We start from the raw sequence: 112,994 nt of genomic DNA on the forward strand, positions 1-112,994 counted from the left end.
GGTCGGGCGTTCATCCGCTTCGGGGTGAGCGCGCTCACCCCGAAGCGGATGCCTGTACGAACAGGGTTTCTCCGGCATTGGGTTCCACAGGACACTCATCGGACTCCGAAAGTCCGCTCCCTTCTCGTCGACTCACCCGTCCAGGGTGCGGCGTCCCCGGATACAGACGAAGGGGAAGAAGCCGACGCGCGTTCGGGGGTCGGACATGAGGGCGTGGATCCGGTCGAGTTCGGCCTCGGTCCAACCGATCGCGGTCAGCGCCGGGGTGAACTGCCGGGCGTAGTTGGAGATCAGCCGGCAGGTGGCCGAACCGCCCCGGGCGGTGTGCCGGTACTCGGCGGTCTCCACCCCCTCCAGTCCCGCGTGGATCATGGCGCGGTCGGCCTCGTACCCCCAGGCGTAGTCCTGTCCGGCGGGACGTGCGATGCGTTCGATCGTGGTCTCCAGAAGCCGGTGGTACAACGCGGCCTCCGACTCCGTCGGCGCCTCGAAGGGCACGGTGGGCGGTCGGGTGAACTCTCCGAGCACCAGCAGGCCGCCGGGGGCGAGTTCCCGGACCAGGGACTCCAGGATCTCGTGGCGGCGTTCGAGGTGCATCAGCAACAGGCGCGCGTGGATCAGGTCGAAGGGGCCGTCGACGGGCGGCCCCTCTTCGACGTCGTGCCGGTGGACCCGGACCTCGGGCACGTCGTCCAGATGCGTGGTGTCCAGATCGACGGCGTCCACCCGCCCGGTCGGGCCGACCCGCTCGGCCAGCCAAGCGGCGATCGAGCCGTTGCCCGCGCCCAACTCCAGACAGCGCTGCCCCTCGCGGGCGGCCACCTCCCCGATGAAGTCCCGGCTCGCCCCGTCGAGCAGCAGCGACAGGTGGTCGAGTTGGAACCGCCCCAGGTCGGTGCCGGAATCGAACGTGTAGTCGGTGTTCATGACGTTCCCCCCGTGGGGGGAGTATGCCCCGAGGGCGGCGGCCGTATCGGGGGTGCGGCCGCCGCCCTCTCGGGGGTCCTCCGTCTAGAGGAAGCGGAGCAGGCGGTCGACCAGCTCGGCGGGGCGCTCCTCGGGGAGGAAGTGGCCACAGTCCTCCAAGGCCTCTCCGGTGACGTCGTCGGCGTATTCGCGCCAGATGTCGGCGACCGGGAGCGCGGCGGGCAGGCCCGCATCCCCCCACAGGACCAGGAGCGGCATGGTCAGCCGTCGGCCGGCCTCCTGGTCGGCCTCGTCGGCGTTCAGGTCCTCGGGGTGGGTGGCGCGGTAGTCGTCGAAGCCGGCGCGCAGCGCCCCGGGGCGGGAGAAGGCGTCGACGTAGTGGTCGATGGCCTCCTCCACGGCGGAGCGATTGACGGTCCACCGTTCGAAGAAGTACCGCAGGTAGGTGTCGTGACGGCCTCCGACCAGCTGCTCGGGCAGGTCGGGCTGCATGTGGAACAGCCAGTGCCAGTAGTTGCGGGCCACGGTCATGGAGGTGCGTCGGAAGGTCGCCAGGGTGGGGGCGATGTCCAGCAGGGCCATCCGTTCGACCTCGTCGGGGTGGTCGAGGGCGTAGCGGTGGGCCACGCGCGCGCCCCGGTCGTGGCCCACCAACCGGATGGGCCCGTCGTCGAACCGTCGGGCCAGGGCCCGGACGTCGGCGGCCATGGTGCGCTTGTCGTATCCGCCGACGGGCTTGTCGGTGAGCCCGTATCCGCGCAGGTCGGGGGCGATGACGGTGTAGTGCTCGGCCAGGGCCGGCATGACGTGGCGCCAGCAGTGGGAGGTCTGGGGCCAGCCGTGGAGCAGGACGAGGAGGGGGCCGCTTCCGGCGCGCAGGTAGTGCATTCGCAGGTCGCCGACGAGGGCGGTCTCGCTGTGCATCATAGATCCTAACCATCTAAGGGGGTTAGAGAGTAAGGCTAGGATGGCGTCCTGTTCAAGTCGGGTCGAGCCGAGGAGGAGCCATGGCCACGTCCGCCCACGACTGGATCTGGGACGGCGGCCGGCCCTGCCTGGACCTGGTCAACACCCTGCGCGACCGCTGGAACGAACCTCGCGAGCTGCTCGTGACCCCGGCCGACCTCGCGGAATGGGCCGAGCGGAGCGGCCTCGCCGCGGCGGCGGGCGAACGGGTCCCCGAACCGGAACCGGCGTTGCTGGAGGAGGCGCGTGGACTGCGCGAGGCCGTCGACCGGCTGCTGATCGTCGCCCGGGAGGGGACCTCACCCGAGGCCGCCGACATCGCGACCGTCAATCGGTGGGCGGTCCGGGCCCACGAGGCCCGCCCCCTCCTGAAGGACGACGGGGGCGTGCTGCGCTCGGCCGATCCGGCCCCGGGGGTCGAACGGGCCCTGGCCGGCGCGGCCGCCGACACGATCGCCCTGGTCGCGGCGGGGGAGACGGGCGCGGTGCGGGTCTGCTCGCACGAACGGTGCGGGCTGCGTTTCCACGACCGTTCGCCCGGACGCAACCGCCGTTGGTGTTCGATGACGCGCTGCGGGAATCGGGCCAAGGCCGCCCGCCACTATGGGGGCACGCGACGGAGCGGGGCGAAGGGAGGGGAACGCCCGTCCTGACCTCCCGCCCGGGGTCAGCGGGAGCGCAGGATCGGGATCGAGAGGGCGATCGCGACGGCGAGCAGGATCAGGGAGGCCGGGCCGAACACCATCGAGGCCAGCCCGAAGCCGATGTTGGCGCCGATCACCGGGGCGGTCCCGATCATCCACCACAGTCCGGCCATCGCCGCGATCGGCGTCAGCGACAGGATGACCGAGCCCCACCGGCGGTCCAGACGTTCGACCACCATCGCCCGGACGAGCAGCGCCGCCATGGCCAGGGTGATCACCAGGGCGGAGGCGCCGATCAGCGTCTCGGCCCACGCGGGCAGGACGAGGGGGTCGATCGCGTGGTCGGCCTCGTCGAGGGAGAAGCCTCCGGCGGCCGCCTCCTCATGGGGCGGAGTGCGTGTCACCCACCAGGTGGAGACGGCGGTGCCGGCCAGGAGCAGGGCGGTCATCAGGGTCGAGAGCGGCCGGGGGAGGGAGGCGGGGCGGGTCTGTGCGGGGTTCATGTCCCCATGCTCTCCGGACGGGGCCGCGGGCACGTGAGTACGAGTACTCAAGTTCGCCCCGCGTTCCCCTCAGCGCGTTCGGGGAGGTCGCCACCCCAGTTCCTCACCGATGGCGTCCGCCGCCGCGACCAGGTCGTCGGTGAGTCCGAGGAGCCCGTCGCGGTCCAGGACGACGCTGGGCGCGGACACCGAGATCGCCGCGTTCACCCTGCCCGCCGCGTCACGGACCGGGGCGGCGACGCAGTGGATGAACTCCTCGTGTTCGAAGTCGTCCAGGGCCCAGCCTCGGCGCAGGATCCGGTCCAGGTCGGCGTCGAGCGAGGCGCGGTCGGTGAGGGTTCCGGCGGTGCACCTGGCGAACGGCTCCGGGCCCAACAGGGCGTCGCGCTCCGCGGGCGGGAGGTGGGCCAGGATCACCTTGCCGATACCGGTCGCGTGCAGGGGCGCCAGGGCGCCGATGTGGGAGTACATGCGCACCGCGTGACGCGACTCCACCTTGTCCAGGTACACGATCCGATCGCCCTCCAGCGCCCCCAGATGGACGGTCTGGCCGGTGGCCTCGCCCAGGTCCCGGAGGTGACGGGCGGCCGAGCCCCGGATGTCCAGGCCGGTCAGCGCGGCGGCGGCGAGGGTGGCCATACGCGCTCCGAGCTGGAAGCGGCCGTCCTCGGTACGCCGCACGAAACGCTGTTCCTCGAGGGTGCGCAGCAGTCGGAGCGAGGTGGTGCGGTGCACGTCGAGACGTCGGCCGAGCTCACTGATGGTGCTGGGGCCGTCGGCCAGCTCCACGAGGATGCGCATCGCGCGTTCGACGCTGTTGGACACCTGTGCACCTTCTCCTTCGCCCCGGTCGTTCAGTGGTGGCGGCCCGAGGGCCCCGTGTCAGTGTCGCAGGAGGTCGGGGGTGGTGGGGGAGCGGGGGCGTCCCCCTCCAGTCCAAGGACCAGCCCGGCCAGGGCGGTCCCCTCCGCCAGACACTCCATCGGAGGCGCCTCGTCCAGCAGCCGGTGGAGGAATCCGGCGGCGAAGGCGTCGCCCGCGCCGACCGGTTCGACGACCTCGACCTCCGGGGCCGGATGGAAGAAGGAATCGCCCGCACGCAGGGCGGTCGCCCCGGTGGCGCCCTGTTTGACCACGAGCCACTCGGGTTCGGGGATGAGCGCGCGGAGCCCGTCGATGGTCTCGACCCCCCACAGGGCCTGGGCCTCGTCCAGCCCGCAGAAGACGACGTCGGCCCGGCGTGCCAGATCCAGCAGCCGTCGACGTCGGCCCGGCGTGTCGTGCAGCGCCGGCCGGTGGTTGACGTCGAAGCTGCGCAGTGTGGTGGGGGAGGTGTCGGTCAGCAGCTCCTCGACCAGCCCATCCGCGGTCTCCGACAGGGCCGCGGTGATGCCGGTGGTGTGGACCAGGCGCGGCGCGGCCTTTCGGACCGCGACGGCGTCGTCCCGGCCCAGGGCCGAGGCGGCCGACCCGCGCCTCCAGTAGCGCATCCGGGTGCCCTCGGGACCGGGGTGCTTCATGTACAGGCCGGTCGGGCGGGCCGGGTCGATCCGGGATCGGCAGACCACGCCGGAGGCGGTGAGCCGCTCGCGGATGCGGTCGCCGAAGGGGTCGTCGCCCAGGGGGCCGTGCCACTCCACTCGACGTCCGGCCCGGGCCAGGTGCACGGCGACGTTGCCCTCGGCGCCGCCGACCTCGGCGCGGAAACGCGGGGCGTGGCCGGGGGGCGCCTCCTCCGGGACCAGGAGCGCCATGCACTCTCCCACGCACACCGCGTCGATTCGCGGTCGTGCCGTCCCGGGGGCGTGCGTGGATCGGGGGTCCCTCTGAGCGGGGGGATGCGGCTCGTCCACCGAGGTCCTTTCGTAGCGCTCGACACCGAACTCATTGACCCGTGTCACGTCGGGATGCTATTCAATCTGTTGGCAATGGAGCAACAGTGTTGCGCAGGGCGCAACGCCATGGGGGTGATGGGTGTGTGGGACCTTCTGCTCCACGGCGGACGGGTCATCGACCCGGGCACGGGAAGGGACGGGATCGCCGACATCGGCGTCCGAGGCGGCAGGATCGTCGACGTCGCGGTCGACCTGCCCCGCTCCGAGGCCGTGCACGCGGTGGACGTCACGGGCCTGGTGGTCCTGCCCGGCCTCGTCGACCTGCACACCCACCTGGGCGACGGCGCGGGCTACTGGGGGCTCGACCCCGCCCCGATCGCCTGGCGCACCGGGGTGACGACCTGGATCGACGCCGGCTCGGCGGGCGCCTACACCCTCGCCGGGCTGCGCCGGTCGATCGTCGACCCCTCCCCGCTGCGCGTGCACGCCCTGATCAACGTGGCCGGCACCGGCCTGGTCGGTCGGACCGGCGAACACCACGTGCTGGAGAACCTCGACGTCGACACCACCGTGGCGGTCGCCGCCGCCGAACCGGACCTGGTCCGCGGGGTCAAGGCCCGGATCGACCGGCACACCGTCGGCCCCCACGGGATCGAACCCCTGCGCCGCGCCCGCAGCGTGGCCGACCGGCTCGGCCGCCCCCTCATGGTCCACATCGGCTACGGGCCGCCCGGTCTGGCCGAGATCGCCCCGCTCCTGAAGGAGGGGGACGTCCTCACCCACTGCGCCACCGGCGTGGCCGCCGGACTGGTCTCCGAGGGGCGACCCACCGACACGCTCCTGCGCCTGCGCGACACGGGCGTCGTCTTCGACCTGGGCCACGGCTCGGGCGCCTTCGACTTCGAGGTGTTCGAGGCCGAACTGGCCGCCGGGATCGACCCCGTCGTCTCCACCGACCTGCACGTCCGGTCGATCCACGGGCCCGCCTTCGACCTGCCCACCGTCATGGCCAAGGCCATGGCCGCGGGGATGGACCTGAACCGGGCGGTGGCCGCCGCGACCGTCCGCCCCGCCCGCGCGCTGGGCCTGGACGCGGGAACCCTGGCGGTCGGCGCCGCCGCCGACATCGCCGTCTTCGAGATCGACCACGACGGCTTCGACGCCGTGGACGTCCACGGCGGCGTCCGCAGGGCGCCGGTACGACTGACCAACACCGCCACCTACGTCGGTGGTCGCCTCCTGCCCCCGGCCTCGGCCGCGCCACCGCCCCTCTGGGTGCCGCTCAGCCCGGCCCAACAGGAGGCGGAGAACGAACGCCGCGAACGGGTGCGGGCCTCCGTGCGCCGCCTCGACCGGCCCGAGGACTTCGACGAACCCTTCCCCCGCCCCTGACCGGAGGACCTCGACGAGACCCTCCACCGACCCCCCGCACGAACGCCCCGGGCCCCGGGGCGCAGCCGCACCCGTCCGCCGACCGGTGGACCGATCCGATGTTCGAGGAGAACACATGAGCAAGAAGAAGACCCTGGTCACCCCCTACGCCTCCCCGCCCGGAGGCCCCTACTCCCACGCCGCCATCGCCGGGGACTTCGTGTACCTGGCCGGGGCCACCCCGCACCGCACCGACGGCTCCCTGGTGGAGGGCACCTTCGAGGAGCAGGCCCGCGCCACCTTCGCCAACCTCGTCGCCATCGCCGAGGCCGCGGGTTCGAGCCTGCGGGACGCCGTCCAGGCCCGGGTCTACCTGCGCGACCTGGACGACTTCCAGGCGATGAACACGCTCTTCGCCGAGTACTTCGGTGACGAGCCGCCCGTGCGCACCACCATCCAGGCCGACCTGCCCGGGTTCCTCATCGAGATCGACGCGGTGCTCTACACCGCCTGAGGAACGGCCCCCGCCGGTCCTTCCGTCCGGGGTCGCCCTTCGACCGGGCGACCCCGCTCCCTCACCCCGCCCCGGAGCCCCCGCGGCTCCGTACCCCCTCGAGACGGAGCAGTGTCATGGTCGAAGCGCGGATGATCTATCTCCCCGCCCTGATCGCCGCGGTCCTCCTCATGATCGGCGTCGGCTGGTGGGTGGCCCGAAGGACCCGAGACGGGGAGGACTTCCTCCTCGCCGGGCGCCGCCTCGGGGTCCCCCTGATCATGGGCAGCACCCTGGCGACCCTGGTCGGCACCGGATCCAGCCTCGGCGCGGTCGGCTTCGCCTACCAGAACGGCTGGGCCGGAGCCCTGTACGGGATCGGCGGCGCGGCCGGGATCCTCCTGCTCATGTGGCTCTTCGCCGACGTGCGCGAGTACGGGTTCATGACCTTCGCCGAGGAGATGAGCTTCTACTACGGCGCGAACCGCGTGGTGAAGGGCGTGGTGGCGGTCCTGCTGTTCCTGGCCTCCGTCGGATGGCTGGGCGCGCACATCATGGGCGGTGCCATGTATCTGTCCTTTCTGACCGGGATGGACGCCGCGACGGCCAAGGTCGTCGTGGCGCTGGGCTTCGGGATCTACACCGTCGTCGGCGGCTACCTGGCCGTGGTCGTCACCGACGCGATCCAGGGCACGCTGCTGTTCGTCGGCTTCACGCTCCTCGCGGTGCTGGCCCTGGTCCACGTCGGAGGGTTCGCCGGTCTGGCCGAGGGCAACGGTGAGGAGGCCCTGTCCATGCTGGGCGTCGAGGAGCTGGGGTTCCTGCCCGCCCTGTCGTTGGCCGTGGTCATCGGGGTGGGCGTCCTGGCCACCCCCTCCTACCGGCAGCGGATCTACTCGGCCGCCGACGTGCGGACGGTGCGTCGCGGCTTCCTGATCGCCGGAACGCTGTTCGCGGTCTTCTCCCTGCTGCCCGCCATCGCGGGGATGTCCGCCCACGCCCTGGAACCGGGCCTGGACAACCCCGATCTGGCCTTCCCCTACCTGGCGACGACGCTCTTCCCTCTCTGGCTGGGCGCCTTCCTCCTGGTGGCCGGGTTGTCGGCCACGATGTCCTCGGGGGACTCCGACGCCATCGTCGGTGTCACGATCCTGCTGCGCGACGTCGTGCAGCTCGTCACCGGACGGCTGCCCCGGCCCGACCGTCTCGTCTTCCACTCCCGGGTGGCCCTGGCCTCGGTCCTCGCCCTGGCGCTGGTCTTCGCCCTGCTGGCCACGACGATCATCGACTACATCACCCTGCTCATCTCCACGGTGCTCACCGGCCTGTTGGTGGCCTCCCTCCTCGGCCGGTTCTGGCCCCGGGCCACCTGGCAGGGCGGGGTCTCGGCGATGGCGGCCGGTTCGGTGGCGGCGCTGGTCGTGAACAACGTGGACTCCTACGCCGCCTTCTGGGGCAACGCGGTGCTCCCGTCCCTGGCCGCGGCCCTGGTCGCGGGCGTGGTGGTCAGCCTGCTCACGCCGAGGAACCGGGTCTCCGACGCGGAGGCGCTGCGGGTCCTGGCCGAGGAGCGGGCCGAGCTGGACGTGGGCACCGAGATCAAGGGCGAACGTCCCCGTACGACCGAGGACTGAGGGAACGGAGGCGGCCGTTCCGGGCGGGCCCCGGAACGGCCCGCCGTCACGGCCGGCCGCTCCGTCGGCGGGTCCGTTCGGCGACCCGCGCGCTCAGTTCCTCCTCGGCCTCGGGTCCGGGGCGCACGCCGCCGGGGATCCGGACGAGGAAGACCAGCCCCAGCGCCCACCAGGCGACGAACATCAGCCACGGCTCCGGGGACAGCGACGCCGGCATGCCGGGCAGGTAGAGGGCGAGCATGGCCGTGGTGGTCACCACGGCCGCGACCCCCACCAGGACGCCGACCCAGGGACGTCGGCCGCCCACGCGCATGGGGCGTTCCATCCCCGGCTCGCGTCGGCGCAGCAGCAGGAACACCACCGAGACCATCAGATAGGTGATGACGATGCTCGGCCCGCCGGAGTCGACCGCCCAGTCGAGCATCGCTAGCCCGAAGAACGGCGCCCCCATCGACAGGGCGCCCACGAACAGCAGCGCGTTGACCGGGGTGCCGTTGCGCCGGTGCATCACCCCGAACCAGCGGGGGATCATGCCCGAACGGGCCATCGCCCACAGCAGCCGGGACACCCCGATCAGGAAGGCGTTCCAGGTGGTGACGATCCCCGCGAGACCGCCCGCGACCACGAACATCCCCCAGAAGGGGTGGCCGAGCATGTGCGTCATCGCGTCGGCGGTGGCCAGGTCCATCGAACCCAGGGAGGCGGTGGGCGCGGCCAGCGAGGTGGTCACCACGATCACGATGTAGAACACCGCGGCCATCACCACGGACAGGACCACCAGGGAGCCGATCCGTCGGGGCGAGACCCGGGCCTCCTCGGCCGACTGCGGGATCACGTCGAAGCCCACGAAGAGGAAGGGCACCACGACCAGGACGGCGATGATCCCGGAACCGCCGCCGGTGAAGAGCGGTTCGACGTTCTCGGGTCGGCCGCCGAAGAAGGAGGAGGCGAGCAGCACCACGGCGACGACCACCAGGAACAGCACCGCCGAGGTCTGGAGGAGACCGGCCTGCCGGATCCCTCGGATGTTCAGCCAGGTCAGCAGGGCGGCCGTGGCCGATCCGACCAGGGCCCAGGTCAGGTGCACGTCGGCGCCCGCGATGGTCCACAACTCGATCCGGGGCAGATCGGGGAAGAGGTAGGTCAGTGATCGGGGGACGGCGACCGACTGGAAGAGGATCACGGTGACGTAGCCGCCGACGATGCCCCACGAGCCGAGCAGCGCGGCTCTGGGGCCCATCCCTCGAAGGAGGTAGTGGTGTTCGCCGCCGGCCTTGGGCATGGCGGAGACCAGTTCGGAGTAGACCAGGCCGACCAGCGCCATGACGACGCCGCCGACGAGGAAGGCCGTGACGGCTCCGAGGGTGCCCGCGCTCTGGATCCAGCCTCCGGTGAGCACGATCCAGCCGAAGCCGATCATCGAGCCGAACCCGAGGAAGAAGACGTCGATCCGGCCCAGGGTCCTGATGAAGCCGTGTCGTTCCTCGGGTGGGGAGGTGTCGGAGGGGTGCGTGGTCATGGGGGTCCTCACTGTGGGAGACGTTCCTCCAGGAGGGTGACGTGGAACACAGTGCGAACGCAATGCCGGCACGGTCGAAGATCCCGACGAAGGGGCCCACGCGCGGCGCGGGGCCCGGAAAAACCCTTGGCGTGGCCCGTTCCCGCCGGGTTAGCGTTCCCGCATGGAACAGAGCGAGAACGCGCTGACGTGGGATGCCGAGACCGCCGCCGAGTACGACACCCCGGGTGAGGGGATGTTCGCGCCGGAGAGACTCGGCCCGACCGTGGAACGTCTGGCCGAGCTCGCCGAGGGCGGGGCCGCGCTCGAATTCGCCGTCGGCACCGGCCGCGTGGCGATCCCGCTCGCCGAACGCGGGGTCCCGGTCACGGGGATCGAGCTGTCCGAGGCGATGATCGTCCGCCTCCGTGAGAAGGCCGACGAGACCGCCCTGCCGGTGACGGTCGGGGACATGGCCACCACCCGCGTCCCGGGCGACTTCACCCTCGTCTACCTGGTCTACAACACGATCGGCAATCTTCTCGAACAGGACGAGCAGGTGGAGTGCTTCCGCAACGCCGCGCGTCACCTTCGACCCGGTGGCCGGTTCGTCGTCGAACTGGGCGTGCCCGACCTGCGCAGGCTGCCCCCGGAACAGAAGGGCGTCCTGTTCACGGCCGAGGACGGCTACATCGGTCTGGACACCTACGACGTGGCCCGCCAGCATCTGGTCTCGCACCACTTCCGCTTCGGGGAGGGACGCGAGGCGCGGCTGCTCCGGTGCGCGCAGCGTTACGTCTGGCCGGCCGAACTCGACCTGATGGCCCGCCTGGCCGGTTTCGTCCTGGAGTCCCGGCACGCCGATTGGGAGGGGGCCGCCTTCACCTCCGAGTCCCGTTCGCACGTGTCGGTCTATCGGCTGCCCGAGACCGGCTGAGGATCACGACGAGGGGCCCGCGCCACCCGGCGCGGGCCCCTCGTCGCGTGTCCGCCCGTCCTCCCCCTCGGGACGGGGTCAGCACTCCCAGACGGTGCCGTAACGTTCGGTCAGCTCACGCACGTCCTCGGGCGTCAGCACGGAGAACTCCCGTCCCTGGAGGGAGACCACGATCCGGGAGGCCTCCTCCAACTCGATCGCCCCGTCCAGGGCCGCGGCCGGGTCGGCCGCCGCCACCAGGGAACCGTGGTTGGCCAGCAGCGCCGCGCGGAAGTCGCCGGGCAGCTCGTCCAGGTTCTCGGCCAGGCGCGCGCTGCCCGGGGCCGCGTAGGGCACCAGGGGCGCCTGCCCGACCCGCATCACCAGGTAGGGGGTGATCGGCGGCAGGGCGGAGGTCTTCGACCAGGCGGGCAGACAGGAGGCCGCGACGGTGTGCGGGGAGTGCAGGTGCACGACCGCCCCGGCCCGCTGCACCCGGCGGTACATCGCCAGGTGCAGCGGGAACTCCTTGGACGGGGCCGGGCCATCGACGTGGCGGCCGGAGTCGTCCAGGACGGACAGCTCTCCCGGGTCCAGTTCGCTCAGCGGGACCCCCGTGGGGCTCATCAACGTCAGGTCGCCCGAACGGACCGAGACGTTGCCCGACGCGCCCGGGCTCAGCCCCAGGTCGACGGCGCGACGCCCAGCCGCGCACAGTCTCTCGGCGTCCTCCAGTGTCGTAGGGTTCACTCCCCTTCCTCCCAAGCGCGGACGAAGAGGTCCTCGCCGCCGAAGTTGCCGGACTTGAGCATCAGGTGCAGGTCGGCGCCGTCCTTACGGCCGAGCATCCACGCCACACCCGGGTCGACCTCGGGGCCCAGGGCCAGCGGGCCCACGCCCAGACGTCGCACGACGGCGCCGCTGGTCTCGCCGCCCGCGACCAGGAGGGCGCGCACCCCGGCGGCCACGAGTCGCGCGGCGATCTCCGAGAGGGCGTCCTCGATCAAGGGCGCGTCGGCCGTGTCGCCGACGTGCTCGGGGGCCGAGGTCGCGTACACCACGAACGGACCCTCGCCCGAGCCGAGCGCGCGTTCCACGGCGGTGGAGACCACCCCGTCGAAGTCCGCGCGCAGGTCGGCGGGGACCAGGTGGATCCCGTCGCCGTCGGCGAGCGCGTGGCGGACCTGGCCCTGGGTGGCGCGGGAGGCGCTGCCGGCCAGGACCACCCGGGGACCCTCGGGGAGGGTGATCCGGGAGGGGCCGAAGTCGCGGGGGCCGCGTAGCCCCTGGGCCAGGGCGCTGCCGCCGGTCAGCAGACGCAGGTGGTCGGTGGCCTCGGCGAGGGTGTCCAGGTCGGCGTCGTCCAGGGCGTCGACGACCACGAAACGGGCGCCCGAGGCGGCCGCCGCGTCGATGGCGGAGCGTACGGCGTCGGCCCCTCGGACCACGACCTGCCAGGGCACCAGGGCGATGTCGTCCGCGCCCCCGGACACCTGGGGCGCGAGCAGACGCGGCAGGCTGGAGTCGGTCATCGGGGTGAGCGGGTGGTGGCGCATCGACGACTCGTCGAGGGGGTCGTCGCCCACGAACAGGTGGCCCCGGTAGACGGTGCGGCCGTTGGCGGGGAAGGCGGGGGCGATCACGGTGACGGGCTCGCCGAGGGCCTCCAGCACCGCCTCGCAGACGGGGCCGATGTTGCCGTCCGGGGTGGAGTCGAAGGTCGAGCAGTACTTGACGTAGAACCGTTCGCAGCCGGCCGTCCGCAACGTCTCCAGCGCGTTCAGGGAGTCGGCGACCGCCTCCCGTACGGGCGCGGTGCGCGATTTCAGGGCCACGACCACGGCGTCGGCGCCGTCGGTGTCGACGGCGCCGACGTTCGGGTCGTCGCCCAGGACGACGGTGGTCCGGTATCCGGCCGACGTGAGGGCGATCGCGATGTCGGTCGCTCCGGTGAGGTCGTCGGCGATCACTCCGAGGGTCGCCATGGGGTCCTCCGTAGGTTGGTCGTTTCTTCCGGTCGTGCGGGCCGTCCCCGCGCCGCGTCGGACGCGGGGACGGCCCTCTCCCGCTGGGAGGGGATCAGACGAGCCCGGCGGCGTGCATGGCGTAGAGCACCACGAACCCGGTCACACCCGACAGCACCGAGGCGACCCCGATGGAGCGGATGCCCTGGCCCACCGTCATGTTGGACAGGGTGGTGGTCACCCAGAAGCCCGAGGAGTTCGCGTGCTTCATGATCTGCGCGCCGGTGGCGCAGGCCAGGTAGACCGCGAGCGGGGACAGGTCGAGCGAGGGCAGCAGCGGCTGCATGATCGCGGCCGAGGTCATGACCCCGAGGATGTTGGAGCCGGTGATCGTGCACACCGCGGCGGCGATGAGGAAGGGGATGAGGATCGGGGACAGTCCGATCCCCTCGATGCCCCCGGCCACGCTCTCGGCCACACCGGTCTCCCGGATGATGGTGGCCAGTGCCCCGCCGACACCGGTCAGGGCCAGGGGCATGGCGGCGATGCGCAGCCCCGACTCGAACAGGTCGTTGAGGGTCTCCTTGTCGCGCCAGCGGCCGCGGAACAGCGGCAGCGCGAGGAGGCAGGCCAGGAACAGGGCGACGGTCGGCTCGCCGACGAACAGCACGGTGCCGGTGATCCAGGAGCCCTCGGGCAGCGCCGGTCCCGCCAGGGAGGCGAAGACGATGAGGACGATGGGGGCGAGGATGGGCAGCAGGGCGCCGAACAGCCCGACCTTCGACCCCGGGGCCGTGTCGTCGGTGGCCCCCTCGCCGGAGCCGCCGGAGGACGGGCCGCCGGCCCCCACCAGGTGCTCGACGAACTCGGGCTTGGGCGGCACGTAGGTCTTGATGCGCGACAGGTAGAGGGTCGCGACCAGGACGCCGGGCACACCCACCATGAGGCCGTAGAGGATCGCCTCGCCCATGGAGACCTCCAGCAGGGAGGCGGAGGCGAGGGGGCCGGGGCCGGGCGGGATGACCGAGGTCATGACGTAGGCGCCGATGTACAGGATCGGGCCCAGGCGCATCATCGAGAAGCCCGTGCGGTAGGCCAGGGCGGACACGATGGGGATGAGCATGACCACCGCCGTGTCGGCGATGAGCGGGATGCCGAGCACGGTCGAGGCCAGGGCGATCGCCCAGGGCACCCGCTTCTCCGCGAACATCCGCAGCGCGGTCTCGGTGATCTTCATGGCCGCGCCGCTCAGTTCGAGCATCTTGCCGAGGACACAGCCGAAGATCACCAGCAGGCCGACCTTGGCCAGGGTGCTGCCGAAGCCCTCCATGACCAGTTCGACGGTGGCGGTGCCGCCCATGCCCAGGACCAGGCCGAGACCCATGACCACGATGAACAGCGTGGCCACGGGGTGGACCTTGAAGCGGGCGATGAGCAGGACGAGGACGACGACGGCGGTGACGAACGCCAGCAGTGTGTAGAGATCCGACATGTCAGTTGTTCCGATCGCTCGCCCGGAGTCGGGCGTGGTGCCAGACGTCCATCAGGGTCTCGTCGGGGTCGGCGAGGTCGCCCAGGCGCACCAGGGCGCCCTCGGGAACGTCGCGCCCCAGGGTGGTGTGGGCCGCCAGGTAGAGCGGGGCCACGTCGTCCGGCGCCTGCGCCGGGTCCAGGAGGACGGGGGCCACGCCGGTGACGTCGTGGTGGTGCCCGCCCATGTCCAGTCGGGTGCCTGCGGCCAGCGGGCCCCGGGCCCGTCCGGCGAGGATCGCGTGCGGCGCCGGTCGGCGCGTACCCGCGGCCCGATGGCGGTCGACCGCGTCCAGCAGGCTCAGGGGGGTCTCCACGCCCATGAGGTGGTAGGGCAGGTAGAGACAGGCGTAGCGGCCCGAACGCGAGGTCACGTGCCCCTTCTGGGCGAGCAGCTCCCAGGTCACGGGGTCGCCGGTGCGCACGATGACGAAGACGCCCCCGGCGAAGGAGGCCTCCTCCGGCAGACGCAGCACGCTGAAGACGTCCACGACCCCGGAGCGGTTCAGGATCCCGCCGTCCTCGGCGAGGGAGTAGACGTCGGCGAGCTCGGCGGTCCGGGCGACCGGATAGTGGAGCCCCTCCACGTCCGAGGTCAGCCCGGTGTGGTCGGCGACGACGCCCATCTCGCAGTAGTCGGCGGCGGCCGAACGGTCGAGTTCGGCCACGGCGCGGGCCCGGGCGGCGAGGGTGGCGGGCACGTCCGTTCCCAGGGACAGCAGATCGGCCAGTTCGGGGGCGTCGATCTCCCGGTCGAGTTGGCGGACCCGCCCGGTCTCGGGGTCGAACACCAGGTCGTACTCGCCGGACTTGCCGATCGCGACCACGTCGAGGCCGAGGGTGAGCGCGCGCTCGTACCACTCGATGAGGTTGGCGGGCTGGTCGCCCATTCCGGGGGTGTAGACGACGCCGTGTTCCCGGGCGAGGCCGGCCAGGGCGGTTCCGGCGACGGAGGCGACCTCCTTGGAGACCATGACGACGTGGCGGCCGGTCTCGATGGCGGTCCGCGCGGCCGCGGTCCCGGCGGCCGGGCTACCGGTGGCCTCGACGAGGACGTCGTAGCCCTCCTGAGCGAGCAGGCCGGCGTCATCGGTCACGGCGATCCGGCCGGGTTCCAGGGCGGCCAGCTCGTCCGGGGTGGAACAGACCCGCAGGTCCTCGGGGGCGTAGCCGAGTTCTTCGCACAGGGCGACGGTTCCGGCGGTGTCGAGGTCGCACAGGACGGTGGGGCGCAACCGTTCGATCCGCAGGGTCTGGGCGAGCAGCGTGCGCGCGAACCCGCCCCGCGCCCCGGTGAGCGCGTACCGGACGGGGGCGTGAGGCGAGGTGGTGGGATCGGTGCCTTGCATGGTTCTCCTTCTCTCACCTCGTGGGGGGACGCGTGGTGCGCCGGCCGTCGAGGCGATGAGCAGTGTTTTAACACTGCCGGAACATATGAGTCAAAAATTATCACAGCTAAGATCATCTGGTAACTCTCGGTACCATGTCTGTGGGAACCGACGACGAAGGAGGACGATGATTCCGGCGCAACGGCGTGACCTGCTCCTGAGGGAGCTGCGCGGCACGGGAGTGCTGAGCGTGAAGGAGCTCTGCGAGATCCTCGACGTCTCGCACATGACGGTGCGGCGCGACATCATGACCCTGGAGGAGGAGGGCCGGGTCCGCTCGGTCCCGGGCGGGGTCGAACTCGCCTCCCAGGTGCGCTCCGAACCCTCCTACCGGGACAAGTCCAGCGTGGACGTCGCGGAGAAACGGGCGATGGCCGGCGCGGCGGCCGCCCTGGTGGGCGAGGGCCAGACCCTCTACCTGGACGCGGGGACGACGCTCGGCCATCTGGTCCCCCTGCTGTGGAACGTCACCGGGCTCACCGTCATCACCAACGACCTCACCACCGCGGCCTCGCTCACCGACCACCCCGACCTGACCCTGTTCCTCATCGGGGGCCAGATCGACCGGGAGAACCGTTCCTCGGTCGGGGACATCGCGGCCGCCACGGTCACCGAGTTCAACATCGACATCGCCTTCGTCTCGACCAGCTCCTGGGACCTCAACCGGGGCTCGACCACGCCGTCGCGGTCGAAGGTGGCGGTCAAGCGCGCCGCCATGGCCGCGGCCTCCTCGTCGGTGCTCGTCGCCGGAGCCGACAAGTACGGGGCCTTCGGCACCTTCAAGGTCGCCCCGCTCTCCGGTTTCTCCTCGGTGATCACCGACGACCGCCTCGCGGACTCCTCGGCGCGGGCGATCCGCGAACACGGCGTCCACTTGGAGATCGCCGCCACCCCGAACGAGAACGGGGACGGAGAGACCACCCCGGCCTGAGCAAGGGGCCCGAGGGGGCCACGGAACCGGCCGGACCGAGAGCGTACCCGCCCCACCAGCGGTTTCGCCGGCCCCGGGCCGGCAGACTGGACCGATGGCAGAGCACACCAAACGGCTGGGACCGCAGGCACGACACGCCGTCGTCGACCTGCTCCGCCGGCTGGAGACCGGCGAGTACCTGGGGGCGGAGGAGGCCGAGACGATCCTGGGGGACATGGGCGAGGAACTCGCCTCCCAGGTCCAACGGACCTCCGCTCTCGTGGGCCGGCTCCGACGGCGCGAACGGGAACTGCTCGCCCTGATCACGAGCACCCACGACCTGGTCGACGTGCACGATCCCCAGGCCGTCCTCAAGCGTCTGGTGGACCGGGCCCACGACCTCGTCGGCACCGAGGTCACCTACATGTCCCTCTACGACCCCGACACCGACGAGCTGTTCGTGCGGGCCAGCCGGGGGACGGTCTCCCCGCGTTTCCCCGGGTTGCGCGTCCCCACCGGGGTGGGCATCGCCAGTCGGGTGGTCCACACCCTCAGCCCTCAGTGGGTCGCCGACTACTCGGAGACGGCCGACTTCGACCGCGACCCGGAGATCGACCTGGCCGTCAAGGACGAGCGGCTCCGTTCCCTGCTGGGCGTGCCGGTCTCCGCCGACGGGGAGATCCTCGGAGTGCTCTTCGCGGCCGACCGTTCGGCCCGCTCCTTCGGCGGCGACGAGATCGCCCTGCTGTCGGCCTTCGCCGACCAGGCCGCCCTCATCCTGCGCACCGCACGGCTCTTCTCCACCGCCTCCGAGGCGGCCCAACGGGCCCGCAAGCACGCCGAGGAGATGGCCGTGGCCGCCCGCGTGCACGAACGGCTCACCGCCCTGGTCCTGTCCGGGCACGGGCCCCGAGAGGTCGCCGACACCCTGGCCGGGGCCCTGGAACGTCCGGTCGCCGTCGTCGACCGCGATCACCGGCCGCTGGCCTCCTCGCCCGGGGCCGCCGAACGCCGATGGCACGACGGCCGCCCCCTGCCCGAGGTGGTCCGGGCGGCCGAACGCAGCCGGGCCTCGGGGCACTGCGCCGACGTGGGCGCCCACGGCCTGGCCACCGTGGCCGCCGTCATGGCCGGGCCGGTCTTCCTCGGGCTGGTCCTGGTGGGGGAGGCGCGAGAGCCCCTCACCGACCTGGAACAGCGCACCATCGAACGCTCGGCCCAGATCCTGGCCCTGTTGACCATGCGGCGCGACGCGTTGACCGAGGCCGAGGACCGGGTACGCGGCGAGCTGGCCCTGGACCTGCTCTCGGGCAGCACCGACACCGAGTCGCTCGAACGCCGCGCCAAGGCCCGGGGCATCGAACTCGACCGGGCCTGGACGGTGCTGGCCCTCCCAGTCCCCGACACCCGGCGCCACACCGTGCTCCGCGCCCTGTCGGGAGGGCGCGGCTGGCTGGCGGCGGTCCAGGACGGCGGGGTCGGTGTCCTGATCCCGGGGGAGGGGGCGACCGATCGGGCCGAGGAGGTCCGGGCCCGTGCCCACCAGGCTGAGGCCGGGGCGACGACCGTGGTGGTGGGCCGGGCCGAGGGGACCGCCGGACTGCCCGAGGCCATGCGGGAGGCCTGGGAGTGCGCCGCCCTGCTCCCCGGGCTCGGGGCGGACGAGGGGGTCTTCTCCACCGAGGAGTACGCGCCCTACCTCGCGATGTTCGGCACCGACGGCGAACGCGCGCGCCGGTTCGCCGAACGCCTGCTCGGCCCGGTGATCGCCTGGGACCGCGACCACGGCACGGACCTGATCGGCACGCTCCTGACCTACGTCGACAGCGGCGCCGGGGTGACCCGCACCGCCCGGACGCTGTTCGTGCACCCCAACACCGTCAAGCAGCGGTTGGAACGGCTGTCCGAGCTCCTGGGGTCGGACTGGCGATCCTCCGACGCGCTCTTCCGACTCGGCGTGGCGGCCCGCCTCCATGTGATCGGAAGGAAACGGCCAGGTTAACGGGGAGTTCTCTGTCCGAATCGGACATGTCGCCCACGTTGCGGGGCTGCTTGCATGGTCTCCATCACAGTGACGCACCGCATAGTCCGCGGTGCCTTCTCCCAGGGGGTGTCCCAGCTTGGCCGGTAACAGCAGGCTGTCCGGGTTCCGTAACCTCGACGTCGTCGAGAGGCGACGCACGGCCGCGCGCGAGTGCGGACTGGAGCCGGACGCGCTCGACGTTCTGGAGACGGGCGGCCTGGACTCCGAGATCGCCGACCGGATGATCGAGAACGCCGTCGGTGTCATCGGTGTGCCGGTGGGCGTGGCCACCAACTTCACCGTCAACGGGCGGGACGTCCTCGTCCCGATGGCCACCGAGGAGCCCTCGGTCGTGGCCGCCGCCTCCAACGCGGCCCGCATCGCCCGCGTCCGCGGCGGTTTCACCACCACGAGCACCACCCCGGTGATGCAGGCGCAGGTGCAGATCGTCGACGTCACCGACCCGGAGGCGGCCCGTCTGCGGGTGCTGGAGGCGCGGGAGGAGATCATCGAACTGGCCGAGCGCCAGGACCCCACCCTCGTCCGTCTGGGCGGAGGCGTGGTCGACCTGACCGTGCGCACCGTGCCGACCGGGGACCAGACCTACGTGGTGGCCCACCTGGCCGTCGACGTGCGCGACGCGATGGGCGCCAACGCCGTCAACACCATGGCCGAGGCCGTCGCGCCCCGGATCGCCGAACTGGCCCAGGGCCGCCCCCTGCTGCGCATCCTCACCAACCGGGCCGACCGGCGGATCAGCCGGGCCCGCGCGGTCCTGGACGCCGAGGCGCTGGGCGGGCCCGAGGTCGCCCGCGACATCGTCCACGGCTACCGTCTGGCCGCCGCCGACCCCTACCGGGCCGCCACCCACAACAAGGGCATCATGAACGGCGTCTCGGCCGTGGTCCTGGCCACCGGCAACGACACCCGCGCGATGGAGGCCGGCGCCCACGCGCACGCCGTCGACGCCTCCGGTCGCTACACCTCCCTGTCGACCTTCGAGATCGACGCCGAAGGCGATGTCGTCGCCACCCTGGAGCTGCCCACCCCGGTCGGCCTCGTCGGCGGCGCCACCCGCACGCACCCGGTCGCCCAGACCGCGCTGGCGCTGACCGGTGTGACCACGGCCCGCGAACTCGGCGAGCTCATGGTGGCGGTCGGCCTCGCCCAGAACATCGCGGCGGTGCGCGCCCTGGCCACCGAGGGCATCCAGCGCGGCCACATGTCGCTGCACGCCCGCAACATCGCCGTCGCCGCCGGTGCCGAACCCGAGGAGATCCCCCAGGTGGTGGCCGCCCTGGTGGCCGATCGTTCCTTCGGCGCCGACCACGCCGAGGCCGTCCTGGCACGTCTGCGAGACCGGCGATGACCGCCCCGGAGGAAGAGAAGGAGGCGACGGGCCGGCTCCTGGAGATCTGGGGCGACACCGTCGACTCCCGCCACACGCTGTGGGCGATCCTGCTCGGAGCCGGGATCGCGGTCCCGCTCTACCTGGTCTCGGAACGGCTGTTCGCCCACTTCGGCGACAACCCGGACGTGGCCTCCACCTACGCCCTGCTGGTGGGCCTGGGCGGCTGTCTCCTCGCCGGCTTCCTCAACGCCGTGTTCTTCCGACCCAAGCGCATCGTCCGCGAGACCGCCGCCGACGGTGAGGGTCGGAGGAAGGCCATGGACGCCATCGAGGCCGAGATCGGCCCCCTGGGCGACCCGTCCGAACTGCCCACCGCGGTCCAGGAGGAACTCCGCACCCTGGGGCTGTACGACGACCTGCTCGCGCAGCACCGGCGGCGCTCCACCGAAGCCGAGGAACGATCATGAGCCCCGAACTCCTCACCGACATGACCTGGGCCGTGGCCATGGGCATCATCGGTGTCGTGGTCTTCGCCTTCATCGGCCTGGCCTCCTACACCGACGAGACGGCCACGGTCGCCCCTCTGACCCTGCTCGTGGTGCTGCTGGGCGTGCCGCCCACCGGCGTCTTCACCTTCTTCATCGGCGCCATCGTCGCCAAGCACATCACCCACGCGATCCCCACGACCCTGTTGGGCATCCCCGGTGACACCCTGGCCGTGCCGATGTTGCGGGACGCGCAGATGCTGCGCGAGTTGGGCGTGCCCCACATCGCGCTGCGCAAGGCCATCTCCGGCGGTGTGCTCGCCGCGTTCATCTCGGTCCCGCTGTCGGTCCTGTTCGCCTGGCTGCTGAGCCCCTTCACCGAGGCGATCGGAGCGGCGGCCCCCTGGATCTTCCTCGCGGCGGCGCTCATCATCGCCTACACCTCGAAGGGGCGGCTGGCGGCGGTCTTCGCGCTGATCCCGTTCGTCCTGCTGGTCGTGGGGTTGCAGACCTTCATCGGCGAGACCATCGGCACGCCGCTGACGATCAGCTTCTTCATGGGCATCGCCATCGGACCGCTCATCGCGGACCTGTTCCTGTCACTGTCCCCGGCCGGACGGGAGGGCCTGCGCAGGTCGAAGCCGCGATCGTTCGACCTGGCCCCGGACAACCGGACGTGGAAGGGGCGGGTGCCCAACCCGTTCAAGATCCTCGACCGGCGACAGGTGGGGTACACGGCCGCCGCGGCCTCGGTCTCCAGCGCGACCTTCGTGTTCTCCCCGGTCGCGATGACCGTGCTCATGGGCGAGGCGGCCGGTTCCCGGATCAAGAACGGGTACCACCGGCTCACCACCGTGATGTCGGTGCGCAACGGCACCACCGAGTCCACCTACATCGCCGAGACGCTCATCCCGCTGATCGCGTTGGGGCTTCCGCTGTCGCCGATGGCGGCCGGACCGGCCGCGCCGCTGTTCAACGCCCCGCCGGTGTACACGGTGGACACGGAGACGGGCGCGACCAACAACCTGCACGACCTGCTGTCCGGGGGAGAGTTCCTCTTCTACGGTCTGCTCGGCGTGGTGCTGGCGACCGTCATCGCCTACCCGTTCGCGATGACCTACGCCCACAAGGCCGCCGGTTTCGTCATGCGCCGGATCTCCCACGAGGCGATCATCGGATCGTTCGCGGGCCTGATCCTGGTGATCTGCCTCTACGAGGGCGGCCTGTTGGCCGTCGGCGTGGCGGTCAGCGTCGGCCTGGTCGGCGGACTGCTGAACCGGATGTTCAACATGCACACCGGTGTGCAGTTCATGGGCTTCTACGTGGCGCTGTTGACGGTGCCGCAACTGCTCGCCCTGGTCGGCTGACCCGGCTCCACGGCCACGTCGGAAGGGCCCGCCCCGGAACGGGGGTGGGCCCTTCCGGTCGTACTCGGGGTCTCGGGGGTCTTCTCATGGACGCCGTGATGTCCTAATGTCGACATCGCGATGGAACACCCCCTCCCGAAAGGTCGCCCCATGACCCGGCCGGACACCCCTCGCCCCCGCTTCCACCTGGCCGTCCCCGTCGACGATCTGACGGCCGCCCGTCACTTCTACGGCACCGTGCTCGGCCTCGAACAGGGCCGCAGCTCCGACACCTGGATCGACTGGAACCTCGAAGGCCACCAGTTCGTCACCCACCTGGCCCCCGAACGTCGGGCCGCCGTCCACAACCCGGTCGACGGACACGACGTGCCCGTGCCCCACTTCGGTCTCATCCTCGCTCCGGAGGCCTTCGAACGGCTGGCCGAGCGATTGCGCGAGGCCGGGACCGAGTTCGTCATCGAACCGTACGTGCGCTTCGAAGGTCTGCCCGGAGAGCAGCGGACGATGTTCCTCCTCGACCCCGCCGGCAACGCCCTGGAGTTCAAGGCCTTCGCCGACGAGTCCCACATCTTCGCCACCTGACCCCGACACCCCGGTGTTTCCCGAGGTCGGAGAGCGGGCAGGGCGTCCCACACCGGAACCGACCATTCGGGGGGATGAGAGGAATGCCGGGTAAGGACGAACTTCCCGACACTCTGCGCCGGTCACCGAAGAAGGCGCAGCGGACCTGGATCGAAGCGCACGACAACGCGGTGAAGGAGTACGGCGAGGGCGAACGCGCCCACCGGGTGGCCTTCGCGGCGGTCAAGCACACCTTCGAGAAGGTCGGCGATCACTGGGAGGCCAAGCAGAGCAAGGGGCCCTCGGACGCCCAGGCGCGCAACCCGCGTTCGGGACGGCGCTCCGGCCCGGACCTGCCCACCGCCGGCGGGGTCGACGCCGAGGCCACCAAGGACCACCTGTACCGCCAGGCCCGCCGGCTGGGCATCGAGGGACGTTCCCGGATGCGCAAGAACGAGCTGGTCGACGCCCTGCGCAAGGAGAGCGAACGTCAGACCTCCGGGTCCGGACGCCGCTCCCGCCGAACCGCCGGAACGGCGTCCTCGCGGCCTCGTCGTGGATGACTCCGAGCCCGCCCCGTTTCCGGGGGCGGGCCCGGAGCCGTTCTAGGGGAGTCCTCCGCTTCGGGCGGGGGACTCCAGGTGCCGCCACCGCACCGGGTCGTGCGATCCGGTGTCCGCGACGGGTTCGGGCTCGTCCTTCGGCAGGGCGGAACGCTCGGCGCACTCCAGGATCAACGCCTCCGGCTCACCCCGGAAGAACGCGTACTCCACCCGCTCCACCCGCGAGGTGACGCCGTACCCCGCCAGCATCGCCCGCATCCGGTCCAGCGCCGGATAGCGCCGGGAATCCGCGTGCAGGAACAAGGGGTAGAGCCGCACCTGCCACCGGGACACCCGCACCAGTTCGAGCAGGGATCTGCGGTGGAAGTCCTCGCTCAACTGTCGTCCGTAGGAGAACAGCAGGTGCGAGCTGAGGACGAGATCGAAGGAGCGCTCGGCGAAGGGCAGCCGGGGGAGCGAACCCGCGACGTAGCGTTCGGGGCGCTTCCCGATGTCCGCCGCGAAGGCGCGCGCCGCCCGCGAACGGGAGCGGGTGTACTGTTCGGGCCCGTCGAACCACGTCCACACGAAGTCCTCCCGACGTTCGAGCAGTTCCTGGTGTTTGTGCTCGTTCTCCTTGAGCGCCAGCTCTCCCAGACGTTCCCGGTCGGACCCGTAGACGGGGTCCACGGCGACGGCGTCGATACCCCGCTCGCCGGCCTCGGACACGAAACCCGCGGCGCCGCCCGGGCAGTCCAGGATCCGCAGGGACAGATCGCGATCGGTGAGGGAGAACATCGCCCGGTACTCCTCGAAGGAGCGCGCGCTGACGAACACGGGTCATCCCCTCCCGATGAAGGGCATAGAGGCCGGTAGGACGGTGACGTACTGGACGTTGGTGTCCGGGGGCATCGACGCCATCAACAACAGCGTCTCGACGAACCGTTCCACCGGGATCGTCGTCTCCACCGCCATCGTCCCGTCCGCCTGCATCGAGGGCGGCTGCGGGCCGCCGTCCAGCGGGGCCACGTTGCCGACGTCGATCTGTCCGCAGGTGATGCCGTACGGCCGCCCGTCCAGGGACAGCGCCTTGGTCAGACCGAGGACGGCGTGCTTGGCGGTGGTGTAGGCGGCGGTATGGGGCCGGGGCGTATGGGCGGAGGGCGCGCCGTTGTTGATGATGCGTCCGCCCTGCGGGGACTGCTCCCGCATCACCCGGAAGGCCTCACGGGCGCACAGGAACGTGCCGGTGACCGTGGTGTCCATGATCGTGGTCCAGTCCTCGAACGCGATCTCGGCGACCGGCCTGCGGGGCACGGCCGCGCCCGCGTTGTTGAAGAGCAGGTCCACCCGGCCGAACCGCTCACGCGCGGAGGCGAACAGCGCCGCGACCCGCTCTGGATCGCGGATGTCGGTCGGGGCGGCCAGGAGCCGCCGCTCCCCGTCCCCGGCCAGGGCGATCGTCTCCTTCAAGGCCTCCTCGCGGCGCCCGGCGATCACCACCGACCAGCCGGCCTCGACCAGGGCGAGCGCTCCCGCCCGGCCCAGCCCGCCACCGCCGCCGGTGACCACGGCGACGCCGCGCCGCCCCTCCTCCGGGGCGCTCATCGGTCACCGTCGTTCATCCAGGCCCGGAGCACGCGGCGCGCCCGAGGACCGGGCTCGTCCACGTAGGGCGAGCGTCCGTGCAGGACACGGCTGTTGCGGATGAACAGCAGGTCGCCCGCGGCCAGCCGCAGCCCGAAGGCGATCTCCGGCCGGTAGAGGACCTCGTCGAGCACGTCGAGGGCCTCCCACTGTCGGTCGCTCAAGGGAGGACCGCCCCGCTCGGGCGAGGTGCGCACGGTCCGGGTCTGGTAGTAGCAGCCGGTGGTCCCGTCCTCCTGGGTGAAGAGGATGGGGGAGACGATGACCTGCTGTCCGGCGCGTCCGGTCCGGTCGAAGGTCCAGTCGCCCTCCAGGGTCTCCAGGACGTCCGGGCGCTCCCGGGCGATGATCTCCCGGACGTGGCGCGCGCTCGCGAGCTTGGTGTTCCCCCCGCCCAGGACCGCCGGCTGGAGGCAGAGCAGGACGAGCACGTCGCAGGTGTCGCAGTGGAAGCCCAGCTCGGTGGCGCCGTCGCCGTCGCGGTCGCGCAGCACCTGGAACAGGTCGCCCTGGGCGTTCTGCGGGATGATCTCACCGAAGTCCCGCAGCAGGAAGGACAGGGACGTTACGATGTCGACCTCGTCCTCACTCGGGTCGAGCAGGTCGGGGACGTGCGCGAAACCCACCGAGGCGACGCTCCCCTGGACGAAGGACCGCAGCCGCTCGCGCGCCTCCTTCCCCTCGCTCCAGGCCCGGGCCGCGGCGTCCCGCCTGAGCAGCCGCCGGTCCTCGTCGTCGAGGGGCATCGACCACAGGTCGCTCCGGCTCTCCAACGTCGTGCTTCCCCAACCGATCTCGGTCACGGTGTTCTCCGTCATCTCCTGGTCCGTTCCCTTCGTCATGGCCTCGGGTCACCTGGTCTCGGGAGGAAGCCGACGTCCACGGCCCAGGCCATGGCCGCCGACCACCACGTTCGGGTCGGAGGGGCGAAGCGGACCCCGGCGCGCTCCAGCGTCGACGTCGTCCGCGAGCCGTCGACCACCACGTTGCGGTCCTCCAGCTGCGACCACGCCATCGCCAGGCGCGCGGCGGTCGGATCGCTCCGTTCGAGGCGGGAGAGGGCCTCGGCGAACCCGTGGTCGTCGGTCAGGGTGATCGGATATCCCAGGTCGACCAGCCAGGACACCAGTTCGTCGTGGGCCACCGTGTGCGGGGACTCCACGTGGTGGACCCCGGGAGCCGAGTGCGCTCGGGTCGCGATGCCCGCCGCGACCGTGTCGACGTGGGAGAAGGCGAAGCCCTCCGAAGGGCGACTCGGGGCGGCCCCGGCCAGGACGTATCCGCGTACGAGCTGGTAGATCCGGTTGTCGGCCACGTTGTCCTGGAAGGCGCCGGTGCGGCTGTGCGCGGCGATGTGCCCGCTGCGGTGCACGTGGTAGGGGCGGCCGCCGGCGGCCCAGGCGCGGACGGTCTCCTCCGCCGCGAACTTCGTCCTCTCGTAGGGGGTGCGGAAGTCCTGGTCGATCCGCAGGTCGGCCTCGGAGAACCGGCGGGGAGGTCCGTCGACCCGGCCGGCGACCGCGAGCGTGGACAGGTGATGCAGTCGCGCGTCGGGCGCCTCCTTCTCGATCCAGGCCACCAGGCGTCGGACCGCGAGGTCATTGGTGCGTTCCAGTTCCTCGGGCGGGGCGACCAGACGTACGTCGGCGGCCGCGTGCACGATCACCTCGGCCCGGCGGGCCAGGGCGAGCCCGTCGCCGCCCAGCCCCAGCCCTTCGAGGTCGATGTCCCCGGCGATCACGTCCAGGGCCCCTTCCGAGCCGACGGGGGCGCCGGTCCGTTCGGCGAGCCGTCGGGCCGCGTCGGCGTCGTCCCGCCCCCGGACCAGGCAGGTGACCCGGGAGCCCCGGTCCAGGAGCGCGGTCACCAGGTGCCGGCCCAGATAGCCGGTGGCCCCGGTGAGCAGGACGTGGGGCGGCGGTTCCAGGACCCGGGCCCGAGCGGGGGAGGGGAGCCCGGGGTGCAGGAGGTGGCCCGAGGGCGGCACCGCGTTCGGTATCGGTGCGGGGGCGGGTGCCTCGGCCTCCGCCGCCACGGTGCGACCGAGGGCGGCGACGATCTCCTCGGCCGCGTCGTGCGACAGCCACGGCCACGCGTACACGAGGTCGATCACCAGCCTCCCCTCGACGACTCGGGCGGTCAGACGGAGCCGATGCAGCGGATCGGCGCTCGGGCAGCGTGCCGGTCCCGGGCTCTCGGAAGCCACCGACCAGCGCAGGGTCGGCTCGTCGGGCAGGGTGAAGGTGCCCAGGAGGTTGAAGCCGACCTCGGGGCGGGGACCGGCCGCGTCCATCGGCCGTTCCGGGGCCTCGCGGAGTCGGCGTTCGGTCTCCTCGATCGTCTCCGCGGTCGGGCGGGTGCCGTCCACGGCCACGTGTTTGACCGCCGTGAACCAGCCGACGGTGTCCATGTAGGCGTCGCCCCGGTCCGTGGTGTCCCGACCGTGGGTCTCCACCTCCACGGTGAGGGCCTCGCCCCCGTCCCGCGTGGAGACGGCGTGGGCGAACGCCGACAGCAGAAGGGCCTCCAGCCGTTGGGAGCGCCCGTGCCTGTGGAGGAGCCGGTCGGTGGCCCCGGCGTCGAGGGACCAGGTGAGGGCGGCCGGCTCGGTCCCGGCCAGGGCCTCGGGGCGGACCGGTGGGTCGGCGGGGGCCGGCGGCGCCGTCGCGGCCCATCGGTGGAAGTCGGCGGTCGGCGGTGGGAGGGCCGTGTCCCCGGAGAGCGCGGCGCGGTAGGCGTGGGCCAGGTCGTCGAGCAGGATCCGCCAGGAGAGGCCGTCCACCGTCAGGTGGTGCGCGAACAAGGCGAGCCGGTCCGGTGCTCCGTCCCGTCCGGAGAAGAGGTGGACACGGAGCGAGAGGCCGGCCGCCGGGTCCAGGGTGTGCTGGAGCTCGGCGCAGGTGGCCTCGACCCTCTCCGCCGCGTGTTCGGGGTCGCGGGGGAGCCGGGAGAAGGTCACCGTGTCCAGGTCCTCGACCTCCCGGGGCGCACCCGGACCCTCCGGGCCGATCGGCCGGCGCAGGGCGACGTGGCGGGTCAGGACCGTGCCCACCGCCCGGACCAGGGCCGAGGGGGCCACCGGCACCCCGCACTCCAGGAGGATCGCCTGGTTCCAGTGGCGCGGCTCCCGCGCCTCCTGTCGGAAGAACCACCGTTGGGCGGGAGCGAGGGCGAGCGCGTCGGCGGTGTCCCGTTCGGCTCCGGCGGAGACTCCTTCCCCGGTCACGGGTCGTGCGACCGACACCAGGAGCAGGGGCGAGGGGGAGCGGTAGAAGTCCTCGAAGGCGACCCGGTATCCGTGACGCCGCAGCAGGGTGATGGTGCGCATGGCCAGGATCGAGTCCCCGCCCAGGCTCAGGACGTCGGAGTCGGGCGCGACGTGGGACAGCCCGAGCGCGCCCGCCCAGAGTTCGGTGACGGCCTCCACCAGGGGGAGCCGTTCCGGGGACGGGGATGGTTCCGTCGCCCGGACGGAGGGCTCGGGCTCGTGCTCCCTCGCCGCGGCCTCGTCCACCAGGACGGCGAGACGTTCGTGGTCGAGCTTGCCGTTGGGCCCCGTCGGGAACCCCGTCAACGCGACGATCGGCCGGGGGATCGAGTACTCGGGCAGCCGATCCGTCAGGTGGACGCGGAGTTCGGCGAGGAGGCGTTCGGGGTCGAGGCCCGGCCCGGGGCGGACCGCCGCCGCCAGACGCGCCCCCGAAGGGGTCCGACGCACGACGACCGCGGCCTGGTCGACCCCGGAGAGGTCGCCCATCACCCACTCGACGTCGGCCGGGTCCACACGATGGCCGCGGATCTTGACCTGGCGGTCCGTACGGCCGGCGAAGACCAGGTCCCCCTCCGGCCGACGACGGCACAGGTCGCCGGTCAGGTAGCCGATCCCGCCCCGGTGGGGGACGAAACGCCGCGCGGTCTCCTCGGGGCGTCCGAAGTAGCCCGCGGTGACCCCGCGGCCGCCGATCAGCAGTTCGCCCTCTTCGGGTACGGGTGTCCCGTCCGGACCGACCAGGTCCAGGACGACCTCGCCGATCGCCGTGCCGATGGGGACCGTGGGCTCGTCCGCCGGAAGCTCGGACGAGGAGGAGGCCACGAAGCAGGTGGCGCCGATGGTGGTCTCGGTGGGGCCGTAGTGGTTGACCACCTGGCGGGCCACCCCGGTGTCCAGGAGCCCGGCGGCCAGGGAACGGGGCAGCGCCTCGCCGCCCAACAACAGGGTGCGCAGAGGCGGGCTCCCGGCCGGCCTTCCCTCGGCCAGGGCGGTCAGATGCGACGGCGTCGTCTTGAGCACCGACACCCCGGCCCCGGCCAAGGAGGCCCAGAAGGCGGCCGGCTCCCGGGTCTCGTGGTCGGGGACGACGTGCACCGATCCACCGGTGGCCAGGGCGAGCAGCCAGGCGGTGTGCCCGAGGTCGGCCGCCAGGGTGGTGACGTGCGCGCAGCACGGCGCCTCGTCCTCGCCCAGATCCAGCCGCGCGCGCAGAGAGAGCGCGTAGTGCACGGCGTTGGCGTGGGTGACCGTGACGGCCTTGGGCTCTCCGCTCGACCCCGAGGTGAAGGAGAGATAGGCGGGCGCGGCGGGTGCGAGCACCGGAGGCTCGAAGGGACGTGGGGCCGGGTCCGGGGCGTCCACGTCCAGGATCTCGACCGGACGTCCCTCGGGGACGGGGAGGGAGGCGTCCGCGACCAGGACGCACCGCGCGTCGACTGAGTCCAGACGGCGACGCACGTCGGCCGCGCTCCACGTGGGGTCGATGGCCACCGCCGCCGCGCCGGAGCGCAGCACCCCGTACAGCAGGGCGCACACCCGGGCGTCGCGAGGGCCCGCGATCGCCACCCGGTCACCGGGAACGACACCGAGTTCGTGGAGTCGGACGGCCACACGATCGGCCGTGAGGTGGAGCGCGCGGTAGTCGAGGGCACGGACACCGTCGGACAACGCCGGCCGCTCCGGATACGCGCGCGCCCGGTGGGTCAGCACGTCGGAGAGCGAGAGGGCCGGGCTCATCGTACGGGTCAAGGGCGTGGGCCTCCGGTCCGGTCGGTGTCGGGACGTGGGGGCGGCGGCCCCTGCTCGGACGAGGACTCCGGAACACCGGCGACGAACGCCTCGGTCCTCTCTCCCGGCGCCAGACGGTCGGACAGCGCCCAGGCCACCGACCGGTGCAACCCGTCCAGGTGGATGAGACCGCTGCGCACGCGCAGGTCGGCGTAGTCGGGGTGCGGGATCGGGCTCGTGCTCAGGTAGATCGGGCTGTGCGGGGAGCGTCGGAACAGGTCCAGCTTCTCCGCGCAGACCGGGTTCTCCCTCTCCATGGCCTCCGGGTCGGAGCGGACGAGTTCCGCGGCCTCGCCCACCGTCGTCTCGGTCTTGGGCACGAGGGCGAACCCGCCGCCCTCGCTCAGGTGCCAGGGCAGGGTGATGCCGAGGACCTCTTCGCGGGTGAGCAGGACCCGGACCCAGGTGCCGAGCATCTCGTCGGCCATCTCCAGGGCCCGTTCCCCGTCGCCGTTGGTGTTGGACCGATGTTCACGGTCGAGGGGGTGGTCGCCGCGATAGACCGCTCTCACGTAGGAGAAGGCGACAGTGCCGATGATCCTCATACGGAAGGACTCCGTTCCGCCGGTGTGTATTCGTCGAAGTGCCGTTCCGCGAACAGTTCGGGTCGGCGCCCGCCGTCCAGGTCCAGTGCCCGGGCCCGGGCCCGGGCGAGCATGTGCCGCCAGAACGGCTTCACGGGGCGCCACAGCGCCCCCACCTGACAGTACGAGGCGTCGACGAAGTAGCGCGGCTTTCCCGAACCGGGGATGTCCGAGGGTCTGCGGGCGTGGAACAGGGCCGAGTTCATCAGCACGGTCGACCCGGGCGGGAGCCGGTCGACGACGATCTCTCCGGGCAGTGCGGCGGTGTCGAGGTGGGCCCGGGCCCTCTTGTCGGCGTGTTCCAGGTGGGAGCCGGGCAGGAGCACGAGGTGGCCGACGGAGCCGTCGAGTCCGCCGAGGTAGTGCAGGGCGTGGACCATCAGCAGGTCCGGGTCGTCCCGGTCGTTGGGCTCGTGGTCGTGGTGCCAGGGTTTGCTCCCGGTCACGTCCCCGTGGCGGTCGCTGTGCAGATGATGGAAGACGAACGGGGCGGCCATCAGCTCGTCGAGGATCCTCATCAGGGGCTCATGCGCGAGGAGTCGACCGTGCGAGGGCAGTTCCAGCTCCATGAGCGGCGGGGGCGGGGCCTGGGAGCCGGGGGAGAGACAGGCGGCGATCGAACGTTCGCGCCAACCCTCGTCCACCCAGCGGTCCACCTCGGGGGCCAGGCCGTCGACGAGGTCTTCGGGCAGGAAGCCGGGGAGGATCAGATAGCCGGATTCCATGAAACGTTTCCGTTGTGCGGCTGTCGTCTCTATTTCCTGGGGAAACGTGTCCGTCAAGTTATCGCCCCTCATTCGGGTGCGGGCGGCGGGCCGTCCGACGGGTGCGGTTCGGGTCGGAGAGGATCGGTGGGGAACGCCGCTCGGTGGGCGCGCTGAAATGACCCTCTCCGTGCCTTTCGTTGGTCTGTTCCGGGTGTCGCCCGGAAGGCCGAGGAGATGTTCGAGGACTCGGCTTTATCAGTTTCCAGTTGTGGAGGGTGATGTCAAGGGAATCGGCGAGGAATCGTCCGATCTTCCTTCGTGTGTTCTCGGTTCGGCGGGCTGTGCGATGGCGTCGGCCTTCGTCGCCTGCGGTGATGGTGGGGTACGGGTTTGAACGGAGGCCGTATGGCTGCTGGTGGCACGTGGTGTTCGGTATGTCAATGGCGGACGTCGACTGTTTTCCCTATCTTTTCACGGGAGGGGTTATGTGTCTCCTATCGGGTAGTTCATGGGGGTTCGTAAAGATGTTGCTACGGTGAGTTATGGTGATGTTGTTGCACGAGTAGCGGGATGTCTTTTATCGAATCCGAGCGATGCCCTTTCGTTCGAAAACGGGTCCTTGGTAGGGTCTGCTCGGTGAAGTCGTCCGTGGGGGACTTCACTTCAAGACCCATCCCCGAACGAATGGATTCGATCTCGTATCGTGTCCGTGCGCACGCCCTTTCCGATCCTTTCCGATTCCGTACTCCCCGAGGCGCACAGATGTGGCCCGGCGTTCGAGGCGGAGCGGTCCGGCCTCCGTTCCGAGTGAAACGGAGCCCATTTCTGGACCAGGTCATGTTTCCGTCGCCCGCGTCACGGTCATGGCGGCGGTAGGGACGAAGGGGAGGGATTCGAATGAAGGTCGGCTACAAACTGTTCGCCGAGGGGTTCGGGCCGCGCGAGATCGTGGAACAGGCGGTACGGGCCGAGCGGGCCGGATTCGACTTCGTGGAGATCAGCGACCACTTCCACCCCTGGCTGTTCAGTCATGGGCACTCCGGGTTCGTGTGGTCGATGCTGGCCGCGATCGCCGAACGGACCGAGAACATCGGCCTGGCGACCGGGGTCACCTGTCCGATCCTGCGGGTCCACCCGGCGATCGTCGCCCAGGCGGCCGCCACCACGGCCCTGCTCTCCGAAGGCCGTTTCACCCTGGGCGTGGGCTCGGGTGAGAGGCTCAACGAACACGTGGTGGGGCGCGGCTGGCCCAGCGCGACCATCCGCCACGAGATGCTGCGGGAGGCGGTCACCATCATCCGCATGCTGTGGTCCGGTGGCTACCACTCCTACAGGGGCGAGCACCTGGTCCTGGAGGACGCCCGGGTGTTCGATCTGCCGGAGGAGCCCCCGCCCATCGCCGTGGCGGCCGGAGGAAGACGCGCGGCGGAGCTCGCCGCCGAACTCGGTGACGGGCTTTTCGGTACCGAGCCGGATCGGACGCTGGTCACCGACTACCGGGAGATGGGCGGAACGGGGCCCGCCTACGGCGAGGTGCCCCTGGCCTGGGCCGCGGACGACGGTTCGGCGCTGGAGTCGGCGCGCGAGATCTTCCGGTTCGGTCTCACCGGATGGAAGGTCCAGTCCGAGCTGCCCAACCCCGTCAACTTCGAGGCGGCGACCTCCCTGATCAGCAGGGACGCGATGGGGGACGTCTTCGGATACGGCCCCGACCCCGAACGGCACCTGACGGTGGTCCGCGAGTTCGTCAAGGCCGGCTACGACCATCTGGTCCTGATCAACGCCGGTCCGGACCCGGAGGGCTTCTTCACCTTCTTCGAGGAGGAGCTGTCCGGCCCGATCCGCGACATGGTGCAGATGCCGCTGGGTTGACGCGTCTTCAGGGACACCCCGGGATCTCGCCGGGTGGTGGAGGTCATAGGCGGAACGCCCCGGTTCCCGTTACTGTACCGTCCGGACGGTATGAGAAGGGGAGTCTGTGGAGACCATGGTGAAGCCGCGCGTGAAGGCCTCGGTACGCGACGCCGGGACGACGGACGTGGCGGCGATCGGTCACGTCCTGAGCCGGGCCTTCGAGGGGGATCCCTTCAACGAGTGGATGTTCCCCGACCCCGCCCTGCGCCCCGCGCGCTCCCGACGCCTCTACGCCCTGGAGGCCGGGTTCGAATACCTGCCGCACGGAAGGGTCGAGGTGGCCGACCTCGATGGACGTGTGGTCGGCGCCGCCCTGTGGGGTGACCCCGACGCCCGGGACACGTGGGTCGCGCTGCGCGTGGCCCCGCACCTGCCCGGGATCTTCGGGATGCGACGGCTGCCCACCGTGCTCAAGGGGCTGAAGCGGCTCGAAGAGCACTTCCCCCGCGGGCCGCACTGGTACCTGGCGGAACTGGGCACCGACCCCGACGTGCGCGGCTCCGGGGCGGGCAAGGCGTTGTTGCTCTCGGGTCTGGAACGGGCCGACCGCTCCGGGCTCCCCGCCTACCTGGAATCGAGCAAGGCCGAGAACCTCCCCTTCTACGAGAGGTTCGGTTTCCGGACCACGGCGGCGATCACCGTCCCCGACGGCCCCACGCTCTACGCGATGTCGCGTGAGCCCGGCGCGGGGGAGAGCCCCGCGTAGCAGGGGGAGTCGCCCCCGTAGACCTCGGCGAGCAGACCGGCCAGCGCGGTGAGCTGCGGACCGGTGTCGGCGGTCCGTCGGACCAGCCCCAGCTGGGAGGGCTCCTCCCATTCCGAGATCGGCAGGCAGCGCACGTCGGTCCTGGAGATGCTCTGGGCCATCGGACGGCAGACCAGCATGGCGTGCGTCCCCGCGGCGACCAGCGCCAACCCCTCCTGGACGGTGTTGATGCCCGTACCCGAGCGGATCGGCCGGCCCGACGGCGTGGTCGGCGGGACCCGGGCCGCCATCCAGTAGTCGGGGGCGTCCCCGACCGGCCGCAGCAGGTCGAACTCGGCCAGTTCCTCCACGCGCACCCCCTCGCGTGAGGCCAGGGGGTGTGCCGTGCCCACCGCCAGGAGCTGTTCCTGGGGTGGGAAACGGAAACCCACGGTGAGGGCGGGGTCGTGGACTGGCAGCTCCACCAACGCGGCGTCCAGCCGCCCTTCCAGGACCGCGGAGAACGGGGAGCCCAACGGTATCTCGCTGAGCGTCACCGTCACCTCGTGTTCGGCGCGCAGGAGGCGGAAGGCCTCGGTCACCTGCTCGTAGACGCTGCCGTGGAAACCCAGTCGCAGCTCGCGCAGGGCGCCGCGCATGGCCCGGTCCCGGGCGCGGAGGAAGGTGGTGCTCAGGTTCTCGTAGGCGGGCCGCACCTCCTCGACGAACTGGGCGCCGAATCGGGTGAGCGACACTCGACGGCTGGTGCGCTCCACCAGGCGCACGCCCACCCGTCGCTCCAGGGCCGAGAGGAGTTGGCTGGCCCGGCTGGGGGAGTAGCCCAGACGCGCGGCGGTCCGCCCGAAGTGCAGCTCCTCGGACAACACGAGCAGACACTCGATCTGTTGGACGTGCACCTGGTTCAACGTTCCGCTCCCGCCCGTCATATCGTTGAGCCTAGCTCAACGATCGCTGAGCGGATCGCTGTTGTTCGCCCCGGTGACGGCCGCTTGGCTGGACCCATGAGTTCAACCGTGTCGACGACGGCCGTCGACGATTCCCGCACCACGCCCCGACGGTGGGCCGCCGTCGCGGTGCTGTCCCTGAGCACCTTCCTGGTCGTCACCTCCGAGATGCTGCCGATCGGCGTGCTCACCCCCATGGCCGAGGGGCTCGGCATATCGACGGGCGCCACCGGATCCAGCCTCACCGTCACCGGTCTGGTGGCGGCGGTGACCGCCCCGCTCGTCCCCCGGCTGCTCGGCGGACTCGACCGGCGGACGGTCCTGGCCGTGGCCATGGTGGTCCTGGCGCTGGGCAACGCGCTCACCGCCCTCGCCTCCGGTTTCGCCTTCATGGTCCTCTCCCGCGTGATCCTGGGACTGGCCATGGGGACGGTGTGGGGGATGGCGGCGGCGGTCACCACTCGACTGGTGGCGCTCCGCGACGTGGCCCTGGCCGTGTCCTTCGTCATCGGCGGGGTCGCCGCCGCCTCCGTGGCCGGTGTGCCCCTGGGCACCATGGTGGGCGACGCCCTCGGATGGCGGGCGGCCTTCACCGCCCTGGCGATCGCGGCGCTCGTCCTGGCCGCGGCCCTGACCATCGCGCTGCCACGACTGCCCCGACCGGCGGCCTCGGCCGGCGACGACGGACCGGCCCAAGCCTTGCTCACCCCGGCCGTGGCCATCGGCCTGGCGATGGTGGCACTCCTGGTCACCGCGCACTTCGCCGCCTACACCTACGTGCGCCCCGTCCTGGAGGAGCACTCCGGACTCGCCCCGACGGCGATCGCCCCGCTCCTGCTGGTCTACGGCCTGTTCGGGCTGGCCGGGAACTTCCTCGCCGGGGCGACGGCGGCCCGCCGCTCCCGTCTCACGATCCTGACCCTGGCCGGCGGGATCGCCCTGGCCGTCGCCCTGTCGGCGCTCTCGGGGCAGACGTCCTGGGTCGCCTGGGTCTGGATCGCCCTGTGGGGCGCGGCCTACGGCGGTGTCTCGGTGGCGGGCCGGCTCTGGATGACCCGCGCGGTACCCCACCGGGTCGAACAGATCGCCGGACTCTACGTCGGGGTGTTCACCGCCTCGATCGCCCTGGGCGCCCTGCTCGGCGGGGTCGTGGTGGAGGCGGCGGGGCTCGTCCTCCTGCTGTGGAGCGCGGCTGCCCTGGCCCTGGTCTCCCTGCTCGTGGGGGTGTTCGGCCCCCGAAGGTGACCGGAGCGCACGATGACCGCCGGGTCCTCGCGGGTCGCCCCCGCGAGGACCCCTTCCGTCGTCTCTCGGCCCTCACTCGCCGGTCGCCCGCTCCTCGCGGTCCACGCCGAGCAGGGAGAGCAGCCGGGCGCGCAACGCCGCGAAACCGGGGGCGGCGACCTCGCGCGGGGCGGCGAGGTCGACCCGTAGATCGGCCGCGACCACCCCCTCGGACAGGACCACCACCCGATCGGCCAGGACTATGGCCTCGTCCACGCTGTGCGTGACCAGGAGGACCGCGGGGCGGTGCCGCTCGGTCAGTCGCAGGAGGAGGTCCTGCATCCGCGTCCGGGTGAGGGCGTCCAACGCGCCGAACGGCTCGTCGGCCAACAACAGGCGCGGCTCGCGCACCAGAGAACGGGCCAGCGCGGCGCGCTGGAGCTCCCCGCCGGAGAGCTCGTGGGGCCAGGCCCGCTCCCTGCCCTCCAACCCGACCTCGGTCAGGGCCGCCCGACCGCGCTCGCGGGCCCCGGGGCCCGGCAACACCAGGGTGACGTTGGCCAGGACCCGCTGCCAGGGCAGGAGCCGGGAGTCCTGGAAGACCATGGAGACGCTCTCGGGTGTGTCGACGTCCCCGGCCCCGGCCACCCCGTGGTCGAGCCCGGCCACCGCCCTGAGCAGCGTGCTCTTTCCCGAACCGCTGCGTCCCAGCAGGGCGACGAACTCGCCGCGAGCGATGTCCAGGTCCACCCCGCGCAGGACCGCGCGTCCGTCGAAGCCGCGGGTCAGACCGCGTACCCGGACCGCGGGGGCCTCGGTGGTCAGGGGCGCCCCCTCGGTCGGGGGAGCCAGGGTCAGCCTTCCAGTGTGCGACGCCATGTCAGCGCCCTCCTCTGTACGAGTCGAACGAGTCCGTCGAGCAGTAGACCGAGGACGGCGTAGACGACCAGACCGACGACGATCACGTCGGTCTGCCCGTAGCTTCCGGCCAGGGTCATCATGTAGCCGAGGCCGTTGGTGGAGTTGACCTGTTCCACCACGACCAGGGACAGCCAGGCGGCGGTCACGGCGAAGCGCAGCCCGAGCAGGAAACCGGGCAGTGCCCCGGGCAGGACCACCCGGCCGATGAAGGTGGCGCGGCCCGTGCCGAGGGTCTCGGCCAGCTCCACGTACCTCTGGTCGATGGCGCTCAGCGCGTTGTGGGTGTGCACGTAGATCGGCACGACCACCGCCAGGGCGATCGTGATCACCTTCATCTCCTCGCCGATGCCGAACCAGAGGATCAGCAGCGGCAGCAACGCCAGGTTCGGAACGGCCCGGTTGATCTGCATGGGGCCGTCGACCAGCCCCTCGCCGATCCTGCTCAGCCCCGCCACCAGGGCCAGGGCCAGGCCGGTCGTCACGCCCACGCCCAACCCGAGCAGCGCCCGACCGGCGGAGGCGAGCAGATGTTCCTGCAAGGTTCCCGCCGAGATGAGGTCGGCGGCCGTCCGCGCCACCGTCCAGGGCGCCGACAGGGTGCGTTCCTCGATGAGGCCGGTGGCCGACCCGACGAACCAGACCGTCAGGAGCAGCAGCGGGCCCAGGGCGAGCAGCCCCGGTACGCGGGGTCCGGGGCCCGGACCCCGACGACGCGCGCGGCGTTCGGGCAGGGGGACCGTCGTGGAGCGTTCCGGGCCGGCCCCGGGGGCGGGGGTGTGGTCGCTCATCGGGCGTCCCCCTCGGTCAGGCCCTCGAAGGCGACGGTCTCGAAGCGCGTGTCGTAGACCTCCTCGCGTACGTCCACGGAAGGCCATTCCTGGATACGGGAGAGCAGGTCGGCGGTGGCCTGGTGGCGTTCGATGGTCTCGTCCCAGTCCTCGGGGATCACGCTGACCCCGTCGCGCTCCACGAGGTGTTCGGCGTCCTCGGGGCTCAGCCCCTCGTGGTCGACGTAGAAGCCCTCGGCCCACTCCTCGGGATGTTCGCCGATCCACACCTGGGCCCGGCCCCAGGCCCGGACCAGCTCCCGGATCGCGGCGGCCTTGTCGGCGTCCTCCAGGACGCTTTCGGGCGTGTACAGGTGCCAGGGGTCGTCGCGCAGCCCGTGGGGGAGCACGGTGGCCCCGTCCCGGGCGTACCGGTCCAGGTAGCGGCGGATGAGCACGTCGCCCAGAGGCGCGACGTCGACCTGGTCGGAGGCCAGGGCGTTGACGTAGGTGTCGTCGACACTGGTCATCTCGACCAGTTCCACGTCCTCCGGCTCCAGCCCGACCGATTCCAGCACGCGCAGGACGAGTGCGCCCTGGGCCTGGCCGGGGCTGTAGGCCACGCGCGCGCCCTCGATGTCGGAGAGGTCGTCGATGTCGGCGCCGGGCGCGATCCCGATCTCGTAGAGGGGGTGTTCCAGTGGCACCTCGCGCTCGGCGGCGGCGACCACGCGCACGTCCAGTCCGGTCCACCGGGCGTGCAGGGGCGGGATGTCGGCGACGGCGCCCACGTCGAGGGCCTCGGCGCGGAAGGCCTCGGAGGTCTGTGGTCCACCGAACATGTTCGCCCACTCGACCTCGAAGGGCAGGTCGTCGATCTCGCCGGACAGTTCCAGGGCGCGCTGGGTCCGGGGATCTCCGACGACGAGCGTGGTCCCCTCGGGGATCCGTTCGGGCAGCGGGGCGTTCAGGGGCAGGTACTCGCCGCCCTCGTCCCCGGAGCAGGCGGTGGCGGCGAGCAGGCAGGTCAGGGCCAGGGACAGGCCGGGGATCAGGGGGTGGTGGCGTCGGGGGTGGATGACGGGCTCCTCGGTGGGTGGGGTTTCGGGGCCTGTTCAATTCCCACATATCCTACTTATTAAGTAGGTTTAATGGCAATGGCACCCCGCCCGCCTCCACGCGACACTGGACCCATGACCCGGAGCGTCAGCCGGTCGGGGCGCGCGGGTTCCGTGTCCGTCCGGGCCCGCGCGCCGCCAGACCGAAGGCCAGGCCGCCGACCACGAACCAGGGGTTCCAGAGCAGCAGCGTCCACAGCCGCTGCTCCGCGCTCACCTCCACCCACCGGCCCGCCGTGTCGAACAGCAGCAACGCCTCGACCGCGAGCCCGCGCGCCAGGAGGACCGCGCAGGCGCACCACCCCAGCGCCGTGACCACTCGCCCTGCCGCACCGGCCGGTCTCGATTCGCCCAGAAGCCATCCGAGCGCGGCGCCCACCAGGCACAGCGCACCCACGCCCCACAGGCCCACCAGTACGAACCACCCGGGGCGTTCCTCGGCCAGGGGGCCCGCGGAGACGGCCAGTCCCAGGTCGCCGCCGAGCGCCCAGTAGAAGTGCGCCGCCGCGAAGACGAGCGCCCAGGCGCACGCGATGAGCCCCCACGGCCCCGGTCTCGCCCCGCCCCGTCGATCCTCGCTCATGGACGAGAGCATGCCATCGCCGCGCGGCCCGAGGGAGGTCGGGCCCACCACCGCACCTCGCGGGCGGGCACAGGGAGCCGGAGACGGATCGATCCGTTCCAGGGCGAGATCGCGCCGCTCCGATAGGGCCGGTGACCACCACGGACGACGACGGCTTCGCTCGACACGGAGCGGCTCCGCCGATACCGGGCCTCACCCCTGGACGGGCCCGCGTAGACCGTGCGCCCCCTTATAGGCGGCCGGCTCCGGTGGGCTCCACCCTTGGAGCAGGTCGGGTGAGGGCCGCCGGATCTCCACCGCGAGGGGGCGGCACACGTCGATCGGGTCGCGGGCGTCCGGCCCCCACAGCGGGACCGAGAGGTCGCCGCCGGGGCAGGTCGACAGGGCGCACAGCAGGTCCTGTTCGGCGAAGAACTCCAGGAAGTCGCCGGGCCGCGCGGGAGAGGCCTTCATGAAGTACCGGTCCTCGTCGTTGAGGCCGGTGCACTGGAAGACGTTGAGCACGTCGTGCACGTCGAACTCGGTCAGTCCGTACGGCAGCACCGCCCGGGTCAGGTTCGAGTGGCAGTGCAGGTCGAAGTCCTCACCGGTGAGGATCCGGTTCACGTAGGGGTCGCACCGTGTGCCCAGCAGGTCGTGGACGCGCCCGCCGTCGGCGTCGGTCCCGTAGCCCTCCAGGGAGTCGGCGGTGATCGTGGCCAACGGCCGCAGCCGGGGCAGCGTCGACCACAGTCGATCGTGGCGGGACACGTGGGCGCTCTGCAACTGTCGGGTGCGGGAGGCCCACAGTCGTTCCCGGGGATCGTGCCGGTTCCAGAGGTTGAGGTCGCCGACCTGGGGGCCTTCGGGGGCGATGATCCGGAACAGGTGCCCGGCGGGTACCTCCCAGGCCAGGCCGGAGCGGATCGGCAGGACGAGGTGTTCGACCACCTCCTGATCGTCGGAACGGGCGGCGAGACGGTCGTAGAAGGCGGTGTCGACGTCGAGGACGCCGCCCTCTCCGACCCGGTAGGCGGCCTCGGGTGAACCCATGGGTCTCCTCGTCTGCTCGGTCGGGGTCGAGAGGGGCGTCCCTCGACCGTGTCCGGTGGGATCCCTACCCCTCCTTCGCGAGGCGGACCCCCGCCCCTCGTCCCCTGTGGACGACGGGGCGCCCGAGCGGGGGCCGACCTCAGCCGGTGGCGGGGTCCGCCAGCCGGCGTTCCAGCCCCGAGGCCAGGTGGTCGAGCAGCGCCGTCGTGCGCCCCGGCAGATGGGCGGTGGCGTCGGTGATCCCGAAGATGTCCGCCGGCGGTGTGGGCACCTCCGGCAACAGGCACACCAGCAGTCCCCGCTCCACCAGTGGTCGCGCCTGCCAGGCCGAACGGAACATGATGCCCCGGCCGGCCAGACACCAGTCCAGGATCACCTCGCCGTCGTTGCAGGCCATGTCGCCGGACACGCGGATCGCGCTCTCGTCGTCCGGGCCGGTACCGAACCGCCACACCCCGAAGTCGGCGTCGTTCTCCTTGATCACCAGACAGTCGTGGTCGGCCAGCTCCGACAGCGATCGGGGCGCGCCGTGCTCGGCCAGGTACGAGGGGGCCGCGCACAGGATCCGACGGTTGGCGTGCAGCCGGCGGATCCGCAAACGGGCGTCGGGCGGCGAGCCCACCCGGATCGCCAGATCGTAGCCGGATCCGGCGATGCTGAAGGCGTGCTCGGACAGGGTCAGGTCCATCTCGACGGCCGGATGCGCGGTCGTGAACTCCTCCAACAACGGTGCGATGTGGCGGCGGCCCAGGCCCAGGGTCGAGTGCACCGACAGGCGACCGCGCAGCTCTCCCGAGGCGCGGCTCACCCGTTCCTCCAGGTCGGCGCGGTTCTGCACCAGATCGCGCGCGCCCGAGGCGTACAGCGCGCCGCTCTCGGTCAGGGTGAGCCGGCGGGTGCTCCGCTGGATCAACTGGGTGCCCAGACGGGACTCCAAGCGGGTCAGACGCTTGCTCACGGCGGACAGGGACACGCTCCACGTCCGCGCGGCCGCCGTCATGTTGGGCGAGCGCGCCAGAGTAGCGAAGAACTCCAGGTCGTCCAGGTCGGAAAGGGTGGACATCGTCTCGCTTCTTGCGTTGGAGGAAAGAGAGCGTTGACCGGAGGGCTGTTCCTCCGTGTCGGCTTTCCTCCTAGTTTGGTCCGGCATGAGAGTGCGGTGAACCACCGCCACGAACACGAAGGGCCTTGCGCATGTCGGAGAGCTACCGGATCGCCGTGATCCCCGGGGACGGAATCGGTAAGGAGGTCGTCCCCGAGGGGGTGCGGGTCCTGCGCGCCGCCGCCGAGGTCTTCGGGTTCGGGCTCGACCTGGTCGAGTACGACTTCGCCTCGGCCGACTACTGGCTCGAACACGGGAAGATGCTCCCCGACGACTGGTTCGAGGAACTGTCCGGCTACGACGCCCTGTTCCTGGGCGCCGTCGGCTGGCCCGAGGTCGTCCCCGACCACGTCTCCCTCTGGGGCAGCCTGCTGAAGTTCCGTCGCGGGTTCGACCAGTACGCGAACGTCCGCCCCGTCCGGCTCATGCCCGGGGTGACCAGTCCGCTCGCCGGTCGCGGCCCCGGCGACGTCGACTTCTACGTGGTCCGCGAGAACACCGAGGGCGAGTACAGCTCCATCGGCGGCAGGATCTTCGAGGGCACCGACCGGGAGACGGTGATCCAGGAGACCGTCATGACCCGCACCGGCGTGGACCGGATCCTGCGCTACGCCTTCGAACTGGCCCGCACCCGTGACCGCCGGCACCTGACCTCGGCCACCAAGAGCAACGGCATCTCCGAGACCATGCCCTACTGGGACGAGCGCGTGGCGGCGATGAGCGCCGAGTTCCCCGACATCACCGTGGACCAGTACCACATCGACATCCTGACCGCGCACTTCGTGCAGCATCCGGACCGGTTCGACGTGGTCGTGGCCAGCAACCTGTTCGGCGATATCCTCTCCGACCTGGGCCCGGCCTGCACGGGGACGATCGGCATCGCCCCCAGCGCCAACATCAACCCCGAGGGCCGCTACCCGAGCCTGTTCGAGCCGGTCCACGGTTCGGCCCCCGACATCGCGGGTCGGGGCATCGCCAACCCGGTCGGACAGATCTGGAGCGCCTCCATGATGCTCGAACACCTGGGGCAGGAGAAGGCGGGCGCCGCCGTCCTCGGCGCGATCGAGCGCGTGCTCGCCGGCGACCGTTCGGTGTTCACCCCGGACCTGGGCGGGAACGGTACGGCCGTCGGCCTGGGCAAGGCCGTCGCCGACGAGCTGGTCGAGGGGGCCCGGGCATGACACACGTCCACCGCGAGGCCGGGCCGAGCGCCTACGGGGAGCACACGCTGATCCCCGGTTTCGAGGCCTCGGACCTCACCCTGGCGAACGGGCAACGGATCCGTACGGCGGTCGGCGGTCGAGGCCCCGCGCTGCTGCTCCTGCACGGTCATCCGCAGACCCACGCCACCTGGCGCGAGGTCGCCCCCGAGCTGGCACGCGACTTCACGGTCGTCGCCACCGACCTGCGGGGTTATGGGGACTCGACCTCGCCGGAGAGCGAACCCGACCACGCCTCCTACTCCAAGCGGGCGATGGCCGCCGACCAGGTGGAGGTGATGCGTCTGCTCGGTCACGAGCGTTTCGCCGTGGTCGGCCACGATCGGGGCGGACGGGTCGCGCACCGGATGGCCCTGGACCACCCCGAGGCGGTGGACCGGCTCGCGGTCATGGACATCGCCCCCACGGCGACCATGTACGACCGGACCGACCGCGAGTTCGCCACCCGGTACTTCTGGTGGTTCTTCCTGATCCAGCCGTCCCCGCTGCCGGAGACGATGATCGCGGGGGCGACCGAGACGTACCTGCGCGCGCATCTGCGCGGACAGAGCCGCAGCGAGGGCGTGCCGAACGAGGATCTGGTCCAGGAGTACCTGCGCTGCTACCGGGACCCGGAGACGGTGCGCGCGATCTGCGAGGACTACCGCGCGGCCGCCGGGATCGACCTGGAGCACGACCGTCACGACACCGAACGCGGACACCTGGTGACCCGGCCGCTGCTCGCCCTGTGGGGTGCGCGGGGCACGGTCGGTCGCCTGTACGACGTCGCCGCCACCTGGCGGGAGGTCTGCTCCGGACCGGTGACCGGCTCCGCGATGGACTGCGGCCACCTGCTCCAGGAGGAGCGCCCGGCCGAGCTGGTCTCCCGGCTGCGCGCCTTCCTCCAGGCGTGAGCCGACCCCCTCGTCCCCGAACGCGTCGACGTTCGGGGACGAGGGGGCTCAACCCTTCACCGCGCCCTGGGTGAGGCCGTTGACGAAGCTGCGCTGGAAGACCAGGTAGACGACCACGATGGGGGCGATGACCAGGAGGGTCGCCGCCGACAGCAGCGGGATGTCGGTCCCGTACTGGCCCACGAACAACCCCAGCCCGGTGGGGGCCGTGCGCAACGCCGGATCCTGGATCATCACCAGGACCAGGAGGAACTGGTTCCACGACCACATGAACACCAGGACCGCCAGGGTCGTGATGGCCGGCCACGAGACGGGCAGCAGCACCCGGGCCAGCACGGTGAGGTCCCGGGCCCCGTCCACCCGGGCGGCCTCCACCAGCTCCCGGGGCATCGAGGCGAAGTGCGACTGCATCCAGTACACGCCGAACGGCAGGAACAGGGCGACCTCGGCGAGGATCACCCCCGTGTAGGTGTTGGTCATCCCCACCTCGCGCAGGTTGAAGTACAGCGCGATGACCAGCAGTTCCACCGGCAGGGTCAGACCGAGGACGAAGGCGAGCGAGAGAGCGCGTCCGCCCCACACCCCCAGGATCGACAGCGCGTACCCGGCCAGGGTGGCGAAGCAGACCGTCAGGGGCACCACGAACACCGCGATGACCGTGCCCGACCACATCAGCCGGTCGAAACCGCCGGTCTCCCAGGCCAGGCGGAAATTCTCCCACGACCACCGTTCGGGGAGGGAGAACCCGGGCACCTGGCCGCCGGCCGGATGCAGCGAGGCCAGGACGATCCCCAGGAACGGCAGCAGCACCAGCGCCGCCAGAGTGCTCAGCAGCCCATAGCGCAGGGCGGTCGCGATCGCGTCCGGTTTCAACGTTCCTCCCGCGTCAGCAGACGGATCGTGCCGACCAGCACGATGACCAGCAGGGTCAGCACCACCGCGAGCGCGCTCGCGGCGCCGATGGAGCCCTCGTTGAAGGCGAGCCGGTACACCAGCAGCGCCGGCACGTTGGTCTGTCCGGCCGGGCCGCCGTTGGTGGTGACGAACACCAGATCGAAGCCGGCCAGCGCGGCGATGGTGGTGATGACCGCGGCGATACCGATCTCGCGGCGCAGCCCGGGCAGGGTCACGTTCATGAACCTGCGGACCGGCCCGGCCCCGTCGATGGCGGCCGCCTCGTTCAGCGACGGGTCGATCCGCTGGGCCCCGCTCAGGAACAGCACCATGCACAGGCCGCTCATGCACCAGGTGCCGATCAGCCCCAGCGCGAACAGCGCCAGATCGTGGTCGCCCAGCCAGGCGCGGGTCAGGAAGCCGGCCCCCACCGCCTCCAACGCCTGGTTGATCATGCCGTCGTCGGCGTACAGCCAGCGCCAGGTGGTGCCCACCGCCACCAACGGCAGCACCTGGGGCAGGAAGAACACGGTGCGGTAGAAGGTCATCCCGCGCCGCACCCGCCCCAGGAGCAGCCCGGTGAGCAGCAGCCCCACGGCGATCGGGATCAGCGAGAAGAAGACGATGAGCACCAGGGCGTTGAGGATCGCCCCGGACAGCAGCGGGTCGGTGAGCACCCGGGCGTAATTGTCCGGTCCGGCCCAGGCCGGGGTCTGGAACCCGTCCCAGTGCAGGAACGAGAACAGCAGCGTGTTGAGCCCCGAGTAGACCGCGAAGCCCAGGTAGACGACCAGCGCGGGCAGCAGGTAGAGCCAGGCCCGCCACCGGGAGCGTCCCCCTCTTCCACGACCGCCCGGACGCCGCCCGGTCTCCTCCCTCCCGCGTCGGAGGAGCGCGCTACCGGCCATGGACCCGGTCCCATTCGGTCTGGATCTCGGCGAGGAAGGCCTCCTCGTCGAGGGTCCCCGACGTCAGCCCCTGGGCGCCCGGGGTGAGCCGGTCGATCATGCCGGGGGTGACGAAGTCGGGGAAGGGGACGATGCCCTCCTCCTCGGCCACCCGCGTGTAGGCCGTGTTGATCTCCTCCAACACGCCTCCCTCCTGTGCGGTCACGTCGGTGTCCACCGGCATGAACCCGGCCCCGAGCTGGATCCGCGCCGACTCGGGCGAGCTCAGGTGGTCCAGGAAGGCGGCGGCCACGTCGGGGTGTTCGGTCTGCGAGGACACGACGAAGGAGACGCTGGAGCCGGAGATCAGGGGCTCCTGGTCGGCGTCGACGCCGGGCATCGGGAAGAAGCCGACGTTCTCTCCCATCGCCTCGTCCAGTTCGAAGGCGGCCCAGTTGCCGGTGACCAGGAAGGCGCCGCTCCCCGTGGCGAAGTCGGCCCTGGCGTCGTCGTCGGAGGTGGCGTTGGCGCTCACGGGCACGTATCCGGCCTCCACCCAGCGGGTGAAGGTCCGGGTCGCCTCCAGCGCGGAGGGGGTCTCGATGGTGGAGTCCGGGACCCCGTGTACCCAGTCGCGGTAGGCCCCTCCATCTCCGTGGGCGTTGAGCAGCGCGTTCCACAGGTGGATGCCGCCCACCCCCAGTCCGCCGACGTCGAACGGGACGATGCCGGCCGCCGCGACCCGTTCCAGGGCCTCCTCGAACTCGTCGAGGGTGGTGGGCGGCTCCTCCACTCCGGCCTTCGCCAACAGTTCCCGGTTGTAGAACACCCCGATGACCGAGAGCGCGCCGGGCGCCGCGTACAGACTCCCCTCGCCGAAGCGGGCGGCGTCCTCGTCGGCGCGCAGCGGCTCCAGGCTCGCGGCCGGGAAGGACCCCTCCCAGTCGTAGGCCTCGGAGTAGGGATCCAGGTCGAGCACGTAGCCGCCCGGGATGAGCGATCGCATGGCGCCCGGGTTGTACTGGGCCAGGTCGGGCGGGTCCTCCGAGGACATCGCGAGCGTGACGGTCTTGATGTAGTCGCTGAACGGGGTCTGCTGGAGTTCGATCGAGACGTTGGGGTGGAGTTCGGTGAACCCCTCGACGAGCTCGGTGACGGGCGGATCGTCGGTGTAGGCCACGACCAGCTCGACCGGTTCGTCGGTGATGTCGGTGGAGACGTCGTGGGGGACGTTGTCCAGCCGGTCCCCGGCGGTCAGCACGGCGCACGAGGTGAGCAGGAGGATCGAGGCCGCGCCCGCCGCGACGGGACCGGCCCGCCGCGGGGGCGGACCGGGGGCGGTCGTCTCTGAACGAGGGGACATCGCGCCCTCCGTGGGTCGGGATCGGCCGGTGGTGGGACCGCGGGGACAGGGCGCGTGCACACGCCCTACCCGTTCCGCTTCTATCCATACCGAATATGGTTATGTACTGTACGTAATCGATTCGTATCCTGACCGAATGGGCACGCGGATGATCGAGGACGCACGGGACACGCCCGCATGGGGCGCCGCCATCGACGCACTGGCCCGTCGGATCCTCGGCTCCGCGCATCGACCGCTGCGCCTGCGCGAGCACGAGGACGAGCGGCGCTCCTTCGAGTACCGCGCCGACGGCGGGACGCTCACGGTCTCGGCGACCGATCCGATCGCGGCCGCCGTGGGGCTGCACACCTATCTGCGGCGGGTGTGCGGGCGTTCGGTGTCCTGGGACACCGTCCTCCCGCTACCGGTCTCCTCCCTGCCCGACGCCCCGCCCACGCGCGGCGCGGCCGAGGTCGACCGGACCTATCACCTCAACTTCTGCACCACCGGTTACACGGCCGCCTACTGGAACTGGGCCGACTGGGAACGCGAGATCGACTGGATGGCGCTGCACGGCGTCACCACGCCGCTCACCCTGAGCGGGCACGAGGCCGTCCTGTACGACACCTACGTCCGGCTCGGGATGGACGAGGAACGGGTCCGGGAGTTCATCGGCGGCCCCGGCTACCTGCCCTGGCAGTACATGGGGAACCTGGACCACTTCGCCGGACCGATGCCCCTGTCGTGGATCGAGGGCCACCGCGAGCTGGGGCGCCGGGTGCTGGAGCGCCAGCGCGCGCTGGGCATGGCCCCGGTCCTGCCCGGGTTCACCGGACACGTCCCGCCCTCTCTGGCCCCCGGCCGGACCGGGAGTCGCACCTGGCAGGGCCTGGTCACCCACGTCCTCGTCCCCACCGATCCCCTCTACACCACGCTCTGCGCCGAGATCGTCCAGACCCAGAAGGCGCTCTTCGGCACCGACCACCAGTACGCGATCGACCCCTTCATCGAGATGATCCCGGTCGACTCCGATCCCGGCTTTCCCGGAGTGGTCGCCCGCGCCACCATCGAGGGGCTCACCCGGGCCGATCCCCACGCGGTGTGGTTCCTCCAGACCTGGCCCTTCTCCTACCAGAGCGACTTCTGGAGCCCCGAACGCGTCGAGGCCTTCCTCGACGCCATCCCCGACGACCATCTGCACCTGCTCGACCTGTGGGCCGAGTACGACCCCCAGTGGAGTCGCTTCCACGCCTTCGGCGGCACGCCCTGGACCTGGTGCGCCCTGCTGAACTTCGGTGGCCGGACCGACCCGATGGCCGATCTCCAAGGGGCCGTGGACCGGATCGGCGCGGCGAAGGACTCCGCCCACCCGCCGGAGGGGATCGGTCTGTCCATGGAGGCCACCCGCAACAACCCGGCCTTCTTCGAACTGGTCGTCGACCAGGCCTGGACCCGGACCGGACGGGTCGAGGAGGAATGGCTGCCCGACTTCGTCGCACAGCGCTACGGCCCGGGTCACGACCCGGCGCTCCTGGAGGGGTGGCGGGGGCTGCTGCGCACCGTCCTGGGCGCCTCGGGCGTGCGGATTTTCCCCGAACAGTTCAACGGGGTCCTCACCCTGCGGCCCCACTACCGGCACCTGGAGGACTCGTCCGCGCTCCGGGCCGAGGTCACCGCCCTGGTCTGGTACCCCTGGCCCGACCTGCTCGCGGCCTGGGAACGCCTGGTGGCCGGGGCCGAGACCGACCCTCTCGCGGTCGAGGGGCCGTTGGGGCACGACCTGGTCGACGTGGCCATGGCGGTCCTGTCCCGGGTCGCCGACCACCGCTACCTGGAGATGGTCGAACACCTCGACCACCACCCGGAGCTCCCCGAAGGAGGCCTGGAACGGTTCCTGGAGGTCTTCGACGACCTGGACGCCCTGTTGGAGACCCGCCCCGAGTACCGCTACCGGACCTGGGAGGCCAAGGCGACCTCCTGGGCCACCGGCACCGAGGATCACCGGGTCCTGACCGACAACGCCCGCCGCATCCTCACCGTCTGGACCACCCTGGACGACCCCCGGCTCGACGACTACGCCGGACGTCTGTGGTCGGGGCTGGTCGGCGGCTACTACCGTCCGCGTTGGGAGTCCTGGGGCGAGGGGGCCTCACTGGCCGTGCACGAACCGGACCGCGCCCAGGCGCGGCTCGACGATCGGCTCACCGAGCACGCCGACCGGTTCCTCAGACGAGGGGCGCCGCTCCCGCCGAGATCGACCGAGGGCACGCTCGCCCTCTCACGTCGTCTCCTGGACCGCTACGGCGGCGACGCCACCCCGTCGGGCCGTCCACAGGCGGAGGGCATCGGGCCGGATCAGTCGGCGGAGCCGTGGTCGTTGTAGGTGTCGGCCCGCTCCTGGCCGGTCAGCTCGTGGATGGCGTCCATGACCCGGTCGGTGATGGCCCTGCGGGCCTTGGCCGGTGTCAGGTGGTCGAAGCCGGTGGAGAAGTTCAGGGGTTCGCCGAACCGCACGGTGAAGGGGTGCGGGCGCGGAACGCCGGCGCCCACCGGCTGGACCTTCTGGGTGCCGCTGATCCCGACCGGCACGACCAGGGACTTGGACTCCAGCGCCAGATGGGCGACGCCGGTGCGGCCCCGGTACAGGCGTCCGTCCCGGGAACGGGTGCCCTCGGGGTAGACCACGCAGGCCTCGCCCTCGTTGAGCCGGTCCAACATCGTCTCCAGGGCCACCATGGCGTCGCGCGAGCTGCCGCGTCGGACCGGCATGGCGCCCAAGGCGCCGAACATCGTCTTGGTGAGCCGTCCCTTGACCCCGGGGGTCTCGAAGTAGTCGGACTTGGCGAGGAAGCGGACGCGGCGCTGGGGGACCGACAACGGGATGACGACGCTGTCGACGAAGGACAGATGGTTGCTGGCCAGGATGACCGACCCGGTGGCGGGGACGTTCTCACGGCCCTCGATGGTCGGGCGGCACAAGGTCCGGGCGAGGATCGCCGCGGTCTGCCGCAACGCACCGTAGAGCACGTGTTCTCCCTTGGGATGGTCGGACGAACGCCGCACCCAATGTAAGGGTGACCCGGCGGTAACAATGGCGTGGCACACATAGAGTGCGCCAGGTCACCCAAAGGGAGGGAAACGGGGGAGAACGGTCGAACGCACACCCCCGTGGAAGGGTTCCGGCCCCGGTCAGTCGACCGGACGCCAGTCCGCGTTGGCCCCGCACACCACCAGGCACGGGTTCTCGCCGGGCACGCGTCCGGCCAGCCAGGCGGCGAAGGGGACGGCCGCGGCGGGCTCGGTGGCGATCCGGAACTCCTGCCACAGACGGGTCTGGGCGCTGATGATCTCGGCGTCGCTGACCAGCGCGGGCGTCACCGGGTGGGCGCGCAGCACCTCGAAGGGCACCCGGCCCAGGGTGGCGGCGCCCAACGCCGAGGACGCCACGGACTCCACCGGGGTGGTGACCGGATGTCCCGCCGCCATCGCCGCGTGCATGCTCTGGCAGCCCTCGGGCTCGACCGCGACCACACGACGGCCGTCCGCTCCCAGCCGCACCCCGGCCGCCAGACCGCCGCCGCCCACGGCCACCACGATCGTGTCGCACTCGGGGGCGTCGGCCGCCACCTCCAGCCCCACGGTGCCCTGACCGGCCACCACGAGGGCGTCGTCGAAGGCGTGCAGGTAGCGGATCCCCTCGGTCTCCGCCTGGTGACGGGCGGCCTCGGCGGCCACCGCGTAGTGCTCGCCCACCCGGACGATCTCGGCCCCGGTCGCGGCCAAGGGGACGGCCTTGGCCTCGGGGACCGTCTCGGGGACGTAGACCGTGGCCCGCACGCCCAGGATCTTCGCGGCGGTGGCCACGCCCAGACCGTGGTTGCCACCGGAGGCGGTGATGACCCGGTCGGTGGGCTCGCCGCCCATGAGGGCGTTGAGCGCGCCGCGCAGCTTGAAGGCGCCCGTGCGCTGGAGCTGCTCCAGCTTCAGGGTGAGGGTCCGCCCGTCGATCTCGGCGCGCATCACCGGGGTTCGTCTGGTGTGGGGGGAGATGCGTTCGGCGGCGGCACGGACGTCGGTGGCCGTGGGCACTGCGGGCGCGGTCGTGGTGCTCATGGTCCCACTCTGCCGCTACCGGCGATTAACTTAAAGTTGTGTCTGCTAAAGATGATTAAGCGAAACTTTGTGTCAGACTTTGATTCGGTACGGAATGTCGCGAGGGGAGGCCGGATGCTGGACGCCAATCGGGTGCGGGTCCTGGTCGAGATCGCGCGCGCCGGATCGATCGCGGCCGCCGCCGAACGGCTCTCCTTCACCCCCTCGGCCCTGTCGCAACAGCTCACCAAGTTGGAGACCGAACTCGGCTGCCGGCTGGTCGAACGCGGACGCACCGGCGCCACGCTCACCGAGGCCGGCCGTGTCCTGCTCGAACACGGGGAACGCGTCCTGGGCGAACTGCGCGACGCCGAGGCCGCGGTACGCGCCGTCTCGGGGGAGCGGGCGGACCGTCTCTCCCTGGGCGCCTTCGCCAGCGCGGGCAAGGTGCTGCTGCCCGAGGCCCTGGCGGTGTTCGGCCACGAACATCCCCACGTGCGCCTGTCGCTGTCCGACATCGAACCGCCCGGAGGCCACGACCTGGTCACCTCCGGCGACCTCGACCTGCTCATCACCCACCGCTATCCGGGCGTCCCTCCGCCCCGCACGGGCGGCCTGCACCGGGAGCGGCTCCTGGTGGATCCGCTCATGGTGGCGGCCCCGGCCGGTCACCCGCTCGCCGACGGGGAGCTCTCCCTGGCCGAACTGGCCGACGAGGACTGGATCTGCGGGGCCCCGGGCATCCACAACCGGGTCAGTCTGGACGCGGCGGCCGAGGCGGCGGGGGTACGCTTGCGGGTCGCCTACGAGACCCGCGACTACGAGGTGGCGCTGGCCCTGATCGAGGCGGGCATGGGGGTGGCCCTCCTCCCGCGGAGCATCCTGGGGGCCGCGCACGGAGACGGGTGGGTCGCCCGTCCTCTGCGCGGGGCCCGTCTGGCCCGGGAGATCTACACGGTGCACCGCCGTCGTCCGACCGAACCGGTGTCCGCCATGGTCACCACCCTGCGCCGCGCCGCCGCACGGACCCTTGCCCGCTAGTGGACGGGCGCGTCGTCCTCGCCGCGCAGGACGCAGAACTCGTTGCCCTCGGGGTCGGCGAGGATCGCCCAGCCCGAACCGTCGGGGCGCCGATGGTCGGCGACGAAGGTGGCGCCCAGCCCCAGCAGCCGCTCGACCTCCCGCTCCCGCGAGGTGTCGGGGCGCAGACACAGGTGGATCCGATTCTTGACCGTCTTGGCCTCGGGCACCTGGTTGAAGTACAGGGTCGGCCCCTCGGCCATCTCCACCAGGGTCTCCTCGTCGCCCGGCCTGCTCTCCGGATGGACGGGACGTCCGGTCACCGCGCTCCAGAAACGCGCGAGCCCGTAGGCGTCCTCACAGTCGATGGCCACGTTCAGCACTGTCGAGATCATGCGCGCCACCCTGACACCCCCGAAACCTGAACACCACCCGTTTTCCACACCCCTCCTCAGACCCCGGCCGCCGTCTCGGCCGCCCGGATCCGCTTCGTGGTCAGCTTTCGTGCCGCCACCAGGGCCAGGACGAGGCTGAGCGCCCCCGAGGCCAGGAAGGGGACCGACAGTGCGTTCTGACGCCCGAGGATCGGTTCGAGCAGGGAGGCGAGCGACCCCGCCATGAGCATCCCGATCGGCGCGACCCCCCAACCGATCGTGCGATAGGCGGACAGGACCCGGGAGAGCAGGCGGCCGGGGATGAGGCGTTGACGCAGCGAGAGGGTGACCACGTTCCACCACACGGTGGCGAACCCGATCAGTGTCCAGAGCCCGGCGAACAGCAGAGCGTCGGGTACGACGGCGACGGCGACATAGGCCGCACCCTGGACGACGAAGACCAGGGTCAGGGCGGCGCCGGGCGGTACGTACGGGACCATCCAGGGCACCACCTGGGCGCCGACCACCATCCCGACCGCGACCGCGGTGGGCAGGAGTCCGTAACCACGCGAGTTGAGGCCGAGCACGTCCTGGGCGAAGAGCACCAGGACCGCGGCGTTCATGGAGGCGGCCAGGTTCGACGCCCCCAGGAAGACCGCCAGGGTCCGCAGGAGGCGGTGGCGCCACAGCCACCGCACACCGTCGAGGAGCATGTGGCGGGGCGACCCCCGGTCCTGCCCGTCCACCGGCGCCGGGCGGAAGTCGCCCCGCATGCTCAGGAGGACCAGGACGGCGCAGGCCACGAGCAGGGCCTGGAGACCGAAGGTCCACACCATGGACAGGGCCACGAGGAAACCGGCGACGGGGGTTCCCACGAAACGGCCGGCGACCTCCTCCACACTCCACAGGGTGCCGTTGGCCCGCTCCAGGCGGCTTCGCGGCACCACGGAGGGCAGGATCGACTGCGCGGTGTTGTCGAAGAAGACCTCGCAGACCCCCACGGCCAAGGCCACCAGGAGCACCACCGGAAGGCTCGCCACATCCAGGGCCACCAGGAGGGTCATCGCCACCAGGACGGCGGCCTTACCGCTCGCGGCCATCACCATCAACCGCCGTCGATCGACGCGGTCCCCGACCACACCCGCCACCAGGGCGAGCAGGAGCCAGGGCAGCCGGGTGGCCATGGCGACGGCGGAGATCGCCAGGGGGTCGTCGGTGAGGGTGGACGCGTACCAGGGCAGGGCGACCAGGGCGATGCCGTCCCCGAGGTTGCCCAGGGCGCCGGCGGTCAGCAGCCTCCGGTAGTCGCGGCCGAGGGGTTCTCGGGGCGGTGAGGCGGAGCGCCCCGGTCGAAGGCCCACCTGAACGTGCTCCCTCCGGGGACGGCGGACACGGCCCTCTCAGTGGTCCGGGTCAGGCGACGTATTGGGCGCGCACGGCGTAGATGGCGGCCTCGGTGCGCGAGTGCACCTGGAGCTTCTCCAGGATGTTGCGCACGTGGTTCTTCACGGTGTTCTCGGTGATGAACAGCCGTTCGCCGATCTCACGGTTGTTCATCGAACGCGCCAGCAGCTTCAGCACCTCGGTCTCGCGGGGGGTGAGCTGGGGCAGCTCCGCCCTGGCCGGAGGGGAGCTGTCCTGTTTGGCCAACTCGGCGAACTCGGCGATCAGCTTGGTGGCCATGGAGGGTTCGATGAACGACCGGCCCCGGGCGATGGTGCGCACGGCCCGGGAGATGTCGGTGACCGCGATCTCCTTGAGCAGGTAGCCGGTGGCGCCGGCCTTCAACGCCTCGAACAGGTCGCTCTCGTCCTCGCTCATGGTCAGCATCACGAACTTGACCTCGGGGACGGCCGCGCGGATGCGGGGGCAGGCCTCGATGCCGGTGGAGCCGGGCATCATCACGTCCATGAGGACCACGTCGGGGCGCAGTTCGGTGGCCAGTCGGACCGCCTCGTCCCCGTCCCCGGCCTCGTTGACGACGTCGATGTCGTCCTCGTCGTCCAGGACCGAGACCAGCCCGCGTCGGAACAGGGCGTGGTCGTCCACCACGAGCACCCTGATGGGGCGTGCGCTCTCCTCCTCGTCATCGGAGGGGTGGGGGAGCGGAACGGGTCCGGGGGGGTGGGGGCTCACCGAAAAAGACTCCTCTTCTGTACGGGCCGTTTTCCGGTTCCCTTTCGTGGGGAAGGGGACCGATTCGGCCGGAACCCGGGTCCCTCGTCGCCCTGGGGGAGGGACGTTCGGGAGCCGTGGCCCCGGGGCCGTTCGCACGGCCCCGACACCCGTGGATCCGGCTCTCGCGACCGGCGCGGGCGAGGGGGAACCTCGCGTTCCGTCCTCCCGGGCGATTATCCCATGAGCGGTCGGGAAAGGGGCCGTTCTCGGCACTTCGCTCTTTCCTCGGAACCGACCGAAACCCGGCGTCCGTGGACTTCGCGTCGGTCACAGGGGCGGGGCGCCGGGAGGGTTGGGCGCGTTCCAGCGGTAACGCAACGCCAGCGTCCGGAGGGTGAAGCAGACCAGGGCGCCGACCACCGCGATCCACCCGGCGGAGAACCCGACCAGGTCGGCCAGGACCACGATCCCGGCGGCGAGCATCGCGGGGATCGCGTACAGGTGCGAGTTGGCGCTGAGCACGGTGGGCACCCGGTTGAGCAGGACGTCGCGGATGGTGCCTCCGCCCACCGCGCTGAGCACGCCCAGCAGGACCGCCTGGAGCGGTCCGAACCCGAAGGCCAGGGCCTTGGTCGCCCCGATGACCGCGAACAGACTCAGCCCGGCGGCGTCGAACAACAGGATCGGTTTGGCCAGGTGGGTGAGCCGACGGCTGAGGAAGAACGCCAGTGTGCCGCCGGCCAGCGCGGTGGTCAGGTAGCGCCAGTCCTGGAAGGTGGCCGGGGTCTCGCCGAGCAGGACGTCGCGTATGACGCCGCCGCCGATGGCGGTCACCACCCCCAGTGCCATCACCCCGACGATGTCGACCCGCGCGGTGCGGATCGCGGTCAGGGCCCCGTCCAGGGCGAAGGCGAAGATCCCGAGGAGGTCGAGGACGAGAAGGACGTTCTGAGTGGACATGGCCGGTGGAGGGTTCCTTGCGCGAGGTGGGGCGATGCCGATGATTCCATCACGCCCGCCCCGTCCCCCGCGCGTGCGGTCCGGCCGTTTCGCACGAGGTGCCGGTCCCCTCGCGGATCTGGCGGCGCGATCGCGGTTGAGACGATCCCCTTCGGGGGAGTCGACAGGCGTGTCGGTTCCCTCCCGCCGACGCGCGTGCCGACACCATCGGGGAGGAGATCCGGCGAACCGAGGACGGGGAACATGGAACACGTGGACGCGATCGTCATCGGAATGGGGCCCGGCGGTGAGGTGGTCGCCGACCGACTGCTCACCGAGGGACGACGTGTGGCGGTGGTCGAGCGGGAACTGATCGGCGGGGAGTGCGCCTACTACGCCTGTATCCCCACCAAGGTCCTGTTGCGTTCGCCCGAGGCGCGGGAGGAGGCGGCCGACGTGGCCGGGCTCTCCCGTCCGGACCGGAAGTGGTCCGAGCTGCGCTCCTACCGGGACGGCATGGTCCGCCACCTGGACGACAGCGCCCAGGCCGAGAACTATCGGGACCGCGGAGCCCTGGTGCTGCGCGGGGCCGCCCGGATCGTGGGGCGCGACCCCTGGCGGGTGGAGGTGGCGGGCACCGAGGTGACCGCCGACCACGTCGTGGTCGCCACCGGTTCGTCCCCGATCCGCCCGCCGGTCGAGGGGCTGGACCGGTTGGGCCCGGACCTGGTGTGGACCAACCGGGAGGCCACGAACCTCACCGAGATCCCCTCGCGGGCCCTGGTGATCGGCGGCAGCGCGGTCGGGATCGAACTGGGCGGGTTCCTCGCCGACATGGGCTCGGAGGTCACCATCGTCCAGCGCGGCCCCCGGCTGCTGGACCGTGAGGACCCCCGCCTGTGCGGGCTCGTCACCGAGAGGTTCGAGGCCGAGGGCGTCACCGTGCGCACCGGCGCCGAGGTGTCCTCGGTGGCGCGTGAGGGGGGCGGGGTGGTGGCCGAACTCTCGGACGGCTCCCGTGTCCACGCCGACGTCGTGGTGCTGGCCACCGGACGTCGTCCTCGCGGCGACGAACTGGGCCTGGCCGACCTCGGGGTGGAGCCGGACCGGGGCTCTCTGCCGGTGGACGAACACTGTCGGGTGGCCCCGGGACTGTGGGCGGTGGGGGACGTGACCGCGCGCTCCATGTTCACGCACGTGGCCAAGTACCAGGGGCGGGTGGTGGCCGACAACGTCCTCGGGGGCTCGCGCGTCGCCGACTACACGGGCGTGCCCCGCGTGGTGTTCTCCCACCCCGAGATCGCGGCCGTGGGGCTCACCGAGGAGCAGGCCCGTGACCAGGGGGTGGACGTGACCACCTCAGAGGTCGACCTCACCGAGGTCCTGGCCCGGCCCTGGACCTACGCCACCGATCCGATCGGGCGCCTGGGTCTGGTGGCCGATCGCGGGCGGGGCGTGCTGGTGGGGGCCTGGGCCTTCGGACCGATGGCCTCGGAGTGGATCCACACCGTGGCGTTGGCGATCCGGACGGGGCTGTCGGTGGAGACGCTGCGCGACTCCGTTCCCCAGTTCCCCACCTACAACGAGGGCTACATCGTGGCCTTGGAGGCGCTCGACGTCTAGACGTCGACGCGCTCGCGCAGGGCGGCGGCCTCCTCGGCCTCCACGCTCTGGTTCCACTCGGCCTTGGAGGCCTGCCAGCCGTCCTCGTTGCGGCCCAGTCGCCAGTAGCCGGAGATCGACAGACGCTCCTTGGGGACCCCCAGGTCCACGCGCAACAGTCGACGCAGTTCGCGCACCATCCCGGCCTCGCCGTGGACGAAGGCCTGGAGGTCCCCCTCGGGGAAGGTCCATTCCTTCAGGGCCGGCACCAGGAGCGATCCCACCCGGGTGCCCTCGCGGTGCAGCCACCGCACGTGGACGCCCTCCGGGGTCCTCAGCTCCTGACGCTCCGCCGCGTCCTCGATCTCCAGGAACACGTGCGCGGTGGCGCCTTCGGGCAGCTGTTCCAGGGAGGCGGCGATGGCGGGCAGCGCGCTCTCGTCTCCGACCAGCAGGTGCCAGTCGGATTCGGCGGCGGGGGCGTAGGTACCGCCGGGGCCGAAGAAGCGCAGGAGGTCGCCGGGGCGGGCCTGGGCGGCCCAGACGGCGGCCAGGCCGACGTCGCCGTGATAGACGAAGTCGATGGTGAGCTCGCGGGTCCGCGGGTCCCAGGCGCGCACCGTGTAGGTGCGGGTGACCGGCCACTCCGAGCGCGGCCGTTCGGCCTTGATCGCCTCGACGTCGTAGGGCTCGGGGTCGCCGGGGGCGGGCGGCGGGAACAGCAGCTTCACGTAGGAGTCGGTGACCCCGGAGGTCTCGAACGCGGCCAGGCCCTCACCGCCCAGCACGACCCGGACCATGTGCGGGGTCGGGCGTTCGACGCGCTCGACCCGGCCGGTGTGGACGATTCTCTTCGGACGTGTCCGCCGCTCCGTCACGGAGTCCCCTCTCCTGTAGGTTAGGCAAGCCTAACCCGATACACAGTAGGGCACCGTGACGGAACGGAGCAAACCGGCGCCGATCAGGCCGGGACCGAGGGGGCGGCCGGATCCGCGCCGGTGAAGGCGGCGTGCAGCGCGGGGTCGTCGCCGTCCACACCGGCGTTCACCGCCGCCAGCCAGGCTGCGGCCCCCTCCGTGCGACCGGCCCGCAGCACGGGCGCCCCGGTGCCCAGGGTCAGCTTGTGGGTCAACGCCTCCCGGATCGGCGCGGACCGGATGAGCACCCCGCCCGCCAGCACCACCGGCAGACGTTCGCCCGGCACCCGGACCTGGTGCACCGACTGGGCCAGGTGCCCGGCGGCGGCGTTCACGATCACCTCGGCCGACGGATCGCCCTGTCGATGCGCCTCGGTCACCAGCGGGGCGAACTCGGCCAGACCGATCGGCGGGGCGGCGGTCAGGGTCCGGGCGAAGTCGCGCGCGTGCTCCTCGGGCCGGTACTCCCCGGTGGGGCGTCGCCCAGGGACCACCCGTTTGGCCACGGCACGGGCCAGCGGACTGAGCTCCCCGCCCAGACTCATCTGTCGAGCGGTCTCCCGGGCGGCCTGGTGCCCGATCCAGAACGCCGAGCCCTCGTCCCCGATCAGCCAGCCTATCCCGTCGGCGGTCCTGACACGGCGCCGCCCTTCGATCCGGGTGGCGATCGCCCCGGTCCCGGCGATGAGGACGGTGCCGTGGGGCTCGGGGGTGCCCGAGGCGAAGGCGACCTCGTCGTCCCCGACGAACTCGTCCCCGCCCGGGTTCAGGCCGGCCTTGACCAGCGCGTCCCCCATGTGTTCGCGGATCGTGTCGTCCCGCAGGAGAGACACCCCGGCCAGACCGACCACGGCCGCGACCACCGAACCGCGCGCCGTCGGCCCGGCCCGGTCCAGGGCGGAACCGATCGCCTCGGTCAGTTGCTCGGCGGCCCGTTCGGGGCCGTGCGCGTTGGGGTTGGCCCCGCCGGCCCGGGCCTCGCCCAAGGGGACGCCGTCCAGGGTGGTCACCAGGGCGCGGGTGGTCGTGCCCCCGGCGTCCACCCCCACGACCAGGGAGGGAGCGGGGGAGGAGGGAGGGAATCGTCGTGTCGTCACGAACAGAGCCTGCCCTGAGAGGGGGCGGATTACTCACCCGGGTGCGGCTCCGGGTTCGAACGGGAACCCGGTTCTCGCGCCGCTCTCGACGGCGCCGATCGAGGGTGTGACGTGTGAAAAACCTGTGGCTCGATCTTTCTCCGACCTGATAACCATCGATCATGGCCGGCGAACCCGAGGAGAAGACCGTGAACACGACCCGCAGAGAATGGACGGTGCGCCACGGCGACCGCGACGACTTCGCCGAGGCGATGCGCGTGGTCGGGCAGGCGCTCCTGTTCGGCGAGGAACTCGAGGCCCTGCTCGAACGATCCCGCCTTCTGCACGACGTGATGGGCTACGAACGCCTCCTCGTCGCTGTGGACGACACCGAAGGAACCGAGGAGATCATCGGCTCGGCCAACCACTTCCCCTTCGAGATGACCATGCCCGGCGGGCCCGTCCCCGTGGCCGGTGTGACCGGTGTGGGCGTGTGGCCCACCTATCGTCGGCGCGGCGTCCTGAGCGCGATCATGCGCCGTCAGCTCGCCGACATCCATGAGCAGGGGGTGCGCTACGCCGCCCTGTGGGCGTCGGAGGGCTCCATCTACGAGCGCTTCGGCTACGGCGTCGCCTGTCACGAGATGGACGAGATCTCGATCTCCAGCCCCCACGACGTGCTGCGGGCCGACGCTCCCCGCGACCCGGACCTGAAGGTCGTCCTGCGGGAGCCGGCGGCGGTCCGCGCCGACCTGGAGCGCGTCCACGACGCCTTCGCCTCGACCAGGGTCGGACAGTTCCGCCGGACCGAGCCCTGGTGGGACCGGACCCTGCGCGACACCCCCGATCGCCGCGAAGGGCGCAGCCCCATGATGGCGGTCGTGGTGTACGGGGCGGAGGGACCGCTGGGCTACGCCCTGTACCGCACCAAGGCCCGGTGGGCCGACGACGGCGCCCAGGGCGAGGTGTACGTCCAGGAGATCGTCGCCACCGCCCCCACCGTCTGGACCGCCCTGTTCGAGCATCTGTTCAACCGGGACCTGGTCTCCCGGGTCGAGTTCTCCTTCCTCCCGGCCGACTGCCCGCTGCACCACCTGCTCCCCGACCGGGGCCGTGCCCCGGCCAAGCTCTTCCCCTCGCTGTGGGTGCGCCTGGTCGACGTCCCCGGTGCTCTGTCCGAGCGTCCCTACGCCGCGCCCTTCGAGGGCGTCCTGGAGGTCGCCGACCGGTACGCGCCCTGGAACGCCGGACGGTGGCGGATCAAGGCCGACACCGACGGCGCCCGGGTCGAGGCCACCGACGCCGCGCCCGATCTGTCCCTGGACGTCCACCACCTGGGCTCGGCCCACCTCGGCCGGACCTCGCTCACCGGCTACCTGCGGGCGGGTCTGATCACCGAGCACACCCCGGGCGCCACGGCCCGACTCGACACCGCCCTGCACCGCCACGACGCCCCCTTCTGCGGCGTCATCTTCTGACCGTCCGATCCCGCCGGGGCCGCGGTACGCATGTCGCGCGCCCCGGACGGGGCCTCCCGTGCCACCATCGGGGTGATCCGACGACCTCGCCTGAGCCAGGGAGAGAGATGGCCACGCACGACATCCTGCCCGGAGAATACGAGCCGAGCGCCTCACAGTGGGTCCGCGACCAGGTGGAACTGTACGAACGCACCGGCGGTCGCGAGGGCGACACCCTCATGGACACGGGGATGCCGGTCGTCATCCTCAGCACGCGCGGACGCAAGAGCGGCAAGGTCCGCAAGTCCGCCGTCATGAAGGTCGAGCACGGCGGCCTGTACGCGGTGATCGGCTCCCAGGGCGGAGCCCCCGAGGACCCGGCCTGGGTGCACAACCTGCGCGCCGCCCCCGACGAGGTGGCGCTCCAGGACGGGCCCGAACCCTTCGCCGCCACCGCGCGCGAGGTCGAGGGCGACGAGCGGGAGCTGTGGTGGGAGCGGGCCGTGGCCGCCTACCCGCCCTACGCCGACTACCAGCGCAAGACCGACCGCCGTATCCCGGTGTTCGTCGTCGGCCCCAAGGGCTGATCCCGACCGGTCCGGCCCCCGCCCCGCGTGAGCGTGATGGGCGGGGGCCGGCCGCGTGCGCGGGCTCAGAGGGAACCGGCGAGCGCCTCCGACAGCCGGTCCACGTCGTCCTCGGTGTTGTACAGGTGGAACGACAGGCGCAGCCGCCCGTTCCGGACCGAGGCCTTCACACCCGCCTCGGCCAACCGCGCGGCCGTGCCCTCCCGGACCGGCACGGACACGATCGCCGACCCGGCGCCCTCCAGCCCGAGCTCGGCGCGGAAGCGGTCGGCCAGGGCGGTGTCGTGCTCGTGGATCGCGGCGACCCCCACCTCCTCGATCAGATCCAGGGAACGTTCCAACGCCACCCAGGCCGGCCACACCGGGGCCAGGTCCAGCCGCCCGGCGTCGGATCCCTGTTCCAGGGCCGCCCCGTACAGCGACCCCCACGGTTCGGCCCCCGCGTACCAGTTCGCCGCCCGAGGCCGCAGCGCGGCCAGGGCCTCGGCGGTCCCGGACAGGAAGGCCGAGCCCCGGGTCCCCAGCAGCCACTTGTAGGCGCTGCACACCACGTAGTCGAAGCGGTCGTCGTCCAAGGGAAGCCAGCCGGCGGACTGGGTGGTGTCGACCAGCAGGCGGGTATCGCGGTCGGAACAGGCCGCCACCAGGTCGTCCAGAGGGGCGAGCGCGCCGTCGGAGGACTGCGCCGCCGACACCGCCACGAGCGCGGTCGAGGGGCCGACCTCCTCGGGCAGCCGTTCCAGGGGGACCTCGCGCACCCTCAGCCCCTCACGGGTGGAGAAGGGGTGCACGGTGGAGCTGAACTCGCGTTCGGCCACCAGCACCTCCGCGCCCTCCGGAAGGCTCGCGGCGACGGTCCCGGTGAACTGGGCGGTGTGGGTGCCGAGGGCGACCCGGTCGGGGGTCACCCCCGTCAACCGGGCGTAGGAGGCGCGGGCGCGTTCGACCCCGGCGTCGGCCTCGGCGGGGGAGAAGCCTCCTTCGGCCACCTCGCGGGTGTGCTTCTCCAGTGCCCGGAGGGCCGGCCCGGGTGTCAGGCCATGGGTGGCGGTGTCGAGGTAGACGTTCCGGGCGCCGAACCACGATCGGGCAGCGCGCAGGCGCTCGTGGGCGCTGCTCTGTTCCATAGCGAGATGTTCACAGGGGAGTGCCCCCACGACAAGACCCGATCCGTCACCGAAGACCGGCGCCGTCGGCGCCCGTCGCGGCCCGGAGCCGGGCGATCCACTCGATGCCCTGCCGTCGTCCGTCGGGGAAACGGTCGTCCCGGTCCCATCGCCAGGCGGCGATCATCGCCGTCATGAGCGTGCGGCACCGGCGCAGTAGTTCCCTGTCGACGTCCGGGTAGTGGTCGGCGACCTCGTCGGGGGCGTGCGCGAGGTCGAACTCGACCGGCCCTCGGCAACAGGTCTCCAGGTCGACGAAGAGCGGTCCTTCTGCGGTGGGGAGCAGGTTGCCGGGGTGCGGTTCGCCGTGCAGGAGCCGCTCCGGGGCGCCGTGCTCGAGGACGCTCCGCTCCATCTCGCGCAGGGTGCCGGCGAGCAGCTCCCGGTCGGGGGCGGTCAGTTCCGGGGTGCGGTGGTGGTCGTCCACGAGGGCGCGGGCCTGAGCCACCCGGTCCGTGAAGCGCGGTGCGGGGAGGTCGATCTCGCGCAGACCTTCGTGCAATCGGGCGAGGGCGTGGGCGTAGTCGGACGCGGGGACGTCCAAGGGCGGCACCGGCGGGTGGTGGGTCCACAGGGTGATCGCGAAGCCGTCGTGTTCGTGGACGATCGCCGGCACGCGGGGGTGAGGGGAGGCCACGGGCGCTCCGGCCAGGGTGAGTCGTCGGGCGAGCTCCACCTCGAACCCGGCCGCGTCCTCGCCGAGAGGGGCCACCCGGGCCAGCACGTCGCCGGGCGTGAGCCACAGGGTGATCCGGTTCGACTCGTGCAGGACCACCGCGTCGTCGGCGTCGGCGTCGGCGTCGAGGTCGAAGGAGACGGCGACGGCGAGGGCGGCGGACACCGCCCGCCGGGCCCGGGGTTCTCTCATGATCGTCGGTCCCTTCCTTGATCCCTTTGTCGGTTCCTTCATCGGCGTTGCTCCGATCCATGCCCGCGAGGTTCCCGGAGCCGTTCCCGGAGGCCCGGGACGAGGGGCGCGAGTAGACCTCCCGCGGCGGAGACGGTCACCGTCAGACCGCCGAGGAGGAAGACGGGTCCGGCCGTTTCGACCGAGGACAGGCCGCCGAGAAGCAGACCGACGACGAAGAAGGAGGCGATCAGCGCCGCCATCGCGGCGTGGGTCCTGCCGTGCACGGTGGCGGGCGTCCGCAGTTGTACGGCGGTGCGGAGTGACACGTTGACCAGCGCGTTTCCTACCCCGGCGAGCACCAGAGCGGGTACGGCCACCGCGATCACCGGGAACAGCCCGACGGCCGACAGGCCGACACCGGTCGTCAGGGCCCCGACCCCGACGACGCGTTCGGGGCCTCGTGCGCCCCATCGCGTACGGGCGACGATCACGGAACCGCCCAGGAGCCCGGCGCCCCACAGCGCGGAGAGGATCCCGAACATCATCTCCCCGCCTCCCAAAGGGCCGCGGACCAGGAAGACGAGCGCCACGTTGACGGTGGACATCGCGCTCACCGTGATGGCGAGTAGTGGGAGGAGCGCCCGTAGGGACGGTACCCGCCAGAGCGCTCGGATCCCCTCGGCGGCGCCTCCGTCCGTGCCGTCCGACGCCTTTCCCGGACGGCTCACCCGCATCGCGAGGACGCACAGTCCCGCCATGACGAAACTGATCGCGTCGATGACCAGGCACAGCCGGAGGCTGACCGCGGCCAGCAGGGCGCCGGCGACGACGGGTCCGGTGAGGGCGGCCAGGGAGCGCACTCCCTCGTAGGCGGCGTTGACCGAGGTGGAGACCGATTCCCGGGCCAGGACGGGCAGGATCGCCAGGAGGGCCGGCAGCGCCGCGGCGGCGAGGACGCTCACGAGGAGGAACCCTCCGACCATCACCACGGGGGTGGGGAAGAGGATGATCGGTAGGAGCGCGACCCCTTGAACCGCGGTGATCACCCCGAGGACACGTCCACCGTCGAATCGATCCACCCGGGGGCCGACCAACGGGGGAACGACGACCATGGGGATCAGCTGGGCCAGCAGGAGCGCGGACACCCAGACACCCTGCCCGGTCTCGGCGAGCCGGAAGGTCAGTGCGAGGAGGGCGATCTCGTCGCCCACCAGGGAGAAGCAGAGGACGACGAGGAAGAGCCTCGCCGGGGCGGGTATCCGGGAACCTCGGACCGTGGGGGAGGACATGTCGTCGATTCAACGGGGAGACGTCGTTCTCCGCACCTCTTTTTCTCCGGGCCGGTCTCTCAGTTGCGGAACTTGGCCTGGGCGTCGGTGGAGCCGGCCATCAGCTTGTTGAGCAGGCGCACCAGCTCACGGCGCTCCTCGGGTTCGAGGGCCTGGGCCCAGGCGCTCTCGCGTCGGTTGTGCGCGCGGAAGACGCCCAGGATCGCCCCGTAGCCGGCGTCGGTCAGGCTGAGCTGGAGGGCGCGCCGGTCGTGGGTGGCGCGTTCGCGGCTGAGCAGTCCGTCGCGTTCGAGGGTGTTGAGCAGGGCGGACAGGGCCGCGCGGCTCATTCCGGAGATCTCGGCGGTGGTCTTGGCCTCCATGGGGCCGGCCAGCCAGAGGGCGAAGAGGACGCGGAAGCCGGGCCAGGTCCAGCCTCGGGGGCGGTGGACGGAGGACTCCAGGTCGTAGACGACCATGCTCGTGGCCCGGTTGAGGGTGAGCACCATGCGCATGGCCTCGGCGTTCACCGTGGGGAGTTCCCGTTCGGCCTTCTGCACCGCGTAGTCCACGAAGGACCAGAAGGTGAGATCGTCCGGGGGTGCGGTGTTGTGAGTCACGCCGACCACCCTAGTACGCGGACGGGGCCGTCCCGGGGCGTTTTCCTCTGTCACACCGGCCCCACCAGCACTTTCCCTTCCGGTCGATGGCGGTGACGCTCCGAAACGGGTGCGTCATGGTCGCTTCGTCGGGTTTCACGCCCATGCTCGATATGTGAGCTGCATCACGATATCGAGGGTTCCAGGCCTCTTGGCCCTGTGGCGTAGGGCACGTTATGGTCATTTTCATCAAACGTTTGATCATTTGGGCGGCGGACACCGCCCGTGACGACCGAAGGGGCCTTCCGACCATGGCAGCCAAGCCGTTCGCCTCGTCCGCAGACACCGACGCCAAGGAACAGACCCTGGAGGTCCTGGCCGACGGCGTCTACGCCCTCACCGCCGAGGGCGACCCCAACGTGGGCGCCATCGAGGGCGAGGACTTCGTCGTGGCCTTCGAGGCCCTGGCCACCCCCACCGCCGCCAGGGAATGGCTCGCCAAGCTCCGTGAGCACACCGACAAGCCCGTCCGCTACCTGGTCCTGTCGCATTACCACGCGGTCCGGGTCCTGGGTGCCAGCGCCTTCGACGCCACCGTCATCCTCACCCACGAGAAGACGCACGAGCTCATCCGCGAACGCGGCGAGCAGGACTGGGCCAGCGAGTTCGGCCGTATGCCCCGGCTGGCCAAGGACGCCGACTCCGTCCCCGGCCTGACCTGGCCCACCCAGACCTTCGCCGACCGCACCACCATCGACCTGGGCGGCGACCGCGGCGAACTGGTCCTGGAGTACTTCGGCCGCGGCCACACCGAGGGCGACATCGTCGCCTGGCTGCCCAAGCAGCGGATCCTCTTCGCCGGCGACCTCGTCGAGGCCCAGGCCGCCCTCTACACCGGCGACGCCTTCCACAAGGACTGGGCCGGCGCCACCCTCGACCGGGTCAAGGCCCTCCAGGCCGAGATGCTCGTCGGCGGCCGCGGCGCCGTCAGCCGGGGCCGCGAGGAGGTCGACGCCGCCATCGAGCAGACCCGCGACTTCCTCAAGGTGATGATCCGCGAGGTCGGCGCCGTCCACGAACGCGGCGGCACCCTCAAGGAGGCCTTCGAGAACACCCACGCCGCCCTGGTCGACGGCTACGGTCACTGGCCCATCTTCGAGCACTGCCTTCCCTTCGACGTCTCCCGCCTGTGGGACGAGTTCTCCGGCATCGAGCGGCCCGTCATCTGGACCGCCGAACGCGACCGCGAGGTCTGGGACCTCCTCCAGGGCTGACCCGGCCCACCGCCCTCCCCGACCGGCCCCGACCGGAAGAACCCCGCCCCCACACCTCCACCTCCCCTCACGTCCGTACGGGACGCCCCACGAACGGAGCCCGGCATGCCCCGCCCCCCACAGCCACGTCCTCCCGCCGACACCTCCACCGACCCCGTGCTGGTCCTCGGCGCGGGACCGGTGGGACAGACGACGGCCCTGCTCCTGGCCCGTCGCGGGGTGCCCGTACGGATCGTCGACGCCCGACCCGAACGCGACGCCGTCGGCTCCAAGGCCATCTGCCAGCAACGCGACGTCCTCGACGTGTGGGACTGGCTCGGCGGCGGCGCCATCGCCGCCGAGGGCCTGACCTGGGACACCGCGCGCACCTTCTACCGGGACGACGAGCTGTTCGACGTCCGCCTGCCCGACCCCGGCTCCTCGCCCCTGCCCACCTTCGTCAACATCTCCCAATCGCGCACCGAGGAGATCCTCGACGACCTCCTCGCCCGCGCCGGGGTGGTCATCGGCTGGAACCACGAGGTCACCGGCATCGACCAGGACGAGGACGGCGTCACCGTCGAATGCGCCACCCCGCGGGGGCGGGTCCTGCTCCGCGGCACCCACGCCGTCTCCTGTCTGGGCTCCCACGGCGGCGTCGTCCGCAAGGCCCTGGGGGTGGACTTCGCCGGCACCAGCTTCGACGACCGCTTCCTCATCTGCGACATCCGCGCCGATCTCGGCGACTGGGAACGCGAACGCCGCTTCTACTTCGACCCCGAGTGGAACCCCGGCCGACAGGTGCTCATCCACCCCTGCCCCGACTCGGTGTTCCGGATCGACTGGCAGGTCCCCGCCGACTTCGACCTGGAGACGGAGGAGTCGAGCGGCCGGCTGGACGCCCGTATCCGCGAGATCATCGGCGACACCCCCTACGAGATCGTGTGGCACTCGGTCTACCGCTTCCACACCCGCGTCGCCGACCGGATGCGCGTGGGCCGGGTCCTGCTCGCCGGCGACAACGCCCACCTGGTCGCCCCCTTCGGCGCTCGCGGCCTCAACTCCGGGGTCCAGGACGCCGAGAACGCCGCCTGGAAACTGGCCTACGTCCGCGACGGTCGGGCCGGAGAGTGGCTCCTGGAGAGCTACCACACCGAACGCCACGCCGCCGCGCTGGAGAACGCCGAGGTCACCGGCGCCACCATGCGCTTCCTCGTCCCCCAGGGGGAGGACGAGCACGACCTGAGGCTGAGCGTCCTCGAACGTGCCGTCACCGACGAGAAGGTCCACCCGAAGGTCGACTCCGGCCGACTGGCCGAACCCTTCTGGTACACCGACTCGGCGCTCACCACCCCCTGCCCCGACCGCCCCTTCGGCGGACGCCCCCCGCGCGGGTCGGCGCCCAGACCCTGTCCGGGCGTGATCATGCCCGACGTCCCGCTGGCGCTGCCCGGCCGTCCCGACCTGACCCGACTCCGCCCCCTCCTGCGCGAGGGGCTGACACTCCTCCTGAGCGGAACCCCCGAGGGCACCGACCCCGAGACGACGCGCGCCGCGCTGCACGCCGTGGCCACCGGCACCACGCCCGCCCCGATCACCACGCTCCACCTGGACGACATCGACCCCACCGGAGCCCTGGGCCGAGCCCTGGAATGTGACCCCGGTCAGGTCTGGCTGGTGCGCCCCGATGCCCACATCGCGGCCGTCCTTCCCTGCGACGACCACGACGCCGTACGCGCCGCCATCCGCACCGCCCTGGGACACCCGGCCGCCGACATCGTCGCCACAGCCTGACGAACCCGGCCCCCGGCCGGGGGGACACGCCCCCGAACCCGGGGAACGATCCACCCCGACGCACACGACGACCCGCTCCACGGCCCCGCGAAGGGGCGAGGACACCGGACCCGAGAGCCGAACAAGGAGACGACCATGGCCCACTACCGCCAGGTCGGCGAGGTGCCCCGCACCCGCCACACGCAGCACCGCAACCCCGACGGCGGCCTCTACTACGAGGAGCTCATGGGGGAGGAGGGCTTCTCCTCCGACTCCTCGCTCCTGTACCACCGGGCCATCCCGTCGGCCATCGTCGACGCCGCCGAGTGGGAGGTGCCCGACCAGACCCGCAGGCGCAACGCCCCGATGGTGCCCCGCCACCTCAAACTCCACGACCTGTTCCCCGGCCAGGACTGGAAGGCCGCCGACGTCGTCGAGTCCCGCCGCCTCGTCCTGGGCAACGACGACGTGCGCATCTCCTACGTGGTCGCCGGAGCCCCCTCCGAGCTGTACCGCAACGGCATCGGCGACGAATGCGTCTACGTCGAATCGGGCACCGCCCGCGTCGAGACGGTCTTCGGCGTCCTGGAGGTGGGCCGCGGCGACTACGTCATCCTGCCGCGCGCCACCACCCACCGCTGGGTGCCCACCGGCGAGGAACCCCTGCGCGCCTACGTGGTCGAGGCCAACAGCCACATCGCCCCGCCCAAGCGCTACCTGTCCCGCTACGGCCAGTTCCTGGAGCACGCCCCCTACTGCGAACGCGACCTGCGCGGCCCCGAGGGTCCGCTGCTCGTCGAGGGCGAGAACGTCGACGTGCTCATCAAGCACCGCGGCGACGGACCCGGCGGTATCTCCGGCACCCGCTACACCTACCCCACGCACCCCTTCGACGTCGTGGGCTGGGACGGCTGCCTGTACCCCTACGCCTTCAACATCGACGACTTCCAGCCCATCACCGGCCGCGTCCACCAGCCGCCGCCCGTCCACCAGGTGTTCGAGGGGCACAACTTCGTCATCTGCAACTTCGTGCCCCGCAAGGTGGACTACCACCCCGAGTCCATCCCGGTGCCCTACTACCACTCCAACGTGGACTCCGACGAGGTCATGTTCTACTGCGGAGGCGACTACGAGGCGCGCAAGGGCTCCGGCATCGGCCAGGGCTCCATCTCCCTGCACCCCGGCGGCCACTCCCACGGCCCCCAGCCCGGCGCCTACGAGCGCAGCGTCGGCGCGGAGGCCTTCGACGAGCTCGCCGTCATGGTCGACACCTTCCGCCCGCTCGACCTGGGCGAGGGCGGCACCGCCGTCGACGACGGCACCTACGCCTGGACCTGGGCCAAGGGACAGGGGCGGGCATGACCTCGGCCCTGTACCGCGGACTGTTCGACGATGCCGCGCTGTTCCCGCCCGGTAACGCGCCCATGGGCGAGGCCCTGCCCGCCCACCGGGCGCACAGGGCGGGCGCCCGCGCCCCGTACGTGGGCCCCTTCCTGGTCTCCGACGGCCGGATCGCCGAACTGCGCGCGGTCCTGGCCCGGGAAGAGGGGGACCACGACCCGCTCGACGTCGTGGTGACCGTGCCCGGCGGATCCGACGACCTGGCCGCCGCCATCGAGGCGATCACCGCCGATCCGGCCCTGCGCCTGGTCGGAGTGGAGGTGGCCGCGCCCCCGGACCGGGCCGGCGACACCGCCGTCGCGCTCGCCGCCACCCTGCCCCGGGGCGTCGGCGGCCACGTCGAGATCGCCCGGGGGGAACGGGCCGCCTCCGACATCGCCTCCCTGGTCGGTACCGGCGCCCACGCCAAGTTCCGCACCGGCGGGGTCCGAGCCGAGGCCCACCCCTCCGAGGCCGAACTCGCCGCGCTCCTGGCCACCGCCGTCAACGCCGGGCTGCCCTTCAAGTGCACGGCCGGACTGCACCACGCGGTCCGCCACACCACCCCCGAGGGGTTCGAACAGCACGGATTCCTCAACGTCCTGCTGGCCACCCGCCTGCTCCTGGACGGCGAGGGCCGCAAGGAGGCCGCCGCCACCCTGGCCGACCGGGACGGCCGGGCCCTGGCAGCCCGCGCCGCGGCCCTCACCGAGACCGAGATCGCCGACGTGCGCTCCCGGTTCCGCTCCTTCGGCACGTGCAGCGTCACCGAACCCCTGGAGGACCTCGTGGTCCTCGGAGCGCTCACCCTCTGACCTTCGGAAAGCGAGATCCATGTCCGACAGCCCGCTCGACATCGCCCCCGACGCGCGGTTCGGCCCGGCGACCCTGCCCTACGGGGTCTACTCCACCGCGAGCGACCCGCGCACCCGGGTCGGGGTGGCCTACGGCGACCACGTCCTGGACCTGGGGTCCGCGGCCCGCGCCCAGGGCGCCCCGTTCGCCGACGTCGTCGACGGACCGAACCTGGACGCGCTCCTGGCCGCCGGGAAACCCGTCTGGGACGAGGTCCGCGCCGCCCTGACCACGTGGCTGACCGACCCCGCCCACGCCGACGCGGTCCGCCCCCACCTGGTGGAGCGCGCCGAGGTGACCCTGCACCTGCCGTTCACCGTCGCCGACTACGTGGACTTCTACGCCTCCGAGCACCACGCCACCAACGTCGGCCGTATCTTCCGCCCCGACCAGGAGCCCCTCACCCCCAACTGGAAGCACCTGCCGATCGGCTACCACGGCCGTTCCGGCACGATCGTGGCCTCGGGGACCGACATCGTGCGCCCCACCGGCCAGCGCAAACCGCCCACGGAGTCCACACCGGTCTTCGGCCCCTCGGTCCGGTTGGACATCGAGGCCGAGGTCGGTTTCGTCGTGGGCACGCCCACGGAGATGGGCGAACGGGTGGGGGTCGACGACTTCGCCGACCACGTCTTCGGGGTGTTCCTGCTCAACGACTGGTCCTCGCGCGACCTCCAGGCCTGGGAGTACGTCCCCCTGGGCCCGTTCCTGGGCAAGTCGTTCGCCACCTCGATCTCGCCCTGGATCGTGCCGCTGTCCGCCCTGGAGGCGGCCCGGGTCGAACAGCCCGCCCAGGACCCCGAACCGCTGCCCTACCTGCGGGGCTCCCAGCCCTGGGGTCTGGACCTGCGGCTGGAGGTGCGGCTCAACGGACATCTGGTGTCGAGCCCGCCGTTCTCCCTGATGTACTGGACCGCCGCCCAGCAGCTGGCGCACATGACCGTCAACGGCGCCTCCCTGCGCACCGGCGACGTGTACGCCTCGGGCACCGTCAGCGGCCCCGAGGTCGCCCAGCGCGGCTGTCTGCTGGAGCTCACCTGGTCCGGCAAGGAGCCGCTCCGGCTGCCGGACGGCACCGAGCGCACCTTCCTGGAGGACGGTGACGAGGTGACCATCACGGCCACCGCCCCCGGCCCGGACGGCACTCGGGTGGACTTCGGCGAGGTCACCGGCCGGATCCTGCCCGCCCGCTGACCGTCGCCCTCCGGCCCCGCGCGCCTCGACGACAGGCGCGCGGGGCCGACCCGTGTCCCGGTCGGCGCGTAGCCTCTTGACCCTCACACCGTGTCAGGCGATCCACTCGGAGCATCATGTTCACCATCGGAGACTTCGCCCGACACGGTCGCGTCTCGGTCCGGATGCTGCGTCACTACGACGCGACCGGGCTGCTGCGTCCGGCCCACGTCGATCCCGCCAACGGCTACCGGCACTACACCGCGGCCCAGCTCGCCCGCCTCAACCGGATCATCGCGCTCAAGGACCTCGGCTTCACTTTGAGGCAGGTCCACGACATCGTCGACGAGAAGGTCGAGGCCGAGGAGCTGCGCGGCATGCTCAGGCTGCGGCGGGCCGAACTGGAGACCGCCATGGCCGCCGAGCGGGCCAGGCTGACCCAGGTCGAGGCGAGGCTCCGAGCGATCGAGAGCGAGGGGCACATGCCCACGAACGACGTCGTCCTCAAGTCCGTCCCCGCCGTCCGGGTGGCGCGAATGACCGCCACCGCGGCGAGCTTCGACCCCGAGGACATCGGTCCGGTCATCGGTCCGCTCTACACGGTGCTGTTCCGGCGCCTGGAACTGGCGGGCATCGCCCCGACCGGCCCCGGTGTCTCCCACTACGAGGACGCCCCCGAGGGCGGTGGTCGGATCACGGTCCACGCCGCCGTCCAGGTCTCGGCGCCGCTCGGGAGCGGCGACTTCGAGGTCGTCGACCTGCCGCCGGTGGAGCGGGCGGCGACCATCGTGCACCGGGGCGCGATGGCGACCGTGCTCCCCACCGCCCAGATCCTGGCCCGCTGGATCGACGCCGGTGGTCACACGTCGGTCGGCTACCCCCGGGAGGTCACCCTGGAATGCCCGGAGAACCTCGACGACTGGGTGACCGAACTCCAGGCGCCGCTCGATGAAGCCTGACGGCCGGTGACCGTGAACGAGTGAGCGGGTGGCGGAGGGCCGGCGAGGTCCACCGTCACCCGCGCCGTTTCGGGCACAGACGTTCCTCCAGCGCCGGAGGCAGGGGGTAGACCCGTTCGGCGGGGAGCAGACGCCGGGTCCCGGCGGTGTCTCCGCGTCTGACCAGGTCGGAGGCCTTGCGCACTCGAGGGGTGAGGTCGGTGAGCCCGACGATCCAGTCGTCGACGAAGGTCCGGATCAGCCCGCGACCGATCCCGACCTGAACGCTGTAGTGGTTCAGCGCCGCCCCGCGCAGGGACCGTTCGGGGTCCCACTGGAGGTGGACGTCGGCCCGGGCCACGGCCTCGGGCGACGAGGTCGTGAGCACCGCCCGTCCCAGAGCCTCCTCCCATCCCTGACGGGTGATCCGCACCGCGAGGATCCGTTCCTGCCCGGACTTTCGAGCCCAGTTGCTGCGGTGGGCCAACCAGGGGAGCGAGGGTTTGATCCAGGTCATCCGCCGGAACGAGAACGGAGGGACGAAACGCCCCTCCCGCAGCGCCGGGTCGGCGATGGCGGACGAGTAGGCCTGGTAGACCACGATCGTGTGCGCGTCGTGGTCGGCGCGGACCTGGTACAGCGGTGTCATGGGCGTGATCCTGGCAGCGGGCGCGCGAGGGCGGCAAACCCTTTTCGGGTGTTCTGCCCTGGTTTTCGCGCCGGCATCCTGTCCAGGGAACGAAGGAGGTGGGGGTGGTCGCGACGTCGATCGAGGCCGGTGCCGCGCGTGTGGTGCGCGCCCGGAACGTCTGAGGTCGTCCATGTCGGAGATCCCGCTGGAGGGAGGGTTCGTCACCCGGGTCGTCCGGGTCGGCGACACCGTCCGTCGTGTCCCCGCCGAGCGTTCCGGGTTCGTGCACGAGCTGCTGGAACACCTGCGCGAGCGGTCCTGGCCCGGCGCCCCGCGCTTCCTGGGCCTGGACGAGCAGGGGCGCGAGGTCCTGTCCTTCCTGCCCGGCCACGTCGCCTGGCGGCCCGAGGACGCGATCGCCGTGCGCACGCTCGATGCTCTGCGCGGGGTGGCCCGGCTGGTCCGCGAACTCCACGATCTGACCGCCGGCACCCCGCTCGCCGGGGCGTCGGAGGTGGTCTGCCACAACGACCTGGCACCGAAGAACACCGTCTACCGGGACTCCGGCGCCGGCCCGCTCCCGGTGGCCTTCGTCGACTGGGACCTGGCCGGGCCGGGGGAGCGGATCCACGACCTGGCGCACGTCTGTTGGCAGTATCTGGATCTCGGCCCCGGGTGGACCGACGCCGTGGCGGCGGGGGAGACGCTCCGCGAGATCGCCGACGCCTACGGTCCGGGAGCCTACGAGGACCCGGCCGACCTGGTCGACACCGTCCTGTGGTGGCAGGAGCGCTGCCGTCGGGGGATCGAGGAGGCGGCGCGGCGGGGGCACCCGGCCATGATCCACCTGCGGGAGACGGGGGTCGTGCGCGAGATCGAAGAGGCGCACGCGTGGACGCTCCAGCACCGTGAGGCCCTACTGCGCGGTCTCCGCCGCTGACCGTCCCACTCCGGATCGTCAACCGGAAGGACGCCTCAGGGCGAGGACGTACCGGTCGACCGGGGTGCCGTCCCCGAGCTCCCCTCGGCCATAGAGGGCGAAACCCGCCCGGCGCGCCACCGCCACGGAGGCCCGGTTCTCCGGTTCCACCTCGATCACCGCCTCGGTGCCTCCCAGGTCGGCCGCGTAGCGCGACGCCAGGAGAACCGCCCGGGTGGCCAGGCCGCGCCCCCGCCACAGGGGGTAGAGGCCATAGGCGAGGCTCACCTGGCCCGGGGCCAGACCCTCCTCCGCGAATCGCAGGTCGACCGTTCCCGCGAGCGTTCCCTCGGGCCCCACGCGGACACCGAAGGCACGGAGGGGCCCGGAGACCTCCCATTGCTCACGGCAGTGCCGGAGGTATCTCTCGACGGTCTCTCGGGTACCGGGGCCGCCGTTGAGCCATCGGACGAGGAGTTCGTCCTCACCGTCCAGGTGTGCCGTCGCGTCGTTCGGTCCCAGGGGCGTCAGGGTGACGACCCCGTCGGATGTGCTCGCTTCCGTCATCGGACCATGGTCGATCGTCGTGTCGCGCGCCGCCACCGGTTTTCCCCGGACCCCCGATATCACCCCTTCGACAGGAGGCGGGAGAAGGCCCGCAGGTCACGGGTGAAGAGTCCGGGCTGCTCGAAGGCGGCGAAGTGGCCCCCGCGAGGCTGCTCGGACCAGTGGACCGGGTTCCACTGACGTTCGACCCAGCTCCGGGGCGCGCGGGTCTTCTCGTACGGATAGATCGCCACACCGGTCGGCACCTCCACCCGGCGCCCCCAGACATGGGGGTCGGAACCGTACCGTTCGGAGTCCGCGTACAGGCGGGCGGCGGAGGTGGCGGTGCCGTTCAGCCAGTACAGCATGGTGTTGTCCAACATTCGGTCGAGGGTGAAGGGCGTCCCGTCGCGGGTGTCCGACCAGGTGTGGAACTTCTCCAGGAGCCAGGACGCCAGACCGGCGGGGGAGTCCTCCAAGGCCGGGCCCAGGGTGTGCGGCCGGGTGGCCTGCTGGACGTAGTACCCCTGGTCGGTCCCATAGACGCGCTCGTTGTACTCCAGAACGGCGCGTTCGTCCGGGGTGACATCGGCGAAGGGGTCTTCGAGATCGGGTGGTGGCACCGCCCAGGGGAAGTTGGTGTGGACGCCGATCAACCGGTCCGGGTGTTCCAGCCCGAGCTCGCGTACGACGAAGCCGCCCCAGTCGCCGCCCTGGGCGAGGAAGCGCGGGTATCCGAGCCCGGTCATGAGGTCGGCGAACGCCGACGCGATGGCGGGGACGTCGACCCCGGGGCGGGTGGTGGGACCGGACAACCCGAAGCCGGGCAGGGAGGGCAGCACCACGTGGAAGGCTTCCTCGGGGCGTCCGCCATGCTCGGTGGGGTGGACCAGCGCGGGCAGGCAGTCGAGGAACTCCACGATCGACCCCGGCCACCCGTGGCACAGCAGGAGCGGTGTCGCCCCCGGATGGGGTGAGCGCAGGTGGAAGGCGTGCACGCGGAGCCCGGCGGGTTCCCCGACGACCTGGGGCATCCGGTTCAGCTCCGCCTCGGTCCTCCGCCAGTCGTAGCGGTGCAGCCAGTGCTCCACGAGGTCGCGCAGCCAGGGTTGCGGGGTGCCCGAGCCCCACCCTTCGTCGGGGAGTTCGGGGCGAAAGCGGGTCATCTCCAGGCGACGCCGCAGGTCGTCGAGGTCCCGAGCGTCCGTTTCGATGCTGTGGGGTCGCATAGGGCCATTGTCCTTTCCCGCCATGTCCCTTGGGTACACGGCCCTTCGTCGCTCGCCGGAGCCGGAGGTGGGGCCGTCTCCTTCGGCCGCCCCCGCCTCTGAAAGCATGGAGCCGCCACGACCATCGACCCCGTCCCGAGCCGGGCGGGGCACGTCGAGAACGCGCGCCCTACGGCGGAGGAGTACATGACCCACCTGCACGTCTTCGACATGGACGGAACCCTGCTGCGGGGCACCACCGCGAGCCTGGAGATCGCCCGCCTGCTCCGGTGCGAGACCCGACTGCTGGAGCTGGAGGCCGACTTCCGCCGGCAGGCGATCGACACGCGGGTCTTCGCGCGCAGCGTCCACGCCCTCTGGTCCGAGCTCACCGAGGAGCACGTCCTGGCGGCCTTCGAGGCGAGCCCCTTCCTGGACGACGTCCGCGAGGTGTGCGAGGACATCCGCGCGCGGGGCGAGTACTCGATGGTGGTGAGCATGTCCCCGGACTTCTACGCGCGGCTGCTGCTCCGCTTCGGGTTCGACGAGGTGGTCGCCTCACGTTTCCCGCCGCTGCCCTTCAGCGCCCCGATCGAACCGGAGAACATCCTCACCCCCGTGGACAAGGTGCGGATCGTGGAGAGCGAGCGTGCCCGCAGGGGTGTGGAGGTCGACGCCTGCGTGGCCTACGGCGACTCCCTGTCGGACGGTCCGCTCTTCGAGCACCTCACCCACACCGTGTCGGTCAACGGCGACGAGCACATCGCGCGGATGGCCTCCCTCCACTACACGGGGTCGAGTCTGTCGGAGGCGTATTCGCTGGCCAGAGGGCTGATCGAAGCGGCCTGACCGGCGCGGGGGCGCCACCCGGACCCGAGCCGTCCTGTCCGCCGAGAGGGAACAGCGGCGCTCCACGCCACCGTTGTTCCTCAGGACGGATACGGTGCGTTCCGATCAAGGAGGACATGTGCGCGCAGCCACTTACAGTCAGTACAGCTCGGACGTCGACACCATCGAGGTCCGTGACGTGCCCGAACCCAAGGTCTTCCCCGGATCCGTCCTGGTCGAGGTACGCGCGGCCGGGGTGAACCCGGTCGACTGGAAGGCGATGACCGGTGGACTCGATCCGCTGATCGACGCCACCTTCCCGGTGATCCCGGGCTGGGACGTGGCCGGGGTCGTCGTCGACGTCGGTCTGGACGCCCCCGAGTTCCAGATCGGCGACGCCGTCATGGCCTACGCCCGCAAGGACGTCCTGGGCCCGGGCACGTTCGCCGAACGGGTGGCGGTCTCGGCCGCCGCCACGACCCGCAAGCCCGACTCCCTCACCTGGGAACAGGCCGGTGGTCTGCCGCTGGCCGGCGGCACCGCCCTGCGTTCGGTGGACGCCCTGGGACCGATCGCGGGTCGGACGGTGCTGATCCACGCGGCGGCCGGGGGCGTGGGCTCCTTCGCCGCGCAGATCGCCCGCGCCCAGGGGGCCCGGGTGATCGGGACGGCCTCCGAACGCAACCACGAGTTCCTGCGTGGCCTCGGCGTGGAGCCGGTGAGCTACGGCGAGGGGCTGACCGAACGGGTGACCGAGATGGCGCCCGAGGGCGTCGACGCGGTCGCCGACTTCGTCGGTGGCCAGCTGGAGACGACCCTGTCCGTCCTCACCCCGGACGGAGTCCACGTGTCGATCGTCGACAACGACGTGCTCGCGCACGGTGGTCGGGTGATCTGGGTGCGTCCGGACGGGAACGAGACGGCCCGGCTCGCCGCGCTCGCCGACCGGGGGGAGCTCACCGTCGAGGTGGCGGGCACCTACGGATTGGACGAGGTCCCGGAGGCCTTCCGGGTCAGCCGGGAGGGGCACGTGCGCGGCAAGCTCGTGATCGTCCCCTGAGGGACGGTGACGGTGTGGCCCGGCCGGGGTTCCGGTCGGGCCACGTTCGTGTCAGGGCGTGACGATGGGGAAGTCGGGTCGAGGTGCGTCCAGGAGCGCCATCAGACGGCGCAGCACCCCGAGATCGCCCTCGTACTCCGAACCCTCCGGCTCGGCGCCCGCGGTCACCCGGAGCAGCCGTTCCTTTGTGAGGGTGAGGGTGAGCCCGGACCCCTCGTCCTCCTCGGGGTCGGGATAGTGGACGAGGACCCCGTTGGAGAGCAGCGCCCGATGACGCTCCCCGACATCGGTCACCCGCAGCTCCAGGGACAGCTCCTCCCGCCAGGCGCGGGGCCCGTCGACGCGGATCGCCAGGGAGTCGAGGATCTGGGTGACGTTCAACGCCGAGAGCAGACTGTCGGCCAGGGGCAGGGCCGTGGGCGGCACCTCGGAGGTGAGCTCGGAGGCCCCCACCAGGAAGAAGTTCCGCCAGGTCGCGCATTCGGACCCATGGCCGAGACGGGTCAACACGTGCGCCAGGAACTCCCGGGCGTCGGAGCGGTCGGGGGCGGCGAACACCGCGTGCGAACCCAGCTCGGCGGCGAACCGCAGATCACCCTCGTCGGCGAAGACCCGGGCCTGTGCGAGGAGACCGTCGACCCCGCCCATGGCGCGGGCGTAACGCTCTGCCTGAGCCTTGGGCGGATGCTGCCACAGGTGGGCCGGGTTGCCGTCGAACCAGCCCATGTAACGCTGGTAGATCGCCTTGACGTTATGGGAGACCGATCCGTAGTAGCCGCGCGAGCTCCACGCCCGTTCCAGCGCGGGCGGCAGCGTCAGCTCCTCGGCGATCTCGATCCCGGTGAAGCCCTTGTTCATCAGCCGGAGCGTCTGGTCGTGCAGGTAGGCGTAGATATCGCGCTGTTCGGCCAGGAGGTCGCGCAGCGCGTCGGTGCCCCAGGTGGGCCAGTGGTGGGAGGCGAAGACGACGTCGGAGTCGTCGGCGAACAGTCGGATTGTCTCGTTCAGGTAGCGCGACCACATGCGCGCGTCACGGACCTGGGCGCCCCGCAGGGTGAGCAGGTTGTGCAGGGTGTGGCAGGCGTTCTCCGCCGTGCACAGGGCCCGACGTTCGGGGAGGTGGAAGTTCATCTCCGCCGGGGCCTCGGTGCCCGGGGTCATCTGGAACACGAACCGGACCCCGTCCAGGACCTCCTCCTGGCCGGTATGGGTGATCTCCAGGGTCGGCGGGATCAGCCCCACGCTCCCGTTGGAGGTCCCGATGCCCAACCCCATCCCGACCCGCCCCTCGGGCCCGGGATCCAGGTCGAAGGCGGCGAAGTACATGCCGCGCCGGATCATCGCGGTGCCCGCGTACACGTTCTCCGACGCGGCGTGCTCCATGAAGTGCTCCGGGGCCACGATCGGCACCCGACCGGAGACGACGTCGTCCTCGTCGACGACCCCGCGCACACCACCGAAATGGTCCAGGTGCGGGTGGGTGTAGACGACCGCGGTGACCGGACGATCGGATCGGTACTCGCGGTACAGCCGCAGCGCCTCGGCGGCCACCTCCTCGGAGACCAGCGGGTCCACGACCACGACGCCCTCGTCGCCCTCGATCAGGGTCATGTTGGACAGATCCATGCCCCGGACCTGGTAGACGCCCTCGGTCACCTCGAAGAGCCCGCTCAGGACGGTCAGCCGGCCCTGGCGCCACAGATGGGGGTGGACGGTCTCCGGCGCGGTCTTGCCCTGGAGGAAGTCGAACCGGCGCAGATCCCAGACCAGACGGCCTTCATCGTCGGTGACGAAGGTGGGCGCGGGGGCGATGAGCCCGCGCAGGGCGCTGTCGAAGTCGGTGGTGTCGTCCATGGACGGTTCGTGACCCTTCGATCCGGTGCCCCTCGACCTCGTCTGTCGGGGGACACCCGCGGTCGTGTGCGTCGATCCGGTGCCACGGGTCATCGGAACCTCCTCCGGTACGTCCCGGCCTCGGGCGAGGCCCACGGGCACAGGGTGTCCGAGCGCATCTACCCGGAGGTGGCTCGGGCTACGACCAAACGACGGTCAACAACCTCATGAGCGGGCCGTTTCGCCTCCCGCGACGGTGTGTGCGATGCTCCTGCCTCCCCTCGTCACCGGCCCTTGAGGAGATCACCGTGCCCACCCCCTCCTTTCTCGACCTGCGCGGCCGACGCTTCGGCCTCCTCGACTTCGGCGGCGCCGGCGTCCCGCTGGTCGCCCTGCACGGCACGTTCGGTCGGGCCTCCACCTTCTCCGCCCCGGCCTCGTACCTGGCCCCGGAGTTCCGGGTCATCGCCCTCGACCAGCGCGGCCACGGACTCTCCGACCACGGCGGCGACCTCGAAAGCGATGCGTTCGTCGACGACGCCGTCGCCCTCCTCGAACACCTCGACCAGGGGCCGGCCCTCCTGCTCGGCCACTCCATGGGCGGGGTGGTCGCCTACCGGCTGGCGGCCCGCCGCCCCGACCTCGTCCGCGCCCTGGTGATCGAGGACGTCGGGTCGGTCACCGACGCCTCCGAGCTCGAACATCCGGTCTTCGACGTCACCGAATGGCCGCGCTCCTTCCCCGATCGGAACGCCCTCGCCGACTTCCTCACGGGACAGGGCGTGCCCGCGCTCGGCTACTTCATGGACAGCGCCCACGAGAGCGGTGGCCGGTGGCGGCTGCGCTTCGACCACGAGGACATGATGGCCGTTCAACACGGCAACACCGGGGACTTCCGGGCCGACTGGGCGGCCTCCGCCCACCCGGCCCTGCTCCTGCGCGGTGGGAACAGCCCGCTCCTGTCTCGGGGTCGTGCCGAGGAGATGGTCCGTGCCCGCCCCGGCACCCGCCTGCGTGAACTCGCCGGTTGCGGCCACTGGGTGCATCTGGACGACCCGCGCGGCCACGCCGAGCAGGTGCGGACCTTCCTGCGCGAAGTCCTCGACACCCCTCTCTGACGGCGTCCCACAAGGGGCGGAGAACGGTCGGAGACGGAGACGTATTCGGGACGCCGTCCCTTTTCGGGGATCCATCCCACGCGTGGTTCCGGAGAAAACGGGCGTGAAGGGAGAACGCCCCCGGTGCTCCGATTGGCCGAGTACGGACACCTCTATCGCTTGAGCGCCATCGGGTCCTGATGAATGATGTTGACGCGTCGAGTTTTCCGGCGCCGGCCATCCGTTCCGGGTTCCACGATTCCGTTTCACGGGTGAAGGGTTTTCGAGCCGATTCCCTTTTTCCTCCCCGAGTGATCGTGCCGCCCGATATCCCCCATGTCCCTTGAGAATGGACAGCGCCGTCTTCCATCGCCATGGCGTCCGTGAACCCTGCCTTTCACGGGTGCCCGACCGAGGAGAGAACCATTTCTTCGTCGCCTTCCCGTTTCACGAAACGGCCCGCACGGCAAACGAACCCCCGTCGTCTCCTGACCGCCCTCGTGGCCTCCGCCGCGCTTCTCGTCGGTTCCCTGGGCGTCGCCCACGCGGAACCCGCCACCGACGACGCGACCGCCCTGGACTTTCCCGCGGATTTCAAGGCGCCCTTCGAATGCGGACTGCGGGTGACCTACTCCACCTATGAGGGGCACGACCACAACGCCCTCGACATCATCCGCGCCGACGGTGGACAGGACCTCGGGACCCCGATCCTCGCCTCCGCCCCCGGAACCGCCCGTCTGACCGAGGGGCCCGGCGCCGGTCTGGTCGTCAACATCGACCATGAGGGAGGTTGGCAGACCCGCCACTACCACCTGGACACACGCACGGTCGAGGACGGGCAGCGGGTCGAACAGGGCCAGCAGGTCGGCACCATGGGGAACACCGGTGTCAGCTCCGGACCCCACCTGCACTACGAACAGCGCCTGAACGGCACCGCCCAGGAGATCGTCGTGGACGGCGAGGAGCTGGCGCCCTACCCGTTCGGCTACCACGAGAAGTACTTCACCAGCACGAATGGCTGCGACGGCGAACAGCCGCCGGTGGAGAAGGAGGAGACCTCGCTGGCCTACACCGGCCCCGAGATCGTCTCCAACGGAGAATCGGTCGAGCTGTCCGGCACCCTGACCGACGAGGGGGACGAACCGGTCGCCGACCGGACGGTCTCCTTCACCCTGGGCACCGGTGACTCCGAACAGGTCTGCGAGGGCACGACCGGCTCCGACGGCGGGGCCACGTGCGTGATCGACACCGTCGACCAGCCCCTCACCGACGACGGAACGGTCCCCTTGCGGCTGGACTTCGCCGGAGACGACGAGTACGAGGCCTCCTCCCACGAGACCGAACTGCGCATCACCCTCGAAACGGAGCTGGAGTACACCGGCCCCGCCTCGATCGCCAACGACACCGCCGCCGAACTGTCGGGCACGCTGATCGATGAGACCGGTGCCCCGGTCGCCGACCAGACGGTGGCCTTCACCCTGGGTGCCGGTGACTCCGAACAGGCCTGCGAGGGCACGACCGCCGCCGACGGAGCGGTGACGTGCACGGTCGAGGCCGTCGCCCAGCCCCTCACCGACGAGACCACCGTCCCCGTCTCCCTGACCTTCGACGGCGACGGCTTCTACCTGCCCTCGGAGGCCTCCGCCGAGGTCCTCCTGGAGTACGTGACCGGCAGCGCCTTCGGCCTGTCCGCCGACATCCCCGTCCTGGGCCTGCCGATCTCCATCGGACCGGCCCCCGAGAGCGGCGAGGTGCGGACCGCGCACGCCGAGGAGACCGAACCCTCCTGCCTGGAGCGTCTGGGGTCGGCGCTGGTCACCGCCGACGTGCTGTGCGCCCAGGTGGTGAGCGACACCGACCCGACCGCCGTCACCGCGAGCGCCAACGTCTCCGAGGCGCGGATCGGCCTGGCCGGTCTCTCGCTCATCGAACTGTCCGGGGTGGAGGTCGCCTCCACCAGCACCTGTGAGGAACAGGTCGGCTCCGTCGACATGACGCTGAAGGTCGCCGGAGTTCCGATCGAGATCGGGGACACCCCCGACCTGGAGATCGACGTCGACCTCGGGATCACCGGGGCCCGCCTCGTGGTCAACGAGCAGATCGTCGAGGAGGACGGCTCCCTCACCGTGAACGGGGCCCGACTGACCGCTCCGGGCGGCATCGACGTGGTCGTCGGTTCGGCCACCTCCGCCGCGCACAACTGCGCCTGACCCCGCGACGCGGCCCCTCGGGGGACCGGAGCCCACGGGCCCGGCCCCTCGGGGCCGCACCTCGAGGAGAAGACGGCCGGGGACGTTTCGGGGCGCGCGGGGTCGGTCAGGGGCTTCGATGAGGGCCGTAGCGATGAAGGGAGAACGGCCATGGTGGACAGCATCGTCGAAGTGATGACCCCCGTGGTGCACACCGTCACCCCGGACACGACCCTGCGCGAGGCCGCCGAGATCATGCGCGACCAGGACGTGGGCGATGTCGTGGTACTGGAGGACGATCACCTGAGAGGCATCCTCACCGACCGGGACATCGTGGTCCGATGTGTGGCCGAAGGGGGAGACCCGGAGACCGTGACCGTCGGCGAGGTGTGCAGCTCCGAACCGGTGACGGTGCCGCATCAGAGCAGTGTCGGAGACGCCGTGCACGCGATGCGGGTGGAGCACGTACGCCGCCTGCCGGTCGTCGACGGCGAGGAGGTGACCGGCATCGTGACCATAGGGGACCTGGCCCTGGCCGTCGACGAGGACTCCGCCCTCGCCGATGTCAGTGGGGCCGCGCCCAACCGGTGACGGGGGCACGCCCCACCGCCCTCGCGCGGTGGGGCGTCCTGTGTTCTGAGCCCGGGAGTGCGGATTCGACCCCTGCCGAGGTTTCGCCGGTGGGGTGCCTTCGTACCCCGGAGAGATTTCGAGGGGCTCGGGGTGGACCCCCGGGCCCCTCGCGTGCGTGGATCGGCCGGGCGCCTCAGCGGGAGGCGTCCGCCAGACGCTTGCTGAACCGGACGCCCGAGGCCGTGTAACCGCGCCCCGAGTAGAAGTCATGCGCCTCACTCCGGGGTTCCCCGGAGTTCAGCTGCACCCGCGCGGCGCCCCGGCCCGTCGCCCACCGTTCGAACGCGGAGCACAGGGCCGCGCCGACCCCCCGCCCCCTCGCGTGTTCGGCGGTGACCAGGGCGATGAGCTGGGCCGCAGGGGTGTCGTCCTCGATCGGGAACAGCAGATGCCCGGCGGCGAAACCCACCAGCTCCCAGCGGGAATCCTCGACCACCCAGGCCTCATAGGTGGGGTCCTGGCCCAGACGTTCCAGCCGCGCCCGTATCCGTTCGGTCGACGCGGGGTAGGACAGGGCGCTGAACAGGGGAACGAGCCGATCGGCGTCCGTGGGGCGGACGTTCCTGGGGAAGTAGCGGGGAGTCATACCCTTCGCCCTACCCGGGGTGATCGGAGCGATACCGAACGAACGCCCCGAACCTCTCACCTTCCCCCGAACCGCCCGGAGCACCTCTGTACGTTCCGGCGCGAGCCTTGGTATCGGATCGGCGGGTGTTGCTCGCCTATTTCGAACCAAGCGAACAATTCAGGCATTTCTTTCCGTGATTCCCTGTCCTTCTCAAACCGAATATGAGGTATCCAGCGAAAAGGCCACGAACCCCTGTTCGACTCGCTAGCGTGGAACACGACAAGAAAAAACCCGGCCGGTGTTAGCGCACCGGGCCGGGTTGTGGCCGACGCCTGCGTCAACAGGCGGTTCGACCGTGCCACCTCCCTGAAAGCACCAGGAAGGCGACTCGTGATGGAGTCTACCCCTACCCTCCCCGTCGACGTGGCCGAAACCGCGCGATCTCTGGGCGCGCATGTGATCCGCAAGCGCCCGCTCGGCGCCCTGAAGGGCATCGGGTTCATCCCTCTGCTCTGGGTGCGCGACGCGCTCAAGGCCGGCCTCTTCAGCAGCACCCGCGCCTACACGGTCGCCTCGGTGATCGCCACGGCCGGTGACTGCGACGGCCGTTACTGCTTCCTCTACTTGAAGGCGGTGGTCGAGCGCTCCGGCGGGACCATGAGCCTGCCCACCGTCAAGCGCGCGATCGACGACCTGGTCGAGGCCGGGCTGGTTCGCAAACTCGACCGGCGTCAGGTGCGGGCCTTCTTCGCCGAGGACCTCGCCGACGGAAAGCGATGGGGCGACCGGCTCCCCTCGGTACTGGAGCTGCTGATCCCGGCCTCCGCCTACCCGGAGCAGACCCTGAAGGAGATCAACGAGGCGCGGGACAGGCTCGGTGAAGGGCCTCTGGACGAGACCACCCGCCCTTACCCATCGGTAGGAACGACGGCTCATCTTGCCGAGGACGACGGCTCGGAAAGCGCTACAGACGGTTGTCCTGATACACGCTCTTCGAACGAGGCCCCTGCTTCCGTCCGTGACAGCGTAGGTACAGGGGAGCGAAGCGCACCGAAACGATCGGACGGACCCCATCGCCTCATCTCCCGCATTCCGAACATTCGCCTGCGCGAACCGGCGGCCGATAGGCGACGGCTCGGGCGGGCGGTGGACGATCTGCTCCGCCAAGGCCTGGGCGTCGGCGACGTGACCGCCCTGTTCAACGGGATGGAGGGGCTGCGGCGCCCGTTCCCCGCGTTGATGCACCGGCTGCGCGGCCTGAAGGCGGCACGGGCCTTCCTGGACGGATCTCTGGGGCGGGGTGTGACCGGTGCGGGGTTCTTCTCGCCGCGATGGCCGACGCCGGACGACGATCCCTTCGGGCGGGCTCCGGAGTTCCACCTCGACTCTCAAAGGAAGGCCGACGGGACCTGCCCGGAGCACTCCGGCGTTCGTAACGTCCCGGGCGGGAACTGCGCTCTGTGCGGTGCCCGGTGCCGTTCGACGCCGGGTGAACTCCTGCACCCCGTTCCCGCACCCGCGGCCCGGCCGGAACCGCCGTCGCCCCGGGAAAAGCCCGACCTCATGGGGGAGTGGCTGGACTCGGATCTGGTGGAGCGGATGAGGGCCTCCCTCGCTGGGGGAGGGGAGCCCTCCACGGCCTCGGCGGCGCCGGGTGGGCCGAGGCCGTCGTCGGGCTCAGGCCTCTCGCTCAGGACGCGTTCCACCCTCGACGAACTGCGCGGATTCCTCATGGACTCGCGCGATCGAGGGGTGAAGACCCACTGAGTGGCGGGCCTTCACGAGGTCGATTCACCGAAGCCATGGCGAAGGCGCGCGGTGACGGGAGGGTGAGCGTTCGTCATTCACCTCCACCATCGTCCCCTCCACCCTCCCCGCTTCCTCCACGATCTCCGAAGAGCGAGAGGACGAACCCCACGCCCCCCGCGCCCAGCGCGTAGGGGATGAGAGGGTCGGTGGCTTCGAACATCGCGAGCAGGAGGGTGGCGGGGAACATGGCGATGAACAGAGCGACGCCGAACAGGCCCAGGCGGTCGCGGAACCTGCGCCTCCTCTCCTCCTCTTCCTCATCGTCGCCGGACGCGTCGTCGATGTTCTCCCGCTTCGTCGACAGCCGGTCGGCGAGCACGATGGCCGTCGCGGTCGCCGCGATCAGGGCGAGGAGCCAGAGCAGGGCGGACAGGCTCCCGCTCAGCACCTCACCGAAGAGCGTGACCCCGAGGCCGCCCAGGAGACCCAGGGCCACGAAGACGATGCAGCCTCTCATCGCACCTCCGAAGTAGGGGCCCAAAAGTACGTCGAAGGTGCTGTGAGCGGTGTTGGATGGCCACAAGTGGTCGCGAAAAGATAACGGTGACCGTTGGGCGATGCCCTCACCTGTGAATTCGGCGTCGGACTCCCGGTGAGAATCAGTGAATCTATACCGTAAAGGTGTCGGTTCGATTCACCCTGCTCGATGCTCGGCCGGTTCTCACCCGCTCCGGCGAGAAGTTCCCGAGGTCGCCGGCGACTCGAAGGAACGCCCATCGAGCGCCTGTGGTCGACGATGAGTCACACGAGACCACAAGAAACCCATACCTCACATCCGCCCAACGAAGGCGTTTTCCCCTATGGTTGGGGCGACCGGCTTATGGCCGAGAGCGATCGCCGCCCCGAGGCGATCGCCGGATGCTCGGCCGCGTGGCGCGACCCCCTGCGTGTAGAGGTAGATGCTCTGATGTCCGACGACTCCTCCCCGTCCACCTACAACGACCCCGACCGTCCCGCCCCGATCGACACCACCCGGACCCACTCGGCCCGGATCTGGAACTACTGGATGGGCGGCAAGGACCACTACCCGATCGACCGCATCGCGGGCGACCAAGTGTCCGAGTCCTTCCCGGAGATCGTCGACCTGGCCCGGACCAGTCGGGAGTTCCTGATCCGCGTGGTCACCCACCTGACCGAGGAGGCGGGCATCCGCCAGTTCCTCGACATCGGGACCGGGATGCCCACCGCCAACAACACCCACGAGGTCGCCCAGGGGATCGCCCCCGAGTGCCGCGTCGTCTACGTGGACAACGACCCCCTCGTGCTCGCGCACGCGCGCGCCCTCCTCGTGGGAACCCCCGAGGGCGTCACCGACTACATCGACGCCGACCTGCGCGACCCCGACGCGATCCTGGAGAAGGCCGCCGAGACGCTGGACTTCGATCGGCCCATCGCGCTGATGCTCATGGGCGTGCTCGGCCACATCCCGGACGAGGACCTCCAGCCGATCGTCCAGAAGCTGCTGGGCGCCCTGCCCTCCGGTAGCTATCTGGCCAGCTACGACGGCACCAACACCAGCGAGGCCTACAACGAGGCCATCGAGGCGGGCAATAAGCACGGGGACGTCCCCTACATCCTGCGCAGCCCGGAGGCGGTCGCGGCCCGTTTCGAGGGACTGGAGCTGCTGGAGCCGGGTGTCGTGCCCTGCCCGAAGTGGCGTCCCCTGGCCGGTGAGCTGAGCGCCCGCCGCGGCCTGGACCAGTACGGCGGCGTGGCCCGCAAGCCCTGAACGGCGGCCGGGGGTCCCGCTCCACGCACCGGTCACCGACGAACACGATGAGGGGTAACGGCCTGCTGGATAGAGGTCGTTACCCCTCTTCTTTGCGCGCCCAGGGCGTCCATGAACGATGGGTGTGGGCCGTGTCCTGATCCGGCCATGGCTCCAGGCCCTCGGTGGCGGCCAGGAGGGTAGAGGTCGATCACCATCATGTCGTGGAGGCCCCGCCATGCTGTCGATGTCTTTGATCGCCGGAGGACTGGCGCTGTTATGCGTCTACCTCCTCTGGGATGTGGTCGACTCCTACGGCGAAGAACGTCATCGGGGCCGTAACGACAGGCTCGTGACCTTCGCGCTGTGGGCGGCCTGCGGCAACGTGGGCATGACCCTGGCCCTGTTCGAGCGTGCGCTGTCCCGGGATCACGGGACGATGTTCTTTCCGGTGGTCCTGGCCGCATCCGCGTTCGTGTGCGCCGCGTGCCTCCTGACCGTCGTCTGCGTCGGCGATGTCCCCCGTCATCGCGGGCGCGTTCTCCACCTTCCGATGGTCGCCATGAGCGCCGCGTACCTGGGCGTCATCATGGCCCTGTTCATGATCCTGACCGTTCCCGATGTCCGGGACGCGGTCGCCACGGTCGTGACCACCGCGGGGAACGTCCTGGCGCGGATTCTGGAGTTTCTGGGGATCGTGATTCTCTCGGTCGTGACGTTCGTCGTGGTGATCGGGTTCATGATCGTCGTGGGGGAGGAGGACCGGAACGCCCCTCGGCGCCCCGAGTGGATGAGCAAGAGCGCATGGCGGAGACAACAGCGGATGCTGCGGCGGTACCGAGGCGGTCGCGGTGAGACCGGCTCCGGCTATGACGGCGGTTCCGGAGGCGATGGAGGTGACGGAGGGGGCGGTGATTGAGGCGGGGTGCGGCACCCGGCCAACGACCATCCCTGGGAACGTTCCCGGACGAACGCGCTGTCACGGACACCGGCGCACGTGGGCGGGGTCTCCTCGGAAAGGGACCGGTCTCCGATGGGAGCACGCCCCTGGCTCTCCGGTGAGACCTCACCCGCTCAGGCACTGTCCTTTGAACGGGTCAGGTCGCGCAGCCCGGAGGCGGTCGCGGCCCGCTTCGAGGGGCTGGAGCTGCTGGAGCCGGGCGTGGTGCCCTGCCCGAAGTGGTGTCCCTTGGCCGGTGAGCTGAGCGCCCGCCGTGGCCTGGACCAGTACGGCGGCGTGGCCCACAAGCTCTGAGCGGGGGCCTGGGGCCCGCTCCACGCACCGGTCACCGACGGACATCATGAAGAGGTAATGGCCTGTTGAGGATAAGTCGTTACCTTTCTTTTCATGCTTCGGCGATGTGCCGGACGGCGAATCGGCGGAGCACCGATGGGCCATGGTCCGCATGGACACGAGAATCACTCGGTCCTCAGCGGTCTGGAGTAGATCTGGAGGGCTCAGGTGCCGCGTATGCGGGGTTCAGGCGGTGTCGAGCGCTGTGGATCTGGAACGCGACCCGGACGAGAAGCTCCGAATATCGCGGAAAGCGATACTTTGGGCACGGAACGTGGAATAGTTGACGACATGACTGAAGCAACCCGTCGCCTCGTCCTGCTCCGTCATGCCAAGGCCGAATGGTCCGACAACGACGACCACGAACGCCCCCTCGCCGAACGGGGGCGCAAGGAGGCCCCGGTGGCCGGCCAATGGCTGGCCGGATCCGGGGTCGTTCCCGAACTCACCCTGTGCTCGACGGCCACCCGCTGCCGTGATACCTGGAAGCTCGTCGTCGCCGAGCTACCTCAGCGCCCCAAGACCGTCTACGACGAACGGATCTACGAGGCCTCCCTCGGTGAGCTCATCGCGATCCTCAACGAGACCTCCGACGAGGTCGAGGACCTGATGCTCGTCGGCCACAACCCCGGACTCCACGCTCTGGCCGACGCGCTGGCGGGCGAGGCCGAGGGGGACCTGCTCGCGCGGATGAACCGCTCGGGCTACCCCACGAGCGCGACGACGGTGCTGACCTTCTCCGGTTCCTGGAAGAACGTGGAGCACGGCGTCGGCCGTCTGGTCGCCTTCTGGTCCCCGCACGCCTGAACACCGGCCCGGGGCGCCACGGTGTTCCCGGCCTACGACGGGCCTCGTGCCCTCACCCGTGACCGGGGAGAGGGCACGAGGCCTCGCCGCGTCGGGACGAGGTGCGCATCGGACCCGGGGGCGTTTCCCCGGGGTGATCGGCTGTCACCATGGACGCGTGACGAACCCCGAGGACCCCATCGACTGGCGGGCCCTGGCCGAGGAGATCGGCGCCGATCCGAACCGGGGCGGCGACGCCATCGCCCGGCGGGCCATCACTTCGCTCCTGGGCGATGAGGCGATGCGCCGGGCGGTGGACTGGTACGTCGAGGGGCGCCCGGCCGCCGAGCACGCGAGTTCGGTGCTGCGGCTCCTGCGTCCCGACGCCGCCAGGTCCCGCTGCCTGGAGATCTACCGGACCGACCCCGCCCCCGAACGTCGACACCTCGCCGTCGAGCTGTTCCGCGTGGTCGCCAGGGCCGAGGACCTTCCGCTGGTCGGTGATCTCCTGGCCGACCCCGATCCGGCCGTCCAGCTCTGGGGCATGGGCGTCCTCGATCGACTGCTGTGGGACGGCCACGTCGACGCCGACGACGCGGAGCCCTTCCTGCGCATGGCCGAGCGGCGTCCGAACCCGAAGGTCCGCGAGAAGCACACGGACCTTCGGGCCCACCTGGAGCCCCACGAGTAACGTGGCCGAACGCTGAAGAGCCCCGGCCGACAGGGCTCACCGTGCGGCCACCCCGACCTCCGTCAGGTGCGGGTACAGAAGGGCCGGGTCCTCGCCGAGCCGGGACTTCCACCCTGCCGTCCGCGTGTCGGCCAGCACTTCGAAGGCACCGGTCTCCACACCGTCCAGCGCGGCCTTGGCGATCACGCGGGGGTCGGACTTCTCGTCCTCGATGTCGGCGATCATGTCGGTGTCCACGCTCGCCATGGCCAGCCCCGTGACCCGGGTGCCCTGCGCGGCGAGCTCGTGGCGGACGCCGTTGGTCAACGACCAGGCCGCGGCCTTGGAGGCTCCATAGCTGTTGGAGTGCTCGAAGGCCATCCACGCCATCACCGACAGCACGTTCAACACGGCGCCGCCCCCGTTGGCGCCCAGGATCGGGGCGAAGGCGCGCACCATGCGCAAGGGGCCGAAGAAGTTGGTCTCCATCTCCAGCCGGATGTCCTCCTCCGCCCCATCGGTCAGCCGGGCGAAGGTCGACACCCCGGCGTTGTTGATGAGCAGTGTCGTGTCCCCGGCGAGCTCGGCGGCCCGGGCCACGGACGCGTCGTCGGTGACGTCCAACCTCAGCGGGACGACCCCCTCCATCTCGGGAACGGTCTCCGGCCGGCGTACGGCCGCGTAGATCTTCTTCACGCCTCTCGCGCGCAGTTCCTCGACGAAGCCCTGGCCGATTCCGCGGTTCGCGCCGGTGACCAGCGCGATCTCGTTTCGCATGTCCATGACCGCTAACCTAGAACCTCACGTCGGCGTGAGGTTCAAGTGCTGGAGAGAGGAGATTTCGGCGCGATGAAGATCGGAGAGCTCGCTCGGCGGGCAGAGGTGAGCGTGCGTGCGCTGCGCTACTACGAGGAACAGGGGCTGCTGGCCCCGGAACGCACCCCCTCGGGGCAGCGTCGCTACACCGAGGAGACCGTCGAGGTGGTGCGCCTGTTCCAGCGCTTCTACGCGGCCGGCCTCAGCAGCCGCTCCATCGCGGCCCTGCTGCCCTGCGTGGGCGGCGGTCAGGCCACACGGGAGCAGCGCGAGATGCTGAACGTGGAACGCGACCGTCTCGCCTCCAAGGTCGAGGAGATGGCCGACACCCTCGTCCGACTCGACCGGCTCATCGCCGACGCCGACCTGCTCGACAGGGAGGCCCGCGACCGCTCGCCGCGGAGTGAGGCCGCAGGGGTCTCTTCCTGATGGACGGCCGCTCGGATCAGCCGAGCTCGCGGATCGATCCGGGCAGCTCGGCGAGCGACACCGGCACACGGCCCTCCGCCGGTGCGCCCACGTAGAAGGCCGCCAGCCCGGCCCGACGAGGCCCCTCCACGTCGGCCGTCCAGTTGTCGCCGACGAACACGGCGTCCGCCGCGGTGATCCCGTGACGCTCCAGGACATGCGTGTAGATGCGGGGATCGGGCTTGCGCCACCCGACCTCGACCGAGGTGACGACGTCGGCGACGTACCCGGTCATCCCGAACGCCTTGGCCAGATCCGGCACGAGCGGAATGTGGTGGGTGTTGCTGACGATGGCGAGACGGTGGTCCTCCGCGAGGTCGGCCAGGCAGTCCAGAGCCCCGTCGGCCGCGCGCACATCGGAGGTCCACACCTCCAGATACTCCGCGATCAGCCGGTCGATCTCTCCCTCGCCCACCCGAGGCGAACCGAGCAACTCCCGATACCGGGCGGCGATCTCCAGCATCGAGCACTCCCGGCCGGTCTCCCACGCGCGATCGTCGAGCTCGGTCCAGGCCCGCGACCAGAGCGCGTCCGTCCGCTCGGAGGAGAGCGGAAGCCCGGCCCGGCGGGCGAACTCGTACGGCGCGTTGTAGTCGGCCGGGTGGATCGACGGGTCGTAGTCGACCAGGGTGCCGAAGAAGTCGAAATAGACGTGCGAGGCCAAGACGTTCCTTCCAAGGACGGCGTCGACACGGGTCGCCTCTCGCGAGTGTAGGCCCCGACCGTCGACGCCGACGGTCCGGGACCGGTGGAGGACTCATCCCTCCGCCCCTTCAGGGCCGATCCCGTCGCGTACGGGCGCACCGAGGCGAAGCGTCCATCCGCGACGGGTAAAATGGATCACGAAGGATCCCGACGGGACGGCCCGTTCGGATGAGCACATGAGCAGGGACGGCCCAGCAGAAACGGGTATCCACCCGTGCGAACTCAGCACATTCTCCGCGGTGTCCTGACGCCTGCGGTGATCATCCGACTGGCACTCGGTTGGGGCGCGTTCATCGCGACCCTCGTCGCCCAGCCGTTCCTGGCCGCGCACCTGCCGACCCCGGCGCTGATCGCCGTCCTGGGTGCCATCGTCGCCGTCATCATCGTGTGCGCCTTCGGCGTCGTCGTCGAGGCCGAACACCTCGCCCACAGACTCGGCGACCCCTACGGCACGCTCATCCTCACACTCTCGATCGTGCTGATCGAGGTCATCCTGATATCCGCGGTCATGCTCGGCCCCGGCGAACACGCCACGATCGCTCGTGACTCCGTCATGGCCGTGTCGATGATCATCCTCAACCTCGTCGTCGGCGCCTCCCTGCTCATCGGCGGCCTGCGCCACAGGGACGTCCGCGCCAACAGCACCGGCGTATCGACCTACCTGTCGCTGCTCGTGGTGCTCGGCACCGTCGCGTTCGCGCTGCCCGGCCTCATCGGCGAGGGCGGCGCCTACACGGCCGGCCAGGAGATCCCGATCATCATCCTCACGGTGATCCTCTACGTCGCCTTCCTCACCCGGCAGATGGGCGCCCAGCGCGACGACTTCAAGGAGGTCGTCTCCGCGGGGGCCACCGGCGCCGGCGTTACCCCGCAGAGCGATGGCGTGGTGGCGCGGCAGGAGAAGCCGGAGCGCGTCTCGGTCCTGGCGATCATCTCCGAACACCGCTCCGAGGTGATCGCCCGCGCGCTCGTCCTCGTGATGACCGTGATCCCGATCGTGCTGCTCTCGCACGATATGGCCAGTCTTCTCGACGACGGTCTCGACCGCGCCGGGGCACCGATCGCGCTGTCCGGCATCCTCATCGCGATGATCGTGTTCCTGCCCGAGACCCTCACCGCGATCCGCGCCGCCCTGGGCGGTGAGATCCAGCGGGTGAGCAACCTCTGTCACGGGGCACTCGTCTCCACGGTCGGACTCACCATCCCCGCGGTGCTCACCATCGGACTGTTCACCGGCCAGACCGTGATCCTGGCCGAGAACCCGACCAACCTGGTACTGCTCGGGGTCACTCTGCTGCTGACCCTGACGACCTTCTCCGGTAAGCGGGTGACGGCCCTGCACGGCGCCGCCCACCTGATGGTCTTCGTGCTCTACGGCATGACCGTCTTCTCCTAGAAGACGAAGGGCGCGGCCTCGCGGCGGATGCCGTGGGGCCGCGCCCTCGTTATGCGTCGACGCGCTACTCGGCGACCAGGACGAAGAAGAGGAACCCGATGAAGCGGGACCGTCCCCGGATCTCGGGCGGCAGCAGCTCGGCGGGCGTGTCCTCGGCGTAGGGCGGCTCGTCGATGTCCGCGATCCGGAACCCGGCCCGGGTGAAGTCCTTGACCATCGCGTGCAGCGGACGGTGCCAGATGTTCAGCACGGCCTTTCGACCTTGGAACTCGTGTTCCAAGGGCCAGAGAGAGGTCTCGAAGTAGTCGGCCTCCGGATGCACGATCTTGTGGACCATCGGGTGGTCCACCGAGAGGATCAGCCGGCCGCCGGGCCGGAGCACCCGGTGCAGCTCACGGAGCGGGGCGGACCAGTCCTCCAGGTAGTGAAGTGCGAGCGAGCAGACGACGTCGTCGAACGCGCCGTCCTCGAAGGGGAGCTCCTCGGCCAGGTCGAGCACGCGCAGATCGGTGTCCTCGCCGAGCCGCTCTCGGGCCAGCCTGATCATCTCCGCACTGGAGTCGAACCCGGTCACCCGCGCGCCCCGCTCACGGAGCGCCAGGGCGATCGGGCCGGCGCCGCAGCCGGCGTCCAGGATCCGGCGGCCCGCGACGTCGCCCGCCATGTTCAGTATCGCGGGGCGCGCGTAGTGGCCGTTGGAGAGGTTGACCTCGTTGTCGGCCGCGTAGGCGGCCGCGAAGTCGTCGTAGTCGCTGGTCGTCATGGGGGTCTCGTTTCCGGTCCGCCGGGGGAGTGGTCCGCCCCGACGCTAGCCGGTCCGGTGGAGGGGCGGAACGGTGTGGACGTGAGAGGCCGGTTGTGGTCCGGGCGTGAACCCGAAGCCGGTCCCCCCGCGTGCGCAAGGGCGGACTCATAGGCCCGAATGGATCGTCTCGACGTTCGGCATGGCGCCGATCGATCCCCGCGCCCGAGCGCACGCGGCCCGGGCCTGTCCGGGGCACCCGCGAGGATGCCCCGGACAGGCCGCGGACTTCATACCTCTTCGCGGTCGGACCTTCGCTGAAGGATCAGGGACTTCGAACGAGGTGGGGTTCTACTGGCGATCGAACCAGGGTTTGCCCTCCGCCGCGATGCCTTCGAGGACGCGGAGGGTGTGGGGGAACCCCGCCGCCTCGAGGTTGATCTTGGTGGTCTCGTTCTGATCTTCCTCTTTCGGCCTGGTCATATCCGTGCCGACCAGGGTCGGGGTCTCCGAGACGATCGTGCTCTTGGTAGGGCCGTTCGTCAGTGTGATGTTGAGCGTGTAGTTGTAGCGACTGGACATCTCCACCTGCACGGAGGAGAGCGCGTCGAACCGGTAGTTGTCCCGTTCGCTCAGAAGCCATGAGGCGCGCTCGAAGTCGAGTTCGGCGGAGGCCTCGCGGACCCCTTCGTTGGTGATCAGGAAGATCCTGATCACGTACTTCGAGTACCGCAGGGGGCCGCCCTTCATCTTCGCGTTCTTGCATGGACGGTCCGGGGTGGGCAGGAAGGCGTGGGTGATGACCTCGTGCCATGCCAGACGGTGGTACGACATCGCCTCGTGGAGGATCAGGGTCTTATCGGCCTCGAGCCACTTCTCCATCTCGGTCTCCGTGGGCCTGTTCCGGTCGAGAAAATCCTTCCAACGCTCGTACTCGGCCTTACGAACAGCGAGGATGTCCATATGTTCCCGTGTCTCCTCGCGGAAACGTCGACGTTCGCTGTAGATCCCCAGCCACAGAGGGATCGCGAACCTGGACAGGAACACCAGCGCCGGAACGCAGCCCACGGTGACCACCGGTGCGTGCTGGAAGGCGGCGACGATGACGAACCCGATCCCCAACGCGGAGAGCGCGCACAGGGCCTGGCAACGGATCCTGGTCGCCTTGGCGACCCGGTGGATCTCCTCCGGCCGCAGTGGCAGTCCGGCGTTCCGGCGCTGCTGCACATCGCGCACCAGGAATCGGATCAGCCAGTTCACCTGTCCGGGGCGGACGCCGGTCTCCCGATAGATCCGGGCGACCTCTCGACTCTGTGAGCGACGGATCCCCTTGGTCGCCTCCAACCAGTCGGCCCGCTTCTCGGAAACGGGTGTGTACTTGCCGAAGTAGTGCTCGAAGGTGCTCTCCACCCGCTCGGTGAAACCGTTGTCGGGCAGGGTGCGTTGGGAGGTCCGGGGGCTTTGGTCCTTGAGCGCGGCGATCACGCGTCGCCGTTTGTGGTCCCACAGGGCGATGTGCCAACCGGCCGCGGGGAGAAGAACGAGTGTCACCAGGCAGGCGAGGAGCGCCGCCATGCTGCCATGCCCGAGGGCGGACCTCAGCAGAGAGAAGAAGAGGAACAGGACCCCTCCGGCCAGAAGGGTCGCCCCGAAGACGTCCCAGCCGCTGGTCGAGGGCGGACGTGGCCTACGTGCCCGGGCCGTGGCCGGTTCGGGTTGGAAATAGATCCAGGCTCGCTCGGTACGATCATTGGAGGTTCTGTCCCTTTTCGCGGTCTCCTGGTACTTCTTCCAGATCGCTTGTTTCATGCTCCCGGTCAGGACCAGACCCAGGTGGCGCAACGCGAGGTCGCGTTGTGGGTTGGGAAGAGCCTGTAGACGATCCACCACTGTGTCGGGATCCGCGTCGGAACCGTCCACACAGGCCACCAGCATGAGAACGACGCTCAGCGCCTCGTGCCACGCCTCCTCTCCCGCACCTTCGGTATCGGGTATCCACCGACCGGACAGCGCCTTCAGTGTCTCGAGGTTCCTCCTGTCCAAGTCCCGGTAGGAGCGTTTGCTGAGCAGTGCCAGGACCAGGTGGAAGCGAACCCGGGAGCTGTCGTATCCGCGATTCAGCGCGCGTTCGATGTGGTCGCGGGCCTTGTCCGGAACCCCGCACTCCAGGTACTTGACCCCCAGTTCGTATTCGCGCTCGGGAGGGTCGTCCGGCCCCACGACATAGATGTCGGAGTTCCAGACCTCACCGGCCTGGACGCCCACGAAGGAATGAGGACCCGCGGTGTTGACGGTGCCGGGCCCACTCATGAGAGCCCCTTCACAGCGGTGATCATCGACGCGACCTTGGTCGCCAACGAGGCCAGGTCGCCGAGCAACCCGAGCAGGCGCTTCAAAGCGAGAAGAGACCTTTTACGGCCCTCGGGGGTCGCCTCGGCGATCCCCTTGTCGGCGGTGTCGATCTCCTCGGACGCGGCCTCATGGGTCTCCGCGTCGATACGCCCCGCGGAACGTTCTCGGGAGAGATCCTCCCGCAACGCGGCGAGCTGCTCCGGTAGAGCGACGGGGGCGCTCGTGGTCGAGGTGAGCGACACGTGGAAGGTGCCGCCACTGACATGCCCGGCTTGAACACCGACGTTGCCATGAGCGGTGTTGGAGACGTTTCCGCCGGAAGGTGCCGGGCGATCGTCGCGCATGGTGGGGGGCTCCTCTTGTCTCGTGAGTTCTCGGGCGAGCTCGAGCGCGAAGGCGGCGGCGTTCGCCGCGGCGAGAGGCTGCTGATTCCGGTCCGACTCGGTGGCCTTCTCACCGTCGGCGTGATCGCTGATGCCGCGTACGACCGCGACCGGGGTCCCGCTCAGGTGACCGGCCTGGGCGATTCCGGCGCCTTCCATTTCCACGGCCAGGGCATCGTTGAAGGTCCGCCTGATCCACTCGGCCTCCGCGGAGACACGGGAGTTCTGCACGACCTCCCCGGCGGCGATGGGGCCGAAATGCACCTGGGGGTGGTTCGGCTGGACCGGTACGAGCCGTTCCCAGGTACCGAGCCTGGCCACATGCGCGGCGGTCTGACTGATGTGGTGTGGTGCCTCCCAGGCGCGGGGTCGTGCTTTGAGGCCGTCGTCCTCGCTGGTTCCGCCGTGGTAGGCGTAGATGTGGGATCCGATGACCACATCGCCCAGCGGGGTGTCCCACAGGGCCCCGGCCACCCCGACGAAGAGCAGCGCCGAGGGTGAGAACTCCTGGACGGCCCTTTCGGTCAGGATCGCGGACGACTGGTTGCCTTTACCCGTCAGGCCGAGGACGACGCGGCCACGGCCATCGGGCAGAGAGCCGATCTCGAATCGGGTGCCGCGAGGGTGTGTGTACGGCTCAGGGGAGAGCAGCCGTTCACGTACGGCCTGGTACTCCAGGTTCAGGGCGGTCAGAACCACCACAAGGTCATCGCTGGTCATGACGTCTCACTCCGGGGTCGGGAGAAGGGCCGAGGCTGGGGGAGCGGGCGCAACATCGGTGGGCGGAGTAGATGCTCGGGACCGGCCTGGAACAGGCGGGCCGGTCGCCCCTTGGTGGTGCGTCGATCGGAGTCGACCGGAGTGATGAAGCCCGAGATCGCCTGCACCTTGCGGTAGAAGTTGCGCGGATCGAGCTCGAATCCCCACACCGCCTCATAGACCCGTTGCAGGTCGGTGATGGTGAAGGTCGTGTCGCAGAACGCCGTGGCCAACGAGGTGTTCTCGATCTTCGTTCGGGCTCGCTCCAGCCCGTGATCGAGGATCTCCCGGTGATCGAAGGCGAGTTTCCGGTGACCTGAGGTGAACTCCTCGACGGGTCTCCAAGAGGCCGCCGAGGCGTCTGTGCCCGCTTCCGGTTCCGGTAGCCCCGGGGCGATGGCGAGGTAGGCGACGGAGACGATGCGCCCACGTGGATCCCGGTCGGGGCGGCCGTAGGTGTTCAACTGCTCCAGATGCAGAGACGTCGCGTCCAGGCCCGCCTCTTCCCTCAGCTCTCGACAGGCCGCGTCGAAGATGTCCTCTCCTGTATCGGAGATGAAGCCCCCGGGCAGGGCGAGTTCGCCTTTGTGAGGATCGATACCTCTCTCGACAAGGAGGACGTGGAGGGCCGAGGAGCGCAGGGTCAGGATCACCAGGTCGACGGTGAGGAGTACGCAGGGTGGTCGCCAGGTTTCGTTGTGCATGCGGCGAGCCTAGCTTCTTGTCAGTTCGACAAAAAGCGGTTCTCGAAAATTGGTACTAGTGATGAGAATGAGTTGGGTGGGGTGCTCTTTGTCCTATGGGTCCTGTGTGGCGGATGGTTCGACTTCGCTCCCAGGTCAGGCCTCTTACTCTTTCGTAAGTCTATGCGTTTCGCATAGAGTTGAGGTATGGAACCGAACATCGAACCGGCGATCGACGAGTGGCACACGAGCGTCAACGATGGTGACCCGAAACGAGCGGCGGACGCGGTCGGGAACCCGATCGTCGTTCTCGGGCCCAAGGGCGCCGGATCCATCACTCCAGAACAGTTCGCCGACTGGGTGGAGCGCTCGGGGATCAGGCTGATCCCACGCTCGTGGCATCCGGTCGCCGAGCGCCTCATGGTGGTGGAACAGGACGCCACCTGGCCGCAGAGCAAGGATCCGACCCGTGTGGCGACGGTCTTCCGGGTCGCCGGCGGCAAGGTCACCGCGGCACTTCGACTGCCCGACCTCGGGTCCGCGCTCGACCTCGCCCACATCTGCCACGAGATGGCGGCCACGGTATGAGCGCCGATGGCCCCGGGCAGACCCTGTTCGCCTTCGTCCGCCACTGGGCGCGCAGAACACCGGCCGGAGACCCGAAGGAGGCCGACCGAGGCCGCATCGTCCTCGTCTGCGAAGTGGTCCACTCGCTCGCCGAACGCGGGGCCTCGGCCACGGTCAACGCGATCGCCCACGAGGTCGGCATCGACCAGAGCGGGGTGTCGCGGTTGGTCAAGAGCGCGACCGAAGACGGATACCTGGCCATGGAGGTCTCCCGGACGGACGGGCGACGCCGTGAGGCGTCGCTCACCGACGAGGGGCGTGCCCTGCTGGAACAGGCCCACCACTGGCAGGAGCGGGTTTTCGACCGACTGACCGAGGGCTGGAGCGCCGAGCGGCGTCACGAGTTCCACCGTTCCATGCGAGAACTCATGGAACGGTCGCGTGAACCGGAGGTCTGATACCTGGCCAGCGGGCAGGGGAGCCCGTGCCTCGCCGCACGCCGAGCGTTCCACAGGAGTGTCCGACCTGCTCGTTATCGTTCACACATGTCCGACTCTCCCGATACCCCACCGCCGTCCGGCCTGCGCATCCTGCGTGGAGACGCCACCAGCCCGCAGGCCTCCGGGCCCAAGATCATCGCTCACGTCTGCAACGACCGGGGCGGCTGGGGCAAGGGGTTCGTCCTGGCGATCTCCCGCCGCTGGCCCGAGCCCGAACGCGATTACCGTGCCTGGTATCGCGAACGCGCCCACAACGACTTCGAACTCGGTGCCGTGCGCCTGGTCCAGGTCGAAGCGGACCAGTGGGTGGCGAACATGATCGGCCAACACGGCATGCGGCGCGGTAGCGGCGGCCCGCCGATCCGCTACGAGGCGGTGGCCTCCTGTCTGCGCGCCCTGGCCGCGCACGCCCTCGAACTCGGCGCCACCGTGCACATGCCCCGGATCGGCTGCGGGCTGGCCGGCGGGAAGTGGGAACGGATCCAGCCCCTGGTGGAGCGGGAACTTCTGGAGCGTGGGGTTCGGGTGACGGTCTACGACTTCGACTGACCCGGGCGGGCTCGAACGGCCGGAGGCTCCGAGGGGTGGATATCTACCGGGTTCCCTCTTGTGGATCATCGAAACGGTGAATTCTGGATGTCGAGATCGCCCGATTTTGGAATCTATATGAGTGTATTGGCTTTTGATTTCTCGTGATCCATGAGGGCCTTCCTGTTAAGTGCTTCGCCTCCGGTGGTGGGGGTTGAAGTGAGTATGGAATTTTTGAAACAAATCCTTTTCGGGTCTTCGGTCTTCCTTTGCTTCTGTCGGGGTAAAGCGGGTCAGATCAAGGCAATATGTGGGCGGCGTTCGATGCGATTTTTTCCTTGACGCCATCTGTAGGGTCTGCGTAAAGTCGTGGTGTCTCATTCGCTGTTCTCGAAAGGGGAACTTTGAAGAAACACCTTCTCGTGTTCTTGGTGGCGTTACTGCTTCCGATGTCGAATGTCGCCCATGCGGAGGAAGAGGGGCAGGAGGTGGAGGTCGAGATCACCGTCTATGACGATGGGCGGATCGTCGAGACGGGGAGCGACCTCGACCGTATGGCCGGCGATACCTCGACGAGGCTTTCCAATGGAACGTTGTCGTTGCGGTCCAACAACTGCAACTACGTCCGGGTGAGTTACGTGAAGCGCTCGGGTGTGTCGGTGAACCTGAAGCTCGGATGGTTCTCCGGTGACACCGGCAGGGTGAGCGGGACGAAGCGGGGCGTCGCGGCCGGAGAGACGGTGAGTCAGACCTGGGAACAGGTGCGGGTTCCCGGCGGCGTGGTCGGATACATGGAGGCCGAAGGGCAGGGCAGGTTCCAGACCCCTTCGGTCGGATGCCGGTAGGAGCCTCTGAGATGTCGAGGAGGCGAGACGTATGTGGCAGCTGCTCTTCTACGTGAACGTCCCGGTGTTCTTTTCCGTGGTCGTCGTCGGTGCCGCGGTGGCGTTCATCGGTGTCCTTCTGCGGAGAAGAAACGAGCGCCTGGTCACCGGGGTCTGCCGGGTCGTGCTGGCGGTCTCCCTGCTCGCCTATGTGATCGTCCTCGTCGAGCCGGTCGACGGTTGGGGTCAGGTCGGAAGCGGGGGAGTCAATGTCAGCCTCATCCCGTTCGATTTCCTCTCCGGCGAGCATGTGACCGAGAATTCCCTGCACTGGGAGGAGTGGATGCTCAACATCCTTCTCTTCCTTCCTTTGGGCATTGTCGCGGCCCTGCTGTTCACCCGTTGGGTCGTGTGGCTCTTCGGCCCACTGCTGTCGCTGACGATCGAGGTGGCTCAGGCCGTTCTCGCGACCGGGCGGCAGAGCGCGCTGGACGACCTTCTGGCCAACAGCCTCGGGTACCTAATCGGCGTGACCCTCGTGGTTCTGGCCGGCGCGGTGCTGAGTCGGCGTGATGAGGCGACGAGAGTGGCGGCATGAGCACGGCCCCGGCAGGCCCTCGAGGGTGGGCCCGCCGGGGCCGTCGCCATCGTGAGCGGAGGCGACGCCTCACCTCGGAGTCGTTCCGTTCACACCGGCCGCCGTTCGAGAACGGCTCGAACGGGGGTGCGGGGGTCGGGTGGTGGTCTACGACTTCGGTCGACCCGGGCCGGCTCGGACGGTCGGTCACCACGACACGTCGCGTATCGGGTGAGCGCGCCGAGACGGTGAGGGGGACGCCGAGATGAATCCCTTTCGGGTTTTCGCCTCCTCTGCTTTCGTCCGGTCAAAACGGGTCAAACAAAATCGGCGCTCGGATGGTTTTCGGGGTGATTTTTTCTTGACGGAATGAGTGTGGTCTGCGTAAGGTCGTGTTGTCTCATTCGATGTTCTCGAAAGAGGGACTTTGAATAAAATCCCCCTCGTCTTCTTGATGGCCTCGCTGCTGCGGTCTCGGCTGCTGCTCATGCCGACCCCGAGGCTTCGGTCTGGATTCAGAACCCTTCGACGGTATGTCGCCAGGAGCTTCTGAGATACCGAGGAGACGAACCGTATATGGCAGTCGCCCTTCTGTTCGAACTCACCGTCGTTCTTTTCCGTGGTCGGCTTCGGCGCCATCTCGGCGTTTATCGGTGTCCTTCCGGGAAGAAGGGGAGAAGAAACGAGCGTCTGGTCACCAGGCTCTGCCGGGTCGTGCCGCGTACGCGCGGTGAGGCGGAGAGGGTGACGGTATGAGAACGGCCCCGGGAGACTTCGACCGTCGAGTCTCCCGGGGCCGTCGGTGCCCGAGTCCCGCGCACGCGGGAATGGACCGATCTCCCAACGGTGCGTACGGGCCTCGACCTGCTGTTCTCCGCGTATGAGGGCCGGACTCGCCTCCAGGACGACAGGACGCTCCTCGGTGTCCTGCCTCTTCCGGGCCTCACTCACGATCCTGACGGCATCCCACCCCCCGACCTCGACTACGCGGCCACGCTGCGCCGGTCACCCGCCACCACGCGCCGCCCGATCGCCCAGACGGCCAGCGCGCAGAGGGAGAAGGCCCCGCCGAGAACACTGGACCCCGTCCACCCGTAGGTCGAGTACACCGTTGTGGTGGCGGTCGCTCCGAGAGCGGAGCCGAGCGAGTAGAAGACCATGTACCCGCCGATGACGCTGCCGGTCCGGCCCGGTCGGGCGGTCGTGAGCAGGTGCTGGTTGCTCACATGCACCGCCTGCACCGCGAAGTCGAGGGCGACGACGCCGACGACGACCGCCCAGAGCGACCAGTTCACCTGTCCGGTCGCCACCCACGACACCGCCAGGAGCACCAGTGCGGCTCCGGTGACGATATCGGCCTGTCCGGAGTCGGCCCAACGTCCGGTGCGAGCGGCGCCGAGGGCCCCGGCGAGACCGGCGACCCCGAAGAGGCCGATCTGCGCGGTGTCCAGGTTCCAGGGTTCCGCCGCCAGCGGCAGGGCCAGGCCGCTCCAGAGCGTGCCGAAGGAGGCGAAGAGGAAGAACGCGATCAGCCCGCGTGAGAGGAACAGCCCTTCGTGGAACAGGCGGCCGAGGGAGAACAGCACCTGTCCGTAGGTCGGGCGTTCGGTGCGAAGGTCGGTCGGTAGAAGCCTCAGCGCGAGATAGGCGAGTGCCAGCAGTAGTACGGCCAGTGTCAGGTATACGCTTCGCCACCCCCAGAGCGCGGCGAGCCCTCCCGCGAGCACACGGGAACCGAGGATGCCGAGGATGACCCCCGAGGTCACGATGCCGAGGGTGCGCCCGCGTTCGGTGGGGGAGGAGAGGTCGGCGGCGTAGGCGACGGCCGTCTGGACGACCACGGCGAGCAGACCGACGAGGGCGAGCGCCGAGAGCAGAAGCCAGAGCCGGTCCGCGACCGCGGCCAGGAGCACACCGCCGGCGGCGAGGGACAGGTGCCCGACCAGAAGCCGGCGTCGGTCGAACATGTCGCCCAGAGGCACCAGGAGCACCAGGCCGATCAGGTAGCCGAGCTGTCCGGCGGTGACGATCCATCCCAGGTCGGCTTCGGGGACCCCCAGGTCGTCGCCGATTCGGGCGAGTACGGGCTGGGCCGCGTAGATGGTCGAGACCGCCACCGCGCAGATCGCCGCTAAGAGCAGTCTCCTTCGGGCCATCGTGTTCATCGCGCCTCCTCAAATCAGTAGCAGATTGCAACTGATTTGACGGTAGGGCACACTGGTTTCAAACCGCAACTCTTCTGGAGTGGTGATGACGAACACGGCGACGCCCGACGACGCGATGACCTGGACCGACCCCTCCTGCCCGGTCGCCCGCACGCTCGACCTGGTCGGAGACCGGTGGAGCCTGCTGATCGTCCGGGACGCCATGGACGGCGCGCGGGCCTTCGGCGACTTCCAGAGCCGGACCGGGATCGCCCGCAACATCCTCACCGACCGACTGCGACGCCTGGTCGACCGGGGGATCCTCGAACGACGGACCGCCCCCACCGGCCGCAGGCAGGTCTACGTCCTCACGGACACGGGGCGCGACCTCTTCGCGGTCATCGTGTCCCTACGGCAGTGGGGCGAGCGGCACGCGTTCGCGCGAGGGGAGGAGCACTCGGTGCTCGTCGACGAGAACGGCGTTCCGCTTCCGGAGTTGCGTCCCACCGACGCGCGGGGCGAACCCGCCGGCGTCGACACGACCACCGTTCGCAAGGAGGGATGAAGAGGGCGGGGCCGTGAGACGCGGTCCCTGTTCCCCCGGGGCGACTTCCCTGAACCCCGCGCACGCGGGGAGGATCACCGACCGACCATGCGCCCCGGCCAAGGTTCATCGCCCGGGTTCGTCCTTCTTCGAGACCGGCGCCGCGAGGAACTCCCGAGCCCCTCGGAGAACGGTGCTGATCCGGCTCTGTGTCCGGCCGCTCTCCAACCGGACGTCCAAAGGCCCGGGAGGCCCCATCTCCGCGCGCTTCCCGGTGGTCAGAGCGCAAGGGTCGAGACCGTCACGTCGGGCGATCAGAGTCCCCAGCTCGTAACGGCTGACGGCGTCGGAGCCGGCGACGTGGCAGACGCCGCCGTAGTCGGAGAAGGCCAGTTCCAGAAGAGCGGCCGCCAGGTCCCCGACATGCACGGGGCAGCGGACATCGTCGGTGAACAGGGCCCCATCCCGGCGTCCGGTGGCCAGGTCGTGGACCAAGGACTCGTGAACGGAACCGCCGTCACCGATGATCAGGGAGGTGCGGGCGATGGCGGCCGTGGGATCCAGCAACCGGATCGCGGTTTCGGCTGCGGCCTTCGCGGCGCCGTAGGGGGTGACCGGGTCCGGGAGGGAGTCCTCGTCGTAGTGGACCCGGTCGCCGGAGAAGACCGTGTCGCTGGACACCTGGACCAGACGCGCGCCCTGGTCGAGCGCGGCCATCGCGACCCTGATGGCGCCGTCCGCCGTCGTCGCCCAGTCGGACCTCCGATAGGCCGTGTTGATCACGACCGTCGGCCGCACTTCCTCGAACAGAGAGGTGATCGCCTCGGGATGTCGGAGATCGAGCCGCCGCCATTCGGCGCCGGGGAGGGCTCCTGCGCGGGTGCCGAAGGTCGCCGTGACGGTGTGTCCTGCGGCGATGGCCTGTCGGGTCAGTTCGCCGCCGAGAAACCCACTGCCACCGATGATCAGAACGGTCATGGCACGACACCGTACGTCGAAACGGGTGCCGTTTGATCCGAACTCGGATGGACGTGGGGCCCCGGCTTCCGAGACGGGGCCCCACCTCGATCTCTCCCGGATCAGGGTGTTCCGGGGGTCTAGCCCAGTTCGTAGACCCGCACGTAGTCCACGCGCATCTCCTGGGGGAACTGCGTACTGCCGTCGGGGTAGCCGGGCCAGTCGCCGCCCACGGCCACGTTGAGGATCATGAAGAACGGCTGGTCGAACACCCACGGGTTCCCTCGGGTATCGGCCGAGGTGTAGGTCTGATAGGCGACGCCGTCGACCGACCAGGTGATCGAACCGGGCCTCCAGTCCACGGCGAACGTGTGGAAGGTGTCGGCGAAGGACCAGCCCTGCGGGTGCATGTAGGAACCGGTGAGCGGCTCGCCGCCGAAGTAGCCCGGGCCGTGGAGGCTACCGTGCACCAGGTGGGGCTCGCGGCCGATGTTCTCCATGATGTCGATCTCGCCCGAGTCCGGCCACGGCGTGTTCGGGAAGTCCGCGCCCAGCATCCAGAAGGCGGGCCAGATGCCCTGGCCGCGTGGGATCTGGATACTGGCCTCTACTCGGCCGTACTGGGGCTGCACCTTGTTCTGGGTGGTCAGCCTGGCCGAGGTGTAGCCACCGTCCGCCTCCTGGCGGGCCGTGATGACGAGGTTGCCGTTGCCGTCCAGGGCCGAGTTGGCCCGGCTGTCGGTGTAGTTCTGGAGCTCGTTGTTGCCCCAGCCGTGATCACCGGTCTCGTGGTTCCAGTTGGCGGGGTCGGGAGCGCTCCCGGCGGGGCCGTCGAACTCGTCGGACCACACGAGGGTGGCTCGCATGTCGGACTCCGTGGTGGATGCTGAGGCGGTGGTGGGGGAGATGAGGGCCGCGGCGGTGACGACCGCCATGAACAGGGCGCGGTGCATGGGCTACTCCGGGGGAAGCGCCACAGGGTGCACCCGGGGTGGTCACCCTGTGACCATTAGTACTTAGGCGTCACTTTACGTTCGGCTTCTCGAATGCACAAGCGGGGTTTTCGTGGAAGTTTTCCGAAAGTCCGCCCGCTCTGACAAGGGTTCTACGCTCATCCGTCATGACGCGGACGGTTAGAGGGTGAACAGCTCTCCCTGTGCGGGCCGGTCGACCTTGGACTTGCGTCCGGCGACCCTCACCAGTTCGGCGAGATCACGGATGTCGCCTTCACGGTCGGCGTCCTCGATGAGTCGCCTGAACACCCACGCGGTCACCCGGACGTCGGCTGCGGCGCGATGACGGTCCGCCGGCAAGGGGATGGAGTAGTGCCCCAGCAGGGTGTCCAACCTGTAGTCGGGCAGGCCGGGCACCATACGCCTGGCCAACGGGATGGTGTCGAGAAGGTCGATCCGCGCCGCCACCGGGCAGTGCTCGCGTTGGTTGTAGAGGAGTCCGGCCTCGGTGGCGGCGTGCTGGGCCACCAACAGGTATCGGGAGTCCGCGGTGAAGCGGCGGTCCAGGGCGCCCAGGGCTTCGGCCGGCGTGGGGGCCGAGGCGAGGTGCTCGGAGGTGAGGCCGCTGTGGAGGGTGTTGAACCGGGTCACCGGTGCGAACTCCGGTGGGCGGATCAGGGAGGCGAAGCGTCCCGCTTCCACCCAGTCGCCCTGCTCGTAGCGCAGTGCGAGAGCCGCGACCTCGATGGGCTGAGCCGGACGCCCCGCCGGGGTGGTCGCCTCGAAGTCGATGACCACGTACGTCGTCGCGAGAAAGTCCGGGTCGTCGGTCAGAGAGCCCATACGCTCACCGTAGCCACCGGGGACGGAGAGAAGGTGGGATTGGTGAGATGCCCCTATTCGCTCCGTTCGGCCGCGTGTGGATGTGGAGTCCTCCTTGTTGCCGGGGCTTCGCGGCTCGGCCGGGGGCGCGCGTGAACCCCTTCCCCGGACGTGGCAACCTCGACCTCTACGAGAACCGTGCTCTCTCCACCGACCCCTGTCGGGCATGGCCCCACGAGAGGAACCCATGAAGACCGTCCCCTTCGGAAACACCGACACCCGGGTGCCCAACGTCATCGCGGGGATGATGCGGATCGCCGACAAGACCGACGAACAGATCCGCGAGCTGTACACCACCGCCCGCGAGGCCGGGATCGACTTCTTCGACCACGCCGACATCTACGGGATCGGCCACCCCGGCGGCGGTCTCCACCTGTGCGAACGCCGGTTCGCCGAAGCGTTGAGCCTGAGCCCGTCGGAGCGGGAGGGGATCGCCCTCCAGACGAAGACCGGCATCGTCCCGGGCCGGGGCTACGACCATTCGTACGAGCACATCGTGGCCTCCGTCGAAGAATCGCTGAAGGCCCTGAACACCGACCACATCGACGTGCTCCTGCTGCACCGCCCGGACGCGCTCGTGGAACCCGAGGAGGTCGCGCGCGCCTTCGACCACCTGGAGTCCGGCGGCAAGGTGCGCGCGTTCGGGGTCTCCAACCACACGCCGAGGCAGATCGACCTGTTGAGGACCACCGTCTCCCAACCGATCGTCGCGAACCAGGTGCAGCTGTCGATCACGCACTCGACGATCATCGCCCAAGGGATCTCGTCGAACATGGCCGGAGCCGACGACTCGATCACCCGTGACGGGGGCGGTCTCGTCGATCACGCCCGGATCAACGGGATCACCCTCCAGGCGTGGTCACCGTTCCAGAAGGGGGCCCAGGGCGGGGTGTTCTTCGGCTCCGAGGACCATCGGGAGCTGAACACCGAGCTGGAGCGTCTCGCCGAGAAGTACCGGGTCACCCCGATCGCTATCGCGACGGCGTGGATCACCCGTCACCCGGCCGGGATGCAGGTCGTGCTCGGCACGACGAACCCGGGGCGCGTCACCGACGCCGCCGCGGGCTCGGAGCTCCCTCTGACACGGAGCGAGTGGTACGGCCTGTTCCAGGCCGCCGGTCACGACGTGCCCTGACCCGCCGCCCCGAGTACGCTCGGGGGCTCGACCGACCCGGGGCCGGAGAGTGCATTCTCCGGCCCCGGGGCCTTCACCGGGTGGACCCGCCATCGCGGGCCCACCCGACACGGGCGGCGCCAGGACACCATGTTCACCTCAGGACGCGACCTTCCTCAGGGCGTGACGATGTCGAAGTCGGGATCGTCCTCGTCCAAGAGCCCGAACAGGGTCGTGAGCGTTTCAGGGTCCCCTTCGTAATCGATACCGTCCAGGCTCCGGGTGGCGAGCACTTGGAGAAGCTGCGCCTTGGTGAGTGTGACGGTCAGGGAGGCCTCGGCCCCTTCGCGCTCGGCGTGCTGGGTGAGGACGCCGTTCTTGAGCGTGAGCCTGACCTTCTCCACCGGGTCGGTGAAGTTCCAGTCGATGACGAGCTCGGTGTCCCAAGCACGGGGCCCGTCGACGAGGATGGCGACCGAGTCGAAGATCTGCCCGATGCTCAGGGCGTTCATGACGTCGGGGGAGGCGGTGTCGATGGGGGTGGGGACCTTGTTGCCGCGCAGCTCCTCGGCGCCCTGGAGGTAGAAGTTGCGCCAGGTGCCGTTCTCCGCGCCGTGGCCGAGCGCGGTGTAGACCCGGGCGAGCAGCTCTCGTGCGTCGGTATCGCCGGGGTCGTCGAAGACGACGTAGTTGAGGACCTGGGCGGCCCAGCGGAACTCCCCGGCGTCGTAGGCCTCCTGGGCCTTGGGCAGGATCACCGAGGCGCCGCCCATGAACTCGACGTGCTTGGCCGCCGACTCCTCCGGAGGCAGCTCCCACAGGTGGGCGGGGTTGCCGTCGTACCAACCCATGTAACGCTGGTAGATGGCCTTGACGTTATGCGAGACGGACCCGTAGTAGCCGCGGGCGTGCCAGGCGCTCTCCAGCACGGGCGGAAGCTGGATCCGTTCGGCGATCTCGATGCCGGTGTAGCCCTGGTTGATCATGCGCAGGGTCTGATCGTGCAGGTAGGCGTACAGGTCGCGCTGTTGGGAGAGGAACGTGGTGAGCTTCTCGGTGCCCCAGGTCGGCCAGTGGTGGGAGGCGAACAGGACGTCGGAGTCGGCGGCGAAGAGCTCGATGGCCTCGGTGAGGTAGTTCGCCCACACGTGCGGGTCACGGACGAGCGCGCCCCGCAGGGTGAGCACGTTGTGCAGGGTGTGGGTGGCGTTCTCGGCCATGCACAGGGCGTTGCGGTCGGGGAAGAAGAAGTTCATCTCCGAGGGCGCCTCGGTGCCCGGGGTGAGCTGGAAGCGGATCCGGACCCCGTCGATCAGCTCCTCATGATCGGTCTCGGTGACGTAGGTGTTCGGCTCGATCAGGGAGATGGTGCCGGTGGAGGTGGTCTGGCCGAGCCCGGTGCCGATCTGACCGTCGGCGCCCCTGCCCAGCACGGACCCGTACATGAAGATCGACCGTCGTGTCATGGCGGTGCCCGCGTAGACGTTCTCGGAGACGGCGTGCTCCAGGAAGCCGGAGGGGGCGATGATCGGGATGTCCGCGCCCTCGGGCACCACGCCCCGGACCCCGCCGAAGTGGTCGACGTGGGAGTGGCTGTAGATGACCGCGGTGACGGGGCGGTTCTCGTCCCGGTACTCGCGGTACAGGGCGAGCGCGGCCTCCGCGCACTCCACGGAGATCAGCGGGTCGATGACGATGACGCCCTCGTCGCCCTCGACGAAGGTGATGTTGGACAGATCGAAGCCGCGCACCTGGTAGATACCGTCGGTGACCTCGTAGAGGCCGTGTTTGGCGTTGAGCTGCGACTGGCGCCACAGGCTCGGGTTCGCCGTCTCGGGGGCGTCGACGTCGAGGAACGCGTACGCGTCCAGGTCCCAGACGACGCGTCCGGTCCCATCGGTGATCCGCGGATCCGCCGCCGTACCGAGGTAACCCCGGTCGGCGTCGTCGAAGTCGGTGCGGTCGTCGAACGACGGCTGATTCACCACAGTGTGTTATCTCCATGCGCGTTGAGTGATCGGGCACCGTGGTCCTCCCCGGCCTTCTCCACGCTGAAGCGTGATGGTTTCATTACCTGTAGTGATTTTTCCTCGGTTCCGGGCGGCCGGTGTTCCGGGAGCCGTGTCACCGGGACGGTGGGGTGCGGAGGGCTCGTGCTCTCCGTTCTCGCGGGTCGTTTCGCCACGCATACGGGGACACGTGCGGTACCGACGCCGACGCCCCCGATGCGTCGTTCCCCTGGAAACGCCCCCGACCTGGGTACGGTCGTCTTCATACCTCCGGACCGAGAGGAAACCATGCTGCCCATCACCTTGGCCCACATCGCGAACGCGACCTCGGGTCGGATCTCGGAGGTGTCCGAGACGATCGAGGTCACCGGCATCTCCTACGACTCTCGCAAGGTCCACCCGGGGGATCTCTTCGTGGCCCTCCGAGGCGGCGAGGGGCGTGACGGGCACGACCACGCCCACGAAGCGATCGCCTCGGGGGCGTCCGCGGTCCTCGCGTCCCGGTCCCTGGGGTTGCCCTCGGTCCTGGTCGAAGACCCGCTCACCGCTCTCGGTGTTCTGGCCCGAGCCCACGTGGAGGCGCTTCCGGACCTGACCACCATCGCGGTCACCGGATCCTCCGGAAAGACCTCCACCAAGGACCTGATCGCTCAGATCCTGGAACCGGCCGGACCGACCGTCGCCACCGAGGGCTCGTTCAACAACGAGATCGGCCTCCCCCTCACCGCCTTGGAGACCGACACCGAAACCCGCTACCTCGTGGCCGAGATGGGCGCCCGCGGGCAGGGGCACATCACCTACCTCACCGAGATCACCCCGCCGACCGTGGGCGTGGTCCTCAACGTCGGCACCGCCCATATGGGGGAGTTCGGCGGACCCGAGCTGACCGCGAAGGCCAAGGGCGAACTGGTCGCCGCCCTCCCCTCGGCGGCCGAGGGCGGGGTCGCGGTCCTCAACGCCGACGACCCCCGAGTGGCGGCGATGGCCGACCGGACCAAGGCCCGGATCATCACCTTCGGCACGGCCCAAGGGGCGGACGTGCGCGCCGTCGATATCGGACTGGACTCACAGGGGCGGGCCTCGTTCACCCTGCGGACCCGCGCGGGCGACTGCATGGTGGGCCTACAGGTCGTGGGCGAGCACCAGGTGCCCAACGCGTTGGCGGCAGCGGCGGCGGCCGGAGCGGTCGGTATGGACGTACTCCAGGTCGGAGAGATGCTGTCGACGGCGACGCCCGTGTCCGAGGGGCGGATGCGGGTGGTCGAACGCGGAGACGGGCTGTTGGTGGTCAACGACGCCTACAACGCCAACACCGACTCCACCTCGGCGGCGCTGCGCGCGTTGGCGCATCTAGGGCGCGGGCGTGCCGGACGGACGATCGCCCTGTTGGGAGAGATGCGCGAACTCGGGGACGGGTCGATGGAGGAGCACCGCAAGATCGGCGTGCTCGCCGCGGTGCTCGGCATCGACACGGTGACCGTGGTGGGCACCGCCGAGGCACGGGCCCTGGCCGAAGGGTACGGGCCCGACGCCCTGGTGCTTTCGGACAAGGACGCGGCCCGAGAGTGGTTGGGCGGCCAACGCTTCGCCTCCGGGGACGTGCTGTTGGTCAAGGGCGCCCACTCATCGAGGCTCGGGGAACTGGCGGACGCGCTGACCGTGGGCTGACCTTCACAGATACCGGGTGGGGTCCACGACGACGCCCCGCCCGGCGAAGAACGTCGCGAAGGTCGCCTCCGCCACCGTCGCCGAGACCGTGTCGGGCCGATGCCCGGAGGGGTTCCTGAAGTGGAGGAGCCCGTCCCGGTGGCCGATGACCAGAACCAGATGTCCGCCCTTCCCCGGTGCCGCGCGCTCGGGGCGGCGGATCTCCTTGTGCACCGACGCGATCACCATCCGGCCCCGGTCCAGTTCCGAGCGCAGCGCCTCGGTGTCCAGGTCGGTGCGTACGCGGGCGTCCAGCCGGTGGGTGTCATGGACGTATTCGACGAAGGGCGCGTAGATCAGGCCCTTCACCGTGCCGTCGGGCCGTTCCACGTAGCCGCCCGCCTCGCGGGTCCCGTGCAGGAGTTCGAGGAGCGGGGGAGCGTCGCCATCGCGGTGGGCGAGGACCATGCGCAGGCACGCCATGCCGCAGGCGTGGCCGCACCAGGCGCCGTACTCCTCGCGGGAGGTCGCCCCCGATACCGCCCAGGCCGGGTCGTCGCCGGGGTCGTGCCCTGCGTAGACGATCCTCTCGATCAGTTCGGGGGAGGCGTACTGGGTGACCGGGACGACCGGTTCGTGCAGGGTGCCTGTTCCGTCGCAGGCCGGACATCGGGGCTTCACGAGTCTCTCCCGGTATCGATCGAACGTTCGCCGCACGACGTTACCCCCGTCGGACGATCGTCGGCCTTCCCGGAGACTTCGATGCGGTCGGTGTCAGGGTGGGCCGTGGCAGAGGCCGCTCCGAGCGGACGGGTTCACGCGTTCCGTCCCGCGGAGAGCGAAGGTCTGCGGGGTCCTACCCTCGCTCGACCGCGGCTCCGGCGGTGAGCATCGCCCGCACGGTGGAACGGATCCTTCCGGTGATCTCCTCCGGGTCCGTGGCGTCGAGCTTGCCGTCCAGGTGCAGGAAGGCCAGCCCGTGGACGAGCGACCACACCGCCGTGGAGAGCGCCTCGGGCTCGGCCTCGGGGAAGACGGCACGCACGAGACCGTGCACGTACTCCCAGATGGTGGCGGTCGCGGCGGCCCGTTCCTCGTGCGCGGGGTCGCAGGGTTCGGCGAACATCGCCCGGAACAGGGCCGGGTGCTCGAGGGAGAAGCGGACGTAGGCGATGGCGACCTCGGTCAGGTCGTCGGGGGTCGTAGGGGAGGGGTGCGCCAGCGCCAGATGTTCGGCGAGTTCGCGGTAGCCCTGGGCCGCGACCGCGGAGACGAGCGCGTCGCGGTCCGCGAAGTGGCGGTAGGGGGCGGTCGCCGACACCCCGGCGCGTTTGGCCACCGCGCGCAGGGACAGCGCGGCCCCGCCGTCCTCTTCGAGGAGCTCGCGGGCCGCGCTGACGCAGGCGGCTCGCAGGTCGCCGTGGTGGTAGGTGTTCTTGGCCCGCGGCACGGATCACACTCCCTCATGTTTACAGTGCACACATTATTCCTCTAATGTGAGCACTGCATACATAATAGCGAATCCGAAGAAGGGGCCGATTCCGATGACCGGCGGACTGTACTCACCCCTGCAGCTGCGCTCCGGGGCGGTTCTGGGCAACCGAATCGCCAAGGCCGCCATGGAGGAGAACATGGCGGGAGAGGGCCAACTGCCCGACCACCGACTCCTGGAGCTGTACCGGCGCTGGTCGGCGGGCGGAACGGGCCTGCTCATCACCGGGAACGTCATGGTGCACGCCGAAGCGCTCACCGGACCCGCCGGCATCGTCCTCGACG

Annotated in this window: 108 protein-coding genes (1 of these 108 running past the window's edge); 51 read left to right on the forward strand and 57 right to left on the reverse strand. The window is 70.5% G+C overall.

What is annotated here, in order from left to right; genetic code table 11:
• Positions 1-132: 132 nt before the first annotated feature.
• Positions 133-927 (reverse strand): class I SAM-dependent methyltransferase, encoded by a 795-nt coding sequence (locus tag TR33_RS22950; RefSeq protein WP_017535253.1) that lies wholly within the window; start codon positions 925-927, stop codon positions 133-135.
• A gap of 84 nt (positions 928-1,011) precedes the next feature.
• Positions 1,012-1,851, reverse strand: a complete 840-nt coding sequence (locus TR33_RS22955; RefSeq protein WP_026125128.1) for an alpha/beta fold hydrolase — start codon at positions 1,849-1,851, stop codon at positions 1,012-1,014.
• An 83-nt stretch (positions 1,852-1,934) separates the two neighbouring features.
• Here TR33_RS22955 and TR33_RS22960 point away from each other — a divergent pair, with 83 nt between their 5' ends.
• On the forward strand, positions 1,935-2,546 hold the full coding sequence (locus tag TR33_RS22960) for a CGNR zinc finger domain-containing protein (RefSeq protein WP_042285458.1): 612 nt from the start codon (positions 1,935-1,937) through the stop codon (positions 2,544-2,546).
• 14 nt (positions 2,547-2,560) lie between these two features.
• On the opposite strand, the gene TR33_RS22965 is transcribed toward TR33_RS22960, so the two are convergent.
• From TR33_RS22965 to TR33_RS22975, 3 genes are all read right to left on the reverse strand, one after another.
• Complete coding sequence (locus TR33_RS22965; RefSeq protein ID WP_042285460.1) at positions 2,561-3,040, reverse strand: hypothetical protein; 480 nt, start codon at positions 3,038-3,040, stop codon at positions 2,561-2,563.
• 69 nt (positions 3,041-3,109) lie between these two features.
• Positions 3,110-3,865 (reverse strand): IclR family transcriptional regulator, encoded by a 756-nt coding sequence (locus TR33_RS22970; protein WP_017535257.1) that lies wholly within the window; start codon positions 3,863-3,865, stop codon positions 3,110-3,112.
• 29 nt (positions 3,866-3,894) lie between these two features.
• Positions 3,895-4,821, reverse strand: coding sequence for a sugar kinase (locus tag TR33_RS22975; protein WP_387606419.1), 927 nt, complete (start codon positions 4,819-4,821; stop codon positions 3,895-3,897).
• Positions 4,822-5,016: 195 nt separating this feature from the next.
• Here TR33_RS22975 and TR33_RS22980 point away from each other — a divergent pair, with 195 nt between their 5' ends.
• The 3 genes from TR33_RS22980 to TR33_RS22990 all read left to right on the forward strand — a co-directional run bounded on the left by TR33_RS22980 (position 5,017) and on the right by TR33_RS22990 (position 8,373).
• A complete protein-coding gene (locus tag TR33_RS22980) occupies positions 5,017-6,267 on the forward strand; it encodes an amidohydrolase family protein (RefSeq protein ID WP_042285601.1) in 1,251 nt (416 codons plus the stop codon).
• Positions 6,268-6,382: 115 nt separating this feature from the next.
• Positions 6,383-6,760, forward strand: a complete 378-nt coding sequence (locus TR33_RS22985; RefSeq protein WP_042285463.1) for a RidA family protein — start codon at positions 6,383-6,385, stop codon at positions 6,758-6,760.
• A 116-nt stretch (positions 6,761-6,876) separates the two neighbouring features.
• A complete protein-coding gene (locus tag TR33_RS22990) occupies positions 6,877-8,373 on the forward strand; it encodes a sodium:solute symporter family protein (protein WP_042285466.1) in 1,497 nt (498 codons plus the stop codon).
• Between the two features lie 46 nt (positions 8,374-8,419).
• On the opposite strand, the gene TR33_RS22995 is transcribed toward TR33_RS22990, so the two are convergent.
• Positions 8,420-9,892, reverse strand: coding sequence for an APC family permease (locus tag TR33_RS22995; RefSeq protein ID WP_394297007.1), 1,473 nt, complete (start codon positions 9,890-9,892; stop codon positions 8,420-8,422).
• 163 nt (positions 9,893-10,055) lie between these two features.
• Here TR33_RS22995 and TR33_RS23000 point away from each other — a divergent pair, with 163 nt between their 5' ends.
• Positions 10,056-10,808, forward strand: a complete 753-nt coding sequence (locus TR33_RS23000) for a class I SAM-dependent methyltransferase (RefSeq protein WP_017535263.1) — start codon at positions 10,056-10,058, stop codon at positions 10,806-10,808.
• Positions 10,809-10,886: 78 nt separating this feature from the next.
• Here the strand turns inward: TR33_RS23000 and TR33_RS23005 are convergent, their stop codons facing one another.
• The 4 genes from TR33_RS23005 to TR33_RS23020 all read right to left on the reverse strand — a co-directional run bounded on the left by TR33_RS23005 (position 10,887) and on the right by TR33_RS23020 (position 15,630).
• Positions 10,887-11,537 (reverse strand): class II aldolase/adducin family protein, encoded by a 651-nt coding sequence (locus TR33_RS23005; RefSeq protein WP_017535264.1) that lies wholly within the window; start codon positions 11,535-11,537, stop codon positions 10,887-10,889.
• Positions 11,534-12,772 (reverse strand): 3-oxo-tetronate kinase, encoded by a 1,239-nt coding sequence (otnK, locus tag TR33_RS23010; RefSeq protein WP_042285472.1) that lies wholly within the window; start codon positions 12,770-12,772, stop codon positions 11,534-11,536. The genes TR33_RS23005 and otnK overlap by 4 nt, the downstream gene beginning before the upstream one ends.
• 94 nt (positions 12,773-12,866) lie before the next feature.
• Entirely contained in the window at positions 12,867-14,243 is a 1,377-nt protein-coding gene (locus tag TR33_RS23015; protein WP_017535266.1) for a GntP family permease, read from the reverse strand.
• Position 14,244: 1 nt separating this feature from the next.
• The gene (locus TR33_RS23020) at positions 14,245-15,630 is read right to left on the reverse strand and encodes an NAD-binding homoserine dehydrogenase (RefSeq protein WP_017535267.1); all 1,386 of its coding nucleotides are present in this window, start codon (positions 15,628-15,630) and stop codon (positions 14,245-14,247) included.
• Positions 15,631-15,796: 166 nt separating this feature from the next.
• Here TR33_RS23020 and TR33_RS23025 point away from each other — a divergent pair, with 166 nt between their 5' ends.
• The 7 genes from TR33_RS23025 to TR33_RS23055 all read left to right on the forward strand — a co-directional run bounded on the left by TR33_RS23025 (position 15,797) and on the right by TR33_RS23055 (position 22,929).
• On the forward strand, positions 15,797-16,600 hold the full coding sequence (locus tag TR33_RS23025) for a DeoR/GlpR family DNA-binding transcription regulator (RefSeq protein ID WP_017535268.1): 804 nt from the start codon (positions 15,797-15,799) through the stop codon (positions 16,598-16,600).
• Between the two features lie 94 nt (positions 16,601-16,694).
• A complete protein-coding gene (locus TR33_RS23030) occupies positions 16,695-18,581 on the forward strand; it encodes a helix-turn-helix domain-containing protein (protein ID WP_042285473.1) in 1,887 nt (628 codons plus the stop codon).
• Between the two features lie 118 nt (positions 18,582-18,699).
• Complete coding sequence (locus TR33_RS23035) at positions 18,700-19,971, forward strand: hydroxymethylglutaryl-CoA reductase, degradative (RefSeq protein WP_042285475.1); 1,272 nt, start codon at positions 18,700-18,702, stop codon at positions 19,969-19,971.
• A complete protein-coding gene (locus tag TR33_RS23040) occupies positions 19,968-20,420 on the forward strand; it encodes a hypothetical protein (RefSeq protein ID WP_014909972.1) in 453 nt (150 codons plus the stop codon). The genes TR33_RS23035 and TR33_RS23040 overlap by 4 nt, the downstream gene beginning before the upstream one ends.
• Positions 20,417-21,805, forward strand: coding sequence for a tripartite tricarboxylate transporter permease (locus tag TR33_RS23045; RefSeq protein ID WP_014911330.1), 1,389 nt, complete (start codon positions 20,417-20,419; stop codon positions 21,803-21,805). The genes TR33_RS23040 and TR33_RS23045 overlap by 4 nt, the downstream gene beginning before the upstream one ends.
• 150 nt (positions 21,806-21,955) lie before the next feature.
• Positions 21,956-22,387: a VOC family protein gene (locus TR33_RS23050; RefSeq protein WP_014912225.1), complete on the forward strand. Its 432-nt coding sequence runs from the start codon at positions 21,956-21,958 to the stop codon at positions 22,385-22,387.
• Positions 22,388-22,470: 83 nt separating this feature from the next.
• Positions 22,471-22,929, forward strand: coding sequence for a ChaB family protein (locus TR33_RS23055; RefSeq protein ID WP_017535272.1), 459 nt, complete (start codon positions 22,471-22,473; stop codon positions 22,927-22,929).
• 42 nt (positions 22,930-22,971) lie between these two features.
• Here TR33_RS23055 and TR33_RS23060 read toward each other — a convergent pair whose 3' ends face one another.
• The 6 genes from TR33_RS23060 to TR33_RS23085 are packed head-to-tail and all read right to left on the reverse strand — an operon-like array spanning position 22,972 to position 30,923.
• Positions 22,972-23,745 (reverse strand): class I SAM-dependent methyltransferase, encoded by a 774-nt coding sequence (locus TR33_RS23060; protein ID WP_017535273.1) that lies wholly within the window; start codon positions 23,743-23,745, stop codon positions 22,972-22,974.
• Positions 23,746-23,748: 3 nt separating this feature from the next.
• Entirely contained in the window at positions 23,749-24,516 is a 768-nt protein-coding gene (locus TR33_RS23065; protein ID WP_017535274.1) for an SDR family oxidoreductase, read from the reverse strand.
• Positions 24,513-25,397, reverse strand: a complete 885-nt coding sequence (locus tag TR33_RS23070) for a TauD/TfdA family dioxygenase (RefSeq protein WP_017535275.1) — start codon at positions 25,395-25,397, stop codon at positions 24,513-24,515. The genes TR33_RS23065 and TR33_RS23070 overlap by 4 nt, the downstream gene beginning before the upstream one ends.
• Entirely contained in the window at positions 25,394-29,575 is a 4,182-nt protein-coding gene (locus TR33_RS23075) for an SDR family oxidoreductase (RefSeq protein ID WP_199806182.1), read from the reverse strand. The genes TR33_RS23070 and TR33_RS23075 overlap by 4 nt, the downstream gene beginning before the upstream one ends.
• Positions 29,572-30,159: a DUF6309 family protein gene (locus tag TR33_RS23080; protein WP_042285479.1), complete on the reverse strand. Its 588-nt coding sequence runs from the start codon at positions 30,157-30,159 to the stop codon at positions 29,572-29,574. The genes TR33_RS23075 and TR33_RS23080 overlap by 4 nt, the downstream gene beginning before the upstream one ends.
• The gene (locus TR33_RS23085; protein WP_017535277.1) at positions 30,156-30,923 is read right to left on the reverse strand and encodes a phytanoyl-CoA dioxygenase family protein; all 768 of its coding nucleotides are present in this window, start codon (positions 30,921-30,923) and stop codon (positions 30,156-30,158) included. Before TR33_RS23085 ends, TR33_RS23080 begins: the two co-directional genes overlap by 4 nt.
• Before the next feature lie 879 nt (positions 30,924-31,802).
• Between TR33_RS23085 and TR33_RS23090 the strand changes: the two genes are divergently transcribed.
• Both TR33_RS23090 and TR33_RS23095 read left to right on the forward strand, forming a co-directional pair.
• Complete coding sequence (locus tag TR33_RS23090) at positions 31,803-32,777, forward strand: TIGR03557 family F420-dependent LLM class oxidoreductase (RefSeq protein WP_014908765.1); 975 nt, start codon at positions 31,803-31,805, stop codon at positions 32,775-32,777.
• Positions 32,778-32,892: 115 nt separating this feature from the next.
• Positions 32,893-33,525 (forward strand): GNAT family N-acetyltransferase, encoded by a 633-nt coding sequence (locus TR33_RS23095; protein WP_234305944.1) that lies wholly within the window; start codon positions 32,893-32,895, stop codon positions 33,523-33,525.
• On the opposite strand, the gene TR33_RS23100 is transcribed toward TR33_RS23095, so the two are convergent.
• Complete coding sequence (locus TR33_RS23100; RefSeq protein WP_020379960.1) at positions 33,480-34,451, reverse strand: LysR family transcriptional regulator; 972 nt, start codon at positions 34,449-34,451, stop codon at positions 33,480-33,482. The two genes, TR33_RS23095 and TR33_RS23100, sit on opposite strands and share 46 nt — an antisense overlap.
• Before the next feature lie 75 nt (positions 34,452-34,526).
• On the opposite strand from TR33_RS23100, the gene TR33_RS23105 reads away from it, so the two are divergent.
• Positions 34,527-35,714 (forward strand): MFS transporter, encoded by a 1,188-nt coding sequence (locus tag TR33_RS23105; protein WP_267880673.1) that lies wholly within the window; start codon positions 34,527-34,529, stop codon positions 35,712-35,714.
• 72 nt (positions 35,715-35,786) lie between these two features.
• Here the strand turns inward: TR33_RS23105 and TR33_RS23110 are convergent, their stop codons facing one another.
• The 6 genes from TR33_RS23110 to TR33_RS23135 form a co-directional block, all read right to left on the reverse strand.
• On the reverse strand, positions 35,787-36,572 hold the full coding sequence (locus TR33_RS23110) for an ABC transporter ATP-binding protein (RefSeq protein WP_017535281.1): 786 nt from the start codon (positions 36,570-36,572) through the stop codon (positions 35,787-35,789).
• The gene (locus tag TR33_RS23115) at positions 36,548-37,402 is read right to left on the reverse strand and encodes an ABC transporter permease (protein ID WP_017535282.1); all 855 of its coding nucleotides are present in this window, start codon (positions 37,400-37,402) and stop codon (positions 36,548-36,550) included. Before TR33_RS23115 ends, TR33_RS23110 begins: the two co-directional genes overlap by 25 nt.
• Positions 37,399-38,223, reverse strand: a complete 825-nt coding sequence (locus TR33_RS23120) for an ABC transporter substrate-binding protein (protein WP_042285483.1) — start codon at positions 38,221-38,223, stop codon at positions 37,399-37,401. Before TR33_RS23120 ends, TR33_RS23115 begins: the two co-directional genes overlap by 4 nt.
• A 364-nt stretch (positions 38,224-38,587) precedes the next feature.
• The gene (locus tag TR33_RS23125) at positions 38,588-39,082 is read right to left on the reverse strand and encodes a DUF3995 domain-containing protein (protein ID WP_234305945.1); all 495 of its coding nucleotides are present in this window, start codon (positions 39,080-39,082) and stop codon (positions 38,588-38,590) included.
• Between the two features lie 192 nt (positions 39,083-39,274).
• The gene (locus tag TR33_RS23130; RefSeq protein WP_042285485.1) at positions 39,275-40,114 is read right to left on the reverse strand and encodes an urea carboxylase-associated family protein; all 840 of its coding nucleotides are present in this window, start codon (positions 40,112-40,114) and stop codon (positions 39,275-39,277) included.
• Positions 40,115-40,253: 139 nt separating this feature from the next.
• A complete protein-coding gene (locus TR33_RS23135) occupies positions 40,254-41,177 on the reverse strand; it encodes a LysR family transcriptional regulator (protein ID WP_014911919.1) in 924 nt (307 codons plus the stop codon).
• Positions 41,178-41,308: 131 nt separating this feature from the next.
• On the opposite strand from TR33_RS23135, the gene TR33_RS23140 reads away from it, so the two are divergent.
• Complete coding sequence (locus TR33_RS23140; protein WP_042285487.1) at positions 41,309-42,397, forward strand: tartrate dehydrogenase; 1,089 nt, start codon at positions 41,309-41,311, stop codon at positions 42,395-42,397.
• Entirely contained in the window at positions 42,394-43,329 is a 936-nt protein-coding gene (locus TR33_RS23145; protein WP_042285489.1) for an alpha/beta fold hydrolase, read from the forward strand. The genes TR33_RS23140 and TR33_RS23145 overlap by 4 nt, the downstream gene beginning before the upstream one ends.
• A 48-nt stretch (positions 43,330-43,377) precedes the next feature.
• On the opposite strand, the gene TR33_RS23150 is transcribed toward TR33_RS23145, so the two are convergent.
• From TR33_RS23150 to TR33_RS23160, 3 genes are read right to left on the reverse strand one after another with little or no spacing between them, the layout of a single operon-like run.
• Positions 43,378-44,202: a carbohydrate ABC transporter permease gene (locus tag TR33_RS23150; protein WP_017535288.1), complete on the reverse strand. Its 825-nt coding sequence runs from the start codon at positions 44,200-44,202 to the stop codon at positions 43,378-43,380.
• The gene (locus tag TR33_RS23155; protein WP_042285492.1) at positions 44,199-45,131 is read right to left on the reverse strand and encodes a carbohydrate ABC transporter permease; all 933 of its coding nucleotides are present in this window, start codon (positions 45,129-45,131) and stop codon (positions 44,199-44,201) included. The genes TR33_RS23150 and TR33_RS23155 overlap by 4 nt, the downstream gene beginning before the upstream one ends.
• Complete coding sequence (locus TR33_RS23160; RefSeq protein WP_042285495.1) at positions 45,121-46,473, reverse strand: ABC transporter substrate-binding protein; 1,353 nt, start codon at positions 46,471-46,473, stop codon at positions 45,121-45,123. The genes TR33_RS23155 and TR33_RS23160 overlap by 11 nt, the downstream gene beginning before the upstream one ends.
• Positions 46,474-46,621: 148 nt before the next feature.
• On the opposite strand from TR33_RS23160, the gene TR33_RS23165 reads away from it, so the two are divergent.
• Positions 46,622-48,835 (forward strand): alpha-N-acetylglucosaminidase, encoded by a 2,214-nt coding sequence (locus tag TR33_RS23165; protein ID WP_042285497.1) that lies wholly within the window; start codon positions 46,622-46,624, stop codon positions 48,833-48,835.
• Here TR33_RS23165 and TR33_RS23170 read toward each other — a convergent pair.
• A complete protein-coding gene (locus tag TR33_RS23170) occupies positions 48,808-49,479 on the reverse strand; it encodes a lysophospholipid acyltransferase family protein (RefSeq protein ID WP_026125131.1) in 672 nt (223 codons plus the stop codon). The genes TR33_RS23165 and TR33_RS23170 overlap by 28 nt on opposite strands.
• Positions 49,480-49,641: 162 nt before the next feature.
• Complete coding sequence (locus tag TR33_RS23175; protein ID WP_017535293.1) at positions 49,642-50,565, reverse strand: threonine/serine dehydratase; 924 nt, start codon at positions 50,563-50,565, stop codon at positions 49,642-49,644.
• A 114-nt stretch (positions 50,566-50,679) separates the two neighbouring features.
• On the opposite strand from TR33_RS23175, the gene TR33_RS23180 reads away from it, so the two are divergent.
• Positions 50,680-51,585, forward strand: a complete 906-nt coding sequence (locus tag TR33_RS23180) for a LysR family transcriptional regulator (RefSeq protein WP_014912988.1) — start codon at positions 50,680-50,682, stop codon at positions 51,583-51,585.
• On the opposite strand, the gene TR33_RS23185 is transcribed toward TR33_RS23180, so the two are convergent.
• The 4 genes from TR33_RS23185 to TR33_RS23200 form a co-directional block, all read right to left on the reverse strand.
• Positions 51,582-51,959 (reverse strand): VOC family protein, encoded by a 378-nt coding sequence (locus tag TR33_RS23185; RefSeq protein WP_036568278.1) that lies wholly within the window; start codon positions 51,957-51,959, stop codon positions 51,582-51,584. The two genes, TR33_RS23180 and TR33_RS23185, sit on opposite strands and share 4 nt — an antisense overlap.
• Before the next feature lie 56 nt (positions 51,960-52,015).
• The gene (locus tag TR33_RS23190; protein ID WP_042285499.1) at positions 52,016-53,299 is read right to left on the reverse strand and encodes an MFS transporter; all 1,284 of its coding nucleotides are present in this window, start codon (positions 53,297-53,299) and stop codon (positions 52,016-52,018) included.
• 52 nt (positions 53,300-53,351) lie between these two features.
• Positions 53,352-54,074, reverse strand: coding sequence for a response regulator (locus tag TR33_RS23195; RefSeq protein ID WP_014911878.1), 723 nt, complete (start codon positions 54,072-54,074; stop codon positions 53,352-53,354).
• Positions 54,075-54,383: 309 nt separating this feature from the next.
• The gene (locus TR33_RS23200; protein ID WP_014909283.1) at positions 54,384-55,016 is read right to left on the reverse strand and encodes a trimeric intracellular cation channel family protein; all 633 of its coding nucleotides are present in this window, start codon (positions 55,014-55,016) and stop codon (positions 54,384-54,386) included.
• 243 nt (positions 55,017-55,259) lie between these two features.
• Between TR33_RS23200 and TR33_RS23205 the strand changes: the two genes are divergently transcribed.
• Entirely contained in the window at positions 55,260-56,618 is a 1,359-nt protein-coding gene (locus TR33_RS23205; RefSeq protein WP_042285500.1) for a dihydrolipoyl dehydrogenase family protein, read from the forward strand.
• Here the strand turns inward: TR33_RS23205 and TR33_RS23210 are convergent.
• Both TR33_RS23210 and TR33_RS23215 read right to left on the reverse strand, forming a co-directional pair.
• Positions 56,615-57,475 carry a siderophore-interacting protein gene (locus TR33_RS23210; protein ID WP_017535297.1) on the reverse strand — a complete coding sequence of 287 codons (861 nt, stop codon included), beginning with the start codon at positions 57,473-57,475 and terminating at the stop codon, positions 56,615-56,617. The two genes, TR33_RS23205 and TR33_RS23210, sit on opposite strands and share 4 nt — an antisense overlap.
• 83 nt (positions 57,476-57,558) lie before the next feature.
• On the reverse strand, positions 57,559-58,557 hold the full coding sequence (locus TR33_RS23215) for an N-acetylglucosamine kinase (RefSeq protein WP_042285606.1): 999 nt from the start codon (positions 58,555-58,557) through the stop codon (positions 57,559-57,561).
• A gap of 215 nt (positions 58,558-58,772) precedes the next feature.
• On the opposite strand from TR33_RS23215, the gene TR33_RS23220 reads away from it, so the two are divergent.
• The gene (locus tag TR33_RS23220) at positions 58,773-60,068 is read left to right on the forward strand and encodes a GNAT family N-acetyltransferase (protein WP_042285503.1); all 1,296 of its coding nucleotides are present in this window, start codon (positions 58,773-58,775) and stop codon (positions 60,066-60,068) included.
• A 107-nt stretch (positions 60,069-60,175) separates the two neighbouring features.
• Positions 60,176-60,634 carry a nitroreductase family deazaflavin-dependent oxidoreductase gene (locus TR33_RS23225; RefSeq protein WP_017535300.1) on the forward strand — a complete coding sequence of 153 codons (459 nt, stop codon included), beginning with the start codon at positions 60,176-60,178 and terminating at the stop codon, positions 60,632-60,634.
• 65 nt (positions 60,635-60,699) lie between these two features.
• Here TR33_RS23225 and TR33_RS23230 read toward each other — a convergent pair whose 3' ends face one another.
• The 4 genes from TR33_RS23230 to TR33_RS23245 are packed head-to-tail and all read right to left on the reverse strand — an operon-like array spanning position 60,700 to position 64,538.
• On the reverse strand, positions 60,700-61,761 hold the full coding sequence (locus TR33_RS23230) for an aminotransferase class V-fold PLP-dependent enzyme (protein WP_042285505.1): 1,062 nt from the start codon (positions 61,759-61,761) through the stop codon (positions 60,700-60,702).
• Between the two features lie 46 nt (positions 61,762-61,807).
• Positions 61,808-62,668 (reverse strand): phosphotransferase, encoded by an 861-nt coding sequence (locus TR33_RS23235; RefSeq protein WP_042285508.1) that lies wholly within the window; start codon positions 62,666-62,668, stop codon positions 61,808-61,810.
• Between the two features lie 38 nt (positions 62,669-62,706).
• Positions 62,707-63,939, reverse strand: coding sequence for an MFS transporter (locus tag TR33_RS23240; RefSeq protein ID WP_052358240.1), 1,233 nt, complete (start codon positions 63,937-63,939; stop codon positions 62,707-62,709).
• 59 nt (positions 63,940-63,998) lie between these two features.
• On the reverse strand, positions 63,999-64,538 hold the full coding sequence (locus TR33_RS23245) for a MarR family winged helix-turn-helix transcriptional regulator (protein ID WP_014908722.1): 540 nt from the start codon (positions 64,536-64,538) through the stop codon (positions 63,999-64,001).
• Between the two features lie 290 nt (positions 64,539-64,828).
• On the opposite strand from TR33_RS23245, the gene TR33_RS23250 reads away from it, so the two are divergent.
• The 6 genes from TR33_RS23250 to TR33_RS23275 all read left to right on the forward strand — a co-directional run bounded on the left by TR33_RS23250 (position 64,829) and on the right by TR33_RS23275 (position 71,910).
• Entirely contained in the window at positions 64,829-65,791 is a 963-nt protein-coding gene (locus TR33_RS23250; protein ID WP_014911234.1) for an MBL fold metallo-hydrolase, read from the forward strand.
• Positions 65,792-65,896: 105 nt separating this feature from the next.
• On the forward strand, positions 65,897-67,564 hold the full coding sequence (locus TR33_RS23255) for an FAD-dependent monooxygenase (protein ID WP_042285510.1): 1,668 nt from the start codon (positions 65,897-65,899) through the stop codon (positions 67,562-67,564).
• Between the two features lie 135 nt (positions 67,565-67,699).
• Complete coding sequence (locus TR33_RS23260) at positions 67,700-68,905, forward strand: homogentisate 1,2-dioxygenase (RefSeq protein WP_017535306.1); 1,206 nt, start codon at positions 67,700-67,702, stop codon at positions 68,903-68,905.
• Positions 68,902-69,738, forward strand: coding sequence for a hypothetical protein (locus TR33_RS23265; RefSeq protein WP_042285512.1), 837 nt, complete (start codon positions 68,902-68,904; stop codon positions 69,736-69,738). Before TR33_RS23260 ends, TR33_RS23265 begins: the two co-directional genes overlap by 4 nt.
• 19 nt (positions 69,739-69,757) lie before the next feature.
• Positions 69,758-70,972: a fumarylacetoacetase gene (gene fahA, locus TR33_RS23270; protein ID WP_042285514.1), complete on the forward strand. Its 1,215-nt coding sequence runs from the start codon at positions 69,758-69,760 to the stop codon at positions 70,970-70,972.
• A gap of 116 nt (positions 70,973-71,088) precedes the next feature.
• Positions 71,089-71,910, forward strand: coding sequence for a MerR family transcriptional regulator (locus TR33_RS23275; RefSeq protein ID WP_042285517.1), 822 nt, complete (start codon positions 71,089-71,091; stop codon positions 71,908-71,910).
• 55 nt (positions 71,911-71,965) lie between these two features.
• On the opposite strand, the gene TR33_RS23280 is transcribed toward TR33_RS23275, so the two are convergent.
• Entirely contained in the window at positions 71,966-72,538 is a 573-nt protein-coding gene (locus TR33_RS23280; RefSeq protein WP_042285518.1) for a DUF4291 domain-containing protein, read from the reverse strand.
• Positions 72,539-72,710: 172 nt separating this feature from the next.
• Between TR33_RS23280 and TR33_RS23285 the strand changes: the two genes are divergently transcribed.
• Positions 72,711-73,460: a phosphotransferase family protein gene (locus TR33_RS23285; RefSeq protein ID WP_042285521.1), complete on the forward strand. Its 750-nt coding sequence runs from the start codon at positions 72,711-72,713 to the stop codon at positions 73,458-73,460.
• Positions 73,461-73,478: 18 nt separating this feature from the next.
• Here the strand turns inward: TR33_RS23285 and TR33_RS23290 are convergent, their stop codons facing one another.
• On the reverse strand, positions 73,479-74,006 hold the full coding sequence (locus tag TR33_RS23290) for a GNAT family N-acetyltransferase (protein ID WP_036568282.1): 528 nt from the start codon (positions 74,004-74,006) through the stop codon (positions 73,479-73,481).
• Positions 74,007-74,065: 59 nt separating this feature from the next.
• Complete coding sequence (locus TR33_RS23295) at positions 74,066-75,214, reverse strand: epoxide hydrolase family protein (protein ID WP_199806183.1); 1,149 nt, start codon at positions 75,212-75,214, stop codon at positions 74,066-74,068.
• Positions 75,215-75,400: 186 nt separating this feature from the next.
• On the opposite strand from TR33_RS23295, the gene TR33_RS23300 reads away from it, so the two are divergent.
• Positions 75,401-76,042 carry an HAD family hydrolase gene (locus tag TR33_RS23300; protein WP_042285524.1) on the forward strand — a complete coding sequence of 214 codons (642 nt, stop codon included), beginning with the start codon at positions 75,401-75,403 and terminating at the stop codon, positions 76,040-76,042.
• A gap of 118 nt (positions 76,043-76,160) precedes the next feature.
• On the forward strand, positions 76,161-77,081 hold the full coding sequence (locus TR33_RS23305) for an NADP-dependent oxidoreductase (protein WP_199806184.1): 921 nt from the start codon (positions 76,161-76,163) through the stop codon (positions 77,079-77,081).
• A 51-nt stretch (positions 77,082-77,132) separates the two neighbouring features.
• On the opposite strand, the gene TR33_RS23310 is transcribed toward TR33_RS23305, so the two are convergent.
• Entirely contained in the window at positions 77,133-79,028 is a 1,896-nt protein-coding gene (locus TR33_RS23310; RefSeq protein WP_084570322.1) for an alkyl/aryl-sulfatase, read from the reverse strand.
• A 194-nt stretch (positions 79,029-79,222) separates the two neighbouring features.
• Here TR33_RS23310 and TR33_RS23315 point away from each other — a divergent pair, with 194 nt between their 5' ends.
• From TR33_RS23315 to TR33_RS23325, 3 genes are all read left to right on the forward strand, one after another.
• Entirely contained in the window at positions 79,223-80,032 is an 810-nt protein-coding gene (locus TR33_RS23315; RefSeq protein ID WP_042285529.1) for an alpha/beta fold hydrolase, read from the forward strand.
• Positions 80,033-80,511: 479 nt separating this feature from the next.
• The gene (locus TR33_RS23320) at positions 80,512-82,221 is read left to right on the forward strand and encodes a M23 family metallopeptidase (protein WP_042285531.1); all 1,710 of its coding nucleotides are present in this window, start codon (positions 80,512-80,514) and stop codon (positions 82,219-82,221) included.
• Positions 82,222-82,371: 150 nt separating this feature from the next.
• The gene (locus tag TR33_RS23325; RefSeq protein WP_017535319.1) at positions 82,372-82,791 is read left to right on the forward strand and encodes a CBS domain-containing protein; all 420 of its coding nucleotides are present in this window, start codon (positions 82,372-82,374) and stop codon (positions 82,789-82,791) included.
• 175 nt (positions 82,792-82,966) lie between these two features.
• Here the strand turns inward: TR33_RS23325 and TR33_RS23330 are convergent, their stop codons facing one another.
• A complete protein-coding gene (locus TR33_RS23330) occupies positions 82,967-83,419 on the reverse strand; it encodes a GNAT family N-acetyltransferase (protein WP_042285532.1) in 453 nt (150 codons plus the stop codon).
• A 375-nt stretch (positions 83,420-83,794) separates the two neighbouring features.
• Between TR33_RS23330 and TR33_RS23335 the strand changes: the two genes are divergently transcribed.
• Entirely contained in the window at positions 83,795-85,168 is a 1,374-nt protein-coding gene (locus tag TR33_RS23335; protein WP_042285533.1) for a helix-turn-helix domain-containing protein, read from the forward strand.
• A 73-nt stretch (positions 85,169-85,241) separates the two neighbouring features.
• Here the strand turns inward: TR33_RS23335 and TR33_RS23340 are convergent, their stop codons facing one another.
• Positions 85,242-85,667: a hypothetical protein gene (locus tag TR33_RS23340; RefSeq protein WP_042285535.1), complete on the reverse strand. Its 426-nt coding sequence runs from the start codon at positions 85,665-85,667 to the stop codon at positions 85,242-85,244.
• Positions 85,668-86,117: 450 nt separating this feature from the next.
• On the opposite strand from TR33_RS23340, the gene TR33_RS23345 reads away from it, so the two are divergent.
• The 5 genes from TR33_RS23345 (at position 86,118) to TR33_RS23365 (ending at position 89,689) form a co-directional block, all read left to right on the forward strand.
• Entirely contained in the window at positions 86,118-86,939 is an 822-nt protein-coding gene (locus TR33_RS23345; protein WP_026125317.1) for an SAM-dependent methyltransferase, read from the forward strand.
• Between the two features lie 217 nt (positions 86,940-87,156).
• On the forward strand, positions 87,157-87,837 hold the full coding sequence (locus tag TR33_RS23350) for a hypothetical protein (RefSeq protein ID WP_017536247.1): 681 nt from the start codon (positions 87,157-87,159) through the stop codon (positions 87,835-87,837).
• A 114-nt stretch (positions 87,838-87,951) separates the two neighbouring features.
• Positions 87,952-88,173 carry an SAM-dependent methyltransferase gene (locus tag TR33_RS26450; RefSeq protein ID WP_267880674.1) on the forward strand — a complete coding sequence of 74 codons (222 nt, stop codon included), beginning with the start codon at positions 87,952-87,954 and terminating at the stop codon, positions 88,171-88,173.
• A 330-nt stretch (positions 88,174-88,503) separates the two neighbouring features.
• Positions 88,504-89,019, forward strand: a complete 516-nt coding sequence (locus TR33_RS23360) for a SixA phosphatase family protein (protein WP_041562027.1) — start codon at positions 88,504-88,506, stop codon at positions 89,017-89,019.
• 157 nt (positions 89,020-89,176) lie between these two features.
• Positions 89,177-89,689, forward strand: coding sequence for a hypothetical protein (locus tag TR33_RS23365; protein WP_234305946.1), 513 nt, complete (start codon positions 89,177-89,179; stop codon positions 89,687-89,689).
• A gap of 36 nt (positions 89,690-89,725) precedes the next feature.
• On the opposite strand, the gene TR33_RS23370 is transcribed toward TR33_RS23365, so the two are convergent.
• Positions 89,726-90,451, reverse strand: coding sequence for an SDR family oxidoreductase (locus TR33_RS23370; RefSeq protein ID WP_042285539.1), 726 nt, complete (start codon positions 90,449-90,451; stop codon positions 89,726-89,728).
• A gap of 66 nt (positions 90,452-90,517) precedes the next feature.
• On the opposite strand from TR33_RS23370, the gene TR33_RS23375 reads away from it, so the two are divergent.
• On the forward strand, positions 90,518-90,913 hold the full coding sequence (locus TR33_RS23375; protein ID WP_042285542.1) for a MerR family transcriptional regulator: 396 nt from the start codon (positions 90,518-90,520) through the stop codon (positions 90,911-90,913).
• A 16-nt stretch (positions 90,914-90,929) separates the two neighbouring features.
• Here TR33_RS23375 and TR33_RS23380 read toward each other — a convergent pair whose 3' ends face one another.
• Complete coding sequence (locus tag TR33_RS23380) at positions 90,930-91,616, reverse strand: HAD family hydrolase (RefSeq protein WP_017536253.1); 687 nt, start codon at positions 91,614-91,616, stop codon at positions 90,930-90,932.
• A 255-nt stretch (positions 91,617-91,871) separates the two neighbouring features.
• On the opposite strand from TR33_RS23380, the gene TR33_RS23385 reads away from it, so the two are divergent.
• A complete protein-coding gene (locus tag TR33_RS23385; protein WP_042285543.1) occupies positions 91,872-93,053 on the forward strand; it encodes a calcium:cation antiporter in 1,182 nt (393 codons plus the stop codon).
• Positions 93,054-93,117: 64 nt separating this feature from the next.
• Here TR33_RS23385 and TR33_RS23390 read toward each other — a convergent pair whose 3' ends face one another.
• The 4 genes from TR33_RS23390 to TR33_RS23405 form a co-directional block, all read right to left on the reverse strand.
• Positions 93,118-93,816 carry a class I SAM-dependent methyltransferase gene (locus tag TR33_RS23390; protein WP_017536255.1) on the reverse strand — a complete coding sequence of 233 codons (699 nt, stop codon included), beginning with the start codon at positions 93,814-93,816 and terminating at the stop codon, positions 93,118-93,120.
• Between the two features lie 330 nt (positions 93,817-94,146).
• A complete protein-coding gene (locus tag TR33_RS23395) occupies positions 94,147-96,105 on the reverse strand; it encodes a hypothetical protein (RefSeq protein ID WP_017536256.1) in 1,959 nt (652 codons plus the stop codon).
• The gene (locus tag TR33_RS23400) at positions 96,102-97,250 is read right to left on the reverse strand and encodes a 5'-methylthioadenosine/S-adenosylhomocysteine nucleosidase family protein (protein ID WP_017536257.1); all 1,149 of its coding nucleotides are present in this window, start codon (positions 97,248-97,250) and stop codon (positions 96,102-96,104) included. The genes TR33_RS23395 and TR33_RS23400 overlap by 4 nt, the downstream gene beginning before the upstream one ends.
• Positions 97,247-97,993: an NUDIX hydrolase gene (locus tag TR33_RS23405; protein ID WP_017536258.1), complete on the reverse strand. Its 747-nt coding sequence runs from the start codon at positions 97,991-97,993 to the stop codon at positions 97,247-97,249. Before TR33_RS23405 ends, TR33_RS23400 begins: the two co-directional genes overlap by 4 nt.
• 186 nt (positions 97,994-98,179) lie before the next feature.
• On the opposite strand from TR33_RS23405, the gene TR33_RS23410 reads away from it, so the two are divergent.
• The 5 genes from TR33_RS23410 to TR33_RS23430 all read left to right on the forward strand — a co-directional run bounded on the left by TR33_RS23410 (position 98,180) and on the right by TR33_RS23430 (position 100,989).
• Entirely contained in the window at positions 98,180-98,560 is a 381-nt protein-coding gene (locus TR33_RS23410; protein ID WP_017536259.1) for a hypothetical protein, read from the forward strand.
• Positions 98,557-98,997, forward strand: coding sequence for a MarR family winged helix-turn-helix transcriptional regulator (locus TR33_RS23415; protein WP_017536260.1), 441 nt, complete (start codon positions 98,557-98,559; stop codon positions 98,995-98,997). Before TR33_RS23410 ends, TR33_RS23415 begins: the two co-directional genes overlap by 4 nt.
• A gap of 87 nt (positions 98,998-99,084) precedes the next feature.
• Positions 99,085-99,588: a macro domain-containing protein gene (locus TR33_RS23420; protein WP_042285546.1), complete on the forward strand. Its 504-nt coding sequence runs from the start codon at positions 99,085-99,087 to the stop codon at positions 99,586-99,588.
• Between the two features lie 428 nt (positions 99,589-100,016).
• On the forward strand, positions 100,017-100,412 hold the full coding sequence (locus TR33_RS23425) for a hypothetical protein (RefSeq protein ID WP_234305947.1): 396 nt from the start codon (positions 100,017-100,019) through the stop codon (positions 100,410-100,412).
• 31 nt (positions 100,413-100,443) lie between these two features.
• On the forward strand, positions 100,444-100,989 hold the full coding sequence (locus TR33_RS23430; protein WP_017536264.1) for a VanZ family protein: 546 nt from the start codon (positions 100,444-100,446) through the stop codon (positions 100,987-100,989).
• 962 nt (positions 100,990-101,951) lie between these two features.
• Here TR33_RS23430 and TR33_RS23435 read toward each other — a convergent pair.
• Positions 101,952-103,133: an MFS transporter gene (locus tag TR33_RS23435; RefSeq protein ID WP_042285549.1), complete on the reverse strand. Its 1,182-nt coding sequence runs from the start codon at positions 103,131-103,133 to the stop codon at positions 101,952-101,954.
• A gap of 85 nt (positions 103,134-103,218) precedes the next feature.
• On the opposite strand from TR33_RS23435, the gene TR33_RS23440 reads away from it, so the two are divergent.
• Positions 103,219-103,677 carry a winged helix-turn-helix transcriptional regulator gene (locus TR33_RS23440; protein WP_017536266.1) on the forward strand — a complete coding sequence of 153 codons (459 nt, stop codon included), beginning with the start codon at positions 103,219-103,221 and terminating at the stop codon, positions 103,675-103,677.
• Between the two features lie 105 nt (positions 103,678-103,782).
• Here the strand turns inward: TR33_RS23440 and TR33_RS23445 are convergent, their stop codons facing one another.
• The 3 genes from TR33_RS23445 to TR33_RS23455 form a co-directional block, all read right to left on the reverse strand.
• A complete protein-coding gene (locus tag TR33_RS23445; protein WP_042285552.1) occupies positions 103,783-104,634 on the reverse strand; it encodes an SDR family oxidoreductase in 852 nt (283 codons plus the stop codon).
• Between the two features lie 119 nt (positions 104,635-104,753).
• Entirely contained in the window at positions 104,754-105,566 is an 813-nt protein-coding gene (locus TR33_RS23450; protein WP_014913442.1) for a glycoside hydrolase family 16 protein, read from the reverse strand.
• 180 nt (positions 105,567-105,746) lie between these two features.
• Entirely contained in the window at positions 105,747-106,409 is a 663-nt protein-coding gene (locus TR33_RS23455) for a 3'-5' exonuclease (protein ID WP_017536268.1), read from the reverse strand.
• Between the two features lie 226 nt (positions 106,410-106,635).
• Here TR33_RS23455 and TR33_RS23460 point away from each other — a divergent pair, with 226 nt between their 5' ends.
• Positions 106,636-107,583 (forward strand): aldo/keto reductase, encoded by a 948-nt coding sequence (locus TR33_RS23460; protein ID WP_017536269.1) that lies wholly within the window; start codon positions 106,636-106,638, stop codon positions 107,581-107,583.
• 155 nt (positions 107,584-107,738) lie between these two features.
• Here the strand turns inward: TR33_RS23460 and TR33_RS23465 are convergent, their stop codons facing one another.
• On the reverse strand, positions 107,739-109,550 hold the full coding sequence (locus tag TR33_RS23465; RefSeq protein ID WP_042285556.1) for an alkyl/aryl-sulfatase: 1,812 nt from the start codon (positions 109,548-109,550) through the stop codon (positions 107,739-107,741).
• A gap of 309 nt (positions 109,551-109,859) precedes the next feature.
• On the opposite strand from TR33_RS23465, the gene TR33_RS23470 reads away from it, so the two are divergent.
• On the forward strand, positions 109,860-111,239 hold the full coding sequence (locus tag TR33_RS23470; protein WP_042285559.1) for a UDP-N-acetylmuramoyl-tripeptide--D-alanyl-D-alanine ligase: 1,380 nt from the start codon (positions 109,860-109,862) through the stop codon (positions 111,237-111,239).
• A gap of 3 nt (positions 111,240-111,242) precedes the next feature.
• On the opposite strand, the gene TR33_RS23475 is transcribed toward TR33_RS23470, so the two are convergent.
• Both TR33_RS23475 and TR33_RS23480 read right to left on the reverse strand, forming a co-directional pair.
• Positions 111,243-111,899 carry a cysteine peptidase family C39 domain-containing protein gene (locus TR33_RS23475; RefSeq protein WP_017536272.1) on the reverse strand — a complete coding sequence of 219 codons (657 nt, stop codon included), beginning with the start codon at positions 111,897-111,899 and terminating at the stop codon, positions 111,243-111,245.
• 175 nt (positions 111,900-112,074) lie between these two features.
• A complete protein-coding gene (locus TR33_RS23480) occupies positions 112,075-112,668 on the reverse strand; it encodes a TetR/AcrR family transcriptional regulator (protein WP_042285562.1) in 594 nt (197 codons plus the stop codon).
• Positions 112,669-112,762: 94 nt separating this feature from the next.
• Between TR33_RS23480 and TR33_RS23485 the strand changes: the two genes are divergently transcribed.
• Positions 112,763-112,994, forward strand: partial view of an NADH:flavin oxidoreductase/NADH oxidase family protein gene (locus tag TR33_RS23485; protein WP_042285564.1) — the 5' portion only. 1,028 nt of this gene lie beyond the right edge of the window; 232 of the gene's 1,260 nt are visible here — the first part of the coding sequence; it begins with the start codon at positions 112,763-112,765; its stop codon lies off the right edge, out of view.

The organism is Nocardiopsis alba (genome assembly GCF_000710955.1).
In the GTDB taxonomy this organism is placed as follows: Bacteria; Actinomycetota; Actinomycetes; order Streptosporangiales; family Streptosporangiaceae; genus Nocardiopsis; species Nocardiopsis alba.

Bases quoted from the DNA above. Each gene is read 5' to 3' on its own strand.
- TR33_RS23370 (WP_042285539.1), bottom strand. From the start codon at position 90,451: ATGGACATGCGAAACGAGATCGCGCTGGTCACCGGCGCGAACCGCGGA.
- TR33_RS23045 (WP_014911330.1), top strand. From the start codon at position 20,417: ATGAGCCCCGAACTCCTCACCGACATGACCTGGGCCGTGGCCATGGGC.
- TR33_RS23165 (WP_042285497.1), top strand. From the start codon at position 46,622: ATGATCGAGGACGCACGGGACACGCCCGCATGGGGCGCCGCCATCGAC.
- TR33_RS23425 (WP_234305947.1), top strand. From the start codon at position 100,017: ATGTCGAATGTCGCCCATGCGGAGGAAGAGGGGCAGGAGGTGGAGGTC.
- TR33_RS23445 (WP_042285552.1), bottom strand. From the start codon at position 104,634: ATGACCGTTCTGATCATCGGTGGCAGTGGGTTTCTCGGCGGCGAACTG.
- TR33_RS23265 (WP_042285512.1), top strand. From the start codon at position 68,902: ATGACCTCGGCCCTGTACCGCGGACTGTTCGACGATGCCGCGCTGTTC.
- TR33_RS23390 (WP_017536255.1), bottom strand. From the start codon at position 93,816: ATGACGACCAGCGACTACGACGACTTCGCGGCCGCCTACGCGGCCGAC.
- TR33_RS23345 (WP_026125317.1), top strand. From the start codon at position 86,118: ATGTCCGACGACTCCTCCCCGTCCACCTACAACGACCCCGACCGTCCC.
- TR33_RS23255 (WP_042285510.1), top strand. From the start codon at position 65,897: ATGCCCCGCCCCCCACAGCCACGTCCTCCCGCCGACACCTCCACCGAC.
- TR33_RS23140 (WP_042285487.1), top strand. From the start codon at position 41,309: ATGTCGGAGAGCTACCGGATCGCCGTGATCCCCGGGGACGGAATCGGT.
- TR33_RS23240 (WP_052358240.1), bottom strand. From the start codon at position 63,939: ATGTCCTCCCCCACGGTCCGAGGTTCCCGGATACCCGCCCCGGCGAGG.
- TR33_RS23085 (WP_017535277.1), bottom strand. From the start codon at position 30,923: ATGGAATCCGGCTATCTGATCCTCCCCGGCTTCCTGCCCGAAGACCTC.
- TR33_RS23400 (WP_017536257.1), bottom strand. From the start codon at position 97,250: ATGACCAGCGATGACCTTGTGGTGGTTCTGACCGCCCTGAACCTGGAG.
- TR33_RS23350 (WP_017536247.1), top strand. From the start codon at position 87,157: ATGCTGTCGATGTCTTTGATCGCCGGAGGACTGGCGCTGTTATGCGTC.
- TR33_RS23415 (WP_017536260.1), top strand. From the start codon at position 98,557: ATGAGCGCCGATGGCCCCGGGCAGACCCTGTTCGCCTTCGTCCGCCAC.
- TR33_RS23250 (WP_014911234.1), top strand. From the start codon at position 64,829: ATGGCAGCCAAGCCGTTCGCCTCGTCCGCAGACACCGACGCCAAGGAA.
- TR33_RS23290 (WP_036568282.1), bottom strand. From the start codon at position 74,006: ATGACGGAAGCGAGCACATCCGACGGGGTCGTCACCCTGACGCCCCTG.
- TR33_RS23120 (WP_042285483.1), bottom strand. From the start codon at position 38,223: ATGTTCGGTGGACCACAGACCTCCGAGGCCTTCCGCGCCGAGGCCCTC.
- TR33_RS23300 (WP_042285524.1), top strand. From the start codon at position 75,401: ATGACCCACCTGCACGTCTTCGACATGGACGGAACCCTGCTGCGGGGC.
- TR33_RS23185 (WP_036568278.1), bottom strand. From the start codon at position 51,959: ATGATCTCGACAGTGCTGAACGTGGCCATCGACTGTGAGGACGCCTAC.
- TR33_RS23030 (WP_042285473.1), top strand. From the start codon at position 16,695: ATGGCAGAGCACACCAAACGGCTGGGACCGCAGGCACGACACGCCGTC.
- TR33_RS23395 (WP_017536256.1), bottom strand. From the start codon at position 96,105: ATGAGTGGGCCCGGCACCGTCAACACCGCGGGTCCTCATTCCTTCGTG.
- TR33_RS23180 (WP_014912988.1), top strand. From the start codon at position 50,680: ATGCTGGACGCCAATCGGGTGCGGGTCCTGGTCGAGATCGCGCGCGCC.
- TR33_RS23125 (WP_234305945.1), bottom strand. From the start codon at position 39,082: ATGAGCGAGGATCGACGGGGCGGGGCGAGACCGGGGCCGTGGGGGCTC.
- TR33_RS22955 (WP_026125128.1), bottom strand. From the start codon at position 1,851: ATGCACAGCGAGACCGCCCTCGTCGGCGACCTGCGAATGCACTACCTG.
- TR33_RS23360 (WP_041562027.1), top strand. From the start codon at position 88,504: ATGACTGAAGCAACCCGTCGCCTCGTCCTGCTCCGTCATGCCAAGGCC.
- TR33_RS23100 (WP_020379960.1), bottom strand. From the start codon at position 34,451: ATGACGGGCGGGAGCGGAACGTTGAACCAGGTGCACGTCCAACAGATC.
- TR33_RS23220 (WP_042285503.1), top strand. From the start codon at position 58,773: ATGGCCGGCGAACCCGAGGAGAAGACCGTGAACACGACCCGCAGAGAA.
- TR33_RS22965 (WP_042285460.1), bottom strand. From the start codon at position 3,040: ATGAACCCCGCACAGACCCGCCCCGCCTCCCTCCCCCGGCCGCTCTCG.
- TR33_RS23460 (WP_017536269.1), top strand. From the start codon at position 106,636: ATGAAGACCGTCCCCTTCGGAAACACCGACACCCGGGTGCCCAACGTC.
- TR33_RS23055 (WP_017535272.1), top strand. From the start codon at position 22,471: ATGCCGGGTAAGGACGAACTTCCCGACACTCTGCGCCGGTCACCGAAG.
- TR33_RS23470 (WP_042285559.1), top strand. From the start codon at position 109,860: ATGCTGCCCATCACCTTGGCCCACATCGCGAACGCGACCTCGGGTCGG.
- TR33_RS22995 (WP_394297007.1), bottom strand. From the start codon at position 9,892: ATGACCACGCACCCCTCCGACACCTCCCCACCCGAGGAACGACACGGC.
- TR33_RS23275 (WP_042285517.1), top strand. From the start codon at position 71,089: ATGTTCACCATCGGAGACTTCGCCCGACACGGTCGCGTCTCGGTCCGG.
- TR33_RS23090 (WP_014908765.1), top strand. From the start codon at position 31,803: ATGAAGGTCGGCTACAAACTGTTCGCCGAGGGGTTCGGGCCGCGCGAG.
- TR33_RS23225 (WP_017535300.1), top strand. From the start codon at position 60,176: ATGGCCACGCACGACATCCTGCCCGGAGAATACGAGCCGAGCGCCTCA.
- TR33_RS26450 (WP_267880674.1), top strand. From the start codon at position 87,952: ATGGGAGCACGCCCCTGGCTCTCCGGTGAGACCTCACCCGCTCAGGCA.
- TR33_RS23110 (WP_017535281.1), bottom strand. From the start codon at position 36,572: ATGGCGTCGCACACTGGAAGGCTGACCCTGGCTCCCCCGACCGAGGGG.
- TR33_RS23155 (WP_042285492.1), bottom strand. From the start codon at position 45,131: ATGGCCGGTAGCGCGCTCCTCCGACGCGGGAGGGAGGAGACCGGGCGG.
- TR33_RS22985 (WP_042285463.1), top strand. From the start codon at position 6,383: ATGAGCAAGAAGAAGACCCTGGTCACCCCCTACGCCTCCCCGCCCGGA.
- TR33_RS23335 (WP_042285533.1), top strand. From the start codon at position 83,795: ATGGAGTCTACCCCTACCCTCCCCGTCGACGTGGCCGAAACCGCGCGA.
- TR33_RS23410 (WP_017536259.1), top strand. From the start codon at position 98,180: ATGGAACCGAACATCGAACCGGCGATCGACGAGTGGCACACGAGCGTC.
- TR33_RS23000 (WP_017535263.1), top strand. From the start codon at position 10,056: ATGGAACAGAGCGAGAACGCGCTGACGTGGGATGCCGAGACCGCCGCC.
- TR33_RS22990 (WP_042285466.1), top strand. From the start codon at position 6,877: ATGGTCGAAGCGCGGATGATCTATCTCCCCGCCCTGATCGCCGCGGTC.
- TR33_RS23310 (WP_084570322.1), bottom strand. From the start codon at position 79,028: ATGACCCGTGGCACCGGATCGACGCACACGACCGCGGGTGTCCCCCGA.
- TR33_RS22950 (WP_017535253.1), bottom strand. From the start codon at position 927: ATGAACACCGACTACACGTTCGATTCCGGCACCGACCTGGGGCGGTTC.
- TR33_RS23015 (WP_017535266.1), bottom strand. From the start codon at position 14,243: ATGTCGGATCTCTACACACTGCTGGCGTTCGTCACCGCCGTCGTCGTC.
- TR33_RS23070 (WP_017535275.1), bottom strand. From the start codon at position 25,397: ATGACGAAGGGAACGGACCAGGAGATGACGGAGAACACCGTGACCGAG.
- TR33_RS23295 (WP_199806183.1), bottom strand. From the start codon at position 75,214: ATGCGACCCCACAGCATCGAAACGGACGCTCGGGACCTCGACGACCTG.
- TR33_RS23325 (WP_017535319.1), top strand. From the start codon at position 82,372: ATGGTGGACAGCATCGTCGAAGTGATGACCCCCGTGGTGCACACCGTC.
- TR33_RS23450 (WP_014913442.1), bottom strand. From the start codon at position 105,566: ATGCACCGCGCCCTGTTCATGGCGGTCGTCACCGCCGCGGCCCTCATC.
- TR33_RS23430 (WP_017536264.1), top strand. From the start codon at position 100,444: ATGTGGCAGCTGCTCTTCTACGTGAACGTCCCGGTGTTCTTTTCCGTG.
- TR33_RS23175 (WP_017535293.1), bottom strand. From the start codon at position 50,565: ATGAGCACCACGACCGCGCCCGCAGTGCCCACGGCCACCGACGTCCGT.
- TR33_RS23050 (WP_014912225.1), top strand. From the start codon at position 21,956: ATGACCCGGCCGGACACCCCTCGCCCCCGCTTCCACCTGGCCGTCCCC.
- TR33_RS23405 (WP_017536258.1), bottom strand. From the start codon at position 97,993: ATGCACAACGAAACCTGGCGACCACCCTGCGTACTCCTCACCGTCGAC.
- TR33_RS23115 (WP_017535282.1), bottom strand. From the start codon at position 37,402: ATGAGCGACCACACCCCCGCCCCCGGGGCCGGCCCGGAACGCTCCACG.
- TR33_RS23435 (WP_042285549.1), bottom strand. From the start codon at position 103,133: ATGAACACGATGGCCCGAAGGAGACTGCTCTTAGCGGCGATCTGCGCG.
- TR33_RS23200 (WP_014909283.1), bottom strand. From the start codon at position 55,016: ATGTCCACTCAGAACGTCCTTCTCGTCCTCGACCTCCTCGGGATCTTC.
- TR33_RS23420 (WP_042285546.1), top strand. From the start codon at position 99,085: ATGTCCGACTCTCCCGATACCCCACCGCCGTCCGGCCTGCGCATCCTG.
- TR33_RS23040 (WP_014909972.1), top strand. From the start codon at position 19,968: ATGACCGCCCCGGAGGAAGAGAAGGAGGCGACGGGCCGGCTCCTGGAG.
- TR33_RS23135 (WP_014911919.1), bottom strand. From the start codon at position 41,177: ATGTCCACCCTTTCCGACCTGGACGACCTGGAGTTCTTCGCTACTCTG.
- TR33_RS22960 (WP_042285458.1), top strand. From the start codon at position 1,935: ATGGCCACGTCCGCCCACGACTGGATCTGGGACGGCGGCCGGCCCTGC.
- TR33_RS23280 (WP_042285518.1), bottom strand. From the start codon at position 72,538: ATGACACCGCTGTACCAGGTCCGCGCCGACCACGACGCGCACACGATC.
- TR33_RS23105 (WP_267880673.1), top strand. From the start codon at position 34,527: ATGAGTTCAACCGTGTCGACGACGGCCGTCGACGATTCCCGCACCACG.
- TR33_RS23340 (WP_042285535.1), bottom strand. From the start codon at position 85,667: ATGAGAGGCTGCATCGTCTTCGTGGCCCTGGGTCTCCTGGGCGGCCTC.
- TR33_RS23260 (WP_017535306.1), top strand. From the start codon at position 67,700: ATGGCCCACTACCGCCAGGTCGGCGAGGTGCCCCGCACCCGCCACACG.
- TR33_RS23130 (WP_042285485.1), bottom strand. From the start codon at position 40,114: ATGGGTTCACCCGAGGCCGCCTACCGGGTCGGAGAGGGCGGCGTCCTC.
- TR33_RS23065 (WP_017535274.1), bottom strand. From the start codon at position 24,516: ATGAGCGCCCCGGAGGAGGGGCGGCGCGGCGTCGCCGTGGTCACCGGC.
- TR33_RS23205 (WP_042285500.1), top strand. From the start codon at position 55,260: ATGGAACACGTGGACGCGATCGTCATCGGAATGGGGCCCGGCGGTGAG.
- TR33_RS23230 (WP_042285505.1), bottom strand. From the start codon at position 61,761: ATGGAACAGAGCAGCGCCCACGAGCGCCTGCGCGCTGCCCGATCGTGG.
- otnK (WP_042285472.1), bottom strand. From the start codon at position 12,772: ATGGCGACCCTCGGAGTGATCGCCGACGACCTCACCGGAGCGACCGAC.
- TR33_RS23095 (WP_234305944.1), top strand. From the start codon at position 32,893: ATGGTGAAGCCGCGCGTGAAGGCCTCGGTACGCGACGCCGGGACGACG.
- TR33_RS23235 (WP_042285508.1), bottom strand. From the start codon at position 62,668: ATGAGAGAACCCCGGGCCCGGCGGGCGGTGTCCGCCGCCCTCGCCGTC.
- TR33_RS23375 (WP_042285542.1), top strand. From the start codon at position 90,518: ATGAAGATCGGAGAGCTCGCTCGGCGGGCAGAGGTGAGCGTGCGTGCG.
- TR33_RS23080 (WP_042285479.1), bottom strand. From the start codon at position 30,159: ATGAGGATCATCGGCACTGTCGCCTTCTCCTACGTGAGAGCGGTCTAT.
- TR33_RS23455 (WP_017536268.1), bottom strand. From the start codon at position 106,409: ATGGGCTCTCTGACCGACGACCCGGACTTTCTCGCGACGACGTACGTG.
- TR33_RS23440 (WP_017536266.1), top strand. From the start codon at position 103,219: ATGACGAACACGGCGACGCCCGACGACGCGATGACCTGGACCGACCCC.
- TR33_RS23020 (WP_017535267.1), bottom strand. From the start codon at position 15,630: ATGCAAGGCACCGATCCCACCACCTCGCCTCACGCCCCCGTCCGGTAC.
- TR33_RS23285 (WP_042285521.1), top strand. From the start codon at position 72,711: ATGTCGGAGATCCCGCTGGAGGGAGGGTTCGTCACCCGGGTCGTCCGG.
- TR33_RS23330 (WP_042285532.1), bottom strand. From the start codon at position 83,419: ATGACTCCCCGCTACTTCCCCAGGAACGTCCGCCCCACGGACGCCGAT.
- TR33_RS23145 (WP_042285489.1), top strand. From the start codon at position 42,394: ATGACACACGTCCACCGCGAGGCCGGGCCGAGCGCCTACGGGGAGCAC.
- fahA (WP_042285514.1), top strand. From the start codon at position 69,758: ATGTCCGACAGCCCGCTCGACATCGCCCCCGACGCGCGGTTCGGCCCG.
- TR33_RS23025 (WP_017535268.1), top strand. From the start codon at position 15,797: ATGATTCCGGCGCAACGGCGTGACCTGCTCCTGAGGGAGCTGCGCGGC.
- TR33_RS23160 (WP_042285495.1), bottom strand. From the start codon at position 46,473: ATGTCCCCTCGTTCAGAGACGACCGCCCCCGGTCCGCCCCCGCGGCGG.